This window comes from Aliidongia sp., from assembly GCF_035943795.1.
GTDB lineage: Bacteria > Pseudomonadota > Alphaproteobacteria > ATCC43930 > CGMCC-115725 > Aliidongia.
Window position 1 is genome coordinate 1 of record NZ_DASZBY010000105.1, and the last position, 112,388, is coordinate 112,388.

Consider the following 112,388-nt stretch of genomic DNA (forward strand, 5'->3'; position numbering starts at 1 on the left):
TCTGGCGCTGGGCAGCGCGCTCGTCACCACCGACCTGACGGTCGGCTGGGCGCATGAGTTCGCCCCCCTCGGCCGCGGCACCAACGCGGCCTTCGTCGGCGCCCCGGCGGCAGGCTTCCAGGTCGCCGGCGCCAAGGTCCCCGGAGACTCGGCCCTGGTCGGGTTCGGGCTGGCGACGGCGGGGTTCGCCAACACCAGCATCTACCTCCACTACGACGGCGACTTGGCCAGCGGCGCCAGCAGCAATGCCGTCACGGCGGGGTTCCGGTTCACCTGGTAGGAGCTACGCACGCCAGAACACCAGCTGGCCCGAATCGCTGGATTTGGCGCGGCGCTCGATCAATAGCGGCGCAGCATCTCGATCTGCGCCGACCATATGTGTCGGCTCCAGTTTAATTTGCGAATTTTTGCCAGATACGAACGCAAAGAAATCGCATTCTTCCCAACTAAGAATGCGAGCAAACTGAATTCCAAAATATATTCCCCTCAGGGTTGCGGCTTGAGCATTGACTTCCGAGCCCGACATCGCTCCAGTCAGGTCTGTCCATCCAATGCATTTTGGCGAATTTCTCCTGCTTCCGAGCCGGAGATAAAGCTTCCAACTATCAGATCGATCCGCGATTTGTGAAGGTATTCCCCATTGTCACATCCGCCTTCCGACGAGCCTCGCCCGATTGCCGAGTCACTAGGACCTTGGGGGATTCGAAGCGGCCTTTCCGCCTCATCACTACAGAGGCTCGACCCGAACAAGCACCCCTCGAAGAGTTGGGTCATACAACATTGGAGAGGACAACTTTCGCTAAGAAAGAGCTTATGGCTCAATTTATTATTTCTGAATTTATTGGATATCGGACTTATTCAAACACATATTGTATTTGTCTCGCTTTTCTCGGAAGGATTCCAAATCTCACTGAAGCGAATTTATTGGTTCGTTTTATTTTTTTCGTTTGTTTGGTATATCGTCGGCGTTTGGCGCTCCGCCGATAGAATAGAGCGGCGTGATCGTATTTGGTCGAAAGTCGCAAAAGTATTTATCGCCACTCTTTCCCTATATCTTCTGGGACTTAATTTTGCGTGGCCGCCGTATCAGCGCTTGCAGGACCAGAGGGAATATCTTGCCGGAGACCCCGGCGCCGGAACGCGAAGTGTACGAGTTTCAGAAGATGGAACCACCATCGAGATCAATGGATGGCTGGGGCGAGGGCAAGAGACTGTCTTTCGTGACATCTTGTCCAAAACGTCCGGTGTTCGAACGGTCCTATTGAACAGTCGCGGCGGACGCACGGCGATCGCTCTGGATATAGAAGAGCAAATTCGCGCCAACGGCATTAACACGTCAGTAAGAGGGCAGTGCATTTCTAGTTGCGCGCTGATTTTTATGGGAGGGCGTGAACGAGAGTTTTATCGGACAGCTAGCCTCGGTTTCACAGGACTGCTGGATGACGACAACAGGGAATTGATATCCAAAGCCTATCTCTCGGGCGGCTTTCCCGCTTCGTTTGTCGAGCATCTACGGCAAAGACCGGCATATCCGACCTGGTTTCCCACATACCGAGAACTTTCGGATGCTGGCGTAGTCACACGCTTCGTCAAATAAGCACCTTTGCCAGCAGAAGATTTGGCCGGTCAAGCTTTGCTGACGAGAGGAGCCGTAGTCAATCGGGCCAGCTACACCCCCTACCATTGCTCCCCCCACGCCGCTGCGCTATGTCCTCATGCGTCGGCCCCCGCCCGCGCGGCGCCGCTGAAATGAGGAGCAGTCATGTCGGTCACGGGTCCCCTTTCCGGCGTCGTCATCGCCGATCTCTCGCGCATTCTGGCGGGTCCCTATTGCACCCTGCTGCTGGCCGAGATGGGCGCCCGGGTCATCAAGATCGAGACGCCGGGCACCGGTGACGACAGCCGGCATTACGGGCCGTTCGTCAACGGCAAGTCGGCCTATTTCGTGTCGGTCAACCGCGGCAAGGAATCGATCGCGCTCGACCTGAAGAAGCCCGAGGACAAGGCGACGTTCGAGGCGCTCTTGGGCAAGGTCGACGTGCTGGTCGAGAATTTCCGGCCGGGCACCATGGAAAAGCTGGGTTTCGGCTGGGAGCGGCTGAAGACGCTCTATCCGCGGCTGATCTATGCCGCGGCCTCGGGCTTCGGCCATAGCGGCCCCTATTCCCAGCATCCGGCCTACGACATGGTGGTGCAGGGCCTGGGCGGCATCATGTCGATCAACGGCCATCCGGGCCAGCCGCCGGCGCGGGTCGGCGTGTCGGTCGGCGACCTGGGTGCCGGGCTCTATACCGCGGTCGCGATCAATGCGGCGCTCTATCATCGGGCCATGACCGGCGAGGCGCGCAAGGTCGACATCGGCATGCTCGACTGCCAGATCTCGCTGCTGGAGAACGCGGTCGTGCGCTACAACACGACCGGCAAGGTGCCGGGGCCGCTGGGCGCACGCCATCCCTCGATCACGCCGTTCGAGCCGTACCAGACGTTGGACGGACTGCTGATCATCGCCGGCGGCAACGACAGCCTGTTCGTCAAGATCGCAGCGGCGCTGGGCCTGGAGGCACTGCCGGGCGACCCGCGCTTCACGACCAACGACCTGCGCAGCCAGAACGCCGAGGCGCTGAAGGTCGTGCTGGAATCCGTGCTCAGGACCAGGACGATGGACCATTGGGTGGCCGTGCTGGAGGCGGCCGGCGTGCCGTGCGGGCCGATCAACACCATCGACCGCGCGCTGCAGCACCCTCAGGTCGCCGCCCGCAACATGCTGGTGACGGTCGACGACCCGGTGACCGGGCCGATCAAGGTCGCCGGCAACCCGCTGAAGATCGAAGGCTTTCCGGACCCCACGACCCGCGCGGCGGCCCCGGAGCTGGACGGCGACCGGGCGAAGATCCTGGCGGAACTGGGACTGGTGTAGGGACATGGAAACCGTCCCTACCCCGTCATGGCCGGGCTCGACCCGGCCATCCACGCCCTCGGGCAGCGCATCGTCGTTCCAAACCGACGCGATGGCGCCAGCGCGTGGAGGCCCGGATCAAGTCCGGGCGTGACGATAACGGAGGAATGACGCGACGGAGAGGTCTCGGATGCGCTGGGTGAAACGCACGTCGCTGGTTCTGGTGCTGCTGATCCTGGTCGCGATCGGCGGCGGCTGGGCGTTCCTGGCCGCGTCGCTGCCGCAGACCAAGGGCACGCTCGACCTGCCCGGCCTGGAGCATCCGGTCTCGGTCGTGCGCGACGCCCAGGGCGTGCCGACGATCAAGGCCCTGAGCAGCCACGATCTGTACCTGGCGCTGGGCTTCGTCCATGCCCAGGACCGGCTGTGGCAGATGGACCTGCAGCGCCGGGTCGCGCAAGGCCGCCTGTCGGAGATCTTCGGCGCCGATGCGCTCGGCACCGACCGCTACATGCGCACGCTGGGGCTCTATCGCCATGCCGCCGGCGGGGTGCCGTTCGTGTCGCCGGAATTCAAGGCGGTGCTCGACGCCTATGGCCAGGGCATCAACGACTTCCTGGCGAGCGGCAAGAGCCTGCCGATCGAATTCACCCTGCTGAACTATCGGCCCGACCCGTGGGCACCGGCCGACAGCCTGGTGGTGGGCAAGCTGTTCGACCTGCAACTCGCCGGCAATTACCGGCAGGAACTGCTGCATGCCAAGCTGGCACAGACGCTGTCGGCCGACCAGATCGCCGACCTGTTCCCGGACTATCCGAAGGATGGGCCGGTGGCGCTGGGCAAGCTCGCGGCGCTGACCCGCGACCTGCCGCTCGACCGTATGCTGGCGGCCCTGCCGGACGAAGTCGGCCCCCGGCGCGCGTCCAACGACTGGGTGGTCGACGGCGCCCATAGCGTGACCGGCAAGCCGCTGCTGGCCAACGACCCGCACCTGGATTACTCGGCCCCGCTGATCTGGTACCTGGCCCGGCTGGAGGCGCCGGACGTGACGCTCGCCGGCGTCACCGTGGCCGGCGCGCCGGCGCTGATCCTCGGCCATAACGACCGGATCGCCTGGGGCTACACCACGACGAATGCCGACGTGGAAGACGTGTTCGTCGAGAAGATCGACCCGGCCGACCCGACCCGGTACCTGACCCCCGACGGCTCGGCGCCGTTCGAGACGGTCCAGGAGCAGATCCCGGTGAAGGGCCGCGCGCCGGTCGTGCTGACCGTGCGCGGCACGCGGCACGGGCCGGTCATCTCCGACTTGGCCGATAATCCGCTGAGCGAGCCCGAGGCGGGAACGGTGCTGGCGCTGCAGACGAGTTTCCTCATCGACGACGACCGGTCGAGCGAGGCGCAATGGCGCGTCGGCCAGGCGCGCGGCTGGCCCAGCTGGATCGAGGCGTTGCGCCTGTTCACCGCGCCCATGCAGAACATGGTCTATGCCGATCACGACGGGAACATCGGGTTCTTCGCGCCCGGCCAGATCCCGATCCGCAAGCAGGGCGACGGTACCGTGCCTGTGCCCGGCTGGAGCGGCGAGTATGATTGGGCCGGCTGGGTGCCGTTCGAGGAACTGCCCCAGGCGTTCAACCCGGCGTCGGGCCATATCGCCACTGCCAACAACAAGATCGTGCCCGACGATTATCCGCACCTGTTGACTCACGACTGGGACCTGCCCTATCGGGTCGAGCGGATCGAGGCCGGGCTGGCCGAGACGCCACGCCAGTCGATCGCCAGCTCGGCCGCGATCCAGGCCGACACGGTCTCGCTGACGGCAAAGCACCTGCTGCCGCTGATGCTGGCCGCCCCACCGGCCGACGCGCGCCAGCAGGCGGCCATGACCCTGCTGTCCCATTGGGATGCCAGGATGCTGGCCGACCGGCCGGAGCCGCTGGTCTTCATCGCGTGGCTGAAGGCGCTCAACAAGCACCTGTACCAGCCGACGCTCGGGCCCCTGTTCGACCGCTACTGGTCGATGCGCCCGCTCGCGACCGAGGGCGTGCTGACCCAGCATCCGCAATGGTGCGGCCTGGGCGGCTGCGCCGCGGCGCTGCAGACGTCGCTGAAGGACGCGCTCGACGAGCTGACCCAGGCCTATGGCACCGACATGGCCGGCTGGCGCTGGGGCACGGCGCATCCGGCCTTGTTCGCCCATCCGATCTTCCATCGACTGCCGGTCCTGCGGCAGATCTTCGACCGCCGGGTGCCGGCTGACGGCAGCGCCGACACGGTCGAGGCCGGGGCGTTCAATTTCAGCAATCCCGACGGCCCCTATACCGACATCCATGGCCCGGCGCTGCGCGCGATCTACGATCTGAGCGACCTCGACAATTCGGTGTTCTTGACGGCGCTGGGCCAGTCGGCGCATGTCCTGTCGGCCCATTACGCCGATCTCCTGCCCCGCTGGCGCGCGTTCGACTGGCTTCGGCTGCCGCACGATCCCACGGGCGAAACCCTGACCCTGGTGCCCGCGAAATCATGACGACCCCGAGCCTGGACACCGACGCGACCCTGCCCACCCTGGCGGATATCCGCGATGCCGCGGAGGTCATCCGCGGCGCGGTCGCCCGCACCCCCAGCGTGCCGGCCCTGGCGCTGGGCGCCACACTCGGGCTCGACATCATCCTGAAGCTCGAAACCCTGCAGCGCACCGGCTCGTTCAAGGAGCGCGGTGCGTTCTACAAGCTCTCGAGCCTGGATGCCGACGAGCGGCGGCGCGGCGTCATCGCCATGTCGGCCGGCAACCATGCCCAGGGCGTGGCATATCACGCCCAGCGGCTGGGCATTCCTGCGACCATCGTCATGCCGCAAGGCACGCCCTTCACCAAGATCGAGCGCACCGCCGGCTATGGCGCGCGCGTCGTGCTGCGCGGCGACAGCCTGAGCGAGGCGCGCAAGGCGGCATTCGAGATCGCGGCGGCCGACCAGCTGGTGTTCGTCCATCCCTACGACGACCGCCGCATCATCGCCGGCCAGGGCACCATCGGGCTCGAGATGCTGGCCGACCACCCCGATCTGGACGTCCTGGTCGTGCCGATCGGCGGCGGCGGCATGATCGGCGGCGTCGCGATCGCGGCCAAGGCGCTGAAGCCGTCGATCAAGATCGTCGGCGTGCAGACCGAGAGCTTCCCCTCGATGCACCATGCGTTGCAGGGCCTGGTGGCACCCACGCCCGGCCAGACCGTGGCCGAGGGCATCGCGGTCAAGGATCCTGGCAAGCTGACCGAAGCGATCGTACGCCAGTATGTCGACGAAATCGTGCTGGTCGGCGAAGACCCGATCGAGCGCGCGATCGAGATGCTGCTGAGCCAGCAGAAGCTGGTGGCCGAGGGCGCTGGTGCCGCGGGCGTCGCGGCCCTGCTGCTCGATCCCGAGCGCTACCGGGGCCGGAAGGTCGGCGTCGTACTGTGCGGCGGCAACATCGACGCCCGCATCCTGGCCTCGATCCTGATGCGCGGCATGGTCAGGAGCGGGCGCCTGGTGCGGCTGCGCGCCGAGATCACGGATTCGCCCGGCACGCTCGCCAAGGTCGCCCGCATCATCGGCGAGGCCGGTGGCAACATCGTCGAGATCTTCCACCAGCGCCTGTTCCACGATGTGCCGGTCAAGCTGGCCGACCTCGACGTGGTGGTGGAGACCCGCGACATGATCCATGTGCGCGAGATCATGGCCAAGATGGACGAAGGCGGCTTCAAGACCCGCCTGTTGTCGAACTCGGCCCTGGAAAGCGGGCTTTAGGAACCCAGGGCGGCGCTCGCCATTTCGCCGAGAGCGTTCAGGCCGGCCTCGATGCGGTCGCTCCAGGCATAGCCGCCGCTAAGGCGCAGGCAATGGCCGTAGCGGTCGCTCGCCGAGAAGGCGTCGCCTGGTGCGAAGCAGATGCCCTGCTCCAGGGCCTGGCCGAACAGCTTCCGGCTCCGGATCCCCGCCGGCAGCTCCAGCCATAGCACGAACCCGCCGGCCGGACGGGTCACCCGCGTGCCGGCGGGGAATACCTTTTCGATCGTGCGGATCATCTGGTCGATGTTGCCGGCGAACACACGCCGCATGCGGCGCAGGTGGCTGTCGTAGCCGCCCGAGATCAGGAAATCGGCCAGCGCCGCCTGCAGCAGGGCCGGGCCGCACAGGGTGACCGAGAATTTGGTTTCCAGCACCTTCGCCATATGACGGCCCGGCACGATCCAGCCGATGCGGTAGCCGGGCGAGACGGTCTTGGAGAACGAGCTGCAATAGAGCACGTCGGCAGCGGGTCTGAGCGCCATGAATGGCCTCGGCCGATCTTCGGCAAACGACAGGTCGCCGTATAAGTCATCCTCGATCAGCGGCACACCATGCCGGGCCAGCAGGTCCAGGACCGCGCCCTTCCGATCGTCCGGCATGGTGCCGCCCAGCGGATTGCCGACGCTGGACGAGAACAGGCAGGCCGTGATCGAGCCGGCCTCGAGCGCCGCCCGCAGCGCTTCCAGGTCGACGCCGCTCGCGGCATCCGTCGGCAGTTCCAGCGCCTTCAGGTCCAGCGCCTCGATCGCCTGGAGGAAGCCGAAATAGGTCGGCGATTCGATCGCAATCGTGTCACCCGGCCGGGATACCGCCTTCAGCGCCAGCAGCAGCGCCTCGGTGCAGCCGCAGGTGACGGCGATGTCTTCGGGCGCCAGGGCCTGGCCCCAGCGCAAGGCACGCCGGGCGATCTCCTGGCGCAGCCGCTCGTCGCCCCTTGCCTCCGTATAGATGTTGTACCGGGTGCCCTTGGTCCTGGCGGCCCGGGCGAGGCACCGGTCGAGCTTGCCCGCGGCCAGCAGCTCGGCGCTCGGGATGGCACAGCCGAGCGGGACGAGGTTCGGATCGGACGCATGGTGCAGCAGCCTTTGGACGACGGCCGAAACGCTGACGCTGGTGGCAGCGCCCGGCGGCTGGGAAATCGCCGGCGCCGCCAGCCCGATCGCCCCGCCGCGCGCGACATAGAAACCCGATTTGGGCCGGGCCTCCAGCACGCCGCGATCCTCGAGCAGGCGATAGGCCTGCAGCGCCGTCGACAGGCTGACGCGCCATTGCCGGCCGGCCTCGCGCAACGACGGCGCGCGAGCGCCCGGCCGCAACGTCCCGGCGTCGATCAGCGCGGTGATACGCCCGGCCAGCTCTTCGTATCGATAGAGTTCCGACATCCCGCCGATACCAGCACAAGCGTCCGGTTCGGGCAATAACTGTTCTGGCCCACATTCAAGTTCTCTGTATCTGTTATCCTCCGCGGACGAGGATTAAAACGGAGCCATCGATCGAAACGCGCGGGAGCGATGCCATGGCGAGATTTCCGAAGAACGACATCATGTCTCTGACCGAGGCCAACCCGCGTTACGACCTGGCGGAAAGCTACGGCCCGAACCTGCGTCTGGGCGACCTGCTGGACGGCCAGCGTCTCGACGACCTGCCGCTCGCCTACGGGTCGGCGGCTGGGGATCTCCAGCTGCGCCAGATCATCGCCGACGGCCATGGCGTCGGCGCCGAGGACGTGGTCATCACGGTCGGTGGGGCCCATGCCTTGTTCCTGACGGCCTTCGTGCTGTGCGGCCCGGGCGACGAGGCGGTGACGACCGCGCCGCTGTTCCCCCAGGCGCGCAACGTCCTGGACGCGGTCGGTGCCGAAGTGCGCAGCGTGCCGCTCTCGTTCGACGCCGGCTATCGGCTCGACCCGGCCGAGGTCGGCCGGCTGCTGTCGGCGAAGACCAGGCTGGTCAGCCTCGCCTCCCCGCAAAACCCGTCGGGCGTCGCCGTGCCGGTCGAGACGATCCGCGCCCTTCTCGATCTGATGTCTGCCACCTGTCCGGAGGCCCATCTGCTGGTCGACGAAACCTACCGCGAGGCCGCCTACGGGCAGGATCCGGTGGCGCCCGGCATGGCGGCGCTCAGCCCGAAGATCATCTCCACCGCCTCGCTTTCCAAGGCCCACGGCGGCCCCGGGCTGCGACTCGGCTGGGCGATCACGCGCGACCCGGCGCTACGCGAGCAATTGATACTCGGCAAGTTCAACACGGTCATCTGCTGTTCGCCGGTCGACGAGGCGCTGGCGAAGATGCTGCTCGGCCGGAGCGAACAAATCATCAGCGACCGACGCCAGCGCCTTGCAGACGGCCTGACCCGGACGGCAGCCTGGATCGAACGGCACGCCCGCTTCGTCGAGTGGGTCCGGCCCGACGCCGGGGCGCTCTGCTGCATCCGCCTGAAGCCGTCGCTGTCCGATGCCGCCGCCCTCGCCCGGTTCCAGGAAGCGCTGGCGAGCGAGGGTGTGCGGCTGGCCGACGGCGCCTGGTTCGGCGCCGAAGCGGGTGTGTTCCGCCTCGGGTTCGGCCTGCTGTCGATGCCCGACCTGGACACGGCACTGGCCCGCCTCTCGATCGCGATCGACCGCGCAGCGCGGGCGACTGCCTGACGAAGGCACTTTCAAAAGTTTATTTGTCGACCGCTGTCGGGATCGGGCATCACTCTTCGTCCTAGGATCAGAAGAGGAGTCCGCCCGTATGCTGTACGCCATCCTGTGCTACGATTGCGAAGACGTCGTCAGTGCCTGGTCGAAGGAAAAGGAAGCGAGCGTGATGGACGCCCTGGGCGTCGTCCAGGACAAGCTCGCCAAGGCCGGCCGCCTCGGCCCGGTGGCCCGCCTGCTGCCGACGACGGCGGCCACGACCGTACGCAAGAGCGGGCAGCCGCTGGTGATCGACGGACCATTCGCCGAGACCAAGGAGCAGTTGCTGGGCTTCTTCATCGTCGAATGCGCCGACCTCGAGGAAGCGGTCGAGACCGCCAAGGAACTGGCCCGCGCCAACCAGTCCGAAGGCGCTTACGAACTGCGGCCGCTGGGCTTGTTCAGGCCCGGACCTGGTCTGCCATGAGCGATCTCGCCTGGATCGAAGCGGCGCTGGTCTCGGCCCGTCCCCAGGCCGTGGGCGCCCTGCTGCGCTGGTTCCGCGACCTCGATACCGCGGAGGAGGCGTTCCAAGACGCCTGCTTGCGCGCATTGCGCAACTGGCCGGAGAAGGGGCCGCCGCGCGACCCGACTGCCTGGCTGATCATGGTCGGCCGCAATGCCGCGATCGACCATGCCCGCCGGCAGTCCCGCCATGCCCCCTTGCCGGCCGAAGAGCTGATCTCGGACCTGGAAGATGCCGAAGGCGCCATCGCCGAACGGATGGACGGCGCCGACTATCGCGACGACGTGCTGCGGCTACTGTTCATCTGCTGTCATCCCGACCTGCCGGCGACCCAGCAGATCGCGCTCGCCCTGCGCATCGTCTCCGGCCTGTCGGTCAAGCAGATCGCCCGCGCCTTCCTGGTCGGCGAGAGCGCCATGGAACAGCGGATCACCCGGGCCAAGGCGCGCATCGCCGATGCCGGCGTGCCGTTCGAGCCGCCGGGCCCGGTCGAGCGCGCCGAGCGGCTCGGCATCGTCACCGCAATGGTCTATCTCGTGTTCAACGAAGGCTATTCCAGCGGGGGCGGGGCCGAGAACCATCGCATCCCGCTGTGCGAGGAGGCGATCCGGCTCGGCCGCCTGCTGCTGCGCCTGTTCCAGACCGAGCCCGAGATCATGGGCCTTACCGCGCTGATGCTGCTGCAGCACGCCCGCACGCCGGCCCGGTTCGGTGCCGACGGCGCCATCGTGCTCCTCGAAGACCAGGATCGGTCCTTGTGGAACGGCCGCATGATCACCGAGGGCCTGGCGCTGGTCGAAAAAGCCCTGCGTCATCGGCGACCAGGCCCCTATCAGGTCCAGGCCGCAGTGGCGGCACTCCACGCCCGGGCCACCACGGCGCAGGAGACGGACTGGGCGCAGATCGACCTGCTCTACGCGACCCTCGAGCGGTTGCAGCCCTCACCCGTAGTGACGTTGAACCGGGCTGTCGCGGTCTCGAAGACCCGCGGTCCGGAGGCGGCACTGGCGCTGATCGAACCCCTGGCGGATCGGCTCGGCGGCTATTTCTACTTCTTCGGCCTCAAGGGCGCCCTGCTCGACCAGTTGGGCCGGGTCGAGGAGGCCCACGCGTGCTTCGACCAGGCCATCGCGCTCGCCCACACGCCGGCCGAGGCGGCCCATATCCGCCAGCATCTCGACCGGCTGGCCGGGCTCAAGGCATCGGGCGCATTACCCCCCGCGTAATCGACCCTGCGTCGGCGATCGCCAAAATGAGGCTTGTCTGGAACGGCCAGACAACCTCGATCATGGAGATTGAAATGTCCGACGCACAGCAGATCGCCCACCGCTACATCGCAGCCTGGAACGAGACCGACGCCGACCGCCGCGCGGCCTTGCTGGGAGAAACCTGGGCCGACGATGCACTCTATATCGATCCGATGGGCCGGGCCGCCGGCCGCGCCGAGATCGGTTCGATGATCGGCGCCGTTCAGCAACGCTTCCCCGGCTTCCGCTTCACGCTGATCCGTCCGGCCGACGGCTACGGCGACCATGTCCGCTTCGCCTGGTCGCTCGGTCCCGTCGGGGCGGAAGCGCCGATCGAGGGCAGCGATGTCGTCATCCTGGACGGCGGTCGCATCGCCAGGGTGATCGGTTTCCTCGACAAGCTGCCGCAGGCGGCCTGAACGATCGATCGAATTGCCTCGCTTCCCCTGGGAAGCGGGGCATTCGGTTCTGTCGACGCACAGCGAAACCGTCTCGGTATCGACTTCAGCTTCGTAGTGGATCCGCCCGCAGCGGCTCCGGCCGCCGATCTTCGTCGACCCGCTCCTTCGCAGCGCGGGCCGGGTCGGGCAGCCGCGCGATCTCGACCGGATCGGGCACGCCTTTCAGCGCGTGCCAACCGGCGCTGAGCCAGGGGCGGCCGGTGGTGCGGGCAAAATCCGCCGACATCAGCAACGGGGTGCCGAGCGCCTTCGTCAAAGTCTCGATGCGGGACGCGCGATTGACCGCCGGGCCGACCACGTTGAACGACAAGCGGCGCACCGAACCGACGTTGCCATGGGTCACCTCGCCGATGTCGAGGCCGATGCCGCACTTGATCTCGACGGCCCCGCGCGCGCGCCGCGCCTCGTTCGCCGCATCCAATCCGGCCAGCGCTTCCTCGGCGGCTTCGATCACGCCGGCCGTGACCATGCCGTCGGTCGAATCGTCGCGCACCGTGAAATAGATCATGATGGCGTCGCCGATGTGCTGGACCACCTCGCCGCCACGCTTGGTCGCCGCCGTGCCGAAAATATCGAAATATTCATTGAGCAGATCGAGCAGCTCGCTCGTCTCCATGGTTTCGGTCAGGCGCGTGAAATTGCGCAGGTCCGAATACCAGATGACCGCCCGCATGCGGCCGCCGTCGCCGCGCTTGACCGAACCGTCGAGGATGCTGGCGCCGGCCTGGGGGCCGACATACGTCTCGAGCAGGTTGATCGCGATATGGCGCAGCAGGCGCACTTCGAACGTGGCGCTGATCAGCTTCGATATGATTTCCAGCTCGTTCACGTCTTCGTCCGTGAAGCCGCCGGGCGCGTCGGTCGTGAAGCTGAGCCCCGCGCTACGCCGCCGTTCCGCAAAGGCCAGCGGCACGATCATATAATCCGTCGCTCCTTCGGCCCGCAATTCCTCGAACAGCGGCAACGCCAGGATCGGCGCATCCAGCCGGGCCCTGAGCGTGCGGCCGGTCTCGTCGATGATCTTGAGTGGGCTGCGCGCGTAAGTCTCGCTCAGATCCTTGGAATGCGGGTTGAGCGTGACCTGCAGTTCCTCCTCGCCGTCACGCGACCAGATGGTGCGGCCGCCGCTGAATTCCGGATCCAGCGTTTCCAGCAACAGGCCGGACCGCCAGATGCCATAGCCGAGCTTGACCAGTTCCCGGCACAAGGACTGATGCAGGGCATCGATGTCCGCACCCGAGCCGTGCAGCTCGGCCAGCCATATGACGAAGGGTTTCAGGCGCTCCTGGCGCATCGACCGACCATGACCTTTCACTGCTTCCGGGCGTTCCGATACGCCCGGGACCTACTCTGCCGCGTCCGGCGGCAGCGGCAGGCCGGATAGATTATCGTAGAGCCGGATCAGCAGTTGCCGCAACGCATCCCCGTCCTCGCCCGACATGCCGGCAATGGCCGTCGTCTCGTAGTCGAGCGCCAATGGCACGATCCGGGCGGCAATTTCCCGCCCTTCCGCGGTCAGATCGACCTCGACCGCCCGGGCATCCTCGGTACAACGCGTCCGGCTGACCAGCGAGCGTCCCTGCATGCTGGTGACCAGCCGGGACAAGGTCGAGACCTCGATGCTGGTCGCCTCGGCCAATGCGCCGAGCCGCATCGCGCCGTCATGCCACAGCACCGCCAGCACGCGCCACATCACCACCGTCAGATCGTCCTTGCGCAGCTCGCGCTGGAAAGCCTCGGTGATGCGAATCGCCGCGCGATTGAGCAGGTAGGGCAGATAGCGTTGAAGATCGAAGGACGACAAGGGACGCCTCATACTGTATTTTCTTTCGTTATACTCGGCGTCGCGGCGGAGTGAAGCGGTAATTTCGGGCGCGAGCCTCGCGTTTTAAAGTCGCCGCCCCGACCTGCTCGACCGTGAACTTGCGGATATCATCAGACGAGATCGCGATTGCTGCCGGATGAGGTCCCGGCTCATACCTCGTTGACGCGCGCGGGGCAGCGGTTAGGCTGGTGCCTCGTCATCCTTCCCAGACTGAGGGTCCGCCCGTCGTGATCGTATCTCCCGCCCAATCCTGCCGCCGTTCCGGCGCCCGACCATGACCGCCCGCTGGATAAAGGTCGCGACGACCAATGCCATCGACGAAGACGACATGATCGCCGTCGAAATCGAGGGGCGACACATCGCCATCTATCATGTCGGCGGTGTGTTCCACGCCACCGCCAATGTCTGCACCCACGCCTATGCGCTGCTGACCGACGGTTTCCTCGACGAGTGCACGATCGAATGCCCGCTCCATGCCGGTCGCTTCGACATCACGACCGGCAAAGCGCTGGGTGCGCCGGTCACGCAGGATTTGAAAGTCTATGCCTTGCGCGTCGAGGGCACGGACATCCTGATCGCGCTCGACTGAGCTACGCGTAGCAGCGCTCGTAGAGCGCCACCATTTCCTCGATGGTCGGCACGCGCGGGTTGTTGCCGGGCGAGCCGGAAGCGAGCGCCTGCTGCGCCATGGTCGGCGCCAGGTCGTGGTAGCGCTTGCGGTCTATGCCGTAGCGCTCGGGCGACGGCACGGACAGGTCCCGGTTGATCTGGCGCAGCGCATCGATCAGCCGGGCGACGGCGGCCTGATCGCCCTCGGCCGGGTCCGACAGGCCCATGGCATGGGCGCATTGGGCATAGCGCGGCATGGCGGCCGGCGCCGAGAACGCCGTGATCTCGGGCAGCAACATGGCGTTGGACAGGCCGTGCGGCACATGGAAGAACGCGCCGATCGGCCGGCTCATGCCATGGACGAGTGCCACCGACGCGTTCGAGAATGCCATGCCGGCCTGGGTGGCGCCCAGCATCATCGCCTCGCGCGCGGCGTGGTTGCCGGGCTCGGCACACACGATCGGCAGGTGGGCCCAGATCAGCTTCATGGCCGACAGCGCCATCGAATCGCTGAACAGGTTCGCGCGCTTGCTGACATAGGCCTCGATCGCGTGGGTCAGCGCGTCGATGCCCGTATCGGCCGTCAGGCGCAACGGCATGCTGAGCGTTAATTCATAATCGATGATGGTCGCGACGGCGGTGGCGGAGATGCCGGCGATCAACATCTTCTCATCGGTTTCCGTATCGGTGATGACCGTGAAGCGCGTGACCTCCGACCCGGTGCCCGCGGTCGTCGGGATCGCGACCAGCGGCAGGCCCATGACCGGAATCGGCGCCGGCACCTTATAGTCGCGCATCTTGCCGCCATTGGCCGCCAGGATCGCCATGGCCTTGGCCGTGTCGATCGGGCTGCCGCCGCCCAGCGCCACCAGGCCGTCATAGTCGCCGTCTACGATCTGCCGGGCGCCGATCTCGATCACCTCGGTCGTCGGATCCGGTACCGTGTCGGCGAACACGCCCCAGGCGATGCCGGCCGCATCGAGCAGGTCGGTCACGCCGGCGAGCCGGCCGGAGTCGCGCATGAACGGGTCGGTCACGATCAGCGGCTTGGTAATACCGACCCGGCCCAGCAGGCCCGGGAGTTCCTTGAGCGCGCCGCCGCCGATGACCATTTGTCGCGGTAAGGTGATATTGGCGATCATCGGACTGGTGCTCCCATTTGCGCGTCGTTTCAGCCGGTTATAGCGACAGCTGCACCGGTCCGACAGAGATTGGTCTGCGGTGTGTCCGCGCCAAGGGCGGAAAATCCGCACATCATACGGAATATAATGCATTGCAAGATCGTTCGCTTATCAACGAGGTCTTAGCCTTTTGGGTGCAGCCTCTCTAGGCTGTTGGCTGCAGTGGCCTCGAGCGCCCGCCCCCAGACGGCACGACACCTGATCTTGGCCCCGGAGCCGGCGATGAAGCATTCGCATCCCGAGTCGATTCTCCGCCCCGCGGCGGCGGTCGATCGACGTCGATTGCTCCGGTTGCTGGGCGGCGGTGCCGCGGCCTTCGCGCTTGGGCTGGGGCGCCGAGCGCTTGCCGCCAGCACCGACATCCGCTTTTTCCGCATCGGCACCGGCGCGCCGAGCGGCACCTATTTCCCCTTGGGCGGCGAGATCGCGAACGCCCTGTCCAACCCGCCGGGCTCGCGCGATTGCGCCAAGGGCGGCGCCTGCGGCGTGCCCGGTGTGATCGCCGTGGCCCAGGCGAGCCAGGGCTCCGTCGAAAACGTCGAGGCCGTCGTCAAGGGCCAGTTCGAATCGGCGCTGTGCCAGGCCGACGTCGCGAGCTGGGCCTATGCCGGCACCAACGGTTTCGCCAAGGACGGCGCGCAACCGGGCCTGCGCGCACTCGCCAACCTCTATTCGGAAAGCCTGCACATCGTCGTGCGCGCCGACGGGCCGATCCACACGCTGAAGGACCTCAAGGGCAAGCGGATCTCGCTGGGCGAGCCCGAGTCCGGCACGCTCGCCGATGCCCGGCTGGTCCTGGCCGGTGCAGGGCTCGGCGAGAAAGACCTGAAGGCGAGCACCATGAAGCTGACGCAGGCCGCGGCAGGCCTGGCCGCCGGGTCGATGGACGGCTTCTTCCAGATCGCCGGCTGGCCGGTGCCGGCCATCGCCGAACTGGCCCAGAACACGAAGCTGCGCCTGCTGCCCATCCCCCAAGACGTGGCCGACCGCCTGCGCAAGAAATGGGGCTTTCTGGCGCAGGACCGCATCCCGGGCGGCAGCTATGAAGGGATCGAGGAGGATGTCGACACTCTCGGCATCGGCGCCGAATGGATTACGACCGACAAGATCGAGACCGATTTCGCCTATCGTCTGGTCAAGGCGCTGTGGCACGAAAGCAGCCAGAAGCTGATCGAGAACGGCCATCCGATCGGCAAGCGCATCAAGCTGGCCAAGGCGATCGACGGGCTCGCCATTCCGCTGCATCCGGGCGCGGAGCAATTCTATCGCGAGGCCGGATTGCTGGTTCAGGCATCGCAAAGCCAGTAAGGAACGTCCTTACGCCCCGCGTCGGATCTCGATCCGCGCATGGTCGGCCAGGTGCTCGACCGCCACCAGTTCGCTGCCGGTCGTCGTGCAGAAATGCTCGAAGTCTTTCGGCGCACCCGGATCGGTCGTCAGCACGACCAGGATCTCGCCGGGCTCGACAGTCTTCAGGATCTTGCGCGCTTTCAGCACGGGCAGCGGGCAGATCAGCCCACGGGCATCGAGTTCGGTGATCATGCCCGGAACATGGCGCCGACCGCGGCCGGGGACAAGATCACCCGAGGGCCCGGGTCCGCTGCTCGATCGCCGTCAGCACGGCCACCATGTCGGCCGCCTCATGGCCGAGCGCCAGCGTTTCGCCGTAGAGCGCATGGCATACGTCGAGCAGCGGCGAAGCGATGCCGGCCGCGCGGGCCGCTTCCGCGACCAGCCGGTTGTTCTTCAGCACGTCCGGGATCGCGGCCTGGATGGCGAAGTCGCGCGCGACGAGCTTGGGCAGCTTGACGCGCGACACGTCGCTCGCCATCGGGCCGGCATTGAGCACGGCCACGAACTGATCCAGATCAAGGCCGTGGCGATCGGCGAAATGCACGGACTCCGCCAGGGCGGTCACCATCGGGATCAGGAACAGGTTGACGGACAGCTTCATGAGCAGCGCGTTCGGCACCGTGCCGCAGATGACGGTATCCCGGCACATAGGCGCCAGCAGGGGGCGGACCTCGGCAACGGCATCCGGCTCCCCGGCCAGCATGGCGACCAGCTGGCCGGCCTCGGCCGGCTTGCGCGATCCTGACACCGGCGCCTCGACATAGCGCCCGCCGGCCGCGCGGATGTCGGTCTCGAGGGCGCGCGAATAGGCCGGCGCGGTCGTGCCCATATGGACGATCGTGCGCCGCCCGGCGCGGGATGCGAAATCCGGTCCGCCACGGTCGAGCACGGCATCGATTGCGCCGTCGTCGGCCAGCATCAGGATGACGACGGCCGCGCGGGCGAAAACCTGGGCCGCGTCCGTCACGATCTCCGCGCCCGCCGCCGCCAGGCTCTCGGCCTTGACCGGCGAGCGGTTCCAGATCACGAGCGGCAGCCCGGCCTTGGCCAGGTTCAATGCCATCGGCTGCCCCATCGCGCCTAAGCCGATGAAGCCGATCGACCGTATGGTCTCGCCCAAGTTTTCCTCCACAAGTCGTCGCTCCAGCCGCCAGGATGGCGAAGATCGTGCGGTACGGCAAAAGAGAAGATTTCGTCGGCGGATGAAGGATCTTCACCTGCCGGGCACAGCTAGCCGGCGATGCGCTGCGGCTCTATTTCATCGGCCGCGAACGCCTCCGCCTCGCCGACCAGCCATCGCTTGAAGCCGAGCAGGTCGGGCCGGTGATCCGTCCCTTCCGAACTCACCAGCCAATAGGCGGTTTCGGCGACGATCGTCGGGCCGATTTCGACCAGCGCGCCGGTCGCGAGGTCCGGGTCGACCAGCGGCCGTCGACCGAGCGCCACGCCCAGCCCCATGCAAGCGGCGCCGAACGCGAGGTCGATCGTATCGAAGCGCAGGCCCCCAGCCGTGCCGATCCTCGCGGTGCCCGTGCGATCCTGCCAGGCCTGCCAGTCTTCGCTTGCCGGCGTGACATGGATCAGCGTCGCCCGGCGAAGATCGACGGCGCCGGCACCGTCGGTCAATCGATCGCGATAGGCCGGACTGCAGACCGGCACCAGCCGTTCGCCGAACAACCGGATCCAGGCCGCACCGGCAACCGGTGTCCGGCTCATGCGGACGGCGAAATCGAAGCCGTCGAGGGGAAACCCGACCTGCCGGCGCGAGGTGTCGATACGGACGCCGATCGTCGGCCACCGCTCGCTGAACCGATGCAGCCGCGGCAGCAGCCAGCGGGAGGCCAGCGTCGGCGCGCAGGTCACGGCGACGGTGCGTTTCGTCCGCGGGCCGCACAGGCGCTCGGTGCCGATCGCGATCAGGGACAGCGCCTCGGAAACATACGGCAGATAATCCTTGCCCTCAGGAGTCAGCGATAGGGTCCGGATCCCACGACTGAAGAGTTCGACGCCAAGTGCCTGTTCCAGGCCGACGATCCCGTGGCTGACCGCACTCGGCGTCACGCTCAATTCCGCAGCGGCGCGCTTGAAGCTGCCATGCCGCGCGGCCGCTTCGAAGAAACGAAGCGAGGAAAGCGGTGGAAGACGAAGCGGCATCGCACATCTCCTGCAGCGGCTTGAGCGACGGAGGTTCCGCGATGATGCTCCGTCAGCGTTCCGACCATAGCGGCGAAGCGTCTGACGGACATCGGGAATACGTTCGCCGTCCGCAGCATGTTTGACCGGGCGTGCCGTCCGGTCCATCATCGGGTCGGAAGAATTCGCGAACGCCTCGGGGGAAGCGCCAGCACCTGATGACACTCGAAACCGAGCCCGCCCAAGAAGCCCGGACCGTCACGACCACCTGCTACATGTGCGCCTGCCGCTGCGGCATCCGGGTGCATCTGCAAGGTGGCCAGATCCGTTACATCGACGGCAACCCCGACCATCCGGTCAACAAGGGCGTGCTGTGCGCCAAGGGCTCGGCCGGCATCATGCAGCATCTGTCGCCGGCCCGGCTGACGGCGCCGCTGAAGCGGGTCGGGCCGCGCGGCTCCGGCGAGTTCGTCACCATCTCGTGGGACGAGGCACTGGAGACCGTGACCGAACGGCTGCGCCACATCCGCGCGACCGACCCGAAGCGCCTGGCGCTCTATACCGGGCGCGACCAGTCCCAAGCCCTGACCGGCTGGTGGGCCAGCCAGTTCGGCACGCCCAACTATGCGGCCCATGGCGGCTTCTGCTCGGTCAACATGGCGGCCGCCGGACTCTATACCTTCGGCGGCTCGTTCTGGGAATTCGGCGAGCCGGACTGGGACCATTCCAACTATTTCCTGCTGTTCGGCGTGGCCGAGGACCATGGCTCCAACCCGCTCAAGATCGGGATGTCGCGGCTGAAGGCGCGCGGGGCCAAGATCGTATCGATCAACCCGATCCGCACCGGCTATTCCGCGATCGCCGACGAATGGCTGGGCATCCGACCGGGCACCGACGGGCTGCTGGTCGCGAGCCTGATCCGCGAGTTGCTGCGCGCCCAGAAAATCGACAAGGACGCGCTGACCCGGACGTCCAATGCCGCCTGGCTGTTGATCGACGATCCCGGCGCCCCGGACGACGGCCTGGTCGCGCGCGACGGAGAGGGCCATCCCCTGACGCTCGATGCCGCCGGCACGGTCGGCCGTGCTTTCGATCCCGCGCGCACGCCACTGCTGGGCGGCACCGCGACCCTGGCCGACGGCCGCCCCGCGGTGCCGGCGTTCCAACTGATGGCAGCCCGCTTCCTCGATGATCGATACGATCCCGAAACGGTCGGCCCGGAAACGGGAATCGACCCGGCGACCATCCGGCGCATTGCGGCCGAACTGGCCGAGGCGGCATTCAACTCCGCGCTCGAACTGCATATCCCCTGGACCGACTGGCAGGGCGTGCGGCATGAGACCATGGTGGGCCGTCCGGTCAGCATGCACGCCATGCGCGGCGTGTCGGCCCATTCCAACGGCTTCCACACCTGCCGGCTGATCCATCTGCTGCAGATGCTGCTGGGTACGATCGATGCACCGGGCGGCTTCCGCTACAAGCCGCCCTATCCGAAGCCGGCGCCGCCAGTGGTAAAGCCCGCCGGCAAGCCCGCCGGCGTGGTGCCGAACTGGCCGCTGAGCGGTCCGCCGCTGGGCTTTCCCACCGGTCCCGAGGATCTGCTGGTCGAGAAGGACGGCACGCCCTGCCGGCTGGACAAGGCGTTTTCCTGGGAGGCGCCGCTCGCGGCCCACGGCCTGATGCATCTGGTGATCCGCAACGCCTGGGCCGGCGATCCTTATCCGATCGATACGCTGTTCATGTTCATGGCCAACATGAGCTGGAACTCGTCGATGGCGGTCGGCGAGACGATGCGCATGCTGACCGACAAGGACGAGGCGACCGGCGAGCATCGCATCCCGTTCATCGTCTATTCCGACGCCTACGCTTCGGAAATGATCGCCTATGCCGACCTGGTGCTGCCCGACACCACCTATCTGGAGCGGCACGACTGCATCTCGCTGCTCGACCGGCCGATCTCGGACGCCGACGGCGCCGCCGATTCGATCCGCCGCCCCGTCGTGCCGATCGAACGCGAGGTGCGGCCGTTCCAGGACGTGCTGATCGAGATCGGCGCGCGCCTGGGCCTGCCCGGCCTGGTCAGGGACGACGGCAGCCCGCGCTATCCGGGTCTCTATCCCGACTACATCGTCAACCACGAGCGGGCGCCCGGCCAGGGCCTGCTCGCCGGCTGGCGCGGCAAGGATGCCGAATGCGAGGCGCTGGGCCCGCCCAACCCGCACCAGCTCGAAGCCTATATGGCGAACGGCTGTTTCTGGCGGACCGAAATTCCGGCGGAGGCGCGCTATTTCAAGCACGTCAACCGGGCCTATCTGGACTGGGCCGTCGGCATGGGCTTCCTCGCCCGGCCGGAACCGGTGATCCACCAACTCTACACCGAAAGCCTGCAGCGCTTCCGCCTGGCCGCCGCGGGCCACGGGCCGATCCAGCCGCCGGACGAGCATCGCCAACGGGTCGCGACCTATTTCGATCCCCTGCCCTTCTGGTACCCGCCGTTCGAGGCGGCGGAACTCGCCGCCGACAGCTTCCCGCTCCATGCGCTGACCCAGCGGCCGATGGCGATGTACCATTCCTGGGGGTCGCAGAATGCCTGGCTGCGCCAGATCCATGGCGAAAACCGGCTCTATGTCGCCCGTGCCTTGGCCGAGCGCCAGGGCATCGCCGACGATGACTGGGTGCGGCTGACCAGCCACCACGGCACGATCACCGCCCAGGCCCGGCTGATGGAGGGGGTCAACCCCGACACGGTCTGGACCTGGAACGCGATCGGCAAGCGGTCGGGCGCCTGGAACCTGGCACCGGACGCGCCGGAGGCGACGCGCGGCTTCCTGATGAACCACCTGATCAGCGACCTGCTGCCGCCCAAGGCCGGCGGGTATCGCTATGCCAACGCCGATCCGGTGACCGGCCAGGCCGCCTGGTACGACCTCAAGGTCCGGCTGGAAAAGGTCGATGCCCCCGACCGGATCCTGCCGACCCTGGGCGTGCCGCCCGGCCAACCCGTCCGGCCGAAACGGCTCAGCTATGGCGGCTGGTTCGCGAAAAAGAAGGTGCCCGCATGACCACGCTGCCGATCCCGGGGGCCGTGCGGCTGGGCCTGGTCATCGACCTCGACATCTGCGTCGGCTGTCACGCCTGCGCGGTCAATTGCAAGGAATGGAACACCGGCGGCATCGCCGGGCCGCTGACCGATTTCGATCCCTACGGCGCCAAGCCGGACGGGGTGTGGTTCAACCGCATCCACAGCTACGAGGTCGGCGACGGCCCCGCCGGCCAGACCGTGCATTTCCCGCGCTCGTGCCTGCATTGCGAGAATGCCGAGTGCGTCACCGTCTGTCCGACCGGCGCCTCGCTGAAACGGGTCGAGGACGGCATCGTGCTGATCGACGAGGACAAGTGTATCGGCTGCAAGCTGTGCTCCTGGGCCTGCCCCTACGGCGCGCGCGAGTTCGACGAGGATGTCGGCGTCATGCGCAAATGCACGCTGTGCGTCGACCGGATCTATGACGAGGCACGGCCCGAGGCCGAACGGGTGCCGGCCTGCGTCTCGACCTGTCCGGCCTCGGCACGGCATTTCGGCGACCTGGGCGATCCGGCGTCCGCCGTGTCGCAGATGGTGGCAGACCGCGCCGGCATGGCGCTGATGCCGGAGCTGGGCTATCGCCCGACCAACCGCTATCTGCCGCCGCGCGCCAAAGGCGGCGGTTGCTCATCGCATGGCAACGCGCCGGCGCTGGAACCCGCCGTGCCGGAAGGCACCGGCTTCCTCGGCTGGCTCGACCGGCTGCTGTCGCACTGATGCACCCCGCCCTTTCGGTCATCCTCTTCACCGTGGCGTCGGGCATCGGCTATGGCATGCTGATGCTGCTGGCCGTGCTGCTGCCGGCCGGCCTCGTGCCCGGCGACCGGCTGTTCGGCGCGGTCGCCCTGGGCCTGGCGCTGGCCGGCATCGGTGGCGGGTTGCTGGCCTCCACCGCCCATCTCGGCCGCCCGGAACGGGCCTGGCGCGCCTTTTCGCAATGGCGCAGCTCCTGGCTCAGCCGCGAGGGCATTCTGGCCGTGCTGAGCCTGCTGGCCATCGCCACGCTGGTCCTGGTCTGGCCGATCCTGGCCGCACCCCGCGGCTGCATCGATGCGACGGCGATCGTCGCCGGCCTGCTGTCCGCCGCGACCGTGGGCGCCACCGCGATGATCTATCGCTCCCTGAAACCAGTCGCGCGCTGGCACAATGGCTGGACCGTGCCGTGCTATCTGACGATCGCGCTGGCGTCGGGCGGGTTGTGGCTCGACTGGGCCGGGGCGGCGACCGGAGCGATCGATCCGGTGCCCCGCGGCGTCGTGCCGATGCTGGTGCTGCTGGCGGCGCTGGTGAAGACGCTCTATTGGCGCCATACCGACCGGGCGCCGGCGACGACGACGATCGGCACCGCGACCGGCCTGGGTGCGCTGGGCCAGGTCCGGCCGCTCGACCCGCCGCACACGGCCGAAAATTACGTCATGAAGGAAATGGGCTTCCGCATCGCCCGCAAGCACGCGGCCAAACTGCGCCGGATCGCGGGCGTGCTCGGCGTCGCGGTGCCGCTGGTGCTGATGGTGCTGGGATGGCTGTTGCCGGGCCTGGGTCTTGCGACCGCCCTCCTAGCCGCACCGATCGCCACGATCGGCGCGCTGGTCGAGCGCTGGCTGTTCTTCGCCGAGGCGAAGCATCTGGCGATGCTGTACTACCGGGCGGATGCCGCTTAGACGGCAGCGGCGGATGGATCTAGCCGGCGGCTGTCTACCCTTGTAGGTCATTCAGGATCGGTTTCGCCAATCCTGAAACCGGCCGTTCGCCGTACCGCCTTCCCGGCGACAATTGACCCGAAGGGGATGTTGAATGCTCTGCACTCACGATCACGTATTTTTGCTGCCATTGGCAGCGGAGGGCACATTTAGCAGATGAGAGCTCCACATTTTGTAACTATGCGATGTGAAGCATAAAATACATGCAACAAGAAAAATGTGTTCTAGACCGTAGAAATTTTCACGATCAAATCTGATGTAAGGTGCATATCTCACGCATAACACCAGTCCCAAGGTATTTGCAACAATGATTGATCTTTCATTCTTCATATGGCTTCCGCGCCATAGTTTTGTGAGAGAAAATAAATTGGCTAATACCGCAATGATGGATGCGATCATTTCAAGGCCTACAAGCATCAAACCCTCCTCCGACTGACGCTCTCCGATATCGAAACCTAACGAAACGGGTAGCCTTATACAGCCGAACGATGCACCAGGCGACCGGCTGCTTGTGGCGGTTATTCGCCATCCAGATGTGTTTCATCCCCAGGTTAGGAACGAGAAATCCCTCAGGCCGCCCATATCAGATCGAATGGACACCAGCCGGAATCGACCCATGTGCGTCATAGGTTCCTGTCTCGGATGAGGCGGGAAGCAGACGCTCGGTGCAGCTTGGCTACCGCAGCCCGTGATTAGACGCCCCCAACACGAATGGGATACTGAGGCCCCGGACCTCATTTGGAGGCCTATAACCAGCATCACCTAACCTGGTCCTTAGAGGTTCGGTCCGGAACCGCTATGGTCAACCAACTTGAAACCATGGGACCAAAGACAGCGCGGGCTCGCGCATAAATAGAGGCCCTTCTTGCATGCCACGGCACTTTTAGTTTAATTTCCCGGCAGCTCAGACGGGAAAAATTATGAAAAATATCGCAGTTTTTAATCATAAGGGCGGTGTCGCCAAGACGACGATGACCTTCCACCTTGGATGGATGCTCGCAGTCCTCGGGAAGCGCGTCATGGTGGTGGACTGTGACCCCCAATGCAATTTGACGGGCGTGTTTCTGGGCGAGATTGAAGGGGAAGATTATCCTTTCGAAAGCGAGTCGGCTCAGAAGCCCCTGAACATTCGGGACGCAGTTCGTCCGGCATTTGAATCGCGTCCATACATGATCGAACCGGTGGGTATATTTGAATCGCCGAAACAGCCCGGACTGTTCCTCCTCCCCGGACACGTGGGCTTGTCGGAGTACGAAAGCCAGCTTGCGGTGTCACACGAGCTGAGCAACACGTTGTCTGCTCTTCAAAACATTCCGGGTGCGCTTCACCACGCCATCACCATAACGGCGGCGAAAAACAAGATCGACTTCGTGCTGATCGACATGAGCCCAAGTCTCGGCGCGATTAATCAAAACCTGTTAATGACGAGCGACGCGTTCATCATACCGATGGCCCCGGATCTTTTCTCGGCAATGGCGCTCCGCTCGCTGGCGAAGACTCTGCCTAAATGGGCCGAATGGGGTAAGAAGGCAGCCAGTAACGCGACTCTGAAATCGGCTGACTACCCATTTCCGGATGTCACGCCTAAATACCTCGGCTCCACGGTTAACAATTTTCGTAAAAGGGCGCGGAATAATGAGGAGGCGAAGCCTACCGTCGCATTTCAAAGATGGTTCGACAGGCTGGCGGAAGCTCGCGCGACCGACCTAATCACTGCGCTGGACGCATCGCATATGCTGCTGCCGCGGCAATCATATGAAGCGGCCGGGGCTGATCTGAATAAGTTTCTAATGGAGATCGGGTCGCTCGATGGCCTGATCGCCACGGCGCAAGAGTTGGCGAAACCAGTATTTGCGATCGATCTAAACATGGACACCGATTTCCGCGGCACCGTGGGAGAAACCTACCAAATAAAAATCAATGACGTTCGCCAAGGCTTCAGGCTCGGGGCCAAGCGAGTGATCGCCCTTACGGACACATTCTGACCATGGCACGTTTCGATGATGCGGTAGCGACGTTTCAGCACGCTATCGAGCGCGCCCGTCAGATGGTCGTCTTATATGACGCTCTCTCGTCGCTGCGTCCACGGGAACCCGCCAACGATGACGCGCTAAGATCGGCCTACTTTCAGACCGTCAGCTCATTTGACTTCTTTGCCCATGAACTGGCGGCAATCGAGGCGCGGCATCGCTTCGAGAATGGAGTTAGGACCAGGAATATCTCGCTTCCAATGGAGATCATGGGAATACAGGACGCTCCGGCGAGAATTAGTGCTGCTGAGGCGAACCTTAGAGCAGCAAATGCGTTCAAAGCATTTGTTGATCCGGGAAAACTCGCAGAAATGTTGTCCTGCTATTGTATTGATCCGTGGAAAAAAATATGCGAAGCGATGAACCAGGATGTCGCCACTGGAAATGGGAGGACAACAGAACAAGTAAAAGGGCAGCTCAGGAGTGTATGGAAACGACGAAACAAAATCGCTCATGAAGCCGACGTTAATCCGACGCTTGCAGGCATCAGTCTTTGGCCAATTGACAAATCAGATACCGAGCTGACGATTAGTTTTATTCTTTCTGTGGGTGAACACCTTCCGGCGGTCATTTCGATAGAGCTTCCGGCTGGGGCAGACGCCGACGTTGATGATGCTCTTGCTGTCTGAGCCATCCGAACGTCAGTTCTGGTGTCTCGATGGTGGAAAGCAGACAAACGTTCTCGGCCAACCCCTGCCTTAAACCGAATGTCCGATTTCGACGCATCTCTTCCTGAAAGCGGGCCAGACCGCAGTCCACCCTCCCCAGCCATCGCCATACGCCCCAACTCGCGGGACCCCAAACAAAAAAGCCGTATCCGACCAGGATCGGATACGGCTTTTGAAATTGGCCTCGAATCGCCCTTACGGGAACAGGCTATCGATCGAAGACTGATCGAGCGCCGCGCCCGCGTCGGGTACTTCGGCGACCGGCTCCTTGGCCTTCTTCTCGGCCTTCTTCTCCGGCGGCTTTTCGGCCGGCTTCGGCTTTTCGACCGGGGCGGCTGCCACCGGTTTCGGCGGTTCGGGTTCGGCGGCGGCCGCCGCCCATTCGTCTTCGACGGACGGCGTGTTGAAGCCGCCGGCCAGCAGGTTGTCGACCTCGCTCTGGTCGACGCCGCCCGACAGCGCCGGGCCGTGCATCAGGTGGGCATCGGGCCGCGTGTCGCGTTCCGCGGTCTCGACGTCGTCGCCCTTGACGCCGTCCAGGCCCCAGATGCGGATCATCGCATCGACGCGTTCTTCGAGGTAGCGGAGCGTGGAGACGACCTTGGAGATGCGCTGGCCGGTGATGTCCTGGAAACCGCAGGCCATCAGGATGTTGGTCGCCTCGATGTCGAGCTGGTCGGCCTCGTCGGCCATCCCCTCGCCCTTCTTGACGCGCTGGGCCAGTTCCATGATGCGCTCGGCACCATTGAGGATATCGGACGTCGCCCGCTCCGTCGCGTGCACGATCGCGTCCAGTTCCTCGGTCGCGAGATTGATGCGCCGGGTACTGCCAGCACCGTTCTCGTCGGCGGGCTTCATCGCCGAGATCTCGGTCTTGGCTCGACGGATCGATGCCGCCATCTCGATCAATTCGCGCCGCAGCACTTCGAGATGGACGTCCTCCGCCGACCGGACCTGGGACTTCTCGATCCATTGCCGGATCGACCGCAGACCCGCGTGATATTCGTCGATCGCCAGGACAGCCCCCCGCTTGTCCCGCATTCGCAGGAAGGCGCGTCCGGCTTCTGAGGACAACAGCGCGTCCTCGATGGCAATATACTGCTCGCCGGCCAGGTCCTTGGGGACCTTGAGACCTGACATGTTCATTACCCCCGGGACTGAGATCACAGCACCGACGCGATCTTGGTCTTCAACGTCTCGGCGTTGAAGGGCTTCACGATGTAGTTGCTGACGCCGGCGGCCTTGGCGGCCACGACGTTCTCGGTCTTGGACTCGGCGGTCACCATGATGAACGGCGTCCCCTTGAGCGCGCTGTCCGCCCGCACGAGCTTCAACAGCTCGAGACCCGACATGGGCTCCATGTTCCAATCCGAGATGACCAGGCCGAACTTGTGGCCGCGCATCTTGTCATAGGCCGAAGCGCCGTTGTCGGCCTCTTCGATGTTGGTAAACCCGATCTGGTTGAGCAGGTTTTTGATGATGCGGCGCATGGTGCTGTAGTCGTCAACGACCAGCACCGGCACACTCGTATCCATCCGAACGTCCTCTTTGTGGGAAACCGCATGCGGCAAAAAGCACAGCCACCATAAGAAAGACGCGGTTAAGAAGGCGTTAGTTTTCCAGCAGTCGCGCAAGACGATCGACGGCGCCGCGAATTTCTGCCGGACGCGCCGCGGCGAAGCCCATGATGAAGCCCGGTCGCGCAGGGCCGCGAAAGGATGTCGACAGCGGCCGCAGCTCGATGCCCAGCCGGCGCGCGGCGGCCGCGATCGCGACGTCGTCGGCGCCCGCCGGCAGATAGGCGCAGGCATGCATGCCGCCGTCGGTCGGCCCGAGCGTCAATCGCCCGGCCAGGCCGGCCACCGCATCGACCAGCGCCTGCCGCCGTTCCTCGTACACGGTCCGCATGTGCCGCAGGTGGGTGCCCAGATGCCCCTCGCCGATGAAATCGGCCAGCGCCGCCTGGGGCAGGGTCGAGGTGTGGCCGTCCATCAGCACGCGCGCCGCCACGAACCGTTCGGCCAGCTCGGGCGGCGCCACCAGGTAGGCCAGGCGCAGGCCCGGAAACATCAGCTTGTTGAACGTGCCGACATAGACGACCCGACCGGCCTCGTCCAAGCCCTGGAGCGCCGCCAGCGGCCGGCCGACGTAGCGGAATTCGCTGTCGTAGTCGTCTTCGATGATGAAGGCGCCGGTGCGCGCGGCCCAGGCCAGCAGTTGCAGCCGGCGCGACAGGCTCATGGCGACGCCGGTCGGGAATTGATGGGATGGCGAGACATAGACGAGCCGGGCGTCGGGTGCCAGGCGGATGCCGGCGGCCACGTCGATGCCCTCGCCATCGACCGGCACCGGCACGACCTGGGCACCGGAGGCGACGAAGGCGGCGGCGGCGGCCCGATAGCCCGGCTCCTCGTGCCAGACCGTGTCGCCGGGATCGGTCAGGAGCCGGCAGGCAAGATCGATCGCCTGCTGACTCGAGGTCAGGACCACGACCTGGTCCGGCTGGCAGGCGACCGCGCGGGTCGAGCCGACATAGGCGGCGATCGCCTCACGCAGCGGCCGGAACCCGGCGCGGTCGCCGGCGCCCAGATGATCGGGCCCGGGCGCGCGGGCGGCCCGCGCCAGCAGCCGGGCCCAGAGTTGGCGCGGAAACAGGTCGAGTGCCGGCACCGACGGCAGGAAAGCCCGGCCGGCCAGCGGTCCTTCCCCGCCATAGGGCTGCGCCATCAACTCGCCGCGCTTCGACAGGCCGGTCGTGGCCGGCCTCGCCGATCCGGCGCGCGGCGCGTAGGCGGGTGCCAGCTCGCGCTCCGGCAGGTCGACACTGACGAAGCTGCCGCTGCCGTGGCGACGCTCGATGAAGCCCTCGGCCTCGAGCTGGTCGTAGACCGCCTCGACCGTGTTGCGCGACAGGCCGGCGTCCTCGGCCAGGCGCCGGCTCGCCGGCAGGGCGCCGCCGGGCATCAGCGCGCCGTCGAGGATGGCCTTGCGCAACCGGGCGTGCAGTCGCGCCAGCAGCGAGGCACCGTCGCCAGAGCGGCCGGAAGCATCGAAACCGTCCAGCAACGGCACGGGCAAACCGCGCGATCGTCGTGCCATGGAACCTCGAAAGTGGCTGGCCACGACGGAAACGAACGCGCCGCGGCACAACCACTATGATCGAGCCGCCCGGCCGGGTGAAGTGCCGCCTGCGCTTGAGGCGATGCGCCCCATGCATGTCGCGGAAAAAAGGCTTAGGGTGCTCCGCGACATCGGAGGCGGGGCGAGCGGTTTGGACGAACGAGCGGCACATTCGACGGATCGGCGCGGCACATCCCGCACGGTCGCCATCCTGGCGGGCCTGTCGCTGGCACTCAATCTGCTGGCCGGGGGCGCCTATCTCGGATCCAGCTATCTGGCGATCCACCAGGCCAAGCCCAATTTCATCGATCGGCGCTTTGCAGATCTCGGCGCCAAATTGGGCGTCGATGCCGGCACCGACCCCGGCATAGTGGCGCTCCATCGGGCGGTCAAGGTCGCGATCGAGGTTCGCCACATCCGCAGCCAGCCGCTGGTCGACGACATCCTGGCCGAATTCGCCAAGCCCGCCCCCGATGCCGGGCGCATCCGGTCGCTGCAGGACGCGGTCATCGGCCTCCGGCGGACCTCGGGCGATGAAGTGCTGTCCGCCCTGATCGCGTTCCTCGGCCAAGCGACGCCGAAGGAGCGGGCCGACCTCATCGCCCTGCTGCGCGACAAGAAGGAGCCGGACACCATGCCGCTCCACTTCGGACTGATCCCCTGAGCATTGCCGCCGGCCGCCGAGCTCAGCCCGCCGTCCGCGCAACGAGACGCGCCAACGCCGCGCATACCGCCTCGGGCTGGGTATGGTGCAGCATGTGGCCGACGCCAGGCAGGACCTGGAAACCCGCGTTCGGCACCGCGCGCGCCAGGCGAAAGGCATGGGCCGCGGGATCGACGACCTTGTCGGCCCCGCCGGTCAGGATCTCGACCGGGATCGCAATCTGCTTGTAGTGCGGCCGCAGCCTGGCGACGTCGGCGTTGAGCGCCGCCAGATCCTCGGCATTGGCGCGCAGCTGCGAGGGGCGCAGCGCCAGTTCGACCGGGAAGCTGGCGAAGCTCGCCGGCACCGGTTCCGGGGCGAACAATTGGGCGATGATCTCGCGCGCCAGGCCGGCCGCGAGCGCCGGCGCCAAGGCGCGGCTCATCAGGCTGCCGATGACGGGTGCCGCGGGTAGCCCGGCGATCCACAGCGTGGCCTCGCGCGCCGGATGGCTCCAGCCCGCCAGCACCAGCAGGCCGGCGACATCGAGGGGAAATTCCCGGGCATAGGCCAGCGCCAGCGCCCCGCCCCAGGAATGGCCGATCAGGATCGGCCGCTCGACGCCGAGTTGCGCCAGCGCCCGATGCAGCAGGCGTGCCTGCGCCTCCGGGCCGGCCAGATCCGGCCGCGGCCGGTCGCTATGGCCATAGCCCGGCCGGTCGATCGCGATCATTCGGCAGGTGGCGCCGACCATCGGGGCGAAGCGGCTGGTCAGCAGGTCCTCGACCATGCCGCCGGCGCCATGGACGAACACGACGGGGCGTCCCGCCCCCTGCTCGATCCAATGCAGCCGGACGCCGTCGACCTCGATGAACCGGCCGCCGGGTGGATGCGCTGCCTCGACCCGGCGCGCCTCGGCCTCCTCGTCCGGCCAGAGCGACGCGAAGAGGGCGCCGGGATCCGGCAATTGCAAGCCGCGGGCGAACTCAGCCATCTTGCGCGCTCCCTCCTCCGCCGCTGCCTTGATCGCGTCGAGCGGACCGGCCTCGTCGGTCACAACAGGCGGTCCAGCACGGCACGATAAGCCGAAGCCACCTCAGCCTCGTCATCGTGCCGACCGTTGCGCACCCGCCAGCGGCCGCCGACCAGCACGTGGCGGATCAGCGGGACGTTGCCGGCGAAGACCAGCGCGTCGACCAGCCGGTCGCCGCTGCGGCCGTAGAGCAGCGGATGGTCGCCGTCCAGCACCAGCAGGTCGGCGCGATGGCCGGGCCTGAGCGCCCCGAGGCGCCGGCCGGACGCCGCTGCACCGCCCTCGAGCGCCCGCGACCAGAGGGCGGCCCCGGTAGACTGACCCGGCACGGCCGCGACGTTGCGTCGAAGCGTGCTGAGCCGCCGGCCGTATTCGAGCCAGCGCAGTTCCTCGATCGGGCTGATCGAGACATGGCTGTCGGAGCCGATGCCCCAGGTCCCGCCCGACGCCTGGAACGCTTCGAGCGGGAACAGCCCGTCGCCCAGGTTCGCCTCGGTCGTCGGGCACAGGCCGGCGACGGCGCCGCTGCCCGCCAACCGGTGCATCTCGCGCTCGGACAGGTGGGTCGCGTGGACCAGGCACCAGTGGCGATCGACCGGGGCGTGGTCGAGCAGCCATTCGACCGGGCGCGCACCGCTCCAGGCAAGGCAATCCTCGACCTCGCGCACCTGTTCGGCGACATGAATATGCACCGGCGCGGTCGGGTCGATCGCGCCCAGGCCGGCCAGCATTTCGGCGAGCGCCTCGGGCGGTACGGCGCGGAGCGAATGGGGGGCGACGCCGACCCGGAACTGGCCGTCGCCCGCCGTCTCCTCGGCCAAGCCCGCGACCAGGGACAGGAACCGCTCGACCGTCAGCACGAAGCGCCGCTGCCCCTCGTTCGGTGCCGCGCCGCCGAAGCCGCCGGTCTGGTAGAGCACCGGCAGCATGGTCAGGCCGATGCCGGTGCGCCGGGCAGCCGCGACAACCGCATGCGACAGGGCGGCCGGATCGGCATAGGGCCGGCCGTCGGGCGCATTGTGCAGATAATGGAATTCCGCGACGGCGGTATAGCCCGCCTTCAGCATCTCGATCTGCAACTGAGCGGCGATCGCCTCGAGATCGGCGGGACCCAGCGCGCCGGCGAAGCGGTACATCACCTGACGCCAGTTCCAGAAGCTGCCGGGATCGCGCTCGGCCGCCTCGGCCAGCCCGGCCATGGCGCGCTGGAACGCGTGGCTGTGCAGGTTCGGCATGCCGGGCAGCACCGGCCCGTCCAACCGCTCGGCCGCGACCGCCGGCGCCGAGGCCGGATCGACGTCGGCCTCGACACTCGTCAGATTGCCCGACGCGTCGTCGACCGTCAGCAGCACGTCGTCGCGCCAGCCATCCGGCAGCAGGGCAGTTTTGGCAAACAGCACGGTCATCGCCCCGGTTTCTCCGATATGATGCGCCGGTGGAGCCTATTCCGGAGACGAGGGTGACGGCAATCTGGGACAGCTTGTGGATCGACATCGACCTCGCGACCCTGCAACCAGGCGCGCCCTATGGCGCGATCCGCGACGGCGCGCTCGCGGTCCTGGACGGCAGGATCGCCTGGGTCGGCCCGCGCACGGACCTGCCCGGCGCGCCGGCACGGCTCGCGACCCAGGTGATCGAGGGCGGCCGCCGCTGGATGACGCCCGGCCTGATCGATTGCCACACCCACATCCTGTTCGGCGGCGAGCGCTCGCGGGAATTCGAACTGCGGCTGGAAGGCGCCAGCTACGAGGAACTGGCGCGCGCCGGCGGCGGTATCGTCTCGACCGTGGCCGCGACGCGGGCCGCCAGCGAGGACGACCTGGTGGCGGGCGCCACGCGCCGGCTGAAGCCGTTCCTGGCCGAAGGCGTCACCACGGTCGAGGTGAAATCCGGATATGGCCTGGATCTGGCGAGCGAACTCAAGATGCTGCGCGCCGCTCGCCGGCTGGCGGAGCACCTGCCCGTCCAAGTCCGCACCAGCTTCCTCGGCGCCCATGCGGTGCCGCCGGAATTCAAGGGCCGGCAGGCCGACTATGTGGACCTGATCTGCGACGAGATGCTGCCGGCGATCGCCCGGTCCGGTCTCGCCGACGCCGTCGACGGTTTCTGCGAGAACATCGCCTTCGGTCCCGCCGAAATGGAGCGGATCTTCGCGACCGCGACGACGCTCGGCCTGCGGGTCAAGCTCCATGCCGAGCAATTGTCCGACCTGGGGGGTGCCGCGCTCGCCGCCCGGTTCGGAGCGCTGTCGGCCGATCATCTGGAATGTCTCGGCCAGGACGGCATCGCCGCCATGGCTGCGGCTGGAACGGTTGCCGTACTGTTGCCCGGCGCCAATTATTTCCTGGCCGAGACCCGCCGACCGCCGATCGCGGCCCTGCGCCGGGCCGGCGTGTCCATGGCGATCGCGTCCAACTGCAACCCCGGCTCCGCCCCCGTCCTGTCGCTGCTGCTGATGCTGTCCATGGCCTGCACCTTGTTCCGCCTGACACCGGAGGAAGCGCTGGCCGGTGTCACCCGCGAGGCGGCCCGCGCGCTGGGCTTGGCCGACCGCGGCATACTGGCGCCCGGCCGGCGCGCGGACCTGGCGCTGTGGGACATCGAAAGCCCTGGCGAGCTTGCCTATTGGATAGGCGGCAACCCGTGCGCGGCCGTCGTCCACGGCGGAAAGCTGGTGAAATCGTTTTCATGAGGCCAGTTCCCTATGGAACTGGCATAGATCGTCGGCTTGCGTCGATCATCGACGGAAGCCATTCGGAAATATGACAGTTTCATGAAAAACCCCTATCCGGCGCGCCCATGACGATCGAGGAAACCGCCGTCGCATCGGAAGAGGTCGAGGCCCCTCCGCCGACTTCGGCGGCGCCACCGCCGCTTCGTCTGCTGCTGGATCTCGATGCCGCGGCAGCCGATCGGGTGGCGAAGACGGCGCTGGTCACCGCCCACGCACAGAAGCGGCCGGTCGTCCGCCGGATGCGCCAGGTATTCTGGGACACACCGGGCCTGACCATCGGTCGTCAGGGCATCGGCTTCGCCATCGAAACGACCGGGCGGCGCAAGCATCAGCTGCTGCGTCCGATCGGAACGGCACCGACCGGCGGACGGATCCTGGCCCCCGTCGCGGTACCGCTGGAAGGCGACCGGCTCGACCCGGCACGGCTGGCCTTTCTCCCGGGCATCGATGTCGGCCAGGTCACGCGCCTGTTGCCGGGCGATCTCGTCCCGGTCCTGGCGCTCGACCTGCATCGCACGGTCTGGCAGATCCACTGGGGCGAAACCAGGATGAGCCTGGTGCTGGAACGTACCGCGATCGAGGCTACCGCGGGGCGCCTGGCGCCCTGTCAGCTCGAACTGATGCTCCAGGCCGGCCCGGCGCAAGGGCTCTACGAATTTGCCGCCAAGCTCCACCACGGCCTGCCGTTCCAGCTCGCGACGCACGACGCCGTTCAGCAAGCCTATCGCCTGGTCTCGGGCGAGGATTGGTGGCCGGTCGAAGCCGGTGCCGTGCCGGTGCTGGACGCCGGCATGACCGTCGAGCAGGGCGTGCTGGCGATCGGCAAGACCGCGGTCTCGGATCTGCGCGTCGAGATCGCCAGCCTCGACGCCGCCATGACGGAAGACCAGATCCATCGCGCGCGTGTCGCCCTGCGGCGCCTGCGCTCGGTGCTGTCGGTGTTCCGCAAGGCCCTGCCCGATGCGGCCCGCCGCGCGCTGTCACAGGACCTGGCGGCTTTGGCGACGGCGCTGGGCCATGCCCGCGAATGGGACGTGTTCGTGGCGGACACGCTGACACCGCTGGTGGCGGCGCTGGGCGAGGAGCCCCGCCTGAAGAGCCTGGGCTTCACCGCTGCGGTCCTGCGCGAGCGGGCGGCGGCCGACGCGCGGGCCGCAGTCCTGGCGAGCGATTTCATGGGCCTGTCCCTGCGTCTGGCCGCGTGGTTCGACGCCGGCATCTGGCCCGAACCGCCCGAAGCCGAGGCCGCGGGCCTGCTGGCAGAACCGCTCGGCCGCTCCGCGCTGGCGCATTTGGGCAAGGGCCACAAGCGCTTCCTGGCCGCAGGCAGCCATCTGTCCGGTGCTGCGGCCGGCGAGTTGCACGGCCTGCGCATCGATGCCAAGCGACTGCGCTACATCACGGAATTCTTCCGCCCGCTGTTCCCGGGCAAGGCTTCGCGCCGCTACATCGCGGCGCTGCGCGACATCCAGGACATCCTCGGCACGCTCAACGACGCGGTCGTGGCCCGCAGCCTGGTCGCGAAGCTCGCGGCCCAGGACGACAAGCATGGCGCGCGCACGGCCGGCCTGGTCGCGGGCTGGAGCGCCGCAGAAGCGGAGACCGCCCGCAAGCGCTTCGCCCTGGTCTGGCGCCAATTCACCAAGACACCCCGGTTCTGGAAGGACCGTTGACCGGCGTTTCGGCAGCGCCATGACGCCTGGGCCTTTTTCCTCGGGCCCCAGATGGTCTAGGCTGTCTGCTGCATGAAAGCTGAAACGGCGACCGGCATGATCATCGAGATCGTTTCCGATCTGGTCTGCCCCTGGTGCTACATCGGCCAGCGGCGGCTCGAACGGGCTCTGAAGCGTGGCGGCGGGCCGCCGCCGCGGCTGCTCTGGCGCGCGTTCCAGCTCAATCCCGACATGCCGCCCGACGGCGTGCCGCGCCAAGCCTATCTGGCCGCGAAGTTCGGCGGCACCTTCCACGCCAGCCGGATCTATCAGGCTATCGGCGAGGCCGGTGCGGCCGAAGGGATCCAGTTCGATTTCGACCGGATCGCACGCACGCCCAACAGCCTGAATGCCCATCGGCTGAAACGCCTGGCGCGCCGGGCGGGTCTCGAGGTCGACATGACCGATCGGCTCTATCGAGCCTATTTCGAGCAGGCGCGCGACGTCGGCCTCCGGGGCGTGCTGGCCGATGTCGCGGCCGAGGCCGGGCTCGATCGGGCCGAAGCGGATCGCTTCCTCGCTTCCGACGAGGACCGCGCGGCCGTGCTGGCCGAAGATGTCGGCGCCCGCCGACTTGGCATCACCGGTGTGCCGTGCGTCGTCATCGACGGCCGATATGCCCTGTCCGGCGCCCAGGAGCCGGAATTCTTCCTGCCGCTGTTCGACCTGGCGCGCCAGGAGACCGCTGTCGCCGGCGCGATCGATCGCTGATGCGCCATATCCGGCGGCTGCATCAACCCATCTACGCCTGGATGTTGGCCCTTGTGCTGCTGGCCGGCGTCTGGACCGCCTATTTCGTCCAGGTCGGCGCGATCCGCGACCGCGCCCTGCGCGATGCTGCCGCCAAGGCCGACGAAATCGTGACGGCCTATGGCCGCTTCGTTTCGGGCAATCTCAGCCTGATCGACGACGTCATGCGCTTCATCGCCGCCTACGACCGGGAGAACGGCCTCGAACGGACGGCGGCGCTCGCGACCCAGCAGCGCCTCTACGAGGCGTTCCACGGCGATATCGTCATCGTAGATCCGAGTGGCACCGGCATTCTCGTGGACAAGGCCGAGACCCGCCCGATGACCCTGGTCGACTACCCGTATTTCCAGCAGGTGATCGATCCCAAAGCGGGCGAGCATCTGGTCATCGGCACGCCGGTGGCCCGCAGCGATGGTCACCTGGTCCTCCCCTTCGCCCGCAGCGTCCGCGCCACCGACGGCCGCCTGCTGGGGGCCATCGCGGTCTCGTTCGAGGTCTCGCTGCTCGAACAGTTGTACGATCAGTCGGCGCTGGGTCCGGGCGGCGCGGTCGTGATGACCGGCACGGAAGATCACATCATCCGTGCGCGCGTTCCCCAGGGCACCAACATCATCGGGCAGACGTCGAGCGGTTCGCAGCTATGGCAGGAGATCGCCAAGGCGCCGTCCGGCAGCTATTGGCAGGCGAGCATCGTCGATGGCAAGCAGAGGCTCTACGCCTACCGCACCCTGTCGGACTTTCCGATCGTGGTGACCGCAGGGGTGGCACTCGACGACATCGTGGCCGAAAGTGCGCAGTTCCGCAGCAACCTGCTCTATGCCTCGGCCGGCGTCAGCGCCATCATGGTGCTGCTGCTGTTCGGCTGGCTTCAGGAGTTGGCGAGTCGCCGCGCGCTGAGCGCCGAAACGCGCCGTGCCGATGCCGCCAGCCGGGCGAAATCGGATTTCCTGGCGAGCATGAGCCACGAGTTGCGCACGCCGCTCAACGGGCTGCTGGGTTTCGCGCGACTGCTGCGGACCGCGCCGCTCGACGCCACCCACCGGCGCTATGTCGAGCTGTTGAACGACGCCGGCAAGCATCTCTATGCGCTGATCAACGACATCCTGGATTTCTCCAAGATCGAAGCCGGCAAGATGGTGTTCGAGGACACCTCGATCGAACTGCGCAGCCTGGTCGAAGGCGCGGTCGCGATCATGACGACCGCGGCGGCGGAAAAGCGCCTGACGATCGATTGCCAGTTCGCGGACGGGCTCGAAACCTTCGTGCGCGGCGATCCCAACCGGGCGCGCCAGGTGCTGCTCAATCTGATCACCAACGCGATCAAGTTCACGCCGGCGGGCGGGATCGCGGTTCGGGTCCGACCGGCCGGTGGTGACCGCGTGCGGTTCGAAGTGCAGGACAGCGGCATCGGCATCGCGCCTGAAAGCCAGGCGAAGCTGTTCCAGCGGTTCGAGCAGTTGGACCCGGGCACCAGCCGCAGCCATGGCGGCACCGGCCTGGGGCTGGCGATCTCGGCCAGCCTCGTGCGTTTGATGGGCGGTGAAATCGGCGTGTCGAGCCGGCTCGGCGAGGGCGCCACTTTCTGGTTCGAACTGCCCTTGCCCCCGGCGCCGCCGATCGCTTTGCCGCGTGCGATGCCGTCGGGCCATGGAGCGGACGAGCGCCGTTCGCGTCCGCTCACGATCCTCGTCGCCGAAGATGTGCCGATGAACCAGTTGCTGGTGCAATCCCTGCTGGAAAGCATGGGGCACGCCTGCGTCATCGTCGATGACGGCCAGCAGGCGGTCGAGGCGGCCGCCGCCAAGCGCTATGATGCGATCCTGATGGACCTGCAGATGCCGGTGATGAACGGGCTCGATGCGGCCCGCGCGATCCGGGCCTTCACGGCCCCCGCCGATCGGGTGCCAATCATCGCGCTGACGGCCAACGCCTTCGCCGAGGACATCGCCGCCTGCATGGCGGCCGGCATGAATGATTTCGTGCCGAAACCGCTGGATTTCGATCTGCTGGCCCGCGCGCTCGACCGGTGGGCGCAACCGGTACCGACGGAATTGCCCTGATCAGCGACCGGCACCCAATTTCCGCACGAGCTCGATCGTGCGCATTGCGGCGAGGCCCCCGTACTGGGCATCGAGCCGGCTCAGCAAGGGCCAGGCCTCGTCGGCCTTGTGGCTCGCCATCAGGTTTTCGACCTGTTGAAAGCGAGCAGCCAGCTCGGCGTCGAGATGCGCCCGGCAATCGGCAAGCCGTTGCGCGTCGAGCCGCGCCGGCTGGACCAGCACGTCCAACGCACCGTTGAGCGAGGCCGGGTCCGCCTGGTCGTGCGCCGTCCAGGGCATCGTCACCGCATCGATGGCGAAGATGCACCAATCCTGCATCGAGGTACGGCTGCGCCGATCCTCGGCGATATGGAAATCGTCGCGCTCGCCGGTCAGGTAGACCAGCCGCGCCCGCTCCTGGAACCGGCGGAACAGGTCGATCGGTGGCGGCGGCAGCGCTTCGCCGATCGGGTCGCTACCGGCATCGAGCAACGCGCCCTGGAACAGGTCCGGATAGGCCAAGGCCAGCCGAAGCGCCACCCGCGATCCACCGGAAAAGCCGCCGACGAAGACCTGCTGGGGGTCGACCGGATAGCGCGCCATGACATTGTGCGCGGCCAGCAGCGCCAGGGGCGCGCGACGGTCGAGCACGTTCGCATCGTTACCGGCATTGGCGGCACTGACGAAGATCATGCCGTGCTGGTCCAGAACGGGCGCCCAGCGGTCCGGCACGGCGGAACCGGGCCAGGGCGAGACATAAACCATCAGCGCATAGCCGTGCGGCGGCGCGTCGGCGGGAACGTAGAGCGTGAATTTCTCGTGGGCGAGATCGATCGCTTGACCGGCAGGGGCCTGCTGTTGCGCCCGAACCGCGTTCAACGGGCTGAGCGTGCGTCGCACCAGTTCCGCGCGGCTCGCCAGCGGGAAATCGTCGGTGAAGACCACCGCGCTCTGCAGGCCCGTCTCGGACGCTCCGGCCCGCAGCCCTATCGACAGCAGGACCAGCAGCAGCAGGGAGCGGGCGAATGCTGAGGGCACGGCGACCGTCCCGTCAGCGCCGGCCGTGTGCCGACTTCTTGACCAGGATCGGCGTCGGCGGCGGCAGCTTGGTTGGCCCGCCCGGTTTCGCCTCGGCGACGAAGCCCGCGAGCCTGGTCAGCAGCTTCTTCACCGCCGTCACGCGCACCGGCGCGTCTTCCAGGTTGCGCATCCAGACCAGCTTTTGGTCCGGCCGCACCTTCATGGTGCCGGCTTCCTTCTGGATCAGCTCGATCAGCTTGGCCGGATTGGCGAAGGTGTTGGCACGGAAGGCGATGGTGGCGCCCTTCGGTCCGGCATCGACCTTCTCGACCCCGGCTTCCTTGCACAGGCGCTTGATCGCGATGATCTCGAGCAGGTTCTCGACCTCGGCCGGCAGCGGACCGAACCGGTCGATCAGCTCGGCGGCGAAACCGTCGATCTCGCGCCGGTCGACCAGGCCCGACAGACGGCGATAGAGGCCGAGCCGGACCGAGAGATCGGCGACATAACCCTCCGGGATCAGCACCGAGGTGCCGAGCGTGATGGTCGGCGTCCAATCCTCGGCCGCGAGCGCCTCGCCCTCGGCCCGCGCGCGGGCATCGGCGACCGCCTCCTCCAGCAGATGCTGGTACAGCTCGATGCCGACCTCGCGGATATGGCCGGACTGCTCGTCGCCCAGCAGGTTGCCGGCGCCGCGGATGTCGAGATCGTGGCTCGCCAGCTGGAAGCCGGCGCCGAGCGTGTCCAAGGTCTGCATGACTTCGAGCCGCTTCATCGCGGTCTCGGTCAGCGCCCGGTCGGGCGGCACGGTCAGATAGCAATAGGCGCGCGTCTTGCCGCGCCCGACCCGGCCGCGCAGCTGATAGAGCTGGGAAAGCCCGAACATGTGCGAACGGTGCAGGATCATCGTGTTGGCGGCCGGGATGTCGAGGCCGGATTCGACGATGTTGGTCGCCAGCAGCATGTCGTACTTGCCGTCGTCGAACGCGGTCATGACGTCTTCGAGCTCGGTCGCCGACAGCCGGCCATGGGCGATGGCGACCTTGATCTCGGGCACGAGCTGGGTCAGCGCCTCCTTGACCCCGTCCAGGTCGGCCAGCCGCGGCACGATGTAGAAGCATTGTCCGCCGCGATTGCGCTCGCGCAGGATCGCCTCGCGCACCACGACCGGATCATAGGGCATGACGAAGGTGCGCACGGCCAGGCGATCGACCGGCGGCGTCGCGATCAGGCTCATCTCGCGCACGCCCGACAGCGCCATCTGCAGGGTGCGCGGGATCGGCGTCGCGGTCAGGGTCAGCACGTGGACGTTGGATTTGAGCCGCTTCAGCCGCTCCTTCTGCGACACGCCGAAATGCTGTTCCTCGTCGACGATCAGCAGGCCCAGATGCCTGAACTCGACACCCTTGGCCAGCAATGCGTGGGTCCCCACCACGACATCGACCTTGCCGTCCGCCAGATCCTTCTTGATCTCCGTCATCAGCTTTGCCGGCACAAGGCGCGACATCTGTTCGACCCGCAGCGGCAGGCCCGCGAAGCGCGACTGGAAATTCTTGAAGTGCTGGCGCGCCAGCAGGGTCGTCGGCACCACGACCGCGACCTGCACGCCGGTCATCGCGGCGACGAAGGCCGCCCTGAGCGCTACCTCGGTCTTGCCGAATCCGACATCGCCGCAGATCAGCCGGTCCATCGGGCGGCCGGACGCCATGTCGCCCAGCGTCTCGGAGATGGCGTTCAGCTGGTCCTCGGTCTCGGGATAGGGGAAGCGCGCCGCGAATTCCTCGTACAGCCCTTCCGGCGTCTGCAGCGTCTCGCCCTCGCGCACCTCGCGATCGGCCGCGACCTTGATCAGCTGGTCGGCGATATCCTTGATGCGCTGCTTGACCCGCGCCTTGCGCGACTGCCAGGCGACGCCGCCCAGCTTGTCGAGCTGCGCCTCGGAATCCTCCGACCCGTAGCGCGACAGGATCTCGATGTTCTCGACCGGCACGAACAGCTTGTCGTCGCCCTGGTAGATCACCTTCAGGCAATCATGGGCGGCCCCGCCGACGTCGAGCGTCACCAGCCCGTCGTAGCGGCCGATGCCATGATCGCCATGGACGACGAAATCGCCGACCGACAGGGCCGACACCTCGGCGATGAATTTCTCGACGTTGGAACGGCGGCGCGGCGGGCGCACCAGCCGGTCGCCCAGGATGTCCTGCTCGCTGATGAGGGTCAGCTTGCCGATCTCGTAGCCATGCTCCAGCGGCAGCACGACCAGGCCGACCCGCTTCGGCGACAGTTGCTGGAGATCGCCCCAGTGGGCGACGCGCTCGACGTCGCGAATGCCGCGTTCGGTCAGCACGCCTTTGAGGCGGTCGGCGGCACCGGCGGTGAAGGCGGCGATCGCGACCTTGCGGCCGCCGGCCTGCAGTTCCGCGATCCGGTCGCGCACGACCTCGAACACGTTGATCTTGGGATTGGCGCGTGCCTCGGCAAAGCTGAGACCCGGCCGGGCGCCCGCGTCGTAGCTGCCGGCCGCCGCCTCCGGCGGCGGGGCGAACGGCGTCACCTGGGCAACTGCGCGGCCGCGCAGAATCTCGGCCCATTCCGCCTCGTTGATAAACAGCTGATCCGGCTTGATCGGCTTATAGACCGTCGCGGCATCGGTGCGCTTGGCGCCGGTGAAGCTCTGCCGCGCCCCGTAGAATTCGGCGACGGTCTCGAGCCGGGTCCGACGCACGTCGTCGGCCTGATAGTCGTAGCTGATCCCGGCGCCGGGCAGATAGTCGAACAGCGTCTCCAGGCTCTCGTAATAGAACGGCAGCCAATGCTCCATGCCGACATGGCGGCGGCCATCCGAGACGGCGACATAGAGCGGATCGTCCATGCCGGCGCCGCCGAACTGGTCGCGGTAGCGCGAGCGGAACCGGCTGATCGCCTGTTCGTCGAGCAGCACCTCGCTGACCGGTTTCAGGCTGACACCGTCGAGCTTCGCGGTCGTGCGCTGGGTCATGGCGTCAAACCGCCTGACGCCATCGATCTGGTCGCCGAAGAAATCGAGCCGCAGCGGCTCGGTCGTGCCGGACGGAAAGACGTCGACGATGCCGCCGCGCACGGCGAATTCGCCGGCCTCGCGCACCGTGTCGGTCCGGACGTAGCCGTTGGCGCCGAGGAACGACAACAGCCGGTCGGTCGCGATCCGGCCGCCGAGCTTCAAGGTCAGCACGCGCTCACGAAAGATCTTGCGCGGCGGAATGCGCTGCATCAGCGCGTTCATGGTGGTGAGTACGACGCGCGGCTTGGCGCCGCCATCGTCGGCCAGCCGGGTCAGCGTATCGATGCGCCGGCTGACGATCTCCGGATTGGGCGAGACCCGATCATAAGGCAGGCAGTCCCAGGCCGGAAATACCAGGACCTCGACCTCGGGCACGAAGAAGGCGAGCGCCGACTTCAGCCGGTCGACGCGGCCGTCGTCGCGGCAGACGTGGAGCACGGTCTTGAGAAAGCCACCCGCGACCAGCTGGCCCAGAGTCTGGGCATCATGGCCCTCGGGCGCACCGTGGATCTGGATCTTACCGGGTTTCGCCAGCAATTGATGAAGCGGCAGCACGGGAGCGATGACCTCGAATCAGGCCGAGCGGGCAGTGTAGCGGAAGCCGCGCAGCCGGCGCATGACCTCGGTATCGAGCTCCGCCGGCGGTTCGGTATGGCCGGTCATCCAATCCCACAGGTCGGCATCTTCCTGGTCCAGCAACTCCTCGTAGCAGGCGATGTCGGCGGCCGAGAAGCCAGGCAGATTCGCCTCGGCAAACGAGCCCAGCAACAGGTCCGCCTCCTTGGTGCCGCGATGCCAGCTGCGGAACAGCAGCCGCTTGCGGCGCTCGTCATCGGTCAGGGACATGAAACTCTCCGCGTCACGAGAACTGCTTCATCAGATAGCATGGACCGACGGCATGCCGGGTTCGCAGCGACTGGGTATCAGATAGTCCATCCGAAACCGGACAGGAATGGCGATATGGTTTCGCGGGCGGGAAATTGCCACACAGGGAGAATGCATTTGGCTATCGCGTCGCTGGTGATGGCATAATATGTACGCAAATTGCGTACGCAAGAGGTTGCCATGTCGATCAACAAGTCGGTCAATTTCCGAGAGCTTCGCGAAAACTTGTCGGACGTCCTGCGTCAGGCGAGCCTCGGCGCCGAATTCACCGTCACGTCACGTGGGAAGGTGTTGGCCCGGATCGGCCCACCACCTCATGCCGGACGTCGGCCCATCGGCTTGCTCCAAGGTCGGATTCGCATGAGCGACGACTTCGACGAGACGCCTGACGATCTCATCGACGCGATGGAGGGTGAAGAGAGCAGCCAATGAGATTTCTACTCGACACCCACGCCCTCCTCTGGTTCCTCAGCGCCGATGCCCGATTGGGACCGAAGACCGCGGCGGCGATCTCGGACCTGGAGAACGACGTGTTCGTCAGCATCGCGTCCTTGTGGGAAATCACGGTCAAAAACAGGATCGGCAAGCTGGAGGCCGACGTCGAGGCCGTTACGTCGGCCGTCGCCGCCTCCGGCCTGACGTTGCTCGATCTGAAGCCGGCCCATCTCGTCGCTCACAAACGTCTGCCGATCTTTGTGGAGCATCGTGATCCGTTCGATCACTTGCTGATCGCACAAAGCCAGTCGGAAAGCCTGACTTTCGTCTCGAACGACAAGCATGCGCCGCGCTATGGAATAGACCTCATCCGATGCTCCTGATCGATCGGTAGCCAAGCCCCTTGCGCCCGGAAATCCTGTTCCCGCTGTTCGCCCCGGTCACCTCGCTCAAAGGGATCGGCCAGCGCTTCGCCACCCTGGTCGAGCGAGCGGCGGGTCCGCGCCTGGTCGACCTGCTGTGGTCGAAGCCGGTCGGCGTCATCGATCGCCGATTCTCGCCCAAGCTCAGGGACGCACTGCCCGGCCAGATCGCGACCTTGACCGTCCAGGTCGACCAGCATCTGGTGCCCGGCAGTTCGCGCCATCCCTATCGGGTGCGCTGTTCGGACGAGACCGGCCAGATCACCCTCACCTTCTTCCGTGCCCGTGGCGACTATATCGAGAAGATCCTGCCGCTGGGCCAGGTCCGGGTGATCAGCGGCAAGGTCGAGGCCTATGGCGACCAGCTGCAGATGAGCCATCCCGACCATATCGCCGCCGAGGGCGAGATCGATCTGGCGGTCGAGCCGATCTATCCGCTGACCGCCGGCCTGTCGCTGAAGATCATGCGCCGCGCCGTGCAGGGCGCCGTCGCCCGCGCACCGGTCCTGCCCGAATGGCAGGATCCGGCCTTCATCGCGCGCCGACAATGGCCACTGTGGCTCGACGCGCTGGAGACGCTGCACAATCCCGCCGCGCCCGAAGACCTGGCGCCCGAAGTGCCGGCGCGCCAGCGGCTGGCCTATGACGAATTGCTGGCCGACCAGCTGGCGCTGGCCCTGGTGCGCGCCCACAGCAAGCGCCAGCCGGGCCGCACCATCGCCGGCGACGGCCGGTTACGCCGGCAGATCCTGGCCGGCCTGCCGTTCGAGCTGACCGGCTCGCAACGCCGCGCGCTGGACGAGATCGACGCGGACATGGCGGCGCCGGAGCGGATGCTGCGGCTGTTGCAGGGCGACGTCGGCAGCGGCAAGACCGTGGTGGCGCTGCTGGCGCTGGCCAATGCGATCGAGATCGGGGCGCAGGGTGCGTTGATGGCGCCGACCGAGATCCTGGCGCGCCAGCATTTCGCCACCCTGGAAAAGCTGGCCGCCCCCGCCGGCATCCGCATCGCCCTGCTGACCGGCCGCGACAAGGGCAAGCCGCGCGACAAGGTCCTGGCCGGCCTGGGCGATGGCACGATCCAGCTCGCGATCGGGACCCATGCCCTGTTCCAGCAGGATGTGCGCTTCGCCGACCTGGCCGTGGCCGTCATCGACGAGCAGCACAAGTTCGGCGTCGAGCAGCGGGTTCAGCTCGCCTCGAAGGGGCGCGGCGTCGACGTTCTGGTGATGACCGCGACTCCGATTCCGCGCTCGCTGCAGCTGACCAGCTATGGCGATCTCGACGCCTCGCGCCTGACCGAGAAGCCGGCCGGGCGCCAGCCGATCAAGACAGTCCTGCTGCCGATCGACCGGCTGGACGAGGTCGCCGATGCGGTCGCCCGCGCGCTCGACCGGGGCGCCAAGGTCTATTGGGTGTGTCCGCTGATCGAGGAGAACGAGACGATCGACCTGGCCGCCGCCGAGGAACGCCACGCCCAGCTGGCCCGGCGGTTCGGCGCGCGGGTCGGATTGCTGCACGGGCGCATGAAGCCGGCCGAGCGCGACCGGGTGATGGAGGACTTCGCCAAAGGCGCCGTCGACGTGCTGATCGCGACCACGGTGATCGAGGTCGGCGTCGACGTGCCGAGCGCCACGGTGATGGTGATCGAGCATGCCGAACGCTTCGGCCTCGCCCAATTGCACCAGCTGCGCGGCCGGATCGGGCGCGGGACCGGAGCGTCGACCTGCCTGCTGCTCTATGCCCCGCCGCTGGGCGAGGCCGGCACCGAACGCCTGAAGATCATGCGCGAGACCGAGGACGGATTCCTGATCGCCGAGGCCGACCTGCGCCTGCGCGGCGCCGGCGAAGTGCTGGGCACGCGTCAGAGCGGCATGCCCGAGTTTCGCCTGGCGGACCTCGCCCATGACCAGGAACTGCTGTCGATCGCCCATGACGAATCCCGCCTGGTGCTGGCCCGCGACCCGGACCTGGCGACCCCGCGCGGCCAGTCGCTGCGCACCCTGCTCTACCTGTTCGAGCGCGATGCGGCCGTGAAATATCTGCGGTCCGGCTAGCGACCTCAGGCCGTCCGGAGATGGGCCAGGAACTCATCGACGTTCTGGCGAAGCGCAGCGGTCTGCCGGCCGAGCTCGTCGGCCGACGCATGGACCCGATTGGCCGCCTTGCCGGTTTCCGTTGCCGCCTCGCTGACGCCGGCCACGTTGCTCGTCACCTGGTCCGTGCCGACCGCAGCCTGCTGAACGTTTCGGGCGATCTCCTGCGTCGCCACGCCCTGTTCCTCGACCGCGGACGCGATTGCCGTCGCGATCTCGCTCATCGAGGCGATCGTCCCGCCGATGCCCTGGATCGTGCCGACCGCTTCGTTGGTCGCCCCCTGCATTGCCGCGACTTGCGTCGAGATCTCCTCGGTCGCACTCGCGGTCTGGCTGGCCAGCGACTTCACCTCGGACGCGACGACGGCAAAGCCCTTGCCGGCCTCGCCGGCACGCGCGGCCTCGATGGTCGCGTTCAGTGCCAGCAGATTGGTCTGGCTTGCAATCGCGCCGATCAATTTCACGACATCGCCGATTTTCTGCGCGGCCGCCGAGAGCCCTTGGACGGTAGCATCGGTTCGGCTCGCTTCCACCGCGGCCTGCCGGGCGATTTTGGTCGATTGATCGACCTGCCTGCCGATTTCGGACACCGAGGAGAACAGCTCCTCGGTGGCGGTCGCGATCATGTTCACATTGGCCGAGGCCTGTTCCGCGGCCGCAGCCACGGTAACGGCCTGCGAGCTCGTCTCCTCCGCCGTCGCCGACATGCTCTGCGAAGTCGCGCGCATCTCGGTCGCGGCCGACGTGAGCGCGTCCAGCGACGATTGGACACCGCGCTGGAAATCATCGGCCAGTCTGGTCATCAGGATCTTTTTGTCGGCCTCGGCCCGCCGCTCCTGCAAATCCTGCTCTCCCCGCAGGCGCACCGTCTCGATCGCATTTTCCTTGAAGACCTCGAGCGAGCGCGCCAGCATTCCCACCTCGTCCCGGCGCTCCGTGCCGGTGACCAGGATCGCCAAGTCCCCTTGGGCGAGCCGCTCGATCAACCGCGCGATCGTGCCGAGCGGTCTCGAAATGCCGCGACCGATCAGCCAGGCGAGCACGCCGCCCGCGCCGATCATCAGCGGAATTCCCCAGCCCAGGATCCGGGTCGTCCGGGCGATGACTTCAGTCGCGCGCGCCTTTTCCTCGACGCTCCGCTGCTTGATCTGGCGATCGAAGTCTTCGAGAACCGGTTCGGCGTCGGCATAGAGTTTCGACAGTCCGACAACCGCATCGGCTTCCGCGAGGGTGGCATCCGCCGCCGCCGCGAAATCCCGCTGATAGGCAGCGAGCTTTTCCGCGATGACGGTTCTTTGATCCCCAGGAACCGCGCTCGCCGCCAATCGCCCGGCGAACCGGGCCGCGGCCTCTTTCATCACATCCAGGTAATGCCGGTCGACGCGGGCGAAAAAATCTTTTTCATGGCGCCGCATCATCAGCATTGCGGCGTCGAGCCCGTCATCCTTGTCGGTCGCGAGCAAAGCCTCGATGTCGTGGACCGACCCGCGAAGTCGCCCCTGCAGGCCACCATTTTCGTCGAGACCGATCTGCCGGCGATCATTCGCCACGACCTCGAACTGGCCGCGGTACTGTTTGACCAGATCGTTGATCTTGTCGAGCTGGGCGCGAGACTCGTCGCCGATCAGGTTCTGCAGGGCGGACTCCGCCCCTGAAAATCGCTCGAGCGCGGCGGCATGCTTCGCGACGAATTCTTCCTTGTGCCGCAGCAGGAAGTCCTTTTCCGAGCGGCGTGCCTGGAGCAGGTCGATCTCCACCTCCGCCAGCGTCAGGAGGCTGAGGTTGGAACGTTCCACCGCCCGGCCGGCCGCAGCGGCTTCGAGCGTGCCGGAGTGGTAGGTCAGGCCGGTGATGACGAGGCCCAGAACGCCGACGAAGCCGACGAGGCCGATCTGATAATTCACCCCAATCCGACCCAGTATGCTCGCCATGATCCACCCGCCTTTTGCTTGAGCGGGCAAGGAGAACCCCTTACGGATTAAGTTTCTGCTTATAAGCGCGCGTTTGATGGGAGATGGCAGATCACGGCCAAGCGATTTGTGCGCAATCGGCTTGCGGCCGATCGCTTGCGGCATCACGTTATGGAAATGTCGACCGAAACTCCCGATGCCCCGCCTGCGACCAGCGCCCTGATGCTCAGCAACCAGCTGTGCTTCGCGGTCTATGCAGCGGCGCACGCATTCAACAAGACCTACAAATCGCTGCTCGAACCGCTCGATCTCACCTATCCGCAATACCTGGTCATGCTGGTGCTGTGGGAGGGCGACGACTTGACGGTGAAGGAGTTGGGCGAACGGCTGTTCCTCGATTCCGGCACGCTGACCCCGCTGCTGAAACGGCTGGAGACGGCCGGGCGGGTACGCCGGATGCGCGACCCGTCGGACGAGCGGCAGGTGAGGATCACATTGACCGACGCGGGCCGCGCACTACGCGACAAGGCTGCTGCGGTCCCGCCGGCGCTGCTGTGTGCCACCGGCCTCGACGTCCCGAGTGCGGTCGGCCTCAAGGACGAACTGGCCCGGCTGCGCGCCGTCTTGGACGCCGCCCCCTGAGCATCGAAAAATCTTCAAGGCCCACTCTTGCGTCAATTTAAATTGTGCACTATCTAATTGTACGTAAGATTGATCGCGACGGTGTTCCCGCCGCCCGTTCCGAGGAGAGCAAAATGTCCGTGAACGTTCTTTATACGACCCAGGCGACGGCGACCGGCGGCCGTGACGGCGAAGCGAAGACCGCCGACGGCGCCTTGTCCGTCAAGCTCGCGACGCCGAAGGAACTGGGCGGCGCCGGCGGCCCGGGCAACAATCCCGAACAGCTGTTCGCGGCCGGCTATTCCGCCTGTTTCCTGGGCGCCATGAAGTTCGTCGCATCGCAGGGCGGCCCGAAGGTGCCTGCGGATACGACCGTTACCGCAACGGTCGGCATCGGGCCGCGTTCGGAAGGCGGTTTCGGCATCGACGTCGGTCTGGAAATCTCGCTGCCGGGCTTGGCCAAGGCCGAGGCCGAGGCGCTGGTCGAAAAGGCCCATCAGGTGTGCCCGTATTCGAACGCCACCCGCAACAACGTGCCGGTGCGCCTGACGATCGTCTGAGCCCACGAGCGACGCGGCCGAACCCTCTCTCGATGCCGGGAGGGGGTTCGTTCGTCAGAACGCCTGCCAGCCCGCCGGCGCATCCTTTGCGGGCGCCCTGTTGGCGATGTCGTGCTGATTTTAGAATATCAGCCGGTGATGGCTGCGACGATCGGGCGTCCTCCGCAGACGGCCGCAATATCGGCCGCCGACGAAATTCATGACAATGCTCCGTTTTGACGATCAGGCGGCACCGCGCAGGGGGACGATTTCGCCCGGCGCATAGTCGATCAGGCCCAACAGCGTGGAGACCACGGCCCCGTCCTCGCTCAGCGGAACCAGCAGACGGGCAAGCGGGTGCGAGTTGTTCTGGGCATCGCGCCAGCGGCCGGCATGGCAGCTCGGACGCCGCTCCCGGACGGTCTCCTGGGCAAAATGCTCCATGATCCGGGCCTGTTCCGGCACGAGGCTGTCCTCAACCCAGCGGCCGGTCGGATCGCTGCCTTCACGCGCGGCAATACCGGTGCCGACCAGGCGCCAGCGCAGGCGTGCCGAGGGACCGACAATATCCAACAGGAAAACTTGGGGCAGCAATCGGCCAAGCGCCACCGGATCGACGTCGCGCCGGCGCGGAATCCCCGCATGTCCGGCACGGTTGCAGCACGCACGCCAGTAGTCCTCGACCTGCAGCGCCAGCCGCGTCGGCACGATTTCCATGCCGGTTCCGCCACGCGCCTGTGCCGCCGCCCTTGGATCGATCATCCGGTTCCGCCCCTGCCTCAGAACCCTCCAAACCCGTCCTGACGCCCTCGCCCGACGCTGCTTCGGGCCCAGGCCCGAACCGGCGTCGCGACTAGCAGTCGCGGCCGTTTTTGAAGTGGCACACCATATACATGAATGCACGCCATTCGTGTAATGATTTTGTCATCGCTTCCGATGCGAAATGGACAGACAATTCGGCCGCCCGGACCGTCTCGCCAGGGGCGTGATGCCATGAAGGCCAAGCATTTGCCGCAGAAACTGCCGCATCGCGCGTTCGCCTTGATCCCCGAAGCGGATGCTATAGCCTAGCGGCACGTCCGACCGATCGGGTTCCCGCTGCCGGCACCCCGCGCCACAACCCAAAGTGACTCTCCCATGATGTCTCGCATCCTTCGTCGTGCCCTGCTGTTACCCCTCCTTGCAGGCCTGGTCGCCGCGCTTCCCGGAACGGCCAGGGCCGACGATAAGGTGGTGATCGGCACCGACTGGCGTGCCGAAGCTGAGCATGGCGGCATCTACCAGGCCCTGGCCCGCGGGATCTATAAGAAATACCGCCTGGACGTGGAGATCCGGCAGGGCGGCCCGAACCTCAACCAGGCCCAGTTGCTGGCCGCCGGCCGCTATGATTTCGCGGTGCAGTCGAACAGCTTCGAGCCGCTGAACTTCGTCAAGAACGGCGTGCCGATCGTGGCCGTCGCCGCCGCCTTCCAGAAGGACCCGCAGGTGCTGATCGCCCATGCGGGCTCCGGCCTGGACACACTCGGCAAGATGAAGGGCAAGCCGATCCTGATCTCGGCGGCGAGCCGGGAAAATTTCTGGCAGTTCCTACGCGTGCGCTACGGCTTCGCTGACGAGCAGATCCGCCCCTATACCTTCAACCTCGCACCGTTCCTGGCCGACAAGAACGCGATCATGCAAGGCTATCTGACGAGCGAGCCCTATGCGATCGAGCTGGCGACCGACGAGAAGCCGCTGACCATCCTGCTGGCCGACCAAGGCTATCGCAGCTACGGCGCGATGATCGCGGCAACCCAGGTGACGATCGAGAAGAAGCCGGACCTGGTCCAGCGCATGGTGGATGCGACCCTGCTCGGCTGGATCAGTTACCTGAACGAAGATGCGTCTGCCGCGAACGCGCTCATCAAGCGCGACAATCCGGAGATGACCGACGCGATCATCGCCCACGCCATCGCCGGCATGAAGCAGTATGGCATCGTGCAGTCGGGCGATGCCCAGACCCTGGGGGTGGGCGCGATGACGGATGCGCGCTGGCAGGAATTCTTCGCCTTCACCGCCGAGGCCGGGATCTATCCCAAGGACCTGCCATACCGGAAGGGCTATACGCTGGCGTTCGTGAACCACAAGCTGGGGCTGGCGCAATAGCGCCGCTCGTCACGCTCGGGGGCGTCGGCAAGCGCTTCGCCAGCGGCACGGCGGCGCTGGCCGGGCTCGATCTCGCGGTCCAGCCCGGCGAGTTCCTGAGCCTGGTCGGCCCATCCGGCTGCGGCAAGAGCACGGCGTTGCGCCTGGTCGCCGGCCTCGCCGCGCCCAGCGAAGGCCGCATCCAATGGGACGGCGGCGACCGGCCGCGGCCCGGTGACATCGGCTTCGTGTTTCAGGAACCGACCCTGATGCCCTGGGCGCGCGTGCTGGCGAACGTCACCCTGCCGCTGAAACTGGGCGGCACCGGACGCGCCGAGGTGGAGCGCCGGGCCCGGGACGCGCTGGCGCTGGTCGGCCTCGACGGGGTCGAGCGCGCCTTTCCGCGCGAACTGTCGGGCGGCATGCGCATGCGCGTCTCGATCGCCCGCGCGCTGGTCATGCGACCGCGCCTGCTGCTGATGGACGAGCCATTCGCCGCGCTCGACGAGATCACGCGGCTCAAGCTCAACGACGACCTGCTGGCGCTCTGGGCCGAGCGCGGCCTCGCCGTGCTGTTCGTGACCCACAGCGTCTACGAATCGGTCTACCTGTCCAACCGGGTCGCGATCATGGCGGCACGGCCGGGCCGCATCGTCGCCGACCTGGCCGTGACCGCACCCTATCCGCGCGACGCCGCCTTTCGCCACGGTGCCGCCTATGGCACCGCCTGCGCCGAGGTCTCGGCCGCCCTCGGCCGGGCGATGGCGGCATGAGCGCGCGGTTTGCCGGCTGGCTGCTGCCGGCGGTGGTCGGCCTCGCGGCGCTGGGTGCCTGGGAAGCAGCGATCCGCATCCTGGAAATCCCGCCCTACATCGTGCCGGCGCCGAGCCGGATCGCGCTCGCCCTGGTGCGCGACTGGGCGATCCTCGGTCCGGCCCTGTGGTTCACGGTCAAGATCGCCGCCCTGTCGCTGCTCGCCGCGGTCGTCGGCGGCGGCGCGCTGGCCTTGCTGTTCGCCGCCTCGCCGCGGGTCGAGCGCAGCCTGCTGCCCTACGCGATCATCCTGCAAGTCACGCCGGTCGTGGCCGTGGCTCCGCTCATCATCATCTGGGTCGACAACACGACGGCGGCCCTGCTGATCTGCGCCTGGATCGTCGCGTTCTTCCCGATCCTGTCGAACACGACCCTGGGCCTGAACAGCGCCGACCGGAACCTGGGCGAGTTGTTCCGGCTCTATGGCGCCTCGCGCTGGCAGACGCTGCGCCATCTGCGCCTGCCGGCGGCACTGCCGTATTTCCTGGGCGGCCTCCGGATCTCGGGCGGCCTCGCGCTCATCGGCGCGGTCGTGGCGGAGTTCGTGGCCGGCGCCGGCGGGCGCGAATCCGGCCTCGCCTACCGCATCCTCGAATCCGGCTACCGGCTCGACATCCCGCGCATGTTCGCGGCGCTGACGCTCATTTCCGCCGCCGGCATCGCGATCTACGCGCTCCTCGCCGGCCTGTCGCACCTGCTGCTGCGCCGCTGGCATGAGAGTGCCCTGTCCCGCGAGGAATGATCGGCCGCGGCGGACCGGCACGGCCGCGAAGCGCTCAAGCCGCGACCGGTACTTGCGGAGCCTCGCCCGGCCGCCTACCTTCGACCGACAGTCGGGCCCGAGATTAAGGATTGCAAATCATGGACATGACCGGCGAATACCGCATCGCGGCGCCCCGCGCGAAGGTCTGGGCGGCGCTGAACGACGCCGAGATCCTGCGCCAGGCGATCCCCGGCTGCGACGAGATCGAGAAGACGTCCGACACGTCCTTCACCGCCAAGGTCACGGCGAAGGTCGGGCCGGTCAAGGCGAGCTTCGGCGGCAAGGTCACCTTGAGCGACATGGATCCGCCCAACGGCTACACCATCACCGGCGAGGGATCGGGCGGCGTCGCCGGGTTCGCCAAGGGCGGCGCCAAGGTCGGTCTGGTCGACGACGGCGCCGGCACGCTCCTCACCTATGCGGTCGATGCCCAGGTCGGCGGCAAGCTGGCCCAGATCGGCTCGCGCCTGATCGACGGCACCGCGCGCAAGATGGCCGAGGAATTCTTCACCCGCTTCGCCGCCCTGGTCGCCGAGGGCGAGTTGTCGCCGCCGGTTCCGATCGCGGCCACCCCCGATGCCCTGGTCGCCGCCGAGCCCACGCCGGAACCCGTACCCGAATCCGCTGCGACCATCGCCGCCGAACCGGCGATCGAGGCGGCCTATAGTTCCGCCGTCGATCCGCATGCGGCCCCGATGGCGATGACCGCGGCGCCCGAGCCGGAGCCGGCGGCGATCCCCGCCGCCGCGACCGTGCCGCCGGCATCCGCCACGCTCGGCACGGCCGGCGGAGCCACCCCGGTATCGACCGGCAACAAACCGAGCGGCGGCCTCAATCCCTGGATCTGGATCCCGGCCCTGGTCATCGTGCTGGGCATCGTCGTGGCGATTTTCCGCTAAGGTCGATCCGCGGCCGGCCTGGTCGGGCGCAGTTCCTACGCCGCCCGGATCGTCTCCAGGAACGCGCCGACTTTCTGCTTCAACGTCGAGCCGCGCTCGGCCAGGTCCGTTGCGGCGTCGAGTACTTGGCTGGCTTCGGTGCGGGTGCTGCCCATGGCGTCGGCCACGATGCCCATGTTGACCGAAACCGCTTCGGTGCCGGTCGCGACCTGCTGGACCCGGCGCGAGATTTCCTCGGTCGCGGCGGTCTGCTGCTCGGTCGCGGCGGCGACGGCGGTGACCAGTTCGCTGATGTCGGTCACGGTCCGCGTCACGCCCGAGATCGAAGTAAGTGCCGCGCTTGCCTCGCGCTGGATGGCGCCGACCTGGTTGCGGATCTCGTCGGTGGCGTCCGCCGTCTGGCGGGCCAGCGCCTTCACCTCGCTCGCCACGATCGCGAAGCCCTTGCCGGCTTCGCCCGCGCGGGCCGCTTCGATCGTGGCATTGAGCGCCAGCAGGTTGGTCTGGCTCGCGATCGAATTGATCAGGCCGACGACCTCGCCGATCTTGCCCGTCGCCCGTTCCAGGCTCTGCATCAGGCCGGCCGCGGTCTGGGCCTCCGCATTGGCGTCGCCCGTCGTGCGCACCGCCTGGGCCAGGCGCTGGCTGATCTCGCTGATCGAGGCGAACAGTTCCTCCGAGGCGCCCGCGACCGCGCTGACATTCTGCGACGCCTCATCCGACAGGGCCACGATCTCACCCGACTTGTCGCTGGTGTTCTGGGCACTGGCGGTCAGGGCCTGGGCCGACCGGCGCATCTCGGCCGACGAGGCGGAGACCGCTTCGACCACGCCGCCCACGGCGGTCTCGAATTCGCCCGCCATACGCAGCAGCGAGGCCCGGCGTTCCGCCGCCACCGTCTGCTTCAGATTTTCCTGTTCCAGGCGCAGCGCGTCGGCTTCGGTCATGCTGGCGCGGAACACTTCGACCGCACGGGCCATGGTGCCGATCTCGTTCCGTTCGACGACATAGGGCACGGTGACCGCCATGGTGCCGGCCGCGAGCGTCTCCATGGTCTGCGCCAGCACGCCGATCGGGCGGCTGATGCTGCGGCCGACGAAGGCGGCGAGGCTGCCGGCCAGGATCAGCCCGACCAGGGCGAGGCTGCCGACGCGGATCACGTTGCTCCAGACCACGGCATCGACGTCATCGACATATTCGCCGGCCTGGAGCACCCATTGCCAAGGGTCGAACGAGGCGCTGTACGTGAGCTTCAGCACCGATTCCTTCTGGCCCGGGCGTGGCACCAGGGTCCAGACGAAGTCGCCGCCGCTCCGCCCGGCACGGATCAGGTCGGCGACCGTCCGGTTGCCCTGGGGATCGACGGTGTCCATGCGGTTCACCCCCTCGAACTTGGGATTGCTGTGAACCAGGGTCACGCCGTCGTACTGGTAGATGCCGTAGTAGTTGCCGCCGGCCCAGCGCATGGTGCGCGCCGCGGTCTTGACCGCCTCCTGCGCTTCCGGCAGGGCGATTTTACCCGCGGCGACCTGGCCGTCGTAGAATTTCATCAGGCCCAGGACGCTGGTCACCATGTCCTTCAGCTTGGCCTGGCGCTCCTGGATCATCGACTGCCGGAACGAGACCGTCTGCATCGCGACGACGCCGACGATCGAGAGAACAAGCAGGCCGACGATCAGGGCGACGCGCTGGGTAATGCTGAGCTTTTGCATGGCGGAACCTTACGGAACAAGAATTGCCCGAAGCGCTACCGGTATTTGATTAAGAGCGAATTAACTAATCCGTTACAGATCGATCGCATTCGGAAATCGAGCGGCTCGCCGATACTGCCGCCAGATGGGCGCGACTTATGCCGGCAGATGATCCAACGGCAGCGGACCCGGCGGCTTCACCATGCGGATGGCGAAATTGCTGCGCACGTCGCTGACGCCCGGAAGTTTCAACAAGGTACCCAGCAGGAATTCCTCGTAGGCCTCCAGGCTGGCGACGACGACCTCGAGCAGGAAATCATGCTCGCCCGAGATCAGGTGGCACGCGACCACCTCCGGCACCGACAGCATGGCCTGCTGGAACGCGGTCGCCTCCTGGTCGCGATGGCGTTCGATCTTGAGGCCGACGAACACGGTCAGGGCCAGGCCGATGCGGCGCCGGTCGAGCGTCGCGCGATAGCCCCGGATCACGCCCTCGCGCTCCAGGATCTTGACCCGGCGCAGGCATGGCGAGGCCGACAGGCCGATCCGCTCCGCCAGGTCGACGTTGCTGAGCCGCGCCTCGCCCTGCAGCGCATCGAGCAGGCGGCGGTCGATCGCGTCCAGTTCAAGCTTTGGCATGATCGTCCAATCCTTCCGCATATGATGGTATCTTCTGCCAAGAAGATCGCATTCAGCGGCGCAGTTCGCAAGGACTCGCCTCGACCATCGGCCCTACACTCGATGCTTGTCGCTGCAGGAGCATCAAGATGGCCGATCGGAAACTGACGAACATGCGCGCGCCCGGTTTTGCGACCCGCGCGATCCATTACGGCTATGCGCCGCTCGACCATCAGGGTGCCTTGTCCGCGCCACTATACCTGACCTCGACCTTCGCGTTTCCCAGTGCCGCCGAGGGAGGCCGCCGCTTCGCCGGCGAGGCCCCGGGTTATATCTACGGCCGGCTCGGCAACCCGACGGTGGGCCTGCTCGAAGAACGGCTGGCCAGTCTCGAGGGCGGCGAGGCGGCGCTCGCGACCGCTTCGGGCATGGGGGCGATCACGACGGCGATCTGGACCCTGCTGAAGCCGGGCGACGAGATCCTGACCGACCTCACGCTCTACGGCTGCACCTTCGCGTTCTTCCGCCATGGGCTGGCCCAGTTCGGCATCAATGTCCGCCATGCCGACCTGACCGACCTCGACGCGGTCGAGGCTTCCTTCACGGCGGCGACCAGGCTCGTCTATTTCGAGACGCCGGCGAACCCGAACATGCGGCTGGTCGATATCGCGGCAGTGGCCGACCTGGCCCATGCCCGCGGCGCCCTGGTCATGGTCGACAACACCTATTGCACCCCGCTGCTGCAGCGGCCGCTGTCGCTCGGTGCCGACCTGGTCGTGCATTCCGCCACCAAGTACCTGGGCGGTCACGGCGACCTGCTGGCCGGCGCCGCGGTCGGCGGCAAAGAACTGATCGAACGGATGCGCTATTTCGGGCTGAAGGACATGACCGGCGCCGTGCTGTCGCCGTTCGACGCGTTCCTGGTGCTGCGCGGGTTGAAGACGCTGGAAGTGCGCATGGAGCGCCATTGCCGCAGCGCCGCGCGCATCGCGACCCTGCTCGAGGCTCACCCGGCCGTGGCCCGCGTGCATTATCCCGGCCTCGCCAGCGCGCCGCAGCATGCACTCGCCTGCCGCCAGATGACCGGCGGCTTCGGCGGCATGATCGCATTCGAACTCGGTGGCGGCTTCGATGCGGGCCTGCGCTTCATGGATGCGCTCAAGCTGGTGACGATCGCAGTCAGCCTGGGCGACGCCGAGACCCTGGTCCAACACCCGGCCTCGATGACCCATTCGCCCTATACGCCCGAAGAGCGCGCCGCCCACGGCATCACCGAGGGCCTGGTCCGCCTGTCGATCGGGCTGGAGAGCGTTGAAGATATCGAGGCCGACATCGGCGAGGCGCTGGACGTCGCCCGCCAGGCACCGTTGCGCCGCGCGGGCTGATCCCGGCCTTAGAAAAGGCGTTCAGGCCGCCTTGTTCTTGAACAGGGGCGAGACGCTGCTGATGTCGGCGACCTCCACCGCCGTCGCGATCAGCTTGGGTCCGAGGACCGCCATGCGCGCTTCGGTCAGGCGGACCAGGGGACCGGCGATGGTCACGACGCCGCGGACCTCGCCGTTCGGTCCCTTCACCGGGGCGGCCATGGCCGTCATGCCGGGCGAGAAGACCTCGACGATCGTGCTGTAGCCCTGCTGGCGCGCCCGGCGCAGGTAGGGCAGCAGCGCCTTGACGCTGGTCGGCGCGTTCGGCCCGAAGTCGGTCGGCATACCGAAGCCTTGTTTTGCAACCATTTCGAGCGCCACGTTCTCGGCCATGGTCGACAGCCACGCGTGACCGGCGGCGCTGCAGGACAGCGTCACCGACAATCCCATGTCCGGATCGTAGCGCAGGCCCCCGGGCGCGGCGCCCTGCGCCTTGGCGACAAAAGTCAGGTCGTCGCCGTCGACGATGGCGAGGCGGACCAACTCGCCCGAGTCCGTTGCCAGTTGGTCGAGTAGCGGCTGGGCCACATCGACGATCCCGGCCCGGCTGAGGAAGCCCAGGCCCAGCGAGACCAGCTTGATGGTCAGCATATAATCGCCATGATCGCGGACCTGACGGACGTAACCGTGCTGCGACAGTTCGACCAGCAGCCGATGGGCGGCACTGACCGGCATGTTCGCCTTGGTCGCGAGCGCAGACAGGCTGCAGCCTTCCGGATGCTCGGCCAGCAGTTCCAGAACCGCCAGGCTTCGGGCGAGCGCGCCGCTCATCTGTTCCAACACCTCTCGTTCATCGCGCAGCATACAAGCCCGCGGACCCCGGAAGTCAATCTCAGAAAATCGGAAACTAATTCCATTTTGGAAAGATTTTCCATTTATGCTACGACCAAGGTCCGCGCGAGGAACATCGGCGGCAGGTGCGAATGGCACCGGCTTTCAGGGGGACGAAACGGATGACAGCGATGACGGCCCAGGCGCGCGACGCCATGGCCACGAAGGCAGTGACTGCGGCGACGATCGGAACCGCGCTCGAATGGTTCGATTTCGCCCTCTATGGTGCGGTGTCCGCCACCGTCCTGCCCAAGCTGTTCTTCCCGACCATGGACGCGACCACCGCGCTTTTGGCGTCGCTGCTGACATTCGGCGTGGGCCTCGCCGCGCGGCCCCTGGGCGCTGTCATCTGCGGTTATCTGGGCGACAAGCTCGGCCGGCGTAACCTGATGCTGGCGACCGTCACGATCATGGGGCTGGCCTCGGTATTCATTGGGCTCTTGCCGACCTACGCCGAGATCGGCGTTGCCGCGCAGTACCTGCTGGTGGCGCTGCGCATCATCCAGGGCTTCGCGCTGGGCGGCGAGTCCACGGGCGCGCAGCTGATGGCCCTGGAGCATGCCCAGCCGGACCGGCGCGGCAAATATTCCGGACTGCTGGGCGTGTGTTCGCCCTTAAGTCAGATCCTGGCGAATGCGGTGCTGTTCCTGCTGTCGTCGCTGCTGACGCCGGTCGACTTCGAAACCTTCGGCTGGCGCATCCCGTTCGTCCTCAGCTTCGTGCTGGTCATCGTCGGCGTCTATATCCGCCTGCGGGTCAGCGAGACGCCGGCGTTCCTGGCGCTGGAAGAGGCGAAGGTCGTCCAGGCGAGCAGCCCGATGAAAGACGTGTTCCGGCTGCACTATAAGGTCATCCTGCGCTGGATGTTCTTCTTCTGCGGGCCGGCGGCGCTGTTCTACCTGATCGTCGTCTTCTCGCTCAGCTATCTCACCAACCAGCTGGGCGTGCCGAAGCAGACCGGCTTTTCCCTGCTGATGGGGGCGAACATCTGCGCCATCATCGGCGCGCTGGGTGGCGGCCTGCTGAGCGATCGCATCGGGCGTCGCAAGGCCTTGGCCATCGGCTCCTGCGCCACGCTCGTCATCCTGTTCATCTATTTCCCGATCCTGGAGACGAAGAGCTTCCTGCCCATGCTGATCATCATGGGGCTGTTCCTGGGATTTACACAGTTTCAGAGCGGCATTCAGCCGGTCGCCTTCGCCGAGGCGTTCCCGACCAACGTCCGCTATTCCGGCTCGGCGCTCGCCTATACCGGCGCCAACCTGATCGCCGGCGGCCCGATGCCGGTCCTGGCGGTGTGGCTGGTCAGCCTGGGCAACGGCTCGCCCTGGGGCGTGGTCGCGGCCTGTGTCGCCCTCAACATCCTTTCGCTGATCATGATCCTGACCGCGCCGGAAACCCGCGGCATCGACATGAACCGGATCGACAGCATCCGTCAGATCGCCGGCGACTGACCCTTTGGCTCCGAGGTATCCATGACCAGAACGGTATATGTGCTCAACGGTTCGAACCTGAACATGCTGGGCAAGCGCGAGCCGCATCTGTACGGCACGACGACGCTCGCCGAGATCGAGCAACGCTGCGGGGCGTTGGCCAAAGAGCTGGGGCTCGAGTGCATCTTCCGCCAGACCAACCACGAGGGCGTGATGGTCGACTGGCTGCAGGAGGCGTTCGAGAACAAGGCCGCCGTGGTGATCAATCCAGCCGGCTTTTCGTTCAAGTCCGTGCCGATCCTCGACGCGGTGAAGCTGATCGAGGCCCCGCTGGTCGAAGTCCACATCACCAACATCCATAAACGGGACGATCCCTATCGGCACTCCCTCGTCTCGCTGGCCGCGACGGGGGTGATCTGCGGTCTCGGCCCCATCGGCTACCTGCTGGCCCTGCGTGCCGTCGCGAAAGCTATGAAGGGCTAAACCGCCCGATACGGAACCGACGCTGCTTCAACGCTCTCACTCATTCCCGATACCGCACCGCACGCGGACACATCCCCGTCCGAGCGCCCTTGACCGGCGCGCGCGTGGCGTCGACACTCGGCATCGAGAGTTCGGGTGGGCCGTCGTGTCCGCCCCTTCGCATGCGCAGCAGGTCACGACTGCGCCGCCAGCCACGAGGGAGAACACGTCGATGTCGGCACCGATTTCCATGACGGTGAACGGCAGGAAGGTCACGGCCAATGTCGAGCCGCGCACCCTGCTCGTTCAATTCCTGCGCGACCAGTTGGGCCTGACCGGGACCCATGTCGGCTGCGACACCAGCCAGTGCGGCGCCTGCCTGGTCCATCTCGACGGCAAGTCGGTCAAGAGCTGCACCATGATCGTGGCCCAGGCCGACGGCGCCGAAATCATGACCATCGAAGGCCTGTCGACCGGCGAGCTGCATCCCATGCAGGCGGCGTTCAAGGAACATCACGGCCTGCAATGCGGCTTCTGTACACCCGGAATGGTGATGAGCGCCGTCGATCTGGTGAAGCAGAACCCGGAACCAACCGAGCACGAAATCCGCGACTGGCTCGAGGGCAACATCTGTCGCTGTACCGGCTACCACAACATCGTGAAGGCGGTGGAGGCGGGAGCGAAGGCGATGGGAGGCTCCCATGCCGGATGACGCGCGCGCGCCCGACGGGATCGGCGCCCCGGTCCGCCGCAAGGAGGATTTCCGCTTCCTGACCGGCCAGGGCCATTATACCGACGACATCAACCGGCCCGGCCAGACCCACGCCTATCTGCTGCGCAGCCCCCATGCGCACGCGACCCTGGGTGCGATCGACACGTCCAGGGCCATGGCGGCGCCGGGCGTGGTCGCGATCTTCACCGGCGCCGATCTGGCGGCGGCCGGCGTCGGCGGGTTGCCCTGCGGCTGGCTGATCACCGACAAGCATGGCAAGCCGATGGTCGAGCCGCCCCATCCGGTGCTGGCCCAGGGCAAGGTGCGCCATGTCGGCGACCCGGTCGCGGTCGTCATCGCCGAGACGCGCGACGCCGCGAAGGACGCGGCCGAACTGATCGAGGTCGCCTATGGCGTGCTGCCGGCCGCGGTCGAAGCGACGGATGCGGTCAAGCCCGGTGCCGCCCAGCTGTTCGACGAGGCGCCGGCCAACACCTGCTATGAATGGGAGATCGGCGACAAGGCGGCGGTCGACGCGGCCTTCGCCAAGGCTAAACTCGTCGCCAAGCTGGACTTGATCAACAACCGCCTCGTCGCGAACCCGATGGAGCCCCGCGCGGCGATCGGCGAATACGACAAGGGGTCGGGCGACTACACGCTCTATACGACCAGCCAGAACCCGCACGTCATCCGCCTGCTGATGGGCGCCTTCGTGCTGCATCTGCCGGAGCATAAGCTTCGGGTCGTGGCGCCCGACGTTGGCGGCGGCTTCGGCTCCAAGATCTACCATTATGCCGAAGAGGCCATCGTCACCTGGGCCGCGGCCAAGGTGAAGCGGCCGGTGAAATGGACGTCCGATCGGTCGGAGGCCTTCATCTCCGACGCGCAAGGCCGCGACCATGCGAGCCATGCCGAACTGGCCATGGACGAGAACGGCAGGTTCCTGGCGCTGCGCGTCGATACGGTCGCCAACATGGGGGCGTATCTGTCGACCTTCGCGCCGGCGATCCCCACCATCCTCTATGCGACCTTGCTCGCCGGCACCTATACGACGCCAGCGATCCATGCCGCCGTGCGCGCGGTCTTCACCAACACGGTGCCGGTCGATGCCTATCGCGGCGCCGGACGGCCGGAGGCGACCTACCTGCTGGAACGGCTGGTCGATGTCGCGGCACGGGTCGCCAAGCTCGATCCGGCCGAGATCCGCCGGCGCAACTTCATCGCGACCGATGCCTATCCGTACCAGACGCCGGTCGCCCTGCAGTACGACAGCGGCGATTATTTCAAGACGCTTGAGATGGCCTTGAAGACGGCCGATCGGGACGGGTTCGAGGCCCGCCGGGCCGAGGCCGCCACGCGCGGCAAGCTGCGCGGCATGGGCATTGCCACCTACATCGAGGCGTGCGGCATCGCGCCCTCGGCCGTCGCCGGTGCCCTGGGCGCCCGCGCCGGGCTCTACGAAGCGGCGGAGGTGCGGGTGCATCCGACCGGCAGCGTCACGTTGTTCACCGGCACGCACAGCCATGGCCAAGGTCACGAGACGACCATGGCCCAGCTGGTGGCGTCGGGGCTGGGCGTATCGGTCGACCAGGTCGAGGTCGTCCATGGCGACACGTCCAAGATCCCGTTCGGCATGGGCACCTACGGCTCACGCTCGCTCGCGGTCGGCGGGTCGGCGGTGATGAAGGCGATCGACAAGGTCGTGGCCAAGGGCCGCAAGATCGCGGCGCATCTGCTGGAAGCGGCCGAAGCGGACGTGGAGTTCGCCGACGGCACGTTCCGCGTCAGCGGGACGGACCGGACCAAGAGCTTCGCCGAGATCGCGTTCACCGCCTATGTCCCGCACAATTACCCGATCGAGACGGTCGAGCCGGGGCTGGACGAGACGGCGTTCTACGATCCGAAGAACTTTACCTATCCCTCGGGCGCCCATGTGGCCGAGATCGAGATCGACCGGGAGACCGGCGTGGTCGAGGTGGTGAAGTTCACGGCGGCCGACGATTTCGGCCGGATCATCAATCCGATGATCGTCGAGGGCCAGGTCCATGGCGGGCTGGCCCAGGGCATCGGCCAGGCGCTCTACGAGGCGGCGATTTACGACAAGGACGGACAGCTGCTGACCGGCTCGTTCATGGACTACACCATGCCGCGCGCGGCCAACCTGCCGATGTTCGACGTCGCGACCAACGTCACGCTCTGCACCCACAATCCGCTCGGCGTCAAAGGCTGCGGCGAGGCAGGGGCGATCGGGTCACCGGCGGCGATCATGAATGCCGTCCACGACGCGCTGTCACCGCTCGGTGACATCCGCGTCGACATGCCGGCCACGGCGCTGAAGCTGTGGCAGATCATCCAATCTCATAGCCCTGCCCAAGCGGCAGAGTGAGGACGGACCATGTATGAATTCAATTATCAGGCGCCGACGAGCCTCGCCGACGCGACCCAGGCCATCGCCGGCGCCGAGGATGGCAAGCTGCTGGCCGGCGGCATGACCCTGGTGCCGACCTTGAAACAGCGCCTCGCCCGCCCATCCGACCTGATCGACCTCAGCAGGATCCCCGATCTCAAGGGCATCAAGGTCGACGGTGGCACCGTGACCATCGGCGCCATGGCGACCCATGCCGAGGTCGGCGCCAGCGAGGCGGTGAAGCAGGCGATCCCCGGCCTCGCCTGGCTCGCCGGCAATATCGGCGACCCGGCGGTGCGCCATCGCGGCACGCTCGGCGGCTCGATCAGCAACAACGATCCGGCCGCGGACTATCCGGCGGCACTGCTGGCCCTGGGCGCCACGATCTACACGACCAAGCGGCAATTGTCGGCCGCCGACTTCTTCGTGGGCATGTTCGAGACCGCGTTGGAACTCGACGAGATCGTGACCGCGGTCAGCTTCCCGATCCCCGAGAAGTCGGGCTACCAGAAGTTCCGCAATCCGGCGTCGCGCTATGCGGTGGTCGGCGTGTTCGTCGCGAAGACCGGCGCCGGCGTCCGGGTCGCGGTCACCGGAGCCGGACCGGCGGTGTTCCGGGTGCCCGCCTTCGAGGCGGCGCTCGACAAGAGCTTCACCGCATCGGCGCTGAACGGGCTCTCCGTTCCGGCGGACGAACTCAATGCCGACATCCACGCCAGCGCGGAATATCGGGCGCATCTCGTGACGGTATTCGCCAAGCGTGCCATCGAGGCGATCGGTTAAGAAAAATCCCTCTCCCCTGTTCGGGAGAGGGATTGCCTTGCTCGGCTACCAGCGGCGGCGGCCGCCGAAACCGAAGCCAACCGAGACTTCGGGGCCGTAGTAGCCCGGACCATAAGCGTAGGGATAGGGGTACGGGTAAGGATAGGCCGGATAGGGATAGGCCGGATACGCCGCCTGCTGGACCTGTTGGACCGGCGGCACGCTCTCGCCCTGGGCGGCCATGCATTGCATGTAGCCGACGTCGTAGCGGTGCTGCAGCTCGGCGCCCGACGCCTGGGCGTTGGCGGAGCCGGCGGACGATCCGACCAGCAGGCCCGCACCGGCGCCGGCTGCGGCACCGAGGCCCGGATTGCCGGCAGCCGCACCCAGCAGCGCGCCGGCCGCGGCACCGATGCCGGTCCCGACCACAGCACTGCCGACGGCATTGTTGTTGGCGACCTCCTGGGACTGGCCGCCGCCGATGGTCTGCTGGGCATAGCCCCGGCAGCCCATGTCGTCCTGCTGGAACTGGGCGAGGGTCTTGCCGGGTCCCGGCATGACGGTAACCGCAGGGCCGCTCGGCGGGGCCGCGACGCAGGCGCCAAGGGCGAGCGAGCCGACGAGCGCTGCTGAAAACGAAAGGCGAGACATTGCGACAACTCCGCGGGTCAACGAAAGTCTTCCAGGACACAAACCTTTGGAACCTGCTTTGGCTCCATGACGGCCAAATTGCGCCGCCATTACGACAAATATAGGGCGGCGCGGTTTCCGACCGATATCCGGGACCCGGATATTTGGTTTCAAACTGTTTCCGCCGCCGCCTGCAGCGCTCGAAAACGGCCCACCGCCGGCCCATACTGAAGAACGTCCCATTGCCGTCTTTTATTCCGGGAAATGCCAGCCTCGATGTCCTCCTCCTCCCTGCCCGTTTCGGTCGACGCGACCGCCACCCTGCTCGCCGGTCAGCGCTACGTCGCCGACCGCAGCCTTGCGACCGCGGTGTTCCTGGCGCTGAAACTGGGCCGGCCACTGTTCCTCGAAGGCGAGGCCGGTGTCGGCAAGACCGAAATCGCCAAGGTGCTGGCGAGCGGCCTCGGCCGGCGGCTGATCCGGCTGCAATGCTACGAAGGGCTCGACGTCGCATCCGCGGTCTATGAATGGAATTACGCACGCCAGATGCTGGAAATCCGGCTGGCCGAGGCCGGCCAGGCCAGCCGCGAGGACATCCAGCGCGACATCTTCGACGCGCGCTTCCTGATCAAGCGGCCGCTGCTGCAGGCGCTCGAAGCCGACGCGGGCGGCGCCCCCGTGCTGCTGATCGACGAGTTGGACCGGACCGACGAGCCGTTCGAGGCCTATCTGCTGGAGGTGCTGTCGGACTTCCAGGTGACCATTCCCGAAATCGGCACGATCAAGGCGGCCGAACCGCCGATCGTCATCGTCACCTCGAACCGCACGCGCGAGATCCACGACGCGCTGAAGCGGCGCTGCTTCTACCATTGGGTCGACTACCCATCGGCTGCGCGCGAGCTGGAGATCCTGGCCGTGAAGGCGCCCGATGCCGGCGAGGCGCTGTCGCGCGAGGTCGTGGGCTTCGTCCAGGCCCTGCGCAAGATGGACCTGTTCAAGCAGCCGGGCGTGGCCGAGACCATCGACTGGGCCGAGGCGCTGATGCAGCTCGACGCCCTCACGCTGACGCCCGAGGCGATCAACGATACGCTGGGCGTCATCCTCAAGTACCAGGACGACATCCAACGCCTGCAGGGCAGCGAGGCTCAGCGCCTGCTGGAGCAGGTCAAGGCCGAACTGGGCGGCCAGACCGCCGTTTGATGGCGCGCCCGGCCGATATTCCGGAGTTCGAAGGCGGGCGCCTGCTCGCCAACCTGATGTATTTCGCCCGCACGCTCCGCGCCGCCGGTATGCCGGTCGGGCCCGGGCGCCTGCTGGCCGCGGTCGAGGCGGTGCGTGCGGTGGGCCTCGGCAACCGCCGCGATTTCTACTGGACGCTCCACGCCGTGTTCGTGAACCGGCGCGACCAGCGCGAGCTGTTCGACCAGGCGTTCCACATCTTCTGGCGCAACCCGCGCATCCTGGAAAAGGCGCTGGCCATGGTCCTGCCGCAGACGCGGATGGACACGGGCGAGCCGCAGGCCCCGATGATGAAGCGCCTGGCCGAGGCGCTGCACGGCAAGGACGGGCCGGGCGGCGACGAGCCGGCCGAGGAACGGCTGGAACTCGACGCCGCCCTGACCTTCTCCGAACGCGAGCTGCTGCAGAAGACCGATTTCGAGCAGATGTCGACCGAAGAATTGACCCTGGCGAAAGCGGCGCTCGCGCGGCTGCGCCTGCCGCTGCTGGACGTGGCGACGCGCCGTTTCACCGCCGATCCGTCCGGTCCACGCGTCGATATGCGCGCCACCCTGCGCGCGGCTTTGCGCAACGGCGCCGGCGCCATCCCGCTGAAGCGCCGGCGGATCAAGACGAACCATCCGCCGCTGGTCATCCTGTGCGACATCTCCGGCTCCATGAGCCGCTACAGCCGGCTGTTCCTGCATTTCATGCATGCGGTCACCAACGACCGCGACCGGGTCCACACCTTCCTGTTCGGCACGCGCCTCACCAACGTCACGCGCTACCTGCGCGCCAAGGACATCGACGTCGCGGTCGACCGGGTGACTGAGGCGGTCGACGATTGGTCGGGCGGCACGCGCATCGGCGAATGCCTGGCCGAGTTCAATCGCCACTGGTCACGCCGCGTGCTGGGCCAGGGTGCCGTCGTGCTGTTCATTTCCGACGGACTCGACCGCGCTGCCGGCGAAGGACTGGGGCCGGTCATGGAGCGGCTGCATAAATCCTGCCGTCGGCTGATCTGGCTCAATCCGCTGTTGCGGTACGAGGCGTTCGAGCCCAAATCCTTAGGCATGAAAGCGATTTTGCCCCATGTCGACGAGTTCCGGCCGGTGCATAATCTGGCCAGCCTTTCCAGCCTGATCGAGGCGCTGAGCCGGCCGGCCGGCCGCCGGCTCGAAGCCGCCGCCGAATGGCGCCCGACCGCCGCCTGAAGGAGTTCCCATGAGCAGCGATACCGACCAGATCCTGAGCGAAGCCGCCCAGTGGCACCGGGACGGACGCCGCGTAGCACTGGCCACCGTCGTCGTCACCTGGGGCTCGTCGCCCCGGCCGGTCGGCTCCAAGCTGGCGGTCGACGACGCGGGCCGCTTCATCGGCTCCGTCTCCGGTGGCTGCGTCGAAGGTGCCGTGGTCGAGACCGCGCTCGAGACCATCCGCACCGGCGCGCCGAGGCTGCTGGATTTCGGCGTGACCGACGAGCAGGCCTGGGACGTCGGCCTGGCCTGCGGCGGCAAGGTGCAGATCTTCGTCGAGCGCCTGTCGTGAAGATCGATCTGCTGGAACGTCGGCTTGCCGCCCAGCAGGCGGGTAAGACCACCGTGCTGGTGACCGATCTCAAGACCGGCGCGCAGATGCTGCTGGGCGAGGGGATTGCGCTGGGCGACCTTGCGTTGGGCAACGAAGAGCGCGCGGCGATCAATCGCGCCGCGATAGAAGATCGCAGCCAGACGATCGACAGTGCCCGGGGCACCTTGTTCGTCGAGGTCTGGAGCCCCCCGCTGCGGCTGATCGTGGTCGGTGCGGTCCATATCGCCCAGACCCTGGCGCGGATGGCGGTCGCGACCGGCTACGACGTCACCATCATCGACCCGCGCAGCGCCTTCGCGTCCGAAGAACGTTTCCCCGGCGTGACCCTGGCGACCGACTGGCCCGACGAGGTGCTGCCAGCCCTGAAGCCGGACAAGCGGACGGCGATCGTGACCCTGACCCACGATCCGAAGATCGACGATCCGGCATTGCAGGCGGCCCTCCGCTCGGACGCGTTCTATATCGGTGCGCTCGGATCGCGCCGCACCCATGGCAAGCGTGGCGAACGGCTGGCCGCGGCCGGTTTCGATGCCGGCGCCTTCGCCCGCATCCACGGGCCGGTCGGGCTCGACATCGGCGCGCTGACGCCGGGCGAGATCGCCGTCTCGATCCTGGCCCAGATCACCGCGACCTTGCGGCGCGACCGGATCAAGGCCAAAGAGGACAAGGCCGCGTGATCTTCGGTCCGCTGCCGATCGCCCGGGCGCCGGGCGCCGTGCTGGCCCACGCGGTCACGGCCGGCGAGCGGCGCCTGAAGAAGGGTCGCGTACTCGATGCCGACGATCTGGCCGCTCTCGAGGCGGCCGGCATCGCCGAGGTCGTGGCCGCAATCCTCGAACCCGGCGACGTGGGCGAGGACCGGGCCGCGACCCGGGCGGCCGCATGCCTGTCCGGTCCGGGCCTGTCGGCCGGCGCCGCCTTCACCGGCCGGGTCAATCTGTTCGCCGATGCCCACGGGCTGTTGACGTTGGCCCGCGACGAGATCGATCGGCTGAACCGGATCGACGAGGCGCTGACCATCGCCACCCTGGCCCCGCTGACGCCGGTCGAGCCCGGGCAGATGGTCGCAACCGTCAAGGTCATCCCCTTCGCCGCCCCGGAACGGGCCGTCGCCGCCTGGGAGCGGATCGCGGCTGCCCGCCCGCCGCTGGGCCTCGCCCCGTTCCGACCGCGCCCCGTCGCCCTGATCCAGACCGTGCTGCCCGGGCTGAAGACGAGCGTGCTCGACAAGACCGTCGAGGTGACGCGTCGGCGCCTGGCCGCCCTGGGCAGCCCGCTCGTGGCCGAAGCACGGGTCGCACATCGGGCCGAGGCCGTCGCCGAAGGTTTGGCTGCGATGCGGGCCGAGGGTGCCGAACTGGTGCTGATCGCCGGCGCATCGGCGATCATCGACCGGCGCGACGTCATCCCCGCCGGCCTGGTCGCCGCCGGCGGCCGGATCGAACATTTCGGCATGCCTGTCGATCCGGGCAACCTGCTGCTGCTGGGTGCCCTCGGCAATGTGCCGGTGCTGGGCTTGCCCGGCTGCGCCCGGTCGCCGAAACTCAACGGCATCGATTGGGTGCTGCAGCGCCTGCTGGCCGATCTGCCGGTCGGTCGGACCGAAATAACCGGCTTCGGCGCCGGCGGCCTGCTGGCCGAGATTCCGAGCCGGCCGTTGCCCCGGGCCGAAATCGGCACCGCGCTGGCATCACCGCGCCGCGCGCAGATTGCCGCACTCGTCCTCGCCGCCGGACAGTCGCGCCGCATGGGCGCCGACAACAAGCTGCTGATTGCGCTCGACGGCAAGCCCATGGTGCGCCATGTGGCCGAGATGGCGCTCGCGTCCAGGGCGCGACCGGTCATCGTCGTGCTGGGCCATCAGCCGCAGGCGGTCCGCGCGGCACTCGACGGCCTCGACGTCCGTTTCGTCGAAAATCCGCACTATGGCGACGGGCTTTCGGGCTCGCTGAAGAGCGGGCTCGCGGCCGTGCCGGACAGCGCCGACGGCGCTGTCGTCTGCCTGGGCGACATGCCCGGCGTCGCGGCCGATCTGGTCGATCGCCTGATCGCCGGTTTCAATCCGGTCGAAGGCCGCGCGATCCTGGCGCCGGTCCGCAGTGGGCGGCGTGGCAACCCGGTGCTATGGGCGCGCCGCTTCTTCGGCGAACTGATGGCGCTGTCGGGCGATACCGGCGCCAAGCACCTGATCGGAAACTATGCAGAATTCCTGACCGAGATCGAGGCGGCCGACGACGGCGTGCTGATCGACCTGGATACGCCGGATGCCGTGGCGGCCTATCGGACAGGCTCCTAGCCCAGGGCCAGGATCAGTGCCGCTTCAACAGGGCCAGGGCAAACGCGATGCCGATGCCCAGGACCAGGGCGAGGATGACGAGCAACGGGACCAGCTTCGAGCGTTTCGCCCGCAGCGGTGGCAGGCCCGCCTCGACCCCCTTGGTCGTGTCGAACAGCACCTTCTGGTCCTTGATGCGCACCAGCTTCAGCGAATCGACGGTGCCGCTGCGCTGCAGGCGCATCGTCTCGGCGTAGGCCGTCTGCTCGTCGGCGAACTCGACGCTGCGCGGGGCCACACCAGCCTTGAATGCCTGCAACGTGAAAGATGCCATAGTGCGACCCCCGCGAAAATGCTCCGGCCAAGCCGCGTCGGATGAGTCTCGGCCATTGGCGTTAAGGAGGTGTTGCCATCGACATAACAAAATACCGCAGCGATCTTCTGGCGGCCTATCGCGCGACCGACTACCAGGTCAGGGACGGCGAACGCTGGCTGTCTGCCCGCCTGGGCCGGCCGGCGCCGGAGATCACGCGGCTGCTGGACCGGCACGGCACACGCGCCGGCTTCTTCATCACTGCCTGGAATCCTCGTAGCCAGCCGACCGGGCCGGCCGCGAACGAGGCGGCGTCTGCCGCGCTGGCGGCTGAGATCGGAGCCCGAGGCCTCCGCACCCTGCCCCATCGCGGCATCGGCGACGATCCGGCCTGGCCGGCGGAACAAGGCTGGTTCGTGCTCGATCTCGACGAAACGGCAGCGCGGGCTCTGGCGCAGGCCTATGATCAGAACGCCATCGTCTGGGTCGAACGGAACCATCCGGTCCGCCTCGTCGAAACCGACTGGCTGATGCGCGACGACTGACCGGGCATGATCGTCTAATGTATGAGTTAATCGAGCCTAGCCATTCAGCGACGGCGCCGACGCGGAATTGCGGGCGCCCCATGGGAGAGAACGACCAATGACTTACGCCAATCTGATTGCCGGCGAGTGGGTGCAGGGCACGGACGCGTCGCGCAACATCAACCCGTCCGACACGAACGACGTGATCGGCGAATACGACCGTGCGTCCGCCGCCCAGGTCGACGACGCGATCGCCGCCGCCCGCAAGGCCTTCCCGGCCTGGGCGCGCACGACCGTGCAGCAGCGCTCGGACATCCTCGACAAGGCGGGCACCGAGATCCTGGCGCGGCGCGAGGAGCTGGGCAACCTGCTGGCGCGCGAAGAGGGCAAGACGCTCGCGGAAGGCATGGGCGAGGTCGGCCGCGCCGGCCAGATCTTCAAGTTCTTCGCCGGCGAAGTGCTGCGCATCCAGGGCGAGCGCCTGGGCTCGGTCCGCCCCGGCGTCGACATCGAGATCACGCGCGAGCCGCTGGGCGTGATCGGCATGATCACGCCGTGGAACTTCCCGATCGCGATTCCGGCCTGGAAGATCGCCCCGGCCCTCGCCTATGGCAATTGCGTCGTCATGAAGCCGGCCGAGCTGGTGCCCGGTTCCGCCTGGGCGCTGGCCGACATCCTGCATCGTGCCGGCGTGCCGGCCGGCGTGTTCAACCTGGTGATGGGCCGCGGCTCCGTGGTCGGTGCCGCCCTGGTCAAGGATGCGCGCATCGACGGCATCAGCTTCACCGGCTCGGTCCCGACCGGACGCGGCATCCTGGCCGAGGCCGCAAGCCGCGGTGCCAAGGTGCAGCTCGAAATGGGCGGCAAGAACCCGATGGTCGTGCTGAACGACGCCGATCTCGAGCTTGCCGTACGCGTATCGCTCGACGGTGCGTTCTTCTCGACCGGCCAGCGCTGCACCGCCTCGTCGCGCCTGATCGTCGAGGACGGCATCTACGACAAGTTCGTGGCATCGCTGGCCGAGGCGGTCGGCAAGCTGGTCGTCGACGACGCCCGCAAGGCCGGCACCAATATCGGCCCGGTCGTGGATCAGAGCCAGCTCGACCAGAACCTGAAATACGTCGACATCGGCCGCCAGGACGGCGCCAAGCTGGTTGTCGGCGGCGAGCGGTTGGAGCGCGGCACGCCCGGCTTCTATATGGCGCCGGTCGTGTTCGCCGAGGCGAGCAACGAGATGCGCATCAGCCGCGAGGAAATCTTCGGACCGGTCGCCTCCGTGATTCGCGCCAAGACCTACGACGAGGCCCTGGCCCTCGCCAACGACACCCAGTTCGGCCTGTGCGCCGGCATCTGCACGACCAGCCTCAAGCACGCGGCCCATTTCCGCCGCAACATCGAGACCGGCATGGTCATGGTCAATCTGCCGACCGCCGGCGTCGACTATCACGTGCCGTTCGGAGGCCGGAAGGGCTCGAGCTACGGTCCGCGCGAGCAGGGCCGCTACGCGGCCGAATTCTACACGCAGGTCAAGACGGCCTACGTGAACCAGGCGCTGTAGGGATATCGGGCCCGGGCTTCGGCTCGGGCCTTTTTCCCCTCACCCGTCCCGCAGCTTCAGGAACAGCACCAATCCCGCCAGCACGAGCGTGATGAAATTCGGGATGATGATCGCCGGCCGTTCCAGCAGCAGCCCATAGACGAGCCACAGGGCGACGCCGAACGTGAAGGCCGAATACATACCGAGCGAGATGCCGGCTGTGTTTTTCTCGCGCAGAGTCTTGATCACCTGGGGCAGGAAACTCGCGGTGGTGAAGCCGCCTGCGACCAAGCCGATCAGTTCGATTTCATCCTGAGTCACAAAAAAGCCCTATTTTTTAAACGGGCGGAATAAATCCGGCCGACCCTCGTTGTGAGTCCATCGTATCGCTCACACGCCGCAGGGGACCGATCATGAAGAAGCTCATCGGCTGGCTCACCATTTCCGCCAGCGTCGTCGCCGCAGCTTTAGGCGAGATCACCGTCGGCCTGCCCTTCCTGGGCGTGCTGATCGGCGCGGGACTGTTGGTTACTCTCAACGACTGAGCGAAACGGGCGGCGGATTTGCCGCCTAGAACGGACCGAAACGATAGGGCGTACAGCGCAGTTTCCACTGGCTATAGCTGCCCTTGTCCGCCGGGATCGATTGTTCGCCCAGCTTCTCGTAGCCATCCGCGCAGATCTGTTTTGCCAGCACCGCATCGATCGCCGGATCAGCGTTGGCGAACCGGCTGACGCCGGGCGAGCCGATCACGCCGGCAACGGTGAATTCCTGCGGCGTGGTCGAGACGCACCCCCCCACGCCCGACAGGACGGCCACAAGACCGACGGCCCCGACTAGTCCCAAACGCATCGCCGCGAACCTCCGAAAGACATCGGCCGCCAGCATATGCGGCCATCGCGGCGAACGGAAGGGCGCGCGGATGGTTTCGCGCTCGGCACCCCGTGACGCTTTCGCTAAGCTCGCTGCGAGCCTGGCCGATTGCCGGCGAACAGAGGAGATGCCGCATGGGATGGATCGGCCGGACTGCCGCGGCGCTCGCGGTCCTGGTCCTCGCGGGGCCGGCGTTCGCCGCCTATCCCGACGAGCGAGAGGCCGACCTCACGATCGCCGATTTCGCGCTCGCGAACGGCGAGCACCTGGCCCATGCGCGCATCCACTACACGACGATCGGAACGCCGCAGCGCGACGCCTCGGGTGCCATCGACAATGCGGTGCTGCTGCTGCATGGCACGACCGGGACCGGTCGGAACTTCCTGACGCCCAGCCTGGCCGGCGAGTTGTTCGGACCGGGCCAGCCGCTCGACGCGACCCGCTATTTCATCATCCTGCCCGACGCGATCGGCCATGGCGGCTCGGCCAAGCCGTCGGACGGGCTCAAGGGGCATTTCCCGCACTATGGCTATCTCGATGCGGTCGAGGGCCAATATCGGCTGGTGACCGAGGGGCTGGGCGTGACGCACCTGCGCCTCGTGCTCGGCACCTCGATGGGCGGCATGCAAACCTGGATCTGGGGCGAGAAGCACCCCGGCTTCATGGACGCGCTGATGCCGATCGCCTCGCAGCCCGTTGCGATTGCCGGCCGCAACATGCTGTGGCGCCAGGCGATCATCGAGGCGATCCGCAACGATCCGGATTGGCAGGGCGGTGAGTATGCCAAACAGCCGACCGGCTTCATTCACGCTTTGCCGATCTTCAACATCATGACCAACAGCGCGCCGTTCCTGCAGCAGTCGGCGCCGACCCGGACCCAGGCCACCACCCTCTACGACCGATGGGTCGCGGATTACGCCAAGGGCACCGATGCCAACGATTACCTCTATTGGTTCGAATCGTCCTACGACTACGACCCATCGGCCGGGCTGGAAGAGATCCGGGCAAAGTTGGTCGCGGTAAATTTCGCCGACGACCTGCTGAACCCGGCCGAACTGGGCACGATGGAGGCCGCGATGGCGCGGATCAAGACCGGCCGTTACGTGCTGATCCCCGCCTCGCCGGAGACGCGCGGCCATCAGACCCTGACGCTCGCCTCGATCTGGAAAGGCCCGTTGGCCGACCTGCTGAAATAGCGACGACGCACGAAAAGAGACGGCGGCGATTTGCATCGCCGCCGTCCTAATTGCGTTCCGGATCCCGAACTCCCGAGCGCTATGCGTCAGGCGTTGCCTCCCGTTCCCCGAAGGATTTGTTCGCTGTGCGAACTTATGTTCTAATTGCGAACACCTTACCTCAGGGAGCTTTCGTGCCACAAGCAGATTCCGACGCCGATTTCGTGCATTCGCTGGCGCGGGGGCTCGCGGTCATCCGGGCCTTCGGCGCCGACGCCCCGCACCTGACCATGAGCGACATCGCCAAGCGCACCGGCCTGTCGCGTGCCGCGGTGCGCCGCTTCCTTCATACCCTGATCGAACTCGGCTATGTGGGCCTGGAGGGCCGGAACTATTCCCTGCGCCCCCGCATCCTGGAGTTGGGCTATGCCTTTCTGTCCTCGGTGCCGGTATGGAGCATGATGCAGCCGGCGCTGCAGGACGTATCGACGCGGCTGCGCGCGACCTGCTCGGCCGGCCTGCTCGACGGGGTCGAAGTGGTCTATGTGGCCCGCGCCGGACGGGCGGAGCCGGTCGTGGTCTCGTTCGGCGTCGGCGCCCGCCTCCCGGCATTTCACACTGCCATGGGTCGCGTGCTGCTGGCGGCGTTGTCGCCGGAGGAGCGCGCGGAACGGCTGGACCAGGCCGACCTTCGCGCCTATACGCCGCTCACCCTCACGGATCCTGCCCGCCTGATGGCCGAGTTGGACATCGTCGCCGATCAGGGCTGGGCCATCGTCGATCGCGAGTTCGAACCGGGCCTGATCGCGCTGGGCGTGCCGTTGCGCAATCGGGCCGGCAAGATCGTGGCGGCACTGGTCACCAGCGCGCGCGCGAGCCGGCTCGATGCCGCGACCATGCGGACGCACCATCTGCCGGCGCTGATCGAAACCTGCGAACGCCTGATGCCGGCATTGCATCTGCCGGGTTGAGGAGGAGGCCCCCGCATGTGGATCATGATCGCCGGCCCCTATACGTCGGGCGCGGCCGACGCAGCCGGCCGGGCAGCAAATCTGCGCATCCTCAACCAGGCTGCGCTGATGCTGTTCGAGCGCGGCCATATACCGATCATCGGCGTCAATATGGCACTGCCGATGATTGAGTGCGCCGGTCCTGGCCGCTTCGACGCGATCATGATGCCGCTGTCGCTCGAGATCGCCGACCGCTGCGACGCCTGCCTCAGGATCGGTGAGCCGTCCAGGGGCGCAGACGACGAAGCCTCGCGCTTTCGGGCGCGCGGCTTGCCGGTCTATGGAAAATTGGAAGACGTGCCGAAGGCGGCAGCCGGACCCTAAGCGCCCACGTGGCCGTAACGGACCGGGGGTTCCGGGTTCGGGTCTTCAAGCCGGATTAGCAGGTAATCCAGATCCTCGGCACCCATTTCCTCGAACTGGGTCAGGATGCGCTCGATCATCTGGCGACGATAGCGCTCGCGATCGTATTCGCTGCCGTCGAGCGCCGTTTCATGGGCGACCTGGGTCGCGATCCGGAATGCCGGGAAATAATTCTGAGGCATGCCGGTCCGGTCGTAGAGCGATTTGAAGCCCAGCTGGCCGGCATCATGGATCAGCAGGCGGGCATTGTGGACGGCGATGCCGGCGAGCTGCGACATGGCGGCCTCGAACAGGCTGATGTCGCCGACGCACAGCGCGCGCAGAATCAGGGAGGGCGTCAGGCGCTTCGCCGCGTGCAGATGCTGCACCAGCTCGATCGCCTCTTCAGCCGGGAAATGGGCGGAGCGCAGATCGACGGTGACCTGTTCCCGCGTCTTCATCACGATCTGGGTGATCACCGCTTCCGGCATGTCCGTGCGCTTGCCGATATAGGCACGCAGGCTTTCGACCGTGAAATGGACGAGCCGTTCGGCGACCGATAGCGGCAGGTTCGGGCGCTGGGAAAGCTGCTGGTTGACGCGCTCGTCGGACCCGAACCGCGTCGCCGCCTGATCGATCAGCGCCTCGTCCAGCTTCGCTCCCGGATTGCCGACCAGGGTCGCGACCGCCAGATTATTGTCGGTCTGGATCAACTCGCCCGCGACGGCGGTCGAGACCTCGGCCCGTCCGGCGATGGCGATCTGTTTCGATGGCGTCCCGGACCGAACGACGGCGATCAGATCCTCGTCGCTCAGGACCTTGGAAAACTGCAGCACGGGGATCGCCACGGACTCGACGTCGTTGGCAAGTGCCACCGCGATGTCGTGGGGCAGGTACTGGCTGTCCTTGAGCGTTTCGGACAGTACCTTGCGGACCTGGATGGCAGCGCCATCGAGCATCGCGCGCAGCACCTGTTCCGCGACCTGGCGCTCCGCCTCGGTCAACGACCCTTCGGCAACCTTGGAACCCAACCGCCCCGCCGCCGCTTCCGGCGCGGAGACATCGTTCAGAAGCGCCGCGACATCTTGCTGGCTTAGACCTTCGCTCATAGCCGTTCCTGCATCCCTTCGCCGACGCTTTGACACAAGCCAGTGTAGCGGAACCGGCGTCGCTTGGGTGCGGCATTTTTAAAGCCGCCCCTGTCCAGTCTCGATCCGAAAACGTTAAGACCTGGTTAGCCTCCGATATCGAGCCCACAACCGCCCGATGTCAAGCGAGTGCAGTGCGTGCTTCCGACAACGCTGCGGCAAAATCCACCGGCCGTTCCGACGTCACTTCCAGACGGCGATCGTCGAACACGTGCGATTGTCGGCTCCGCCGCCGTCTCCAGTCCATCATGGCCGTATCGCGTTCCACAATCAATTCTACAATCGGCCGATGTAGCAGCCGCAGCACCGCGACCAGCCATCGGTCGACCAGCGCCGTCGGACTCGGTTCGGCGAAAGCGAAGCGATCGAGCAGGCGGATGACGTCCTCGGCCCGATACCAGGTCTCGCCGGTCACCCAGCGGTTGGTGGTGAACAGCGACAGCGGCACGCCGTGGGCATCGACGCTGATGCCGATCAGGTGGCTGAACACACCGCGGTCGCGCGCCGAGCGATGGGTCATCGAGACGGCGCCCTTCTCCTTCACCGGCAACTTGAGCGGCGCCAGCGCCATCTCGGGCAGCACGAGCGGCACCAGGCCGCGCGGCATGCCGCCCTGGCCGAAGAACGTATGGAAATGCCCGACCTCGTCCGGGTGCCGGTCGCCGTCGGGATGCGCATGAAAGAAATATTGTGCGTGGGTGACCTGGTCCCAGACCTCGCCGGCCGGATAATGCGCGCCGGGTGGCGGCATGGTGCCGTCGGCCAGGGTTTCCAGCAGGCCGGTCCCGGCCTTGGCGAGCGCCTGGGCCACGGCCATGACCTCGGCCAGAGCGGCGGCACGGCTGAGCGCGCCCACCGAAACGGGAGCAGCGTCGATCGGGGCGGCGTTCGGTGCAATCATGCCGTCGTCACATCGGTTGCAAAATTCTGCGAACCCGGCTCCTCGGTGGCCGGCCATGGTCGTCTTGCGGGAAAGCCATGGGAGCAGACGCGGACGGCCGTTGCCCTCCGTATCAGCCCATTATTCGGTGCGATCCGGCCCTGCGCCAAGGAGAACTTATGCGGAGGGCCAAGGCCGGATACCGAGCGGGCCACGGCGTCTTCCGTTCGCCCACTCCGCCGGCTCGCCACAAATGTCACGATTCCAACGGGTCGGAAAGCGACGCTCCGACGGCGCGCCAGAGGCGGGGTCTCCATCTGCGTAATGGGATACCCGCCCTCGATGGGGAACGGCCGACCGCCCTCAAGGCCGCGGGCATGCTGCCGGAGCGCGCCGGCCAGGCGCCCACTCCGCGACTCGGAATGTGCGAGCCCGCCCATCGTCACGGCTTGACCGCAACGGCTCCCGTCGCCGGCGCCGTCCGCAGCGTCCATTGCACGATCATCTTCATGGCGTTGCCGGTCGCCTCGCCGAACGCCGCGACGATGCTGTCGATGTCGTTATGTTCCGCGTCGGACAGCTTGACCGCGTCGAGCCCGCCGATGATCTCGCGTTCCGGCATCTTGATCAGCTTGGCGGTCAGGCGGACGCGCACCTGGGGCGGCTTGTTCGTGCCCTCGTAATAGCGCGCCTCGAAATCACGCAGGTCGGTCAGCAGTACGTAGTCGGCACGCAAGCCGCTGGTATCGCGGCCGACCGACACGATCTTGCGCGTGTTTTCGAAGGATTCGACCAGCAGGTCCTGCACCATGACCGGCGCGCGGTCGGTCCAGGCGGAGCTGGCGAAATAATCGATCGTGGTCGGGCTGCGCGCGAGCGCGATACGGGCCGTGTCGAGGCTCTGCGGCGCATCGGGCACGGTCACGACCAGCTGGTAGCTCACCACCGGCAGGTTGGTGTCGTAAGTCGTCTTGGGCTGCAGCACATAGAGCGAGGGCGGGGTCGAGGTCAGCGCCGCCGAACAGCCGGCGAGGCCCAGAGCGAGGCCCAGCAGCAGGGCGCGGGAAGCGTGCTTGATCATCGCGGATTGAACCCCTCGCGGCGGTCGCCGAACAGGAAACGTTGCGGATCGCGCTCGAGTTCGCTCGAGACCTTGGTCAGGCTGGCGACGAGCGTGCGCATCTCGGACAGCAGCTGGGTCAGTTGCGGCAGGCCGACCGTGGTGAAATCGCGCACCTGCGGCCGGCTGTCGGCGACCAGGCCGTTCAGCGAGGTCGAGAGCTGGTCGAGTTTCTTCACCGCGTCGTTCGCGGTCACCAGCACCTGGTCGGCGCGGTCGCCGACGCCGTCATATTTGCTGACCGTGGCCCGGAACTCGGTGAGCGTGCGATCGAGGTTGGCCGCGGACTTGGCCCCCTGGGACAGCATGGATTGCAGGTCGTCCCGGTGGTTCGCGACCGCGCCGGTGATCTGGCTGACATGGGCCAGCGTGTCGGCGATCGCCTGGCGATTCTTGTCGTCGAGCAGCAATGCCAGCCGGTCGGCGATGGTGACCAGATGGGCCAGCACGTCGGGGGCGCTCTCGAACACCTGCTGCAGGGCCGAAGGCCGCGACTTGATGATCGGATAGTGATGGCCGGGTTTCGGCTCCAGCGGCGTCGACGCCTGGCTGCCGCCGGAGATCTCGACATAGGACACGCCGGTAAGCCCCTGGGATTCCATCGAGACGACCGAGTCCGTCTTGATCGGCGTGCCTTCCTTGATCTTGAGGCCGATTTGGACCTGCAGCGAATTGTCGGGATCGAATGCGATATCCGATACGCGGCCGACGTCGATGCCGTTCAAACGCACGATCGCGCCGACGCCGAGGCCGGTCACCGGCCCCTGGATGAAGGTCTCGTAGCGGCGGAATTCATCCTCGAACTGGACCCGGGCGACCCAGAGGACCGAGACGAACAGCACGATGAAGATGCCGAGCACGAAGGCGCCGACCGCGACGTAGTTTGCTTTTGTTTCCATCGGCGGAGGCTCCGTTCCTCTCTTCTGGCGTCAGGACGCGGCGAGCGCGGCGCGCCCGCGCACGCCGCTGAAATATTGCTGGATCCAGGGGTGCGGGTCATGCACCAGCGTGTCGAACGTGCCGACCTTGATCTTCTTGTCGACCAGCACGGCGATGCGGTCCGTCGTGGCGCGCAGGGTGTCGATGTCGTGGGTGACCATGAAGACGGTCAGGTTCAGGCTCTTCTGCAGGTCGCGCACCAGGCTGTCGAACTGGGCAGCCGAGATCGGGTCGAGGCCGGCAGTCGGCTCGTCCAGGAACAGGATCTCCGGGTCCAGCGCCAGCGCCCGTGCCAGGCCGGCGCGCTTGCGCATGCCGCCGGACAGCTCCGACGGGAATTTCGTCGCCGCATCGGGCGGCAGGCCGGCCATGGCCAGCTTGACGGCGGCCAGCTCGTCCATCAGCCGTGGCGTCAGGTCGGTATGCTCGCGCATCGGCACCTGGATGTTCTGCGCCACGGTCTGGGCGCTGAACAGCGCGCCGTCCTGGAACAGCACGCCCCAGCGCGTCTGCAGCCGGCGCAGCTCCCGCCCGTTCAGGCGGCCGATGTCCTGGCCCAGCACTTCGATCCGCCCGCCGGCCCGGCGATTGAGCCCGATGATGGTCCGCAGCAACACGGACTTGCCGGTGCCGGATCCGCCAACCACGCCGACGACTTCGCCGCGCCGGAGCTCGAGGTCGAGCCCGTCATGCAGCACGCGCCCGCCGACCCGGGTGACCAGCTTGTCGATCTTGATGACGGGCGGCCCGAAGCTCTTGTCGGTATCGTCGATGCTCATGCCGCCTCAGACGCCCAACAGAGAGAACAGGATCGAGAACAGCGCATCGGCGACAATCACCAGGAAGATCGATTCGACGACCGACCGCGTCGTCAGCATGCCGACGCTGGCCGCGTTGCGTTCGACCTGCAGCCCCTCGTAGCAGCCGACCGTGGCGATCAGGAAAGCGAAGATCGGCGCCTTGATGATGCCGATCCAGAAGGTCCAGCCGCCGCCGATGGCGCCCTGCAGCTGGCGCAGGAACGCCGGCACGGTGATGCCCAGGTCGAACAGGCTCATCAGCGCTCCGCCGAAGATGCCCATGACATTGGCAAACACCGTCAGCAGCGGCAGGGTCAGCACCAGCGCCAGCATGCGCGGCAGCACCAGCACCTCGACCGGGCTCATGCCGAGCGTGGAAAGCGCATCGATCTCCTCGTTCACCTTCATGGTGCCGATCTGGGCGGTGAAGGAACTGCCCGAGCGGCCGGCGACGATGATCGCGGTCATGATCGCGCCGATCTCGCGCAGGATCGAAATGCCGAGCAGGTTGACCGTGAAGATCTCGGCGCCGAACCGGCGCAACTGGTCGGCACCCTGGAACGCGAAGACGATGCCGAGCAGGAACGACAGCAGCCCTACGATCGGCATGGCATTGAGGCCGACCTCTTCCATCTGGTGGACGAGCGCCGGGATACGCAGGCGGCGCGGGTGCAGCACCGTCGCCAAAGTCTCGGTCGCGACCATGCCGAGGAAGCCCAGCAGCGAGATGGCCTGGGCGAAGAAATGCATCTGGGCGCGACCCAGCCGTTCCAGGAAGGCGTGGAAACTATGCTGGTCGGGATGAGCGACCGGCGGCCCCTGGCAGTCATGGTCGATGGTGCTGATCAGCGGCAGGAACGCATCCGGCACGTCGTGCCACACGACCTTGGCGCCGGCGTCCTCGGCCATGCGCTTGGTGCGCATCAACAGCCAGGCGCCGGTGGTATCGAGCCGCGCCAGGTGGGTACAGTCGATCTCGAGCGTCGGAACGCCACCGAAGGACAAGGCGCGCAGGGCGGCATCCTGCCGTTCGGCCGACCCCAGCACCCAGGCACCGCCGGCCTCGATCACGAAAGCGTCGGACCGGCGCACGGTCTGGAACCGGGCGGCGGTCGCGGCGACGTCGATTTCTTGCAATGCGGCCATGTCGGCCGGAACTCTACACGAGCCGCGACGGGCGAAGCCAGGACCGCAAAGGCTTTGCGCGCGGAAAAACCCTATGCCGCGGCGCCGGACGGGTTAGAGTGCGCCGCACTCTGGGCGAGACCTGCCGAGACCACGACCCGACCGAATGTGAGAGCGATGGACATCAAGGACCATATCCGCCATGTGCCGGACTTCCCGAAGCCGGGAATCCTGTTCTACGACATCTCGACCCTGCTGGCCCATGCCGGCGCCTGGCGGGAGACCGTGCGGCAATTGGCCGATATCCTGGCGCCCACCAAGCCCGATGTGCTGGTCGGCATCGAATCGCGCGGCTTCCTGGTCGCGGCACCCCTGGCGCTCGCCCTCGGCTGCGGCTTCGTCATGGTCCGCAAGCCCGGCAAGCTGCCCGGCCCGACCGTGCCGTACAGCTACGAGCTGGAATATGGCAGCGACACGATCGAGATCCAGACCGACGCCATCAAGGCCGGCCACCGCGTCGTCGTGCTCGACGACCTGCTGGCGACCGGCGGCACGCTCGACGCCGCGATCAACCTGTGCCGCAAGGTCGGCGGCGACGTGGTCGCGGCCGCCTGCATCGTGGAACTGAATTTCCTCAACGGGCGCAGCCGGATCGACGTGCCGGTGCATTCGATCGTGGCCTACGACGAGTAGGGTTTACCAGAGCCGGCTTACACCATAAGCATCAAAGGGTTTCTCGTTCGACACCAGAACGAGACCGTCAAGCATCGCCTGGGCGATCAGCATCCGATCGAATGGATCGCGATGGGGGCCGGGCAAGCCGCCGGCGACCCGGCCATGGCGTAGCGAAATTGCAAGTTCGCGAAAGCCTTGCCCTGCGATGGCGGCCTCCAGATCGTCGGCAATCGGGTCGAGACCCGGCAACTTCCCGATCCGATGCTTCGTCGCCATTTCCCAGGCGGACACCGCGCTGACGAGTATCTCATTTGCCTCGTCTGCTATTGCGGCTTTGGCAACGCCCGATAACGCATCGTCGCCGGCAAGCCACCAGAGAAACGCGTGAGTATCGAGCAACAGCCGCACCCTACTGTTCCCAGCCGTCCAGTTCGTCCACCGGCAACGGCTCGAAGAACTCTGAACCTATGCTGATGATGCCGCGCATCGCGCCGAATTCCCGCTTTGTCGCACGTGGCTGAAATGGCACGATTCGAGCGATCGGTTCTTTGCCGCGAGCAAGGATGATCTCCTCCCCGGCCTCTACGCGCGCCAACAACTGCGATAGGTTGGTTTTTGCGTTGTGGATGGTAACGACGGTCATGACCCCTCCATTAGCTAATCAATATAGCTAAGAGCGCCCTTCAGTCAATTTCGCATCTGCGAGATCGTCCTTGAATTGGAAACCGATCGTTTCCATATGGTGTTCATGACCACCACCACCCCTGTCTCCGACCGTCCCGGTCCCGGCCGTCCGCGCGAGTTCGATCTCGACGATGCGCTGCGCGATGCCACCGAGGTGTTTCGGACGCGCGGCTACCACGGCACCTCGGTGCAGGACCTGACCGTAGGCACGGGCCTGGCGCGCGGCAGTCTCTACAAGGCATTCCACGATAAGCGATCGCTGTTCCTTGCAGCACTCGACCAGACCGTCGCCGCCTCTCTGCAGCGGGTCGGCGACCAGTTGGCCGCCCCCGGGCCGGCCAAGGCCGCGATCCGCGACACGCTGCTCAATTATGCCCGGCGCGCTTCATCGATCGACGGCCGACGGGGCTGCATCATGACCACGGCGGCGATCGAGATGATGCCGGAAGATGCCGAGGTCGGCGCCGTGATCGTCCGGATGTTCCGACGCATGGAGGACATGTTTGCCGCCGCCGTCCTGCGCGGGCAGGCGTCGGGCGAGATCCCGCCCGATCGCGACGACCGGATCATCGCCAAGCATCTGCTGTGTACCGTCCAGGGCTTTCGGGTCCTGGGCAAGGCCGGCCTTACGGAGCAGGACGCGGCCGACATCGTCGACCAGACCCTACGACTGCTGTCCTGATTTTCCGCTTCGATTTCTGCCTAATTTGGAACCGATCGTTCCAAAACACCGAAGGACGCATCATGTCGACCCTTGCTGTTGCGATTGCGCCGACCGAGGCCGCAGCGCTCGATCCGAACCGGTGGGCGGCGCTTGCCGTGTTGCTGACCGGCGCGTTCCTGGCGCCGCTCGATTTCTTCATCGTCAATGTCGCCATGCCGTCGATCACGACCGGCCTCCATGCCACCGCGGCCGACGTGCAACTGGTCATTTCCGGTTATGCCATCGTCTATGCCGTGTTCCTGATCACCGGCGGCCGGCTGGGCGACATCTTCGGGCGTAAATCGATCTTCCTGGTCGGGCTCGCCGGCTTCGCGCTGGCCTCGGCGTTCTGCGGGCTCGCCTGGTCGCCCCTGACCCTGATCCTGGCACGGATGCTCCAGGCGCTGGCCGCCGCCGCCATGGCGCCCCAGGCGTTGGCCTCGGTCCATGCGCTGTTTCCGGCCCATGAACGCGGCCGGGCGCTCAGCATCTATGGCGTGACACTCGGCCTGTCGTCGATCGTCGGTCAGTTGCTGGGCGGGGCCCTGGTCCAGGCCGACCTCGCCGGCATGGGCTGGCGGCTGATCTTTCTGATCAACCTGCCCGTCTCGATCATCGCCTTCATCGCCGCGATCCCGCTGCTGCGCGAAACCCGCAGCGGCCACCGCCCGCGGCTCGACTGGGGCGGCGTCGTGCTGTCGGCCTTCGCGCTGACCGTGTTCGTGCTGCCGCTGATCGAAGGGCGCGAGCGCGGCTGGCCCTGGTGGTCGATCGCCATGCTGCTGACCACGCCGATTTTCGTCGAGGCGTTCCGCCGCTACGAGCTGCGCCTGGCCAAGGCCGGCGGCGACCCGCTGGTCGCGATCGAGGTGTTCCAGACGCCGGGCCTGCTGCGCGGCCTGGGGGCGATCCTGACGCTCTATGCGCTGGCCGCGTTCTTCCTGACCTATTCCATCTACCTGCAGTCGGCGCTCGACTTCACCGCCCTGCAGGCCGGCCTCGCGATCCTGCCGTTCTCGGCGGGGTTCCTCGCCGGCTCGACCTTCAGCCCGCTGTTCGGCCGCTGGATGGGCACGGCCGCCTCGTCGCTCGGCTTCGTGCTGTCGGCGACCGGCCTGGTCGGCACCGCGGCGGCAGTCAGCCTGGCGCCGGCCGGCATGGTGCCGTCCCCGGCGCTTGCGGCGCCCGCGCTGCTGCTGATCGGCCTCGGCATGGGCATGTCGATCCCGACCATGGTGCGGGTCATCGTCGAGCGGGTCGAACCGCACCGGGCCGGCCTGGTCGGCGGCATGGTCAACTCGACCCTGCAGGTCAGTGCCGCCATTGCCGTGGCCGTGCTGGGCGGGCTGTTCTATGCTGCGCTGGGCACGCGCACCGATCCGGCGGCGGTGTCCCACGCCTTCGCGCTCACCCTCGTCGCGATCGCCGCCTGCCATCTCGGCGGCGCCTTCCTCGGCGCCGGCCTCGGCCAGCGGCGCCGCGTCTCCTGCCCGGCGGAGTAATTCATGGACCTGCATCTCACGGGCAAACGTGCCCTCGTCACCGGCGCCTCCAAAGGCATCGGCCACGCCACCGCCCTGCTGCTGGCGGAGGAAGGTTGCGATCTCGTGCTGGTATCGCGCGATCCGGCCACGCTCGCCACGGCGGCCGACGCGGTCAGGACGCGCCGACAGGTCGCGGTCCAGACCATCGCCGCGGACCTGTCGCGCCAGGACGAGGTCGAGCGGGTCGCGGCCGAGGCCGGTCCGTTGGACATCCTGGTCAACAACGCCGGCGCCATTCCGCCGGGCAACCTGCTGGCCGTGGACAACACGACCTGGCGTGCCGCTTGGGACCTCAAGATCTTCGGCTTCATCAGCCTGACCCGCGCGCTCTACCCGGTGCTGAAGGACCGGCAGGGCGTCGTGGTCAACGTGATCGGCTCCGCCGGGGAATCGCCCAACCCGAATTATATCGCGGGCAGTGCGGGTAACGCCGCACTGATGGGCTTCACCAAGTCGCTTGGCAAGGGTGCCCACAAGGACGGCATCCGCGTGGTCGGCATCAATCCCGGCCCGGTCTCGACCGAGCGGAACCGGATGCTGCTGAAGGCCCGCGCCCGCCAGGAGTTCGACGACGAGAGCCGCTGGCAGGAATTCTACAAGACCATGCCGTTCGGCCGCGCCGCGACGCCGGAAGAGATCGCCAACGCAGTGGCGTTCCTGGCATCCTCCCGCTCGGGCTATACCACCGGCACGATCCTGACGATCGACGGCGCGCCGGGTTAGGGATGGCGGAATCCTTCGAGCCCGGCAGCCTGTCGGTCGCCGGCCTGTTCCCGACGCCGCTCGCCGCCGTGACATTGGCCGGCCATGACGCGCTCGACCTGGCGCTCACCGAACGCATCCTGGCCCGGCGGCAGCAGGAACCGGGCGTGGTCGCCAGCAACGTCGGCGGTTGGCACTCCAGCGAATTCCAGTCGTGGAGCGGACCTGCCGGTGCGCAGTTGCTGAATGCGGCCCGACAGCTGGTCGATCGCCTGACGCTGATCGAAACCGGCAACGGCCTCACCCGGGCCTCGGTCAATTGGCGCGTGACCGCCTGGGCCAACATCTCCGGCGCCGGCGACGGCAACCGCGCCCATGGCCATCCCGGCGCCTTCTGGTCCGGGGTCTATTGGGTCGACGACGGCGGCGCCGACACGGACGAGTCGGTCGGCGGCCTGTTCGAGATGAGCGATCCGCGCGGGCTGCTGCCGGTGATGTATGCGCCCGGCCTACGCTACGCGATCGCCGACTGCGAAGATGCCGGCACGGCCCGGACGCTGACGCCCAAGGCCGGCATGATGATCCTGTTCCCGTCCTGGCTGATCCACGGCGTGACCGCCTATCGCGGCACCCGTCCCCGCATTTCAGTCGCGTTCAATTTCTCGTTCGGGGCGGCCTCCGACCCCCTCGGGACGTGACGGGATGGCATGCTCTTAAGAGTTTGCGAAATCACGGAAAATCGCGCACTCCATAAAATCTTTTGATTGGGCAACCCCTCTCTTCGCCGATAAACCTGGACATGGCACCTGGTGATCCAAGGCGCTGAACGGCGGGAAAGAAGCCGGTCCGTGCGGCGCGCCCGACCCATCGTCGCACCGCACGCTGGCTCATCGGCTTGGAGGTTTGTCCGTGACTATGGCGCAGTGGCGATGCCGGATTGCGATCGTTCTCCTGGTGGCCGGCCTCGCCAGGAATTCCACCGCCCTGGCCCAGCCTGTCCCGTCCTCGTTCGAAGATGCGATGGCGACCGAGGCCGCCTGGATCACGGGGCAGGCGCAGGCCAGTTGCCCGAATTCGGCGGACGGCGCCATCGGCCAGTCCGCCTTTCCGGCGAGCGGTGCCCAGATCGTCGACGCCTACCGGGGCAATTTTGCCGCGATCGGCCTCCTGGCCGCCGGCCCGGCGTACTATTCGAACGTCGAGCGTTGGGCCACCTGGTACATCAATCACATCAACTGGCCCGACAACCTCAACCAGTACGCCACGATCTACTGGTACGACGTCGACGCGAACTTCTGTACCGAAGCGCCGTCCACGGTAACCAAGGGCCTGACGAAACCCGGCTACGACGCCCAGGATTCCTGGGCCGCCACGTACTTGACCCTGATGGCCGCGTGGGCGAAAGCGGATCCCGTCAATGCGACGGCATTCATCGATCGTTGGGCATATCAACTGGATGCCATCGCCAATGCGGCCTATGCGATGCGTCAGCCGGCATCCGGCCTCACGGGCGCCAAGGTCAATTGGCTGGCCCAGTATCTCATGGACAACAGCGAGGTCGTCGAGGGCCTGAACAGCTATGTCTGGGTCGCAACGAACGTGCTACGGGATCCGAACAAGGTGAACTACTGGACGCCGCGGGCACAGGGCATCAATACGGCGATCCAAACCGGCCTGTGGCAGCAATGCGGCGCCCAGACCTATTGCGACGCGTATGGCGACACGCCGCTGCCGTGGGCCTCGTGCTATCCGGCGCAGCCGACGAACGGCAGCTACGAATATTTCTGGGACAACGGCTTGACCGGCGAAGCTCAGGTCTGGCCCGCACTTTCGAGGGTCGCGCCCGACAATGCCGTCGCAGCCTTTCAAAAACTCGACCAATATTGCCCGACCTGGAAGACCGAGGCCGGATTGCCCAGCACCCAGTCAGGCTATCCGCTCCTCACGGATTCCGGGATCGGGCTGGCCGCGGCGATCGCGGGAAATACCGGCGAGGCCACGACATGGCTGAGCCAGGCCGCCGCGCGATGGATGGTCGACCATCCGTGGCCTTGGACGGTATTCGATGCGGGCAATGCCATTCGCACCGCCAACCTGCTGAACGGCGGACCCGATCCCGTGCCGTGAAGAGGCCCGCGCGACGAACTCCCGCGAAGCCCCCACCGTCACAAGGCTCCTACCGAACGATCCCGTCCGCCGTCATGACCGCGCCGTAGAGGTCGGGCCGGCGATCGCGGAAGATGCCCCAGCCGTTGCGCTGACGGCGGATCTGGTCGAGGTCGAAGCTGGCGGTCAGCACGGTCTCTTCGTCGCGACCGGCTTCGGCCAGCTTGGCACCGGTCGGGTCGGCGATGAAGGACGAGCCGTAGAACCGCTGCGGGAAAGCCACGCCCTGCTCCGTCCCCGTCCGGTTGGAGGCAACCAGCGGCGTGAGATTGGCGCCAGCGTGGCCCTGCATGACGCGCTGCCAATGGTCGCGGCTGTCGAGGCTTGCATCCTGCGGCTCGCTGCCGATCGCCGTCGGGTAGAACAGGAAATCCGCCCCCTGCAGCGCCATGGAGCGGGCGCATTCCGGGAACCACTGGTCCCAGCAGATGCCGACGCCGACCCGGCCGAACCGGGTCGACCAGACCTTGAAGCCGGTATCGCCGGGTCGGAAATAATATTTCTCCTGATAGCCCGGGCCGTCGGGGATATGGCTCTTGCGATAGATGCCGAGCTGCCGCCCGTCCGCGTCTATCATCAGGATCGTGTTGTAATAGGCCTGGTTCGCCTTTTCGAAAAAGCTGACCGGCAGCACGACGTTCAGTTCGCGCGCCAGATCGACGAAGCGGCCGAGCCAGGGATGGCCGTCGAGCGGCTTGGCGCTCTCGAACCATTCCGGCAGCTGGTCGCGGCAGAAATACGGCGTCTCGAACAGCTCGGGCAGCAGGATGACATTGGCGCCCTCGGCCGCCGCACGGCGCACCATGGCCACGGCCTTGTCGACGTTGGCCGGATGATCGGTGCCGCAGGCGAACTGGGTCGCGGCGAGCGTGACATGGGTCATGGGGGGGCTCCTTTCAGACGGCCGGCTGCTGCTGGGTGATGCAATGGATGCCGCCGCCGCCTTCCAGGATGGCGAGTGCGGGAACCTGCACGATCTGGCGATCCGGGAAGGCCTTTGCCAGCACCCCAGCTGCCACCGCGTCCATCGGATCGTCGAACGACGGCGCGATTACGGCGCCGTTGGCCAGGTAGAAGTTGGTGTAGGTCATGGCGAGCCGCCCGCCCGCGGTCACCCGCTTGGCCGGGATCGGCAGCTCCAGCACCTCGAGTGCCCGGCCCCGGGCGTCGCGCGCGGCGGCGAGCCGGCGCAGATTGTCCTGCATCGGCGTGTAGTTGGCATCCTGCGGGTCGCGGCAGCTGGTCGCCAGCACCACGCCCGGCCGGGCGAAGCAGGCGAGATTGTCGACATGGCCGTCGGTGCCGTCGTTCTCCAGCCCCTGGCCGACCCAGATCACGACCTGGGCGCCGAGCCAGGCCTTGAGGTTGGCCTCGATCTGGGCCTTCGACAGGTCGGGGTTCCGATTCGGGTTGAGCAGGCACTGCTCGCTGGTCAGCACCGTGCCCTCGCCGTCCGAATGGATCGAACCGCCTTCGAGCACGAAGGGGGCCGCGAAACGCGGACAGCCGACCCGCTCCAGCACCTGGGCCGCGATGGCAGCGTCGTTGGCATAGTCCGGCCACTTGTCGCCCCAGGCGTTGAAGCGCCAGTCGGCGCCGGCCAGCGCGCCCTTGCCGTCGAGCAGGAAGGTCGGCCCGATGTCGCGCATCCAGCTGTCATCGAGCGCCATGGGCAGCACCTCGACCGACGGCCCGCATTGCGCCGCGGCATCGGCCAGATCGGCCGGATTGGCGACCATGGTCAGCGGTTCGAACCGGGCGATGGCCTGGGCGACGGCGGCATAGGCCGCCTTGGCCTCGACATGCCGGCCGTTCCACAGGTCGATCCGGCTGGGCCAGGCCATCCAGGTCTTCGTGTGCCGCGCGCCTTCGGCCGGCATATGGAAGCCCGCTTCAGCGGGGGTCGGGGCAGTCATGGCAAGGTCTCTCCAGGTCGCGTGGCTGCCGGCATGATATCGGCAGCCCGGCGGAAATGCTTATGGCTTGCTGCGGGCCCAGATGCGCGCGCGGGTCTTCTCGGCATCGGCCGTCAGCGGCCGGTCGAGGAATAGCCGGCCCCAGCTCGTCGCCGAAGGGAACACCGTCTCGTCGTTCTTGTCGTCGTCGTCGACGAAGTCGGCGGCCAGCAGGTTCGGGTTGGCCGCACCCGTCCAGTCGGTGACGTCGCTGACGATTTCCGGTCGCAACAGGAAATTGATGAATTGCCGGGCCGCCTCGGTATTCTGCGCCTTGGCCGGGATCGCCAGCACGTCGATCCACAGGCGCGCCCGCTCGCGCGGCACCGTGTAGGTCAGGTCGACCCCATTGTCGCGATCGGACGCGCGGGTCTTGGCGTCGGTCACCTGGATCGAGCTGCCGAAGCCGACGCAGATCGTGCCGCTGGCCAGCGCCTCGGCGAAATCATTGGCCGACAGGCGGCGCACCAGCGGCTTCACCCGCTGCAGCACCTCGCCCGCACGCGCCAGATCCTTGTCGTCCTGGCTGGTCGGGTCGAGGCCGAGGAAGGCGAGCGCCGCCGGAATTCCGTCCGCCGGATCGTCTTCCATGGCGAGGCCGCAAGCGGCGGCTTTCTTGCTCAGCACCGGATCGAACAGCAGCGCCAGGGTATCGGTCGGCGGCGCGTCGCCCAGTACGTCCTTGAGCTTCGTCAGGTTCACGCCCAGGCCCGCCGTGCCGAACAGGAACGGCACGGCCATCTGGTTGCCCGGATCGGCCGGCGCCACGCGGTCGAGGATCGCCGGATCGACGTTGGCATAGTTGCCGATCTTCGTGCGATCGACCGGTTGGAACAGCCCGTCGGCCACGCCCTTCATCAGCACCGGCACCGTCGCAGCCACGACCAGATCCCAATCGGCCTTGCCCGACTTCAGGCCGGCCAGCAGCTCCGCATCGGTCGCGTAGGTCGTGAGATTGATCTTGATGCCGGTCTCGGCCTCGAACTTCTGGATCGTGTCGTCGGCCAGGAAGTCGGACCGGTTGGCGAAGTTCAGCACGTGGGGCGCATCGTCGGCGGCAATCGTCTGCGGCAGGTCGGCCCGCGGACCCTGCGGATTTGCAAAGCCGGCGAGCCCCAGGCCCGCGACCACCAATCCGACTGCGACGACCCCCGACCTCAACGCCATTCCCCTCTCCGCCCCCCGACGGTCGAGAGGCGGATATGCCCTGTTTCATCGGAGGACGGAAGGGGTCAATCGTCCCGGCGATGCACCGGAAGCGAAGCGTTACCGAAAGATCACTTCGCCACGGCGGCGAGCTTGACCGAGCCGTCGGGCTCGCCGACCTGCCAGCCGGCGCCCAGCGCCTTGTAGAGCGCGATGGTCTGCTGGGTCAGGGTCAGCTCACTCTGGGCGGAAGCATCCTCCGCGCTGTAGAGGCTGCGCTCGCTGTCGAGCACCGACAGGAAGTTGCCGAGGCCGCTGCGATAGAGCGCGGTCGCCCGATCGACCGCGATTCGGTCGGCCGCGACGGCGGCGGTCAGCCGGTCGTGGCGCCGTCGCTCGGCGCCGTAGGCGACCAGGGCATCCTCGACCTCCTGGAAGGCGGTCAGCACGGTCTTGCGATAGGTCAGCCGATCCTCCTCGGCGACCGCCTTGGCCTGGGCCACGTTCGCCTCGAGCCGGCCGCCCTCGAACAGCGGCACCGAGATCGAGGCGGGCGCGCCCCACTGCAGCGCGCCGTCGTTCAACAGATGGTGCAGCGAACCGGCGGCCAGGTCGAACGAGGGCGAAATCGAGAAGGTCGGGAACATCTGGGCGATCGCGACGCCGATCTGGGCGTTGGACCCGGCGATCTGGCGTTCGGCCGCACGGATGTCCGGACGATTGCGCACCACGTCCGACGGCATGGTGGCCGGCAGGATCGGCGGTGCCGGCGGCAGCGGCGCCGGCACGGCGAGTTCCGCCTCGAGGGCACCCGGCTCCTGGCCCAGCAGCACGGCGATGGCGTGGGACTGCTGGGCGACCAGGGTCTGGAGCTGCGGCACCGCGGCATTGAGCGTTTCGAGTTGCGCCTGGGCCTGGGCCACGTCGAGCTCGTTGCCGAGCCCGCCCTTGTATTTTTCCCGGGTCAGGTCGAGCGCATCCTGGTCGACCCGGATGTTGCGCTGGGCGATAGCGAGGCGCGCCTGGGCGGACCGCAGGGTCGCGTAATCCTGGCCCAGCTCCGCCAGCAGGCTGACCAGCACGTCGCGCCGGCTCTCGACCGAGGCATCGACCGAAGCGTCGGCAGCCTCGACCGCGCGGCGCGTCTTGCCGAAGATGTCGATTTCCCACGACGCGTCGAACCCCGCCTCGAACGTATTGGCGAGGCCGCCGAACGGCGGGAACTTGAGCGCGGTCGAATAGCGCTGGCGCTCGGCGGAGCCGGTGGCGGACAGGGTCGGGTAATAGCCGGCGGCGGCCGAGGTACGCTGGGCACGCGCCTCGAGCAGGCGCTGCTGGGCGATCTTCAGGTCGAGATTGCCGGTGATCGCCGTCGCGACCAGCCGGTCGAGCGTCGGGTCATTGAAGCTCGTCCACCATTGCTGCAGCTGCTGCGCCGCCTCCGGACCGGTGCCTATCAAGCCCGGCGCCGACGCCTCGGTCCAGGCGGCCGGCGCGTCGGTCCCGGGCGGGACATAGTCGGGTCCGACGGTGCAGCCGGCAGCGGCGAGCGCCAGCAGGCAGGCGGAAAGCGCGGCGCGGCCGCGGGAAACATCGATACTCATCAGTCAGCTCCGGCGGGCTTGCGGCCGCCCACCTTGGATGGCGCGAAGAGGAAGGTCAGCGGCACGATGCAGAAGGCCAGCACGGCGCAGATCACGAAGACGTCCAGATAGGCCTGGACCGACGATTGCAGGATCAGGCCCTTGTAGATCGCGCCGTTGGCCGTGTTGGCGAGATTGGTGGCCGCCACGCCATGGGACTGCAGCACCGCCGTGTTGCGGGCGAGCGTGTCGAGGTACGGCTGATTGAACGGGCTCAGATGTTCCGACATGTAGGCCATGCGGGTCTGGGTATGTTCGGTCACCAGCGCCGTCGCAATCGAGATGCCGACGGAGCCGGCCACATTGCGGAACATGGTGTAGAGCGAGGCCGCATCACGGTTCAGCTCCGGAGCGATCGTGGAAAAGGCGATCGAGCTGATCGGCACGAACAGGAACGCCAGGCCAAAGGTCTGGAATGCGCGCATCAGGGCCAGGGTCGTGAAATTCACCTGGGGCGTAATGGTCGACGCATAGAACAACGCACAGCCCAGCAGCGCGAAGCCGGTCGCGATCAAGTAGCGCGTCTGGATCTTGGGCAGCAGGCGGCCGACGATCGGGATGGTGAACAGGGTCAGGATCGCGCCGGGCGACAGGATCATGCCGGACCAGGTCGCCGTATAGCCCAACTGCTGCTGGGCCAATTGCGGGATCAGCACCGCGCTGGAATAGAGCACGACCGCCATGGAGAAGATCATGGTGGCACCCAGGGCGAAATTGCGGTTGGCCAGCACGCGGATGTTCACCACCGGCTTCTTCGCGACCAGCAGCCAGCAGACGGCACCCGTGATGCCCAGGATGGCGAGCACGGTGAACAGGCGGATGAAGTTCGAGCCCAGCCAATCTTCCTGCTCGCCCCGATCCAGCACGATTTCGAGGCTGCCGAGGCCGAGGGTGATCAGCGACAGGCCGATGTAGTCGATGTTCAGCTTGTCGCTCCGCGCGGCGGCCTTGGCCCAGGGCGGGTCCTCGACCAGGGCGAACACCGCGACGCAGGCCGCGATGCCGACCGGCACGTTGATGAAAAAGATCCAGCGCCAGCTGATGTTGTCGGTGATGATGCCGCCGAGCGTCGGCCCCAGCACCGGCGCAATGATCGTCGCGATCGCGGTGACCGAGAAGGCGGCACCACGCCGCGCCGGCGGGAAGGTGTCGAGGATGATCGACTGCTGGTTCGGCTGCAGGCCGCCGCCGAAGAAGCCCTGCATGATGCGGAACAGGATCAGCTGCGGCAGGCTGGTGGCCAGGCCGCACAGAAGCGAGCAGACCGTGAACATGCTGATGCAGATCAGGAAATAGCGTTTGCGCCCCAGGATGCTGCCGAACCAGCCCGAGATCGGCAGCACGATGCCGTTCGCGACCAGGTACGAGGTCAGCGTCCAGGTCGCCTCGTCGACGCCGACGGACAGGCTGCCGGCGATATGCGGCAGTGCCACGTTGACGATGGTGGTGTCGAGCACCTCCATGAAGGCGGCCGAAGTGACGGCGATGGCGATCGCCCAGGGATTGGCGCGCGGGCGCCAGTCCGAGCGGCTGGGCGCGCCGGTGGCGACGGGCCCTTCGCTCATTTGAGGTCGACCTCGGGATCGACCGACAGACCCAGCGGCAGCGGATGGTTCGCGTCCAGCCCCTGGTCGATCACGATCTTGACCGGCACGCGCTGGACGATCTTCACGAAATTTCCGGTCGCATTCTCGGCCGGAAAGGCGGTGAAGCGCGAGCCCGAGCCCATCTGGATGCTGTCGACGTGACCATCGAGCTTCAGGTCGGGATAGGCGTCGATGTTGATACGGACATGCTGGCCCGGCCGCATCTGGGTCAGCTGCGATTCCTTGAAGTTCGCCGTCACCCAGATCTGGGTCGAGACCAGGGAGAACAGCGACTGGCCGGGCTGCAGGTAGCTGCCGAGATCGACGTTGCGCTTGGTCACCCAACCGTCGGCCGGCGCGGTCAGGTGGGTATAGGACAGGTTGAGCGCCGCCTGGTCGGCATCCGCCTTGGCGGACGCCGCCTGCGCCTCGAGCTGTTTTACCTGGGCCTGGGCCTGGGCGATGTTCTGCTGGACCAACTGGGCGATCTTGAGCTTGGCCTGGGCGTCCTCGAGCTGGGCCGAGGCCCCTTGGTCGGCCTGGCGCGCGGCATCGACCTGCTGCTGGGTCGTGGCGCGCGGATCGACCTTCTGCTGGCGGACCAGATCGGCGTGGGCCTTGGCATAGCCGGCCTTGGCCGAATTGACCGCGGCGTCGGCGGAGGCCAGGTCGGCCGGATAGCGGACCTTGGCGATCTCCAGATTGACCCGGGCATTGTCGAGCTGCGCCTGGGCCAGGGCCTGGGCCGCCACGGCCTTGTCGCGCGCCACCTGATAGTCGCGCGGATCGATTTCGAGGATCGTGTCGCCCGCCTTGACCCGCGTATTGTCGCCGACCGCCAGCTTCACGACATAGCCCGCGACCTTGGGCGAGATCGTGATCGCCGTCCCGTCGGTATAGGCATCGTCGGTCGATTCCATCCCCCGGGTGCTGAGCCAGTAGTAGCCGCCGCCCAGGATCAGGGCCAACACCACGCCGCCGAAGACCAGCTTGGGCACGACGCTCGACCGACCTTTGCCGCTCGCCTTGGTTCCGGCCACCTCGTTCGTCACCGTCATCGTCAATCCTTCTCGGGTCCCGCCGCGGGGAAGCACGGGTTCGGTTCGGTGCCGACGGCCCAACGCAATCCGGCCGTCAAAAACTGAACCGTTCAGTTCAATGCGGTTTTAGGTAGACGCTCGACCTCATTTTGTCTAGAAGAAAACTGAACGGTTTAGTTTTTCTCAGATCGGTCCGATGTCCAAGCCTGCACCGCCGCCCCCCGACCCCCAGATTGCCGACGGCCCCGCCGGCAAGGTCGGGCTGATTTTGTCGGCGGCCCGGCATCTGTTTCTGGAGCAAGGCTACGGCAACACCAGCATGGACGGAGTGGCCAAGCGCGCCGGCGTCTCCAAGGCGACGCTCTACGTGCATTTCGAAAGCAAGGAGCGTCTGTTCGCCGAGGTCATCGACGGCGCCCGCTCCCGCCTGCGCGAAGCGCTGGTCACGATTACCGGCAACGAACAGATCGACCCGGCCGAAACCTTGCGGCTGATCGGCCAGCAATTCCTGCGCTTCGTGACGACGCAGGAGGTGCTGACCCTGTTCCGCGCCGTCATCGGCGAGACCCAGCGGTTTCCCGAACTGGGACAGACGATCTTCCAGGCCGGCAGCAGCGATATGCTGACCCTGATCACCGACAGCATCGCCCAGGCCTCCGCCCGCGGGACATTGAGGGTGGAAAACCCCAAGCAGGCGGCGGCACAGTTCATCGCTCTGACCAAGAGCGATCTGCATCTGCGCTGCCTGCTCGAGCCGTCGTTCCAGGCAAACGAGGCCGACATCCAGCGCAACGTCGACGCCGCCGTGGCCGTATTCATGAGCCATTACGGACCGCGACCGCGCTGACGGCCGCGGCGATCCGCCGGCCATAACTTCATCGCCCGTTCATATCCCCGGCGGCACACTGCAGCATCATGCGGACGCGCAGCCTTCGCGCTGGGGCCGTTTCGTGATCTGCTCGTCCCGATCCAGACGGAAGACGAACCCGCATGCATCCATCGGCATCGCAAAACACCGTCACGAACCGGCGGGAGCGCCTGACGCTCGGCGCCGCGATGCTGATCATGGTGTTCTGCCTGTCGCTGGCGACGATGGACGCGATCGAGGTGTGGAACGCCCGCGACCGGGACATGCGCGCGGCCGAGAGCGAAACCGCGAACCTGTTGGAAGCCGTCGGCAGTCATGTGCAGGACACGTTCGACGTGGCTGCTGCCATGCTGGTCGGCGCTGCGCACCGCGTCGTGGCCGATGGCATCGAGGGCGACAAGCGCGAACCGCTCGACGCATTGCTGCGCGCCGAAATCGATACCGCCCGGCCCCGTATCCGATCCCTGGCCGTGATGGCTCCCGACGGGACGTTGGTCGCCGATTCGGCGCCGATCGAGACCCAGCGGCATTACGACGATCGGGAATATTTCCAATATCATCAGCAGCATCCGGGCGCCGGGCTCCATATCGGCCCGCCGATCCTCAGTCGAAGCGACCATCTCTGGATCCTTACCCTGTCGCGCCGGGTCGAGCGGCGCGACGGCACGCTGCTTGCGATCGCGATCGCGACGATCGAGATCGACTATTTCCGAACCTATTACGAGACGTTCGACATCGGCCCCAACGGCGCCATCCTATTGGCCAATGCCGACGGCACCATGCTGGTCCGCCGGCCCTTCGTCGATGCCAACGTCGGCCGCGACATGTCGAACGGCAGCCTGTTCCGGGAATATCTGCCGAAAGCGCCCTATGGGGTGGCGCTGACCGCGTCGTCGACCGACGGCGTCGTCCGGCTCAACAGCTATCGCCGCCTCAACCGGTATCCGCTCGTCGTCGCGGCCGCCCTCGCCCAGGACGACATCCTGGCCGACTGGTCGCGCGAGGCCCGCATCCACCTGGCTGGAAACGCGGCGCTGTTGCTGCTGACCTTGTCGCTCGGGATCTGGGTCGTCATGGAGTTTCGCCATCGCCTGCGGACCGAGCGGCGGGCGGCCCAAAGCGCCGCCGACTATCGCCTGCTCGCCGACAATTCCAGCGACCCGATCCTGCGCCTGACCCTCGACGGGATCTGCCGCTATGCCTCGCCGGCCTGTCGCTCGCTGTTCGGCATGGCGCCAGAGGACTTCACCGGCACCAACATCATCGGGTTGTTGTCTTCGTCCGACCAGGCCCCGGTGCGTGCGCTCCTGCGTCAATTGGCCGAGGAGCAGGAACGGGCGACGATCGTCATCCGGGCCCGAGGCATCGACCGTGCCCCGCTGCAGCTCGAAGCGAACATGCAGCGCATCCGCACCGAGGACGGCACCCTCGAGATCGTCGCCGTGCTGCGCGACATCACCGAACGCCAAGCCGTGGCGGCGGCCTTGCAGACGGCGCGCGACGAAGCCGTCAACGCCAACCTGGCCAAGTCGACCTTCCTCGCGACCGTCAGTCACGAGATCCGCACGCCCATGAACGGCATCCTGGGCTTCGCCGACGTCCTGTTGCGCTCCGATCTGGGTCCGGACCAGCGCCGTGCCGCAACCCTTATCCAGGATTCGGGAAATTCGCTGCTCGCCATTCTCAACGACGTACTCGACCTATCGAAGATCGAGGCCGGCCGGCTGGAGCTGGAACGGATGCCCGTGTGCCTGCCGGCGCTGGCCGACGGCGCCGTATCGATCCTGCGCAGCCAGGCCGAGGCCAAAAACCTGTCGCTGCGCCTCGAACTGGCGACGGACCTGCCGGACTGGATCGAGGGCGATCCGACGCGCCTGCGGCAGATCCTGCTCAATCTATTGTCCAACGCCTTGAAATTCACCGACCGGGGCGGTGTGTCACTCGCGATCACGCGCGTCGGCAATCATCTGCGTTTCGCGGTCAGCGATACCGGCATCGGCATCGGCAAGTCGCAGCAATCGCAATTGTTCAAGCAATTCTCGCAGCTGCATCGCTCGACCGGACGGCAGTTCGGCGGCACCGGCCTGGGGCTCGCGATCAGCAAGCGGCTGGTCGAAGCCATGCCTGACGGCGAAATCGGCGTCGAGAGCGACGAAGGCCGGGGTGCCATATTCTGGTTCGAGGTCGCCTTGCCTGCGACCGTCGCCCCCGCCCCGACGGCGCCATCGGACGGCATCGAACCGGCGCCGGCCGCCTGCGCCCATATTCTGGTGGCCGAGGATCTGTTCATCAACCAGGCGGTGATCGAGAGCATCCTGCTCGACGCGGGTCACACGGTCCGCTTCGCGAACAATGGGCGCGAGGCGGTCGAGGCCGCCGGACGGGAGAGTTTCGACCTCATCCTCATGGACATGGAGATGCCGGAGCTGGACGGCATCGGCGCCACCCGGGAAATCCGCCAGATGTCGAACGCGATGAACCAGGTGCCGATCATCGCCGTCACCGCCAACGCGCTCGAAAGCGAGGCGCGACGCTGCCGGGAGGCGGGCATGAACGATCACCTGACCAAGCCGATCGACCGGCTCGCCCTGCTCGCCGTCATCGACCGCTGGGTCGCCGCCAAGACGGCGTGAGCCGCTTGCCCGGCGCCGACCGCCGGCGCAAGCTCAGGTCTTCCAGATCACGAAGCGGAACGGTGCGGCATGAGCGAAGAGATTGCGTTGATGTCGGCCATCGACCTGGTGCAGGCCTATCGCGCGCGCCGCCTGTCGCCGGTCGAGGCGACCCAGGCCGCGTTCGATCGCATCCGGACGCTCGACGGCAAGGTCAATGCCTTCTGCTTTCTCGATGAGGAGGGCGCGCTGGCGGCTGCCCGGGCGTCCGAAGCACGCTGGCAGGCGGGCCGGCCCCAGGGGCTGGTCGACGGCGTGCCGACCTCGATCAAGGACCTGATCCTGGTCCGCGGCTGGCCGACCCTGCGCGGCTCGAAACTCGTCGCCTGCGACCAGGACTGGAGCGAGGACGCGCCGTCGGTCGCCCGCCTCAAGGAGCATGGCGCGATCCTGCTCGGCAAGACCACGACCCCGGAATTCGGCTGGAAAGGCGTCACCGATTCGGGCCTGACCGGGATCACGCGCAACCCGTGGGACCTGGAGCGGACCCCCGGCGGATCGAGCGGCGGGGCCGCCGTCGCGGCGGCGCTCGGCATGGGCGCCTTGCATATCGGGACCGACGGCGGCGGCTCGATCCGCATTCCGGCGGGCTTCACCGGTGTCTATGGCCTGAAGGCATCCTATGGGCGGGTGCCGGCCTATCCGGCATCGCCGTTCAATTCGGTCGCCCATGTCGGCCCGATGACGCGCACCGTCGCCGATACGGCGCTGATGCTGACCGTGCTGGCCGAACCGGATGCGCGCGACGCCAACGGCCTGCCGCCGGCCGGCCGCGACTGGCGCGTGGGGCTGGACGGCGGCGTTGCCCGCTGGCGCATCGCCTATGCCGAAACCATCAATGGCGAGCCGATCGATCCCGAGGTCGCGGCCCGGGTCGCCGAAGCGGTCCAGCGGTTGGCGGCGCTCGGCGCCACGATCGAGCCGATCACGCTGGCCATGCCCGGCGTCGGCGAGGCCTTCGCCAAGCATTGGCTGTCCGGTGCCGCCGCCCTGCTTGCCCAATTCACGCCCGAACAGCGCAGCCAGATCGATCCGGGCCTGCAGAAATACGCCGAGATCGGATCGCGCTATTCCGCGATCGATTTTCTGGCCGGGTCCAAGGCGCGCGAAGGCTATACGGTCCAGGTGAACCAGCTGTTCGAACAATACGACCTGCTGGTCACACCGACCCTGCCGATCACGGCGTTCGCCGCCGGCATGAACGCGCCCGACAGCGGTCCCTACGCGGGCTGGACCGGGTGGACGCCGTTCTCCTATCCATTCAACCTGACGCGCCATCCGGCGGCTTCCCTGCCGGTCGGTTTCGCCCGCGGCATGCCGGTCGGATTGCAGCTGGTCGGACCCGCTTATCGCGAGGATAAGGTGCTCCAAGCGTCGCGCGCGCTCGAAGCGGTCTTGCCGATCGCCTTGCCGCGCCTTAGGTAGAGACGGACGGGGCGTTTTCGATTTAGATGGAAACGCCCGAGATTGCGCGAATGAGAGGATGCCCCACGTGAGCGACCGCCTGCCCCATTTCCGTTCCGACGAGGAAGACGAGCCCGAGAACCCGGACACGGATGCGCCCAAGACCGACGCGGCAGCCCCGGTAAACGAGCTGGAATCGCGCCTGCTGAAGGGCCGCAAGGTCATGGTGTTCGGCCAGATCAACGACAAGCTGGCGCGCGACGTCGTCGGCCGGATCCTGACGCTCGCCGAAGAATCGACCAAGCCGATCGACATCTTCGTCAATTCGCCCGGCGGCCATGTCGAGTCCGGCGACTCGATCCATGACATCATCCGCTTCGTGCGCGACCATGTCCCGGTCCGCATCATCGGCACCGGCTGGGTCGCGTCCGCCGGCGCGCTCATCTACGTGGGCGGCCACAAGGACAAGCGCTTCTGCCTGCCGAACACGCGCTTCCTGTTGCATCAGCCGATGGGCGGCGTGCGCGGACCGGCGACCGACATCGACATCGAGGCGCGCGAGATCATCAAGATGCGCGAGCGCTTGAACCAGATCATTTCCGACGAGACCGGCCAGCCGATCGAGCGCGTGCGCAAGGACAGCGACCGGAACTACTGGATGGGCGCCCAGGAAGCCATCGCCTACGGCATGGTCAGCCGCATCATCAAGAGCGCCGCCGAACTGGAATAATCCGGCCCACCCAAACCAAGCCGAAGGGGCGCCTCTCGCGGGGCGCCTCTTTTGTTTTGGCCCACGCTCAGCCGCCAGCCTCGGCCAGAATCCAGTCGCGGAAGGCGCGGATCTTGCGCTCGCGCAGGCGGTCCTCGCGGCAGACGAACCAGAAGGCATAGGGGCTCGGCAGCTCGGTCTCGAACAGCCGGACGAGTGCCCCGGACGCGAGATCATCGTCGACCAGCGGGGTCAGCCCCAGGGCCACGCCCTGCCCCGCCACTGCCGCCGCCAACGCCATGTGCAGGCTGTCGAACAGCGGTCCCCGGCCGGGAGGCTTGCCTGTGATGCCGGCTGCAGCGAACCAGTTCGGCCAGCTCGGCAGGTCGCGCGCGCGCAGCGACGTCTCGTCGGTCAGCAGGGGCAGGCCGGCGAGGCCAGACGGGTCCCCCAGCCGGTCGAGGTGCGCCGCGCGGAACGCCGGGCTGCACACCGGGAAGGCCCGTGCGGCCGCGATCCGTTCGAAATGCAACGGCGCGTAGCCGCCCGGCCCGTAGCGCAGTCCGATATCCACCCCGTCCCGATCGAAATCGACCAGCGCATCGGCGCCGACCAGACGGATCGGATGGCTGGGCCGCAATGCCGCGAAACCGGCAAGCCGGGGCGCCAGCCAGCGGGTCGCGAACGACGGCATCGCGCTGATCTGGATCGAGTCCGCGACCGGGTCGACCACGTCGACCAGCAGCCGATCGAGATCGAGGAAGATCGCGGCGAGACCCGGCGCCAAGCGTGCACCCATCTCCGACAGATGGACGCTGCGATGGCCGCGCTCGAACAGCGGCCGGCCGATGCGCGCCTCCAGCCGCTTGACCTGCACGCTGATCGCGGATGCGGTCACGCCCAATTCCTCCGCCGCCGCGACGAAACTCAGATGCCGCGCCGCCGCCTCGAAGCTGCGCAGCGCATTGAGCGGCGCCGCGCGCAGTCCCGATCGTCCGACCATTCGCCCTCCCCGGCACGGGCAACAATTTGTTATCTGAACCCGAAATCATGTCGTTTGAGAAGCGGCGCGCGAAAGCGCCTGATCAGACCATCGCAAGCTTTCGAGGCTATCCCATGTGTTCGCCCGCTTCGGCACAAGCGCTCGCCGACCTGACCACCCTCGGCCGCGTCCGCCTTTCCGAGCATTTCTTCATGCGCGAGATGCTCTATAGCGAGGTCGGCAACCTGCATGGCGTGCCGAACATCCCGGAGGATGCCGAGGCCGCGGTCCATGCCGGCACGAAGCTGTGCACCTTGCTGCTGGAGCCGCTGAAGGCCGCCTTCGGCCATGTCAGCATCCGCAGCGCCTATCGCTCGCCGAGGCTCAATGGCTTTTGCCACGAGTTGCACAACCAGGGTGTCGCGGACTCCTGGTGCGTCTGCAACGAAGAGACCTACGCCCATCACATCTGGGACCGCCGGGATGCGGCCGGCCACCTGGGCGCCGCTGCCACAGTCTTCATCCCGAGCTACCTGGATTATTACGAGCGCACCCGGGATTGGCAGGCGCTCGGCTGGTGGATCCGCGATCACCTCGAGCATTTCGAGCAGGTGCAGTTCTTCCCGTCGTTGGCCGCCTTCAACATCCGCTGGTACGAGGGCCCGAATGCCCGCTCCGTCGGCTATCTCGATGCCGACCAGCGCCTGCGCCTGACCGCTGCGGGCGAACCGAATTTCGACGGCGACCATCGGGCCCACTACGCCCACGTCCTTCACAATCGCTGAGTATCGGGAGGTTTCCATGTTCAAGGTCGCCCAGATCGACCATGTCGGCATCCGCGTGACCGACCGCGACCGCGCCCAGGCCTTCTACGAACGGCTGGGCTTCGTGTTCGACCCCGACGAGGATTCGCCGGGCGGTCGCTCGATCGGCCTGGTGAACGAGGCGGGCGCGCGGATCAACCTGATCTACAATGGCCGCCTGCGCGACGACGGCGGCAACATCCTGATGGATATCGCCGACAAATGGCCCGGCTATACCCATGCCGCCTTCCTGGTCGACAGCATCGACGACCTGGTCGTCTGGCTGAAGGAACAGGACATCGACATCACCGAGGGCCCGTCCGTGTTTGGCCATGGCCGCCGCAAGGTCTGCTTCATCCGCGATCCCGACCGCAACGTCATCGAGTTCGACGAGATCCTGTGACGAGGAACCCGGGATGGCTGGCTCTTTCAAGCGACTTGCCCTTGCCGTGGCCCTGCTGGGCATCCTCTTCGTCGGGCAAGCGAGCGCGGCGCACCTGCGCTATGGCTGGCAGGACGTCGATGGCGTCAGCCTGTTCTACCGCGAAGGCGGTCCGGTCGACGCGCCAACCCTCGTCCTGCTGCACGGCAATCCCGCCTCGTCCATCATGTACGAGGCGATCATGACCGATCTCGTCGAGACTCGCGGGCTGCACGTCATCGCCATGGACTACCCGTCGTTCGACTATGGCACGAACATCGTTCGCTACCCCGCCTGGCAGCAGCGGCTGAAATCGCTCGCCGTGCCGGTCCTGGTGATCTGGGGCAGCCGCGACGATTTCTTCACCACTCCCGGCGCCTTCGCCTACCTGCGAGATGCGCCCCAGGCGGAGATCCATATTCTGGACACGGTTCATTTCGCCACGCTGGAAGCGCCGGATCCGATCGCGGCCCTTGTCGGCGATTTCGCGCGACGGCACGATTTGCGATAGGTTCAGACGATCGGCAGGTGCGCCCTAAGCCCGGCGGGAAACAGCTGCAGCACCATGACGCGGACCCGGTGCCACAAGGCCGAGAGCAGCAGTAACGCGGCACCGATGACCAGCGCCGTCAGCGCGAAGCTGGCGCTGAGCGTGCCGGCCGCCTTGAACAGTGCCGCCATGGCATAGACGACGTAGAACAGGGCCGAGACGAGCAGCGCTCGGCGGTCGACCGCCAGGGCCACGATGGCCAGGACCAGGTAGATCGCGATCGCCACGGCGGCGCGCGTCGTGTCGGTTTCGCCCCGGCCCAGCAGCCCCAGCATGGTGAAGATCGGGTGCACGATCATCGGCGCGGCCGAGAGATGCAGCCAGAACGCGACGTCGGACCGGCGCGTGGTGCGCGTGCGGTCGCCGGCGTCCCACCACATAGCGAGCGCGAATACGGCGAGCCCGCCGACCAGCAGCAACGGTGCCCAATGGTCCCGGAGCGCGGGCACGAGGCCCGCCACCAGCATCAGGAGCATGCCGAGCGCCGCCGCGGTGCCGGCCGCGACCGTGATCGGGACCATGAAGCGTCGCCAATGGGCATAGGCGCCCGCGGCTGCCAACGCCGCACCGGCGGCGATCGGCAGCGACGCCTCCGGTCCGGCCGGCATGCCGCCTTCGAGCGCCGCGAACAATCCGGACGCCAGCGAGAACATGCCGAAGACAAAGCCCAGCAGCAGCACGATGCTGGGCAGCGCCATCCGCCGTTGCCGGGTGAAATATTCGGCGAGGCCCCAGCTGACCACGGCGACCAGACCGCCGCCGATCGCCGGGCCGCCGAAGCTCTTGCCGAGCCAGCTGACCGCCGCCAGCAACAGCACGGCGGCGATCGACACGAAGATGTCGTTGAAGCCGGTCAGCAGCCGGAACTGCTCCTCGTCGACCGCGGCGGTGCCCTGCGCCCGCGCGACGAACGCCCGGAACGCGGCGGCATCCGCCCGCTTCAGCACGCCGGCATCGACGGCCGCATCGAGCTCGCTATCGCTATACATGCCGGCTCTTCCTAAAATTCTCAGGCGAGAGCCATAGCAGACTGCGGCAGCTTCGTCCTATCCCGCGGCCTCGTCCCAATCCTCGAGCGGGATGCGCGCGATGTGGAACTGGTCGCGCGTCGTGGTATAGCCGCCACCGCCATGCATGCGGCCAACCAGATCGAGCTTGGGCGTGTCGATATAGAATTTGAGCGCGTCCAGCACCGCATCGTCGCGCACGTGCATCGCCACCACATGGCCCAGCACCAGCGTGTTCGAGGGGCCGAGCGGGATGGCCTGGAACAGCTTGCATTCGAACGCAACCGGGCTTTCGGCGATGCGCGGCGGCGTGACCTTGACCGACGGCAGGCGGGTGAGCCCGGCCGCGGCCAATTCATCGACGCCGGGCGGAAACTCGGTCGCGGTCTTGTTCATCGCCTCGGCATTGTCCCGCGACACCAGGTTGACAACGAACTCGCTGGTTTCCCGGATATTCGCCAGCGTGTCCTTGGCCACGCCCGGCGCCCGGCTGCCGATGCTGATGCCGACGGTCGGCGGATCGCCGGCCAGCACGTTGAAGAACGAGAAGGGTGCTGCATTGACGGCGCCGGTGGCACTCTGGCTGACCACCCAGGCGATCGGCCGGGGCGTCACCGTCGAGGCGAGCAGCTTGTAGCGGGCGTGGGCCGGCAGGCCGGCAAAATCGAACAGCATGGCTCCTCTTCCCTAATAGCCCACGGCGGCGCCGGCCGGCCGGCGGTCGTCGTTGGCACCATAGCGCAGGCCCGGCCGCATCTTGCCGCCGACCGAGGAATCGTTGCCCGACGAAGTCGGGCCCGTGCCCGCCGGCTTGTCCGGCCCGATCGCGATCAGCTCGGCCGCGCCCCAGGGCGTCTGCAGCACCAGCTTGTAGCCCATGCCGGTCAGCAGTTTCGCGCTGTCCGGCGAGACCGACCAGGGCTCGAGGTCGATCTCGTCCGGCAGCCATTGATGATGGATGCGCGGCGCGTCCACCGCCTCCTGCGGCTCCATGCCGTAATCGATGATGTTGAGCGCGGTCTCCAGCGTGATGGTGATGATGCGCGAGCCGCCGGGCGAGCCCAGTACCAGGAAGATCTTGCCATCCTTGGTCACCAGCGTCGGCGACATCGAAGACAAGGGCCGCTTGCCCGGCGCGATCGCATTCGCAGCACCCTGGACCAGGCCGAACAGGTTCGGCACGCCGACCTTGGTGGTGAAATCGTCCATTTCGTCGTTCAGGAAGAAGCCGGTGTGGTCGGCGATGACGACGGCGCCGAACAGGCCGTTGATCGTATAGGTGACCGAAGCGGCATTGCCGGCCTGGTCGACCACCGAATAATGCGTCGTCTCCATCTTCTCGTGCGGCGCCACGCCAGGCGTCAGGTCTTGGGACACGGCCGCCTTACCGGGCGGAATGGTCGCGCGGACCTGGGCCGCATAATCCTTGGACAGCAGCCGGTCGAGCGGGTTGGTGATAAACGCCGGATCGCCCAGGTAGCTGTTGCGGTCGAGATAGGCATGGCGCATTGCCTCGGTCATGACATGGACCGCGTCCGCCGAATGAAAGCCCAGGGCCTTCATGTCATAGCCCTCGAGGATGTTCAGCGTCTCGCACATGGTGACGCCGCCCGACGAGGGCGGTGGCGCCGACAGGAAATGATAGCCGCGATAGTCGCAACCGAGCGGCGCCGACTCCGTCACGGTGTATCCGGCGAAATCGGCGGCGGTCAGGATGCCGCCATGGGTCCTTGACGCTGCCTCGACCGCCTGAGGGATCCTACCTTTGTAGAACGCGTCGGCACCCCCCTTCGCGATCGCATCCAGGGTCGCGGCCAGATCCTTCTGCACCAGCCGGTCGCCCGGCTGAAGCGCCGTGCGGTCCTTGCGCAGGAAGATGGCGGCCAGGATCGGATCGGCCCGGAAGCGGTCGGTGCGCTGATCGAAGATGTCGGTATCGGCCCGGGTCAGCACGAAGCCGTCGCGCGCCAGCCGGATCGCCGGGGCCATCACCCGGGCCCGCGGCAGGCTGCCGTATTCCTTGAGCGCGGTCTCCAGGCCCAGCACCGTGCCCGGCACGCCGGCCGCCAGGTAACCGAACAGGCTGGCGCCCTTCACCACGTTGCCCTGGGCGTCCAGGTACATGTTTGCCCCGGCCGCGGCCGGTGCGGTCTCGCGGAAATTGATGAAGGTGTCGCGCCCGTCGGCCAGGTGCAGCACCATGAAGCCGCCGCCGCCAATGTTGCCGCAGCACGGATTGACCACCGCCTCGGCATAGCCCACCGCGACCGCCGCATCGACCGCATTGCCACCGGCCTTCAGGATCTCGACCCCGGCCTCGGACGCCAGCCGCTGGGACGACACGACCATACCGTGCTCTGCCTCGACCGCCGGGCGCGAAGCGGCCTCGGCGCCGGTTACGGGCAGCAGCAGCACCAGGCCGCCGACGATCCCTCTACCCATCATGTTGCATTTCCTCCCGACCATTCTTGCCGGGCAGTAAAGCGCAAATCGAGGACCGGCGTCAGCCCCGTCCGATCGGCTCCGGCTCAGTCGAGGACGATGAGCGGGCCGCAATCATTGTCGGCGACGAAGATCGAGAGCAGTTCCGCCGGCTCGGTCGGGCTGGCGTTCTCGGCGAACAGATGGATCGTCCCCGGCGGCTCGAACCAGCTTTGTCCGGCTGTAAAGGTTTCGATCGGGCCGCCGGCCAGTTGCGAGCGCACGGTGCCCTTCAGTACGAAAGCCGTGACCGAGCCTGGATGGCGGTGCCGCGGCGTGTAGGCGTCGGGCGGAAAGCTCACGACCGCGGTGGTGAGCGATTTTCCCGGCACGTTCGGCAGCTTTTCGCACGAGACGGGCCGGACGGTCGTGACCGGGCGCTGGGCCTGGATTTCCGACCCGGCGTCACTGGCCTGGGTGATCATCGCGGCATGATGCATGCCGCCGGGCGCCATCAGCGGAGACCAGAGGACCAGCGCGAGGGAGGCTGTGGCAGCGAGACCGAGTGCCGTCGTCTGTGCACTGATCCTCATGATGCCTTCTCCGACCGGGCCGGCAGCCGGAAATCCGCGCGCCAGCCGAGTTCGCGGGTCGCCTTTTCCACCGTCACCTGCCGGTTCGGCTCTGCGACGTTGAAGGCGCCCGGGCTGCCGCGGTCGATGGCCAGAAAGGCCGCGAAGGCGGCGGCATCGACATGCAGCGGAGCGGCGCCGGTCGGCGCATCGGCGCCGGTGCCCGGCCCGTAGAGCTGGCCGTAGCGCAGCACGATGCCGTCGAGCGGCCGGGATGCCAGGACCTGCCGCTCGAGCGCGATGACGCCGTTCATGCTGATGGCGCGCGTGCCCTCGGCGCCGGCATCCAGGGGATCATCCTCGCCATGCGGCTCCGGTCCGGGCGCATAGGCCCAGGCGATGCTCTGCGCCACCAGCCGACGGGCGCCGGCCGCGATGGCGGCCCGGATCAGGTTTCGGGTTCCTTCATCGCGGATGCGGGCGTTGCCGACGACCGCGGCGGCCATGCGGCTGGGATCGAGGCCGGGTGGCAGGTCGGTCAACTGATGGATGACGACGTCCGGCCGAGCGGCGAGTGCGGCCCGGGCCAGCGCGTCGGCATCGAACACGTCGACCACCGCCGGATCGGCGCCCAGCCGGCGCAGTTCCTCGGCACGCGTTTGCGACCGGGTCGTTCCGGTTACGAAATGGCCGGCGTCGACCAGTAGCGGTATTAGCCGCTTGCCGACGGCGCCCGACGCGCCGGCCAGAAGAATACGATAGCTCATCTGCTTTACTCCTTCGCCCCGAAGATGGCCGCGGGATCGGAAGGCAGACAGAGCCAAGAATGGCCGGAAGCGCTAGGCCATCGGCGATCAAGGCGCGGCGAATGGCGCCAGGAATGCCAGCACGCCGCGCCAGTTTTCCTCGGCGCCGGCCGGATCCTTGTCGGTGCGCAGGGTCGACGCGCCATGCACGCCGCCCGAATGCGGCACGATCTGCACCTTGCCGGCGGCCGGCACCGCATCGAGCAGCGATTTCGCCGCCGCGATTTCATCCGGCGACTTCGCGGAATCGACCAGCACCGGGATCTGGACCTGTTGCGCCGCCTGGTGCACCACCTGGGGCCCGTCCAGATATTCGCCGGGCGAGAAGGCGAGGATCGCCGCCAGCGCGCCCGGATGCCGTGCGGCCAGCAGGAACACGAGGGCCGCCGAGTAGCTGGAGCCGATCGCCACGACCGGCGCGCCGGCCGCCGCCTGATGACCCCAGATCAGCGCCGCTTCGAGATCGGGCAGCGCCGCGCGGAAATTGGCCTGCTTGCCCAAGGTCGTGACCGTCCGGTTCGGCGCGCCGAACATGCCGCCGCCGGCCCGCTGGTCGATCGCCAGCACGGTAAAGCCCGCCGCGACCAGGCGGGGGGCGATCGGCGCAAATTCGGCGTGGTTCGCCTCGGCCTGGTGAAAGGCGATGATCACCGGCGGCTTGGCGCCGTTCGGCCGGTCCGGCGCGCGCCACACCTCGGCGAACACGGCGACCCCATCGGCGGCCTGAAGCTTGATCGCCTCGGCCCGGGCGGATGTGGCCGCGAGCAGCAAGGCGAAGCACAGAAGGGGCAGGCGCATGACATGGACCTTTCGATCGGACGGCCTGATCTTATCCCCCTTGGCGCCGTCGACCAAGGCACGGCATCGTGACGACGGCGGCTGGGTCGAGGTGTCCGAACGTCGCTATAAGGCCTATGCAGGCCAGTCGGCCTGAAGCCCGCCCTCGGAGAACCAGCATGAGCGTGAAACTCTACGGCATACCCGGCAGCCCTTACGTCCAGGCAACGATGCTCGCCCTCACCGAGAAAGGCGTCGACTATGAGTTGGTGAAGGTCATGCCGCCCGAGCACAAGGGCGCCGAGCATCTGGCGCGCCACCCCTTCGGCAAGGTGCCCGCCTTCGACCACGACGGCTTCGCGCTCTATGAGACCCAGGCGATCCTGCGGTACGTCGACCAGGCATTTCCCGGCCCGCTGCTGGAACCGGCCACGCCGCAGGAAGCGGCGCGGATGAACCAGGTCATCGGTCTCGTCGATTGCTACATCATCCGGGCCTGGAGCGCCGACATCAGCTTCGAGCGCATCATGGCGCCGCGCTTCTTCGGGCGGCCGTGCAACGAGGCCAAGGTGGAGGCCGCCCTGCCCCACGCGAGAATCTGCGCCGAGGCGGTCGAGGCGCTGGTGACGGGGCCCTACCTGACCGGGCCGACCCTGACCTTGGCCGACCTGCATCTGGCGCCGCATTACAACTACTTCCGCCAGACGCCGGAGGGCGAGGCGACGCTGGCCGACAAGCCGCGCCTCGCCCAATGGTTCGCGCACCTGAGCCAGCGCGAGAGCGTCAAGGCGCTGTTGCCGGATTAGGCGCGGCGCGGCCGGCCCAGCGTGTTGACCAGGATGACGCCGAGGATGACGGTGACACCGCCGCACAACGCCAGCGGCGACGGCCATTCGCCCAGCCACAACACAGCCAGTCCGGTCGCGAGCGGCGCCACCAGATAGAGGAAGCTCGACGCCCGTCCGGCCGGAAAATGGGCCAGCACCACGGACCAGGCCGCATAGGCGAGCGCCGCCGGGAACAGCCCCAGGTAAATGGCCGAAGCGAGCGGGATGCCGGCCGCCGCCGGGATTGCCCTCACGGCCGCGGGCAGGTACGGCAGCAGGAACAAGGCGCCGACGAACACGACATAGCCGGTGGTGGCCAAGGCGCCGTAGCGCTGGATCAGCGGCTTCTGCAGCACGAACTGGATCGATTGGCAGCCGGCGGCGAGCAGGATGAGCCAGGCGCCCGATCCGACCCCCGTCGCCCCGCCCTCGCCCGCCGCGATGAGCGCCACGCCGCCAAGGCTGACGACGCTGCCGACCCAGCCCATGATCCGCAGGCGCTCGTCCAGGAACAGCCGGCCGAGCAATGCGGTGAAGATCGGCGAGCAATTGATCAGGAAGCCCGCGGCCCCGGCGCTGACCGTCACCTCGCCGCTGTTGAGCGCCAGATTGTAGAGCGCGATGCCTAGGCCGCCGGCGACCACGATCCGGCCGAGATCGGCACCGCGCGGCCGGGGCAACCGGCCGGCGAGCGCCGGGACCAGGAAGGCCAGTGCTGCCACGCCGTAGCGCAGGGCCGCGAGCGGTCCCGGCTCGAACCCGCGCAACCCCGCCCGGATCGCCGGGTAGGACGAGGCCCACAGCAGGATGGTGGTGACGAGCGCCCAGCCGGCGAGCCGGCGGGCGTGCGGGCGGACCGGAACGGCGAGGTCGGTCATCGAAGGGCGAGCCTGATCATGCCCGGACCCTAGCCGCGCGGCGGCGGCGCCGACAAAGCATGGTTTGTCACCGATACTGTGATGTGGCATCACGGGTCATGGCCCCACGCATCCCGTCGATCGAGACCTTGCGCGCGTTCGACGCCGCCGTCCGGCTGGGCAGCTTCAGCCGCGCCGCCGAGGCGGTCCACCTGACCCATGGCGCGGTCAGCCGCCGCATCGCGGCGCTGGAGGTGGATCTGGACGTGCGCCTGTTCGATCGCCTGCCGCGCGGGGTCAGGACGACGGAGGCGGGGCTGCAACTGCACAAGCTGGTCGCGCATACGCTGGAGCAATTGCGCGCCGGCCTGGCCGATCTCAAATCCGGCGGACGACCGGTGCGGATCAGCGTGCTGCCCTCTTTCGCCAGCCGCTGGCTGTTGCCACGGCTGGGCCTGTTCCGCGCCGCCGAGCCCGGCATCGAGGTCGAGATGACCGCCCAGCATGAATTCGCCGAGGTCGGACGCGGCGGAGTCGATCTTGCCGTCCGCTATGGCACGGCACCCTGGCGCGGCGTCCGGTCCGAACTGCTGTTCAAGGAACGTCTGTTCCCGATCGGGCGGCCGGGGCAGATGCTGGCGAGCGCCGACGACCTCGTCGACGTGACACTGCTGCATGATAGCCGCCACGAAGACTGGATCGCCTGGCTCGCCGCCGCAGGCTGGCCGATGCCCGCGCGCCATCAGGTGTTCAACGATTATAACCTGGTGCTCGAAGCCGCTGCGAGCGGCTTGGGCCTGGCGCTGGGCCGCAGCCGCGTCATCGAGCCCGACCTGGCGTCCGGCCGCCTCGCGCGGCTGCATCCGCTGTCGGTGGCGAACGTCCGGGCCTACCATCTGGTCACGCCGGAGCCGCCGCTCGGCGACGAGGTCGCCCGATTGGCGGCGTGGCTGCGGGAGACGGCCGCACGGGAAGCCCGACTTTGACCTGCCCCCGAGACGGCGGGGAGCGGACGGTCCACGCCGCCAAATCCACGAGGGTCCGATGAAAAACACCGATATCGGCCGGCTCCATCACGTCGGTCTCGTCGTCGCCGATCTGGCGACCGCGCGGACCGTCTATAGCACCCTGGGGTTCATCCTGCCGCCGCCGGCCTATCCCACGCTGGCAAAGGACGGCAACCCGCCCCGTCCGTTCGGTGCCGCGCATACCCATGCCTATTTCGCGAAAAACTTCATCGAACTCGTGGCGCGGGTAACGGAGGATAACCCGATC

110 protein-coding genes (1 of these 110 running past the window's edge) are annotated in these 112,388 nt (G+C 67.1%); 63 read left to right on the forward strand and 47 right to left on the reverse strand.

The window, feature by feature from the left end; translation table 11 throughout:
• Positions 1–280 (forward strand): autotransporter domain-containing protein (locus VGV37_RS20360; RefSeq protein WP_326881585.1); only part of this gene is annotated, 280 nt, incomplete at its 5' end.
• A gap of 3 nt (positions 281–283) precedes the next feature.
• Here the strand turns inward: VGV37_RS20360 and VGV37_RS20365 are convergent.
• Positions 284–526 (reverse strand): hypothetical protein, encoded by a 243-nt coding sequence (locus tag VGV37_RS20365; protein ID WP_326881586.1) that lies wholly within the window; start codon positions 524–526, stop codon positions 284–286.
• Positions 527–841: 315 nt separating this feature from the next.
• On the opposite strand from VGV37_RS20365, the gene VGV37_RS20370 reads away from it, so the two are divergent.
• The 4 genes from VGV37_RS20370 (at position 842) to VGV37_RS20385 (ending at position 6,682) form a co-directional block, all read left to right on the forward strand.
• Positions 842–1,597: a hypothetical protein gene (locus tag VGV37_RS20370; protein WP_326881587.1), complete on the forward strand. Its 756-nt coding sequence runs from the start codon at positions 842–844 to the stop codon at positions 1,595–1,597.
• 165 nt (positions 1,598–1,762) lie between these two features.
• Complete coding sequence (locus VGV37_RS20375) at positions 1,763–2,917, forward strand: CaiB/BaiF CoA-transferase family protein (RefSeq protein ID WP_326881588.1); 1,155 nt, start codon at positions 1,763–1,765, stop codon at positions 2,915–2,917.
• A gap of 169 nt (positions 2,918–3,086) precedes the next feature.
• Positions 3,087–5,426, forward strand: a complete 2,340-nt coding sequence (locus tag VGV37_RS20380; RefSeq protein WP_326881589.1) for a penicillin acylase family protein — start codon at positions 3,087–3,089, stop codon at positions 5,424–5,426.
• The gene (locus VGV37_RS20385) at positions 5,423–6,682 is read left to right on the forward strand and encodes a threonine ammonia-lyase (protein WP_326881590.1); all 1,260 of its coding nucleotides are present in this window, start codon (positions 5,423–5,425) and stop codon (positions 6,680–6,682) included. Before VGV37_RS20380 ends, VGV37_RS20385 begins: the two co-directional genes overlap by 4 nt.
• On the opposite strand, the gene VGV37_RS20390 is transcribed toward VGV37_RS20385, so the two are convergent.
• Positions 6,679–8,106, reverse strand: coding sequence for a PLP-dependent aminotransferase family protein (locus VGV37_RS20390; RefSeq protein ID WP_326881591.1), 1,428 nt, complete (start codon positions 8,104–8,106; stop codon positions 6,679–6,681). The genes VGV37_RS20385 and VGV37_RS20390 overlap by 4 nt on opposite strands.
• Positions 8,107–8,240: 134 nt before the next feature.
• On the opposite strand from VGV37_RS20390, the gene VGV37_RS20395 reads away from it, so the two are divergent.
• The 4 genes from VGV37_RS20395 (at position 8,241) to VGV37_RS20410 (ending at position 11,533) form a co-directional block, all read left to right on the forward strand.
• Positions 8,241–9,368: a pyridoxal phosphate-dependent aminotransferase gene (locus VGV37_RS20395; RefSeq protein ID WP_326881592.1), complete on the forward strand. Its 1,128-nt coding sequence runs from the start codon at positions 8,241–8,243 to the stop codon at positions 9,366–9,368.
• Between the two features lie 88 nt (positions 9,369–9,456).
• The gene (locus VGV37_RS20400; RefSeq protein ID WP_326881593.1) at positions 9,457–9,828 is read left to right on the forward strand and encodes a YciI family protein; all 372 of its coding nucleotides are present in this window, start codon (positions 9,457–9,459) and stop codon (positions 9,826–9,828) included.
• Entirely contained in the window at positions 9,825–11,093 is a 1,269-nt protein-coding gene (locus tag VGV37_RS20405; RefSeq protein WP_326881594.1) for an RNA polymerase sigma factor, read from the forward strand. Before VGV37_RS20400 ends, VGV37_RS20405 begins: the two co-directional genes overlap by 4 nt.
• A gap of 74 nt (positions 11,094–11,167) precedes the next feature.
• Positions 11,168–11,533, forward strand: a complete 366-nt coding sequence (locus VGV37_RS20410) for a nuclear transport factor 2 family protein (protein ID WP_326881595.1) — start codon at positions 11,168–11,170, stop codon at positions 11,531–11,533.
• An 85-nt stretch (positions 11,534–11,618) separates the two neighbouring features.
• Here the strand turns inward: VGV37_RS20410 and VGV37_RS20415 are convergent, their stop codons facing one another.
• The gene (locus VGV37_RS20415) at positions 11,619–12,869 is read right to left on the reverse strand and encodes an adenylate/guanylate cyclase domain-containing protein (protein ID WP_326881596.1); all 1,251 of its coding nucleotides are present in this window, start codon (positions 12,867–12,869) and stop codon (positions 11,619–11,621) included.
• Between the two features lie 51 nt (positions 12,870–12,920).
• A complete protein-coding gene (locus VGV37_RS20420) occupies positions 12,921–13,391 on the reverse strand; it encodes a MarR family winged helix-turn-helix transcriptional regulator (RefSeq protein ID WP_326881597.1) in 471 nt (156 codons plus the stop codon).
• Between the two features lie 283 nt (positions 13,392–13,674).
• Between VGV37_RS20420 and VGV37_RS20425 the strand changes: the two genes are divergently transcribed.
• Positions 13,675–13,989 carry a non-heme iron oxygenase ferredoxin subunit gene (locus tag VGV37_RS20425; protein WP_326881598.1) on the forward strand — a complete coding sequence of 105 codons (315 nt, stop codon included), beginning with the start codon at positions 13,675–13,677 and terminating at the stop codon, positions 13,987–13,989.
• A 1-nt stretch (position 13,990) separates the two neighbouring features.
• Here the strand turns inward: VGV37_RS20425 and VGV37_RS20430 are convergent, their stop codons facing one another.
• Positions 13,991–15,151 carry an iron-containing alcohol dehydrogenase gene (locus tag VGV37_RS20430; RefSeq protein ID WP_326881599.1) on the reverse strand — a complete coding sequence of 387 codons (1,161 nt, stop codon included), beginning with the start codon at positions 15,149–15,151 and terminating at the stop codon, positions 13,991–13,993.
• A gap of 261 nt (positions 15,152–15,412) precedes the next feature.
• On the opposite strand from VGV37_RS20430, the gene VGV37_RS20435 reads away from it, so the two are divergent.
• The gene (locus VGV37_RS20435; protein ID WP_326881600.1) at positions 15,413–16,498 is read left to right on the forward strand and encodes a TAXI family TRAP transporter solute-binding subunit; all 1,086 of its coding nucleotides are present in this window, start codon (positions 15,413–15,415) and stop codon (positions 16,496–16,498) included.
• A gap of 9 nt (positions 16,499–16,507) precedes the next feature.
• Here VGV37_RS20435 and VGV37_RS20440 read toward each other — a convergent pair whose 3' ends face one another.
• From VGV37_RS20440 to VGV37_RS20450, 3 genes are all read right to left on the reverse strand, one after another.
• Positions 16,508–16,732 carry a sulfurtransferase TusA family protein gene (locus VGV37_RS20440; RefSeq protein ID WP_326881601.1) on the reverse strand — a complete coding sequence of 75 codons (225 nt, stop codon included), beginning with the start codon at positions 16,730–16,732 and terminating at the stop codon, positions 16,508–16,510.
• Between the two features lie 37 nt (positions 16,733–16,769).
• A complete protein-coding gene (locus tag VGV37_RS20445; protein WP_326881602.1) occupies positions 16,770–17,663 on the reverse strand; it encodes an NAD(P)-dependent oxidoreductase in 894 nt (297 codons plus the stop codon).
• A 110-nt stretch (positions 17,664–17,773) separates the two neighbouring features.
• Positions 17,774–18,697 (reverse strand): LysR substrate-binding domain-containing protein, encoded by a 924-nt coding sequence (locus tag VGV37_RS20450; RefSeq protein WP_326881603.1) that lies wholly within the window; start codon positions 18,695–18,697, stop codon positions 17,774–17,776.
• Between the two features lie 197 nt (positions 18,698–18,894).
• Between VGV37_RS20450 and VGV37_RS20455 the strand changes: the two genes are divergently transcribed.
• From VGV37_RS20455 to VGV37_RS20475, 5 genes are all read left to right on the forward strand, one after another.
• Positions 18,895–21,738, forward strand: coding sequence for a molybdopterin oxidoreductase family protein (locus VGV37_RS20455; protein WP_326881604.1), 2,844 nt, complete (start codon positions 18,895–18,897; stop codon positions 21,736–21,738).
• On the forward strand, positions 21,735–22,475 hold the full coding sequence (locus tag VGV37_RS20460) for a 4Fe-4S dicluster domain-containing protein (protein ID WP_326881605.1): 741 nt from the start codon (positions 21,735–21,737) through the stop codon (positions 22,473–22,475). Before VGV37_RS20455 ends, VGV37_RS20460 begins: the two co-directional genes overlap by 4 nt.
• Positions 22,475–23,419 carry a dimethyl sulfoxide reductase anchor subunit family protein gene (locus VGV37_RS20465; RefSeq protein ID WP_326881606.1) on the forward strand — a complete coding sequence of 315 codons (945 nt, stop codon included), beginning with the start codon at positions 22,475–22,477 and terminating at the stop codon, positions 23,417–23,419. The genes VGV37_RS20460 and VGV37_RS20465 overlap by 1 nt, the downstream gene beginning before the upstream one ends.
• A gap of 959 nt (positions 23,420–24,378) precedes the next feature.
• Complete coding sequence (locus VGV37_RS20470) at positions 24,379–25,443, forward strand: ParA family protein (RefSeq protein WP_326881607.1); 1,065 nt, start codon at positions 24,379–24,381, stop codon at positions 25,441–25,443.
• 2 nt (positions 25,444–25,445) lie between these two features.
• Positions 25,446–26,117 (forward strand): hypothetical protein, encoded by a 672-nt coding sequence (locus tag VGV37_RS20475; protein WP_326881608.1) that lies wholly within the window; start codon positions 25,446–25,448, stop codon positions 26,115–26,117.
• A 234-nt stretch (positions 26,118–26,351) separates the two neighbouring features.
• Here VGV37_RS20475 and VGV37_RS20480 read toward each other — a convergent pair whose 3' ends face one another.
• The 3 genes from VGV37_RS20480 to VGV37_RS20490 form a co-directional block, all read right to left on the reverse strand.
• A complete protein-coding gene (locus tag VGV37_RS20480) occupies positions 26,352–27,296 on the reverse strand; it encodes a protein phosphatase CheZ (protein WP_326881609.1) in 945 nt (314 codons plus the stop codon).
• A 23-nt stretch (positions 27,297–27,319) separates the two neighbouring features.
• Positions 27,320–27,691 carry a response regulator gene (locus VGV37_RS20485; RefSeq protein WP_326881610.1) on the reverse strand — a complete coding sequence of 124 codons (372 nt, stop codon included), beginning with the start codon at positions 27,689–27,691 and terminating at the stop codon, positions 27,320–27,322.
• Positions 27,692–27,767: 76 nt separating this feature from the next.
• On the reverse strand, positions 27,768–29,255 hold the full coding sequence (locus VGV37_RS20490; protein WP_326881611.1) for a PLP-dependent aminotransferase family protein: 1,488 nt from the start codon (positions 29,253–29,255) through the stop codon (positions 27,768–27,770).
• A gap of 172 nt (positions 29,256–29,427) precedes the next feature.
• Here VGV37_RS20490 and VGV37_RS20495 point away from each other — a divergent pair, with 172 nt between their 5' ends.
• Positions 29,428–29,940 (forward strand): hypothetical protein, encoded by a 513-nt coding sequence (locus tag VGV37_RS20495; RefSeq protein WP_326881612.1) that lies wholly within the window; start codon positions 29,428–29,430, stop codon positions 29,938–29,940.
• A gap of 22 nt (positions 29,941–29,962) precedes the next feature.
• Here the strand turns inward: VGV37_RS20495 and VGV37_RS20500 are convergent, their stop codons facing one another.
• Positions 29,963–30,976 (reverse strand): alpha/beta hydrolase, encoded by a 1,014-nt coding sequence (locus VGV37_RS20500; RefSeq protein WP_326881613.1) that lies wholly within the window; start codon positions 30,974–30,976, stop codon positions 29,963–29,965.
• Positions 30,973–32,358: a formimidoylglutamate deiminase gene (locus VGV37_RS20505; RefSeq protein WP_326881614.1), complete on the reverse strand. Its 1,386-nt coding sequence runs from the start codon at positions 32,356–32,358 to the stop codon at positions 30,973–30,975. The genes VGV37_RS20500 and VGV37_RS20505 overlap by 4 nt, the downstream gene beginning before the upstream one ends.
• Before the next feature lie 53 nt (positions 32,359–32,411).
• On the opposite strand from VGV37_RS20505, the gene hutI reads away from it, so the two are divergent.
• From hutI to VGV37_RS20525, 4 genes are all read left to right on the forward strand, one after another.
• A complete protein-coding gene (gene hutI / locus VGV37_RS20510; protein ID WP_326881615.1) occupies positions 32,412–33,644 on the forward strand; it encodes an imidazolonepropionase in 1,233 nt (410 codons plus the stop codon).
• Between the two features lie 107 nt (positions 33,645–33,751).
• A complete protein-coding gene (locus VGV37_RS20515; RefSeq protein WP_326881616.1) occupies positions 33,752–35,359 on the forward strand; it encodes a CHAD domain-containing protein in 1,608 nt (535 codons plus the stop codon).
• A 72-nt stretch (positions 35,360–35,431) separates the two neighbouring features.
• The gene (locus VGV37_RS20520) at positions 35,432–36,109 is read left to right on the forward strand and encodes a DsbA family oxidoreductase (RefSeq protein ID WP_326881617.1); all 678 of its coding nucleotides are present in this window, start codon (positions 35,432–35,434) and stop codon (positions 36,107–36,109) included.
• Positions 36,109–38,208: a hybrid sensor histidine kinase/response regulator gene (locus tag VGV37_RS20525; RefSeq protein ID WP_326881618.1), complete on the forward strand. Its 2,100-nt coding sequence runs from the start codon at positions 36,109–36,111 to the stop codon at positions 38,206–38,208. Before VGV37_RS20520 ends, VGV37_RS20525 begins: the two co-directional genes overlap by 1 nt.
• Here VGV37_RS20525 and VGV37_RS20530 read toward each other — a convergent pair whose 3' ends face one another.
• Genes VGV37_RS20530 through VGV37_RS20540 form a run of 3 tightly spaced genes read right to left on the reverse strand, consistent with a single transcriptional unit; the run spans position 38,209 to position 43,093 of the window.
• Positions 38,209–39,225: a hypothetical protein gene (locus tag VGV37_RS20530; RefSeq protein ID WP_326881619.1), complete on the reverse strand. Its 1,017-nt coding sequence runs from the start codon at positions 39,223–39,225 to the stop codon at positions 38,209–38,211.
• Positions 39,226–39,238: 13 nt separating this feature from the next.
• On the reverse strand, positions 39,239–42,802 hold the full coding sequence (mfd, locus tag VGV37_RS20535; protein WP_326881620.1) for a transcription-repair coupling factor: 3,564 nt from the start codon (positions 42,800–42,802) through the stop codon (positions 39,239–39,241).
• 18 nt (positions 42,803–42,820) lie between these two features.
• Positions 42,821–43,093, reverse strand: coding sequence for a succinate dehydrogenase assembly factor 2 (locus tag VGV37_RS20540; protein WP_326881621.1), 273 nt, complete (start codon positions 43,091–43,093; stop codon positions 42,821–42,823).
• Between the two features lie 219 nt (positions 43,094–43,312).
• Here VGV37_RS20540 and VGV37_RS20545 point away from each other — a divergent pair, with 219 nt between their 5' ends.
• Genes VGV37_RS20545 through recG form a run of 3 tightly spaced genes read left to right on the forward strand, consistent with a single transcriptional unit; the run spans position 43,313 to position 46,046 of the window.
• Positions 43,313–43,564, forward strand: coding sequence for a prevent-host-death protein (locus VGV37_RS20545; RefSeq protein WP_326881622.1), 252 nt, complete (start codon positions 43,313–43,315; stop codon positions 43,562–43,564).
• On the forward strand, positions 43,561–43,950 hold the full coding sequence (locus tag VGV37_RS20550) for a type II toxin-antitoxin system VapC family toxin (protein ID WP_326881623.1): 390 nt from the start codon (positions 43,561–43,563) through the stop codon (positions 43,948–43,950). Before VGV37_RS20545 ends, VGV37_RS20550 begins: the two co-directional genes overlap by 4 nt.
• Positions 43,951–43,970: 20 nt before the next feature.
• Positions 43,971–46,046, forward strand: coding sequence for an ATP-dependent DNA helicase RecG (gene recG, locus VGV37_RS20555; protein WP_326881624.1), 2,076 nt, complete (start codon positions 43,971–43,973; stop codon positions 46,044–46,046).
• A 5-nt stretch (positions 46,047–46,051) separates the two neighbouring features.
• Here the strand turns inward: recG and VGV37_RS20560 are convergent, their stop codons facing one another.
• The gene (locus VGV37_RS20560) at positions 46,052–48,262 is read right to left on the reverse strand and encodes a methyl-accepting chemotaxis protein (RefSeq protein ID WP_326881625.1); all 2,211 of its coding nucleotides are present in this window, start codon (positions 48,260–48,262) and stop codon (positions 46,052–46,054) included.
• Between VGV37_RS20560 and VGV37_RS20565 the strand changes: the two genes are divergently transcribed.
• Both VGV37_RS20565 and VGV37_RS20570 read left to right on the forward strand, forming a co-directional pair.
• Entirely contained in the window at positions 48,218–48,637 is a 420-nt protein-coding gene (locus tag VGV37_RS20565; protein ID WP_326881626.1) for a MarR family transcriptional regulator, read from the forward strand. The two genes, VGV37_RS20560 and VGV37_RS20565, sit on opposite strands and share 45 nt — an antisense overlap.
• A 113-nt stretch (positions 48,638–48,750) precedes the next feature.
• The gene (locus VGV37_RS20570; RefSeq protein WP_326881627.1) at positions 48,751–49,176 is read left to right on the forward strand and encodes an organic hydroperoxide resistance protein; all 426 of its coding nucleotides are present in this window, start codon (positions 48,751–48,753) and stop codon (positions 49,174–49,176) included.
• A gap of 222 nt (positions 49,177–49,398) precedes the next feature.
• Here the strand turns inward: VGV37_RS20570 and VGV37_RS20575 are convergent, their stop codons facing one another.
• On the reverse strand, positions 49,399–49,872 hold the full coding sequence (locus VGV37_RS20575) for a PAS domain-containing protein (RefSeq protein WP_326881628.1): 474 nt from the start codon (positions 49,870–49,872) through the stop codon (positions 49,399–49,401).
• A gap of 420 nt (positions 49,873–50,292) precedes the next feature.
• Between VGV37_RS20575 and VGV37_RS20580 the strand changes: the two genes are divergently transcribed.
• From VGV37_RS20580 to VGV37_RS20595, 4 genes are all read left to right on the forward strand, one after another.
• Entirely contained in the window at positions 50,293–51,300 is a 1,008-nt protein-coding gene (locus tag VGV37_RS20580) for an ABC transporter substrate-binding protein (RefSeq protein WP_326881629.1), read from the forward strand.
• Positions 51,301–51,356: 56 nt separating this feature from the next.
• Positions 51,357–52,052 (forward strand): ABC transporter ATP-binding protein, encoded by a 696-nt coding sequence (locus VGV37_RS20585; RefSeq protein ID WP_326881729.1) that lies wholly within the window; start codon positions 51,357–51,359, stop codon positions 52,050–52,052.
• Positions 52,049–52,834: an ABC transporter permease gene (locus tag VGV37_RS20590; RefSeq protein ID WP_326881630.1), complete on the forward strand. Its 786-nt coding sequence runs from the start codon at positions 52,049–52,051 to the stop codon at positions 52,832–52,834. The genes VGV37_RS20585 and VGV37_RS20590 overlap by 4 nt, the downstream gene beginning before the upstream one ends.
• A gap of 119 nt (positions 52,835–52,953) precedes the next feature.
• On the forward strand, positions 52,954–53,754 hold the full coding sequence (locus VGV37_RS20595) for an SRPBCC family protein (RefSeq protein WP_326881631.1): 801 nt from the start codon (positions 52,954–52,956) through the stop codon (positions 53,752–53,754).
• A 35-nt stretch (positions 53,755–53,789) separates the two neighbouring features.
• Here VGV37_RS20595 and VGV37_RS20600 read toward each other — a convergent pair whose 3' ends face one another.
• Complete coding sequence (locus VGV37_RS20600) at positions 53,790–55,466, reverse strand: methyl-accepting chemotaxis protein (RefSeq protein ID WP_326881632.1); 1,677 nt, start codon at positions 55,464–55,466, stop codon at positions 53,790–53,792.
• A 135-nt stretch (positions 55,467–55,601) separates the two neighbouring features.
• Positions 55,602–56,084 carry an Lrp/AsnC family transcriptional regulator gene (locus VGV37_RS20605; RefSeq protein ID WP_326881633.1) on the reverse strand — a complete coding sequence of 161 codons (483 nt, stop codon included), beginning with the start codon at positions 56,082–56,084 and terminating at the stop codon, positions 55,602–55,604.
• A gap of 128 nt (positions 56,085–56,212) precedes the next feature.
• Between VGV37_RS20605 and VGV37_RS20610 the strand changes: the two genes are divergently transcribed.
• Entirely contained in the window at positions 56,213–57,448 is a 1,236-nt protein-coding gene (locus VGV37_RS20610) for a methionine gamma-lyase (RefSeq protein ID WP_326881634.1), read from the forward strand.
• Between the two features lie 21 nt (positions 57,449–57,469).
• Here VGV37_RS20610 and VGV37_RS20615 read toward each other — a convergent pair whose 3' ends face one another.
• Positions 57,470–58,258, reverse strand: a complete 789-nt coding sequence (locus VGV37_RS20615) for an IclR family transcriptional regulator (RefSeq protein WP_326881635.1) — start codon at positions 58,256–58,258, stop codon at positions 57,470–57,472.
• A gap of 182 nt (positions 58,259–58,440) precedes the next feature.
• Between VGV37_RS20615 and VGV37_RS20620 the strand changes: the two genes are divergently transcribed.
• The 5 genes from VGV37_RS20620 (at position 58,441) to VGV37_RS20640 (ending at position 64,115) form a co-directional block, all read left to right on the forward strand.
• A complete protein-coding gene (locus tag VGV37_RS20620) occupies positions 58,441–59,772 on the forward strand; it encodes an MFS transporter (RefSeq protein WP_326881636.1) in 1,332 nt (443 codons plus the stop codon).
• 21 nt (positions 59,773–59,793) lie between these two features.
• Entirely contained in the window at positions 59,794–60,234 is a 441-nt protein-coding gene (locus VGV37_RS20625; protein ID WP_326881637.1) for a type II 3-dehydroquinate dehydratase, read from the forward strand.
• 211 nt (positions 60,235–60,445) lie between these two features.
• Positions 60,446–60,925 carry a (2Fe-2S)-binding protein gene (locus tag VGV37_RS20630; RefSeq protein WP_326881638.1) on the forward strand — a complete coding sequence of 160 codons (480 nt, stop codon included), beginning with the start codon at positions 60,446–60,448 and terminating at the stop codon, positions 60,923–60,925.
• Complete coding sequence (locus VGV37_RS20635) at positions 60,915–63,311, forward strand: xanthine dehydrogenase family protein molybdopterin-binding subunit (protein ID WP_326881639.1); 2,397 nt, start codon at positions 60,915–60,917, stop codon at positions 63,309–63,311. Before VGV37_RS20630 ends, VGV37_RS20635 begins: the two co-directional genes overlap by 11 nt.
• Before the next feature lie 9 nt (positions 63,312–63,320).
• Positions 63,321–64,115, forward strand: a complete 795-nt coding sequence (locus tag VGV37_RS20640; protein WP_326881640.1) for a xanthine dehydrogenase family protein subunit M — start codon at positions 63,321–63,323, stop codon at positions 64,113–64,115.
• 45 nt (positions 64,116–64,160) lie between these two features.
• Here VGV37_RS20640 and VGV37_RS20645 read toward each other — a convergent pair whose 3' ends face one another.
• A complete protein-coding gene (locus tag VGV37_RS20645; RefSeq protein WP_326881641.1) occupies positions 64,161–64,745 on the reverse strand; it encodes a glycine zipper family protein in 585 nt (194 codons plus the stop codon).
• A gap of 255 nt (positions 64,746–65,000) precedes the next feature.
• Here VGV37_RS20645 and VGV37_RS20650 point away from each other — a divergent pair, with 255 nt between their 5' ends.
• The 5 genes from VGV37_RS20650 to VGV37_RS20670 are packed head-to-tail and all read left to right on the forward strand — an operon-like array spanning position 65,001 to position 69,828.
• Positions 65,001–65,924 carry a MoxR family ATPase gene (locus VGV37_RS20650; protein WP_326881642.1) on the forward strand — a complete coding sequence of 308 codons (924 nt, stop codon included), beginning with the start codon at positions 65,001–65,003 and terminating at the stop codon, positions 65,922–65,924.
• Positions 65,924–67,156 (forward strand): VWA domain-containing protein, encoded by a 1,233-nt coding sequence (locus VGV37_RS20655; protein ID WP_326881643.1) that lies wholly within the window; start codon positions 65,924–65,926, stop codon positions 67,154–67,156. The genes VGV37_RS20650 and VGV37_RS20655 overlap by 1 nt, the downstream gene beginning before the upstream one ends.
• 10 nt (positions 67,157–67,166) lie before the next feature.
• Entirely contained in the window at positions 67,167–67,490 is a 324-nt protein-coding gene (locus tag VGV37_RS20660; protein WP_326881644.1) for an XdhC family protein, read from the forward strand.
• The gene (locus VGV37_RS20665) at positions 67,487–68,209 is read left to right on the forward strand and encodes an XdhC family protein (RefSeq protein ID WP_326881645.1); all 723 of its coding nucleotides are present in this window, start codon (positions 67,487–67,489) and stop codon (positions 68,207–68,209) included. The genes VGV37_RS20660 and VGV37_RS20665 overlap by 4 nt, the downstream gene beginning before the upstream one ends.
• Positions 68,206–69,828 carry a molybdopterin-binding/glycosyltransferase family 2 protein gene (locus VGV37_RS20670; RefSeq protein ID WP_326881646.1) on the forward strand — a complete coding sequence of 541 codons (1,623 nt, stop codon included), beginning with the start codon at positions 68,206–68,208 and terminating at the stop codon, positions 69,826–69,828. Before VGV37_RS20665 ends, VGV37_RS20670 begins: the two co-directional genes overlap by 4 nt.
• A gap of 13 nt (positions 69,829–69,841) precedes the next feature.
• Here the strand turns inward: VGV37_RS20670 and VGV37_RS20675 are convergent, their stop codons facing one another.
• Positions 69,842–70,141 (reverse strand): hypothetical protein, encoded by a 300-nt coding sequence (locus tag VGV37_RS20675; protein WP_326881647.1) that lies wholly within the window; start codon positions 70,139–70,141, stop codon positions 69,842–69,844.
• Positions 70,142–70,377: 236 nt separating this feature from the next.
• Between VGV37_RS20675 and VGV37_RS20680 the strand changes: the two genes are divergently transcribed.
• Together VGV37_RS20680 and VGV37_RS20685 are read left to right on the forward strand one after the other, a co-directional pair.
• A complete protein-coding gene (locus VGV37_RS20680; protein WP_326881730.1) occupies positions 70,378–70,665 on the forward strand; it encodes a DUF3293 domain-containing protein in 288 nt (95 codons plus the stop codon).
• Positions 70,666–70,762: 97 nt separating this feature from the next.
• Positions 70,763–72,202: an aldehyde dehydrogenase family protein gene (locus VGV37_RS20685; protein ID WP_326881648.1), complete on the forward strand. Its 1,440-nt coding sequence runs from the start codon at positions 70,763–70,765 to the stop codon at positions 72,200–72,202.
• A 39-nt stretch (positions 72,203–72,241) separates the two neighbouring features.
• Here the strand turns inward: VGV37_RS20685 and VGV37_RS20690 are convergent, their stop codons facing one another.
• Complete coding sequence (locus VGV37_RS20690; protein WP_326881649.1) at positions 72,242–72,502, reverse strand: SemiSWEET transporter; 261 nt, start codon at positions 72,500–72,502, stop codon at positions 72,242–72,244.
• Positions 72,503–72,594: 92 nt separating this feature from the next.
• On the opposite strand from VGV37_RS20690, the gene VGV37_RS20695 reads away from it, so the two are divergent.
• Positions 72,595–72,726, forward strand: a complete 132-nt coding sequence (locus VGV37_RS20695; protein WP_326881650.1) for a hypothetical protein — start codon at positions 72,595–72,597, stop codon at positions 72,724–72,726.
• A 25-nt stretch (positions 72,727–72,751) separates the two neighbouring features.
• Here VGV37_RS20695 and VGV37_RS20700 read toward each other — a convergent pair whose 3' ends face one another.
• Entirely contained in the window at positions 72,752–73,033 is a 282-nt protein-coding gene (locus VGV37_RS20700; protein WP_326881651.1) for a hypothetical protein, read from the reverse strand.
• 155 nt (positions 73,034–73,188) lie between these two features.
• Here VGV37_RS20700 and VGV37_RS20705 point away from each other — a divergent pair, with 155 nt between their 5' ends.
• From VGV37_RS20705 to VGV37_RS20715, 3 genes are all read left to right on the forward strand, one after another.
• Entirely contained in the window at positions 73,189–74,250 is a 1,062-nt protein-coding gene (locus VGV37_RS20705; RefSeq protein WP_326881652.1) for an alpha/beta fold hydrolase, read from the forward strand.
• A gap of 173 nt (positions 74,251–74,423) precedes the next feature.
• Positions 74,424–75,200: an IclR family transcriptional regulator domain-containing protein gene (locus tag VGV37_RS20710; protein ID WP_326881653.1), complete on the forward strand. Its 777-nt coding sequence runs from the start codon at positions 74,424–74,426 to the stop codon at positions 75,198–75,200.
• Positions 75,201–75,215: 15 nt separating this feature from the next.
• Positions 75,216–75,563, forward strand: coding sequence for a hypothetical protein (locus VGV37_RS20715; RefSeq protein WP_326881654.1), 348 nt, complete (start codon positions 75,216–75,218; stop codon positions 75,561–75,563).
• Here the strand turns inward: VGV37_RS20715 and VGV37_RS20720 are convergent.
• The 6 genes from VGV37_RS20720 to VGV37_RS20745 all read right to left on the reverse strand — a co-directional run bounded on the left by VGV37_RS20720 (position 75,560) and on the right by VGV37_RS20745 (position 81,614).
• A complete protein-coding gene (locus VGV37_RS20720; protein ID WP_326881655.1) occupies positions 75,560–76,690 on the reverse strand; it encodes a DUF2336 domain-containing protein in 1,131 nt (376 codons plus the stop codon). The two genes, VGV37_RS20715 and VGV37_RS20720, sit on opposite strands and share 4 nt — an antisense overlap.
• 160 nt (positions 76,691–76,850) lie before the next feature.
• Positions 76,851–77,630 carry a DUF6969 family protein gene (locus VGV37_RS20725; RefSeq protein WP_326881656.1) on the reverse strand — a complete coding sequence of 260 codons (780 nt, stop codon included), beginning with the start codon at positions 77,628–77,630 and terminating at the stop codon, positions 76,851–76,853.
• Positions 77,631–78,051: 421 nt separating this feature from the next.
• Entirely contained in the window at positions 78,052–78,690 is a 639-nt protein-coding gene (locus tag VGV37_RS20730) for an ABC-type transport auxiliary lipoprotein family protein (RefSeq protein ID WP_326881657.1), read from the reverse strand.
• Positions 78,687–79,628 carry an MlaD family protein gene (locus VGV37_RS20735; RefSeq protein ID WP_326881658.1) on the reverse strand — a complete coding sequence of 314 codons (942 nt, stop codon included), beginning with the start codon at positions 79,626–79,628 and terminating at the stop codon, positions 78,687–78,689. The genes VGV37_RS20730 and VGV37_RS20735 overlap by 4 nt, the downstream gene beginning before the upstream one ends.
• Before the next feature lie 30 nt (positions 79,629–79,658).
• Positions 79,659–80,447, reverse strand: coding sequence for an ABC transporter ATP-binding protein (locus VGV37_RS20740; RefSeq protein ID WP_326881659.1), 789 nt, complete (start codon positions 80,445–80,447; stop codon positions 79,659–79,661).
• A gap of 6 nt (positions 80,448–80,453) precedes the next feature.
• On the reverse strand, positions 80,454–81,614 hold the full coding sequence (locus VGV37_RS20745) for an MlaE family lipid ABC transporter permease subunit (RefSeq protein WP_326881660.1): 1,161 nt from the start codon (positions 81,612–81,614) through the stop codon (positions 80,454–80,456).
• 156 nt (positions 81,615–81,770) lie between these two features.
• On the opposite strand from VGV37_RS20745, the gene VGV37_RS20750 reads away from it, so the two are divergent.
• A complete protein-coding gene (locus tag VGV37_RS20750; protein WP_326881661.1) occupies positions 81,771–82,286 on the forward strand; it encodes an adenine phosphoribosyltransferase in 516 nt (171 codons plus the stop codon).
• A 3-nt stretch (positions 82,287–82,289) separates the two neighbouring features.
• Here VGV37_RS20750 and VGV37_RS20755 read toward each other — a convergent pair whose 3' ends face one another.
• Together VGV37_RS20755 and VGV37_RS20760 are read right to left on the reverse strand one after the other, a co-directional pair.
• Positions 82,290–82,676 carry a type II toxin-antitoxin system VapC family toxin gene (locus tag VGV37_RS20755; protein WP_326881662.1) on the reverse strand — a complete coding sequence of 129 codons (387 nt, stop codon included), beginning with the start codon at positions 82,674–82,676 and terminating at the stop codon, positions 82,290–82,292.
• A gap of 1 nt (position 82,677) precedes the next feature.
• Positions 82,678–82,911 carry a type II toxin-antitoxin system Phd/YefM family antitoxin gene (locus tag VGV37_RS20760; RefSeq protein WP_326881663.1) on the reverse strand — a complete coding sequence of 78 codons (234 nt, stop codon included), beginning with the start codon at positions 82,909–82,911 and terminating at the stop codon, positions 82,678–82,680.
• A gap of 105 nt (positions 82,912–83,016) precedes the next feature.
• Here VGV37_RS20760 and VGV37_RS20765 point away from each other — a divergent pair, with 105 nt between their 5' ends.
• The 5 genes from VGV37_RS20765 to VGV37_RS20785 all read left to right on the forward strand — a co-directional run bounded on the left by VGV37_RS20765 (position 83,017) and on the right by VGV37_RS20785 (position 88,028).
• A complete protein-coding gene (locus tag VGV37_RS20765) occupies positions 83,017–83,634 on the forward strand; it encodes a TetR/AcrR family transcriptional regulator (RefSeq protein ID WP_326881664.1) in 618 nt (205 codons plus the stop codon).
• 62 nt (positions 83,635–83,696) lie between these two features.
• Positions 83,697–85,157 (forward strand): MFS transporter, encoded by a 1,461-nt coding sequence (locus VGV37_RS20770; RefSeq protein WP_326881665.1) that lies wholly within the window; start codon positions 83,697–83,699, stop codon positions 85,155–85,157.
• Positions 85,158–85,160: 3 nt separating this feature from the next.
• Positions 85,161–85,922: a short-chain dehydrogenase/reductase gene (locus tag VGV37_RS20775; protein ID WP_326881666.1), complete on the forward strand. Its 762-nt coding sequence runs from the start codon at positions 85,161–85,163 to the stop codon at positions 85,920–85,922.
• Positions 85,923–85,924: 2 nt separating this feature from the next.
• Positions 85,925–86,599: a TIGR02466 family protein gene (locus tag VGV37_RS20780; protein WP_326881667.1), complete on the forward strand. Its 675-nt coding sequence runs from the start codon at positions 85,925–85,927 to the stop codon at positions 86,597–86,599.
• A gap of 211 nt (positions 86,600–86,810) precedes the next feature.
• Positions 86,811–88,028: a hypothetical protein gene (locus VGV37_RS20785; RefSeq protein WP_326881668.1), complete on the forward strand. Its 1,218-nt coding sequence runs from the start codon at positions 86,811–86,813 to the stop codon at positions 88,026–88,028.
• Positions 88,029–88,077: 49 nt separating this feature from the next.
• Here the strand turns inward: VGV37_RS20785 and aguB are convergent, their stop codons facing one another.
• The 6 genes from aguB to VGV37_RS20815 all read right to left on the reverse strand — a co-directional run bounded on the left by aguB (position 88,078) and on the right by VGV37_RS20815 (position 95,455).
• Positions 88,078–88,950: an N-carbamoylputrescine amidase gene (gene aguB, locus VGV37_RS20790; RefSeq protein ID WP_326881669.1), complete on the reverse strand. Its 873-nt coding sequence runs from the start codon at positions 88,948–88,950 to the stop codon at positions 88,078–88,080.
• Positions 88,951–88,963: 13 nt separating this feature from the next.
• On the reverse strand, positions 88,964–89,983 hold the full coding sequence (locus VGV37_RS20795) for an agmatine deiminase family protein (RefSeq protein WP_326881670.1): 1,020 nt from the start codon (positions 89,981–89,983) through the stop codon (positions 88,964–88,966).
• Positions 89,984–90,043: 60 nt separating this feature from the next.
• Positions 90,044–91,189 (reverse strand): extracellular solute-binding protein, encoded by a 1,146-nt coding sequence (locus VGV37_RS20800; RefSeq protein ID WP_326881672.1) that lies wholly within the window; start codon positions 91,187–91,189, stop codon positions 90,044–90,046.
• Between the two features lie 110 nt (positions 91,190–91,299).
• Positions 91,300–92,772 carry an efflux transporter outer membrane subunit gene (locus tag VGV37_RS20805; protein ID WP_326881673.1) on the reverse strand — a complete coding sequence of 491 codons (1,473 nt, stop codon included), beginning with the start codon at positions 92,770–92,772 and terminating at the stop codon, positions 91,300–91,302.
• Positions 92,772–94,376 carry a DHA2 family efflux MFS transporter permease subunit gene (locus tag VGV37_RS20810; RefSeq protein WP_326881674.1) on the reverse strand — a complete coding sequence of 535 codons (1,605 nt, stop codon included), beginning with the start codon at positions 94,374–94,376 and terminating at the stop codon, positions 92,772–92,774. Before VGV37_RS20810 ends, VGV37_RS20805 begins: the two co-directional genes overlap by 1 nt.
• A complete protein-coding gene (locus VGV37_RS20815) occupies positions 94,373–95,455 on the reverse strand; it encodes an HlyD family secretion protein (RefSeq protein WP_326881675.1) in 1,083 nt (360 codons plus the stop codon). The genes VGV37_RS20810 and VGV37_RS20815 overlap by 4 nt, the downstream gene beginning before the upstream one ends.
• A gap of 178 nt (positions 95,456–95,633) precedes the next feature.
• On the opposite strand from VGV37_RS20815, the gene VGV37_RS20820 reads away from it, so the two are divergent.
• The 4 genes from VGV37_RS20820 (at position 95,634) to VGV37_RS20835 (ending at position 101,111) form a co-directional block, all read left to right on the forward strand.
• Positions 95,634–96,284 carry a TetR/AcrR family transcriptional regulator gene (locus VGV37_RS20820; RefSeq protein WP_326881676.1) on the forward strand — a complete coding sequence of 217 codons (651 nt, stop codon included), beginning with the start codon at positions 95,634–95,636 and terminating at the stop codon, positions 96,282–96,284.
• Between the two features lie 143 nt (positions 96,285–96,427).
• Entirely contained in the window at positions 96,428–98,938 is a 2,511-nt protein-coding gene (locus VGV37_RS20825) for an ATP-binding protein (RefSeq protein WP_326881677.1), read from the forward strand.
• A gap of 69 nt (positions 98,939–99,007) precedes the next feature.
• The gene (locus tag VGV37_RS20830) at positions 99,008–100,402 is read left to right on the forward strand and encodes an amidase (RefSeq protein WP_326881678.1); all 1,395 of its coding nucleotides are present in this window, start codon (positions 99,008–99,010) and stop codon (positions 100,400–100,402) included.
• 67 nt (positions 100,403–100,469) lie between these two features.
• Positions 100,470–101,111 carry an ATP-dependent Clp protease proteolytic subunit gene (locus VGV37_RS20835; protein WP_414638051.1) on the forward strand — a complete coding sequence of 214 codons (642 nt, stop codon included), beginning with the start codon at positions 100,470–100,472 and terminating at the stop codon, positions 101,109–101,111.
• A 67-nt stretch (positions 101,112–101,178) separates the two neighbouring features.
• Here VGV37_RS20835 and VGV37_RS20840 read toward each other — a convergent pair whose 3' ends face one another.
• Positions 101,179–102,093: a LysR substrate-binding domain-containing protein gene (locus VGV37_RS20840; RefSeq protein ID WP_326881680.1), complete on the reverse strand. Its 915-nt coding sequence runs from the start codon at positions 102,091–102,093 to the stop codon at positions 101,179–101,181.
• Positions 102,094–102,206: 113 nt separating this feature from the next.
• Here VGV37_RS20840 and VGV37_RS20845 point away from each other — a divergent pair, with 113 nt between their 5' ends.
• The 3 genes from VGV37_RS20845 to VGV37_RS20855 are packed head-to-tail and all read left to right on the forward strand — an operon-like array spanning position 102,207 to position 103,807.
• Entirely contained in the window at positions 102,207–102,857 is a 651-nt protein-coding gene (locus VGV37_RS20845; protein WP_326881681.1) for a hypothetical protein, read from the forward strand.
• Positions 102,858–102,873: 16 nt separating this feature from the next.
• The gene (locus tag VGV37_RS20850) at positions 102,874–103,278 is read left to right on the forward strand and encodes a VOC family protein (protein ID WP_326881682.1); all 405 of its coding nucleotides are present in this window, start codon (positions 102,874–102,876) and stop codon (positions 103,276–103,278) included.
• Positions 103,279–103,291: 13 nt separating this feature from the next.
• The gene (locus VGV37_RS20855; RefSeq protein WP_326881683.1) at positions 103,292–103,807 is read left to right on the forward strand and encodes an alpha/beta hydrolase; all 516 of its coding nucleotides are present in this window, start codon (positions 103,292–103,294) and stop codon (positions 103,805–103,807) included.
• A gap of 2 nt (positions 103,808–103,809) precedes the next feature.
• On the opposite strand, the gene VGV37_RS20860 is transcribed toward VGV37_RS20855, so the two are convergent.
• From VGV37_RS20860 to VGV37_RS20885, 6 genes are all read right to left on the reverse strand, one after another.
• Positions 103,810–104,835, reverse strand: coding sequence for a hypothetical protein (locus VGV37_RS20860; RefSeq protein WP_326881684.1), 1,026 nt, complete (start codon positions 104,833–104,835; stop codon positions 103,810–103,812).
• A 57-nt stretch (positions 104,836–104,892) separates the two neighbouring features.
• On the reverse strand, positions 104,893–105,528 hold the full coding sequence (locus tag VGV37_RS20865) for a flavin reductase family protein (protein WP_326881685.1): 636 nt from the start codon (positions 105,526–105,528) through the stop codon (positions 104,893–104,895).
• Between the two features lie 12 nt (positions 105,529–105,540).
• Positions 105,541–107,298 (reverse strand): gamma-glutamyltransferase, encoded by a 1,758-nt coding sequence (ggt, locus tag VGV37_RS20870; RefSeq protein ID WP_326881686.1) that lies wholly within the window; start codon positions 107,296–107,298, stop codon positions 105,541–105,543.
• Between the two features lie 83 nt (positions 107,299–107,381).
• Complete coding sequence (locus tag VGV37_RS20875) at positions 107,382–107,867, reverse strand: cupin domain-containing protein (protein WP_326881687.1); 486 nt, start codon at positions 107,865–107,867, stop codon at positions 107,382–107,384.
• Complete coding sequence (locus VGV37_RS20880; RefSeq protein ID WP_326881688.1) at positions 107,864–108,613, reverse strand: NAD(P)-dependent oxidoreductase; 750 nt, start codon at positions 108,611–108,613, stop codon at positions 107,864–107,866. The genes VGV37_RS20875 and VGV37_RS20880 overlap by 4 nt, the downstream gene beginning before the upstream one ends.
• An 87-nt stretch (positions 108,614–108,700) precedes the next feature.
• The gene (locus VGV37_RS20885; RefSeq protein ID WP_326881689.1) at positions 108,701–109,450 is read right to left on the reverse strand and encodes an alpha/beta hydrolase; all 750 of its coding nucleotides are present in this window, start codon (positions 109,448–109,450) and stop codon (positions 108,701–108,703) included.
• 158 nt (positions 109,451–109,608) lie between these two features.
• Between VGV37_RS20885 and VGV37_RS20890 the strand changes: the two genes are divergently transcribed.
• A complete protein-coding gene (locus VGV37_RS20890) occupies positions 109,609–110,235 on the forward strand; it encodes a glutathione S-transferase family protein (protein ID WP_326881690.1) in 627 nt (208 codons plus the stop codon).
• On the opposite strand, the gene VGV37_RS20895 is transcribed toward VGV37_RS20890, so the two are convergent.
• Complete coding sequence (locus VGV37_RS20895) at positions 110,232–111,134, reverse strand: DMT family transporter (RefSeq protein WP_326881691.1); 903 nt, start codon at positions 111,132–111,134, stop codon at positions 110,232–110,234. The genes VGV37_RS20890 and VGV37_RS20895 overlap by 4 nt on opposite strands.
• 98 nt (positions 111,135–111,232) lie before the next feature.
• Here VGV37_RS20895 and VGV37_RS20900 point away from each other — a divergent pair, with 98 nt between their 5' ends.
• Both VGV37_RS20900 and VGV37_RS20905 read left to right on the forward strand, forming a co-directional pair.
• Positions 111,233–112,099, forward strand: coding sequence for a LysR substrate-binding domain-containing protein (locus VGV37_RS20900; protein ID WP_326881692.1), 867 nt, complete (start codon positions 111,233–111,235; stop codon positions 112,097–112,099).
• A gap of 58 nt (positions 112,100–112,157) precedes the next feature.
• Positions 112,158–112,388 carry the start of a VOC family protein gene (locus VGV37_RS20905; protein WP_326881693.1) on the forward strand. It continues 708 nt past the right edge of the window, so only the first 231 of its 939 coding nucleotides appear in the window; it begins with the start codon at positions 112,158–112,160; its stop codon lies beyond the right edge, outside the window.

Bases quoted from the DNA above. Each gene is read 5' to 3' on its own strand.
- VGV37_RS20365 (WP_326881586.1), bottom strand. From the start codon at position 526: ATGTCGGGCTCGGAAGTCAATGCTCAAGCCGCAACCCTGAGGGGAATA.
- VGV37_RS20375 (WP_326881588.1), top strand. From the start codon at position 1,763: ATGTCGGTCACGGGTCCCCTTTCCGGCGTCGTCATCGCCGATCTCTCG.
- VGV37_RS20380 (WP_326881589.1), top strand. From the start codon at position 3,087: ATGCGCTGGGTGAAACGCACGTCGCTGGTTCTGGTGCTGCTGATCCTG.
- VGV37_RS20385 (WP_326881590.1), top strand. From the start codon at position 5,423: ATGACGACCCCGAGCCTGGACACCGACGCGACCCTGCCCACCCTGGCG.
- VGV37_RS20390 (WP_326881591.1), bottom strand. From the start codon at position 8,106: ATGTCGGAACTCTATCGATACGAAGAGCTGGCCGGGCGTATCACCGCG.
- VGV37_RS20395 (WP_326881592.1), top strand. From the start codon at position 8,241: ATGGCGAGATTTCCGAAGAACGACATCATGTCTCTGACCGAGGCCAAC.
- VGV37_RS20400 (WP_326881593.1), top strand. From the start codon at position 9,457: ATGCTGTACGCCATCCTGTGCTACGATTGCGAAGACGTCGTCAGTGCC.
- VGV37_RS20405 (WP_326881594.1), top strand. From the start codon at position 9,825: ATGAGCGATCTCGCCTGGATCGAAGCGGCGCTGGTCTCGGCCCGTCCC.
- VGV37_RS20410 (WP_326881595.1), top strand. From the start codon at position 11,168: ATGTCCGACGCACAGCAGATCGCCCACCGCTACATCGCAGCCTGGAAC.
- VGV37_RS20415 (WP_326881596.1), bottom strand. From the start codon at position 12,869: ATGCGCCAGGAGCGCCTGAAACCCTTCGTCATATGGCTGGCCGAGCTG.
- VGV37_RS20420 (WP_326881597.1), bottom strand. From the start codon at position 13,391: ATGAGGCGTCCCTTGTCGTCCTTCGATCTTCAACGCTATCTGCCCTAC.
- VGV37_RS20425 (WP_326881598.1), top strand. From the start codon at position 13,675: ATGACCGCCCGCTGGATAAAGGTCGCGACGACCAATGCCATCGACGAA.
- VGV37_RS20430 (WP_326881599.1), bottom strand. From the start codon at position 15,151: ATGATCGCCAATATCACCTTACCGCGACAAATGGTCATCGGCGGCGGC.
- VGV37_RS20435 (WP_326881600.1), top strand. From the start codon at position 15,413: ATGAAGCATTCGCATCCCGAGTCGATTCTCCGCCCCGCGGCGGCGGTC.
- VGV37_RS20440 (WP_326881601.1), bottom strand. From the start codon at position 16,732: ATGATCACCGAACTCGATGCCCGTGGGCTGATCTGCCCGCTGCCCGTG.
- VGV37_RS20450 (WP_326881603.1), bottom strand. From the start codon at position 18,697: ATGCCGCTTCGTCTTCCACCGCTTTCCTCGCTTCGTTTCTTCGAAGCG.
- VGV37_RS20455 (WP_326881604.1), top strand. From the start codon at position 18,895: ATGACACTCGAAACCGAGCCCGCCCAAGAAGCCCGGACCGTCACGACC.
- VGV37_RS20460 (WP_326881605.1), top strand. From the start codon at position 21,735: ATGACCACGCTGCCGATCCCGGGGGCCGTGCGGCTGGGCCTGGTCATC.
- VGV37_RS20465 (WP_326881606.1), top strand. From the start codon at position 22,475: ATGCACCCCGCCCTTTCGGTCATCCTCTTCACCGTGGCGTCGGGCATC.
- VGV37_RS20470 (WP_326881607.1), top strand. From the start codon at position 24,379: ATGAAAAATATCGCAGTTTTTAATCATAAGGGCGGTGTCGCCAAGACG.
- VGV37_RS20475 (WP_326881608.1), top strand. From the start codon at position 25,446: ATGGCACGTTTCGATGATGCGGTAGCGACGTTTCAGCACGCTATCGAG.
- VGV37_RS20480 (WP_326881609.1), bottom strand. From the start codon at position 27,296: ATGTCAGGTCTCAAGGTCCCCAAGGACCTGGCCGGCGAGCAGTATATT.
- VGV37_RS20485 (WP_326881610.1), bottom strand. From the start codon at position 27,691: ATGGATACGAGTGTGCCGGTGCTGGTCGTTGACGACTACAGCACCATG.
- VGV37_RS20490 (WP_326881611.1), bottom strand. From the start codon at position 29,255: ATGGCACGACGATCGCGCGGTTTGCCCGTGCCGTTGCTGGACGGTTTC.
- VGV37_RS20505 (WP_326881614.1), bottom strand. From the start codon at position 32,358: ATGACCGTGCTGTTTGCCAAAACTGCCCTGCTGCCGGATGGCTGGCGC.
- VGV37_RS20515 (WP_326881616.1), top strand. From the start codon at position 33,752: ATGACGATCGAGGAAACCGCCGTCGCATCGGAAGAGGTCGAGGCCCCT.
- VGV37_RS20520 (WP_326881617.1), top strand. From the start codon at position 35,432: ATGAAAGCTGAAACGGCGACCGGCATGATCATCGAGATCGTTTCCGAT.
- VGV37_RS20525 (WP_326881618.1), top strand. From the start codon at position 36,109: ATGCGCCATATCCGGCGGCTGCATCAACCCATCTACGCCTGGATGTTG.
- VGV37_RS20540 (WP_326881621.1), bottom strand. From the start codon at position 43,093: ATGTCCCTGACCGATGACGAGCGCCGCAAGCGGCTGCTGTTCCGCAGC.
- VGV37_RS20545 (WP_326881622.1), top strand. From the start codon at position 43,313: ATGTCGATCAACAAGTCGGTCAATTTCCGAGAGCTTCGCGAAAACTTG.
- VGV37_RS20550 (WP_326881623.1), top strand. From the start codon at position 43,561: ATGAGATTTCTACTCGACACCCACGCCCTCCTCTGGTTCCTCAGCGCC.
- VGV37_RS20565 (WP_326881626.1), top strand. From the start codon at position 48,218: ATGCTCAGCAACCAGCTGTGCTTCGCGGTCTATGCAGCGGCGCACGCA.
- VGV37_RS20570 (WP_326881627.1), top strand. From the start codon at position 48,751: ATGTCCGTGAACGTTCTTTATACGACCCAGGCGACGGCGACCGGCGGC.
- VGV37_RS20575 (WP_326881628.1), bottom strand. From the start codon at position 49,872: ATGGAAATCGTGCCGACGCGGCTGGCGCTGCAGGTCGAGGACTACTGG.
- VGV37_RS20580 (WP_326881629.1), top strand. From the start codon at position 50,293: ATGATGTCTCGCATCCTTCGTCGTGCCCTGCTGTTACCCCTCCTTGCA.
- VGV37_RS20590 (WP_326881630.1), top strand. From the start codon at position 52,049: ATGAGCGCGCGGTTTGCCGGCTGGCTGCTGCCGGCGGTGGTCGGCCTC.
- VGV37_RS20595 (WP_326881631.1), top strand. From the start codon at position 52,954: ATGGACATGACCGGCGAATACCGCATCGCGGCGCCCCGCGCGAAGGTC.
- VGV37_RS20600 (WP_326881632.1), bottom strand. From the start codon at position 55,466: ATGCAAAAGCTCAGCATTACCCAGCGCGTCGCCCTGATCGTCGGCCTG.
- VGV37_RS20605 (WP_326881633.1), bottom strand. From the start codon at position 56,084: ATGCCAAAGCTTGAACTGGACGCGATCGACCGCCGCCTGCTCGATGCG.
- VGV37_RS20610 (WP_326881634.1), top strand. From the start codon at position 56,213: ATGGCCGATCGGAAACTGACGAACATGCGCGCGCCCGGTTTTGCGACC.
- VGV37_RS20615 (WP_326881635.1), bottom strand. From the start codon at position 58,258: ATGAGCGGCGCGCTCGCCCGAAGCCTGGCGGTTCTGGAACTGCTGGCC.
- VGV37_RS20620 (WP_326881636.1), top strand. From the start codon at position 58,441: ATGACAGCGATGACGGCCCAGGCGCGCGACGCCATGGCCACGAAGGCA.
- VGV37_RS20625 (WP_326881637.1), top strand. From the start codon at position 59,794: ATGACCAGAACGGTATATGTGCTCAACGGTTCGAACCTGAACATGCTG.
- VGV37_RS20630 (WP_326881638.1), top strand. From the start codon at position 60,446: ATGTCGGCACCGATTTCCATGACGGTGAACGGCAGGAAGGTCACGGCC.
- VGV37_RS20635 (WP_326881639.1), top strand. From the start codon at position 60,915: ATGCCGGATGACGCGCGCGCGCCCGACGGGATCGGCGCCCCGGTCCGC.
- VGV37_RS20640 (WP_326881640.1), top strand. From the start codon at position 63,321: ATGTATGAATTCAATTATCAGGCGCCGACGAGCCTCGCCGACGCGACC.
- VGV37_RS20645 (WP_326881641.1), bottom strand. From the start codon at position 64,745: ATGTCTCGCCTTTCGTTTTCAGCAGCGCTCGTCGGCTCGCTCGCCCTT.
- VGV37_RS20650 (WP_326881642.1), top strand. From the start codon at position 65,001: ATGTCCTCCTCCTCCCTGCCCGTTTCGGTCGACGCGACCGCCACCCTG.
- VGV37_RS20655 (WP_326881643.1), top strand. From the start codon at position 65,924: ATGGCGCGCCCGGCCGATATTCCGGAGTTCGAAGGCGGGCGCCTGCTC.
- VGV37_RS20660 (WP_326881644.1), top strand. From the start codon at position 67,167: ATGAGCAGCGATACCGACCAGATCCTGAGCGAAGCCGCCCAGTGGCAC.
- VGV37_RS20675 (WP_326881647.1), bottom strand. From the start codon at position 70,141: ATGGCATCTTTCACGTTGCAGGCATTCAAGGCTGGTGTGGCCCCGCGC.
- VGV37_RS20685 (WP_326881648.1), top strand. From the start codon at position 70,763: ATGACTTACGCCAATCTGATTGCCGGCGAGTGGGTGCAGGGCACGGAC.
- VGV37_RS20695 (WP_326881650.1), top strand. From the start codon at position 72,595: ATGAAGAAGCTCATCGGCTGGCTCACCATTTCCGCCAGCGTCGTCGCC.
- VGV37_RS20700 (WP_326881651.1), bottom strand. From the start codon at position 73,033: ATGCGTTTGGGACTAGTCGGGGCCGTCGGTCTTGTGGCCGTCCTGTCG.
- VGV37_RS20705 (WP_326881652.1), top strand. From the start codon at position 73,189: ATGGGATGGATCGGCCGGACTGCCGCGGCGCTCGCGGTCCTGGTCCTC.
- VGV37_RS20715 (WP_326881654.1), top strand. From the start codon at position 75,216: ATGTGGATCATGATCGCCGGCCCCTATACGTCGGGCGCGGCCGACGCA.
- VGV37_RS20720 (WP_326881655.1), bottom strand. From the start codon at position 76,690: ATGAGCGAAGGTCTAAGCCAGCAAGATGTCGCGGCGCTTCTGAACGAT.
- VGV37_RS20725 (WP_326881656.1), bottom strand. From the start codon at position 77,630: ATGATTGCACCGAACGCCGCCCCGATCGACGCTGCTCCCGTTTCGGTG.
- VGV37_RS20730 (WP_326881657.1), bottom strand. From the start codon at position 78,690: ATGATCAAGCACGCTTCCCGCGCCCTGCTGCTGGGCCTCGCTCTGGGC.
- VGV37_RS20735 (WP_326881658.1), bottom strand. From the start codon at position 79,628: ATGGAAACAAAAGCAAACTACGTCGCGGTCGGCGCCTTCGTGCTCGGC.
- VGV37_RS20740 (WP_326881659.1), bottom strand. From the start codon at position 80,447: ATGAGCATCGACGATACCGACAAGAGCTTCGGGCCGCCCGTCATCAAG.
- VGV37_RS20745 (WP_326881660.1), bottom strand. From the start codon at position 81,614: ATGGCCGCATTGCAAGAAATCGACGTCGCCGCGACCGCCGCCCGGTTC.
- VGV37_RS20750 (WP_326881661.1), top strand. From the start codon at position 81,771: ATGGACATCAAGGACCATATCCGCCATGTGCCGGACTTCCCGAAGCCG.
- VGV37_RS20760 (WP_326881663.1), bottom strand. From the start codon at position 82,911: ATGACCGTCGTTACCATCCACAACGCAAAAACCAACCTATCGCAGTTG.
- VGV37_RS20765 (WP_326881664.1), top strand. From the start codon at position 83,017: ATGACCACCACCACCCCTGTCTCCGACCGTCCCGGTCCCGGCCGTCCG.
- VGV37_RS20770 (WP_326881665.1), top strand. From the start codon at position 83,697: ATGTCGACCCTTGCTGTTGCGATTGCGCCGACCGAGGCCGCAGCGCTC.
- VGV37_RS20775 (WP_326881666.1), top strand. From the start codon at position 85,161: ATGGACCTGCATCTCACGGGCAAACGTGCCCTCGTCACCGGCGCCTCC.
- VGV37_RS20780 (WP_326881667.1), top strand. From the start codon at position 85,925: ATGGCGGAATCCTTCGAGCCCGGCAGCCTGTCGGTCGCCGGCCTGTTC.
- aguB (WP_326881669.1), bottom strand. From the start codon at position 88,950: ATGACCCATGTCACGCTCGCCGCGACCCAGTTCGCCTGCGGCACCGAT.
- VGV37_RS20795 (WP_326881670.1), bottom strand. From the start codon at position 89,983: ATGACTGCCCCGACCCCCGCTGAAGCGGGCTTCCATATGCCGGCCGAA.
- VGV37_RS20800 (WP_326881672.1), bottom strand. From the start codon at position 91,189: ATGGCGTTGAGGTCGGGGGTCGTCGCAGTCGGATTGGTGGTCGCGGGC.
- VGV37_RS20805 (WP_326881673.1), bottom strand. From the start codon at position 92,772: ATGAGTATCGATGTTTCCCGCGGCCGCGCCGCGCTTTCCGCCTGCCTG.
- VGV37_RS20810 (WP_326881674.1), bottom strand. From the start codon at position 94,376: ATGAGCGAAGGGCCCGTCGCCACCGGCGCGCCCAGCCGCTCGGACTGG.
- VGV37_RS20815 (WP_326881675.1), bottom strand. From the start codon at position 95,455: ATGACGGTGACGAACGAGGTGGCCGGAACCAAGGCGAGCGGCAAAGGT.
- VGV37_RS20820 (WP_326881676.1), top strand. From the start codon at position 95,634: ATGTCCAAGCCTGCACCGCCGCCCCCCGACCCCCAGATTGCCGACGGC.
- VGV37_RS20825 (WP_326881677.1), top strand. From the start codon at position 96,428: ATGCATCCATCGGCATCGCAAAACACCGTCACGAACCGGCGGGAGCGC.
- VGV37_RS20830 (WP_326881678.1), top strand. From the start codon at position 99,008: ATGAGCGAAGAGATTGCGTTGATGTCGGCCATCGACCTGGTGCAGGCC.
- VGV37_RS20840 (WP_326881680.1), bottom strand. From the start codon at position 102,093: ATGGTCGGACGATCGGGACTGCGCGCGGCGCCGCTCAATGCGCTGCGC.
- VGV37_RS20845 (WP_326881681.1), top strand. From the start codon at position 102,207: ATGTGTTCGCCCGCTTCGGCACAAGCGCTCGCCGACCTGACCACCCTC.
- VGV37_RS20850 (WP_326881682.1), top strand. From the start codon at position 102,874: ATGTTCAAGGTCGCCCAGATCGACCATGTCGGCATCCGCGTGACCGAC.
- VGV37_RS20855 (WP_326881683.1), top strand. From the start codon at position 103,292: ATGGCTGGCTCTTTCAAGCGACTTGCCCTTGCCGTGGCCCTGCTGGGC.
- VGV37_RS20860 (WP_326881684.1), bottom strand. From the start codon at position 104,835: ATGTATAGCGATAGCGAGCTCGATGCGGCCGTCGATGCCGGCGTGCTG.
- VGV37_RS20865 (WP_326881685.1), bottom strand. From the start codon at position 105,528: ATGCTGTTCGATTTTGCCGGCCTGCCGGCCCACGCCCGCTACAAGCTG.
- ggt (WP_326881686.1), bottom strand. From the start codon at position 107,298: ATGATGGGTAGAGGGATCGTCGGCGGCCTGGTGCTGCTGCTGCCCGTA.
- VGV37_RS20875 (WP_326881687.1), bottom strand. From the start codon at position 107,867: ATGAGGATCAGTGCACAGACGACGGCACTCGGTCTCGCTGCCACAGCC.
- VGV37_RS20880 (WP_326881688.1), bottom strand. From the start codon at position 108,613: ATGAGCTATCGTATTCTTCTGGCCGGCGCGTCGGGCGCCGTCGGCAAG.
- VGV37_RS20885 (WP_326881689.1), bottom strand. From the start codon at position 109,450: ATGCGCCTGCCCCTTCTGTGCTTCGCCTTGCTGCTCGCGGCCACATCC.
- VGV37_RS20890 (WP_326881690.1), top strand. From the start codon at position 109,609: ATGAGCGTGAAACTCTACGGCATACCCGGCAGCCCTTACGTCCAGGCA.
- VGV37_RS20895 (WP_326881691.1), bottom strand. From the start codon at position 111,134: ATGACCGACCTCGCCGTTCCGGTCCGCCCGCACGCCCGCCGGCTCGCC.
- VGV37_RS20900 (WP_326881692.1), top strand. From the start codon at position 111,233: ATGGCCCCACGCATCCCGTCGATCGAGACCTTGCGCGCGTTCGACGCC.